The 113662-nt window shown below is 62.5% G+C and carries 112 protein-coding genes and 9 pseudogenes (1 of these 121 only partly in view); 70 read left to right on the top strand and 51 right to left on the bottom strand.

The window, feature by feature from the left end:
* Window positions 1-71: 71 nt before the first annotated feature.
* The 3 genes from H4V95_RS10520 to H4V95_RS10510 form a co-directional block, all read right to left on the bottom strand.
* On the bottom strand, window positions 72-518 hold the full coding sequence (locus H4V95_RS10520; protein WP_209730341.1) for a hypothetical protein: 447 nt from the start codon (window positions 516-518) through the stop codon (window positions 72-74).
* Between the two features lie 72 nt (window positions 519-590).
* Complete coding sequence (locus H4V95_RS10515) at window positions 591-1280, bottom strand: DUF4386 domain-containing protein (RefSeq protein WP_209730339.1); 690 nt, start codon at window positions 1278-1280, stop codon at window positions 591-593.
* 260 nt (window positions 1281-1540) lie between these two features.
* Window positions 1541-2173, bottom strand: a complete 633-nt coding sequence (locus tag H4V95_RS10510) for an NAD(P)-binding domain-containing protein (protein ID WP_209730337.1) — start codon at window positions 2171-2173, stop codon at window positions 1541-1543.
* Window positions 2174-2321: 148 nt separating this feature from the next.
* On the opposite strand from H4V95_RS10510, the gene H4V95_RS10505 reads away from it, so the two are divergent.
* Together H4V95_RS10505 and H4V95_RS10500 are read left to right on the top strand one after the other, a co-directional pair.
* Entirely contained in the window at window positions 2322-2831 is a 510-nt protein-coding gene (locus H4V95_RS10505) for a MarR family winged helix-turn-helix transcriptional regulator (RefSeq protein ID WP_209730335.1), read from the top strand.
* 179 nt (window positions 2832-3010) lie between these two features.
* A complete protein-coding gene (locus tag H4V95_RS10500; protein ID WP_245345658.1) occupies window positions 3011-4060 on the top strand; it encodes an NAD(P)-dependent alcohol dehydrogenase in 1050 nt (349 codons plus the stop codon).
* Between the two features lie 80 nt (window positions 4061-4140).
* Here H4V95_RS10500 and H4V95_RS10495 read toward each other — a convergent pair whose 3' ends face one another.
* Window positions 4141-4818: a TetR/AcrR family transcriptional regulator C-terminal domain-containing protein gene (locus H4V95_RS10495; RefSeq protein WP_209730333.1), complete on the bottom strand. Its 678-nt coding sequence runs from the start codon at window positions 4816-4818 to the stop codon at window positions 4141-4143.
* Between the two features lie 421 nt (window positions 4819-5239).
* Here H4V95_RS10495 and H4V95_RS10490 point away from each other — a divergent pair, with 421 nt between their 5' ends.
* The 6 genes from H4V95_RS10490 to H4V95_RS10465 all read left to right on the top strand — a co-directional run bounded on the left by H4V95_RS10490 (window position 5240) and on the right by H4V95_RS10465 (window position 9694).
* Window positions 5240-5803: a TetR/AcrR family transcriptional regulator gene (locus H4V95_RS10490; protein WP_209730332.1), complete on the top strand. Its 564-nt coding sequence runs from the start codon at window positions 5240-5242 to the stop codon at window positions 5801-5803.
* Window positions 5804-5814: 11 nt separating this feature from the next.
* Entirely contained in the window at window positions 5815-6303 is a 489-nt protein-coding gene (locus H4V95_RS10485; protein ID WP_209730330.1) for a DUF2867 domain-containing protein, read from the top strand.
* A 157-nt stretch (window positions 6304-6460) separates the two neighbouring features.
* Window positions 6461-7147: an SGNH/GDSL hydrolase family protein gene (locus tag H4V95_RS10480; RefSeq protein ID WP_209730328.1), complete on the top strand. Its 687-nt coding sequence runs from the start codon at window positions 6461-6463 to the stop codon at window positions 7145-7147.
* Window positions 7148-7278: 131 nt separating this feature from the next.
* Entirely contained in the window at window positions 7279-7815 is a 537-nt protein-coding gene (locus H4V95_RS10475) for a helix-turn-helix domain-containing protein (RefSeq protein ID WP_209730326.1), read from the top strand.
* Window positions 7816-7915: 100 nt separating this feature from the next.
* Entirely contained in the window at window positions 7916-9196 is a 1281-nt protein-coding gene (locus H4V95_RS10470) for an alpha/beta hydrolase (RefSeq protein ID WP_209730324.1), read from the top strand.
* 297 nt (window positions 9197-9493) lie between these two features.
* The gene (locus H4V95_RS10465) at window positions 9494-9694 is read left to right on the top strand and encodes a hypothetical protein (protein WP_209730322.1); all 201 of its coding nucleotides are present in this window, start codon (window positions 9494-9496) and stop codon (window positions 9692-9694) included.
* Window positions 9695-10221: 527 nt separating this feature from the next.
* Here H4V95_RS10465 and H4V95_RS10460 read toward each other — a convergent pair.
* Entirely contained in the window at window positions 10222-11178 is a 957-nt protein-coding gene (locus tag H4V95_RS10460) for a GlxA family transcriptional regulator (protein ID WP_209730320.1), read from the bottom strand.
* Between the two features lie 175 nt (window positions 11179-11353).
* On the opposite strand from H4V95_RS10460, the gene H4V95_RS10455 reads away from it, so the two are divergent.
* Complete coding sequence (locus H4V95_RS10455; RefSeq protein ID WP_312884095.1) at window positions 11354-11914, top strand: isochorismatase family protein; 561 nt, start codon at window positions 11354-11356, stop codon at window positions 11912-11914.
* Between the two features lie 250 nt (window positions 11915-12164).
* The gene (locus tag H4V95_RS10450; protein WP_209730316.1) at window positions 12165-13526 is read left to right on the top strand and encodes an APC family permease; all 1362 of its coding nucleotides are present in this window, start codon (window positions 12165-12167) and stop codon (window positions 13524-13526) included.
* A gap of 254 nt (window positions 13527-13780) precedes the next feature.
* Here H4V95_RS10450 and H4V95_RS10445 read toward each other — a convergent pair whose 3' ends face one another.
* On the bottom strand, window positions 13781-14131 hold the full coding sequence (locus H4V95_RS10445) for a metalloregulator ArsR/SmtB family transcription factor (protein WP_209730314.1): 351 nt from the start codon (window positions 14129-14131) through the stop codon (window positions 13781-13783).
* Between the two features lie 138 nt (window positions 14132-14269).
* Between H4V95_RS10445 and H4V95_RS10440 the strand changes: the two genes are divergently transcribed.
* The 7 genes from H4V95_RS10440 (at window position 14270) to H4V95_RS10415 (ending at window position 22723) form a co-directional block, all read left to right on the top strand.
* Entirely contained in the window at window positions 14270-15649 is a 1380-nt protein-coding gene (locus tag H4V95_RS10440; RefSeq protein WP_209730312.1) for an FAD-dependent oxidoreductase, read from the top strand.
* Between the two features lie 20 nt (window positions 15650-15669).
* Window positions 15670-16158, top strand: coding sequence for a GNAT family N-acetyltransferase (locus H4V95_RS10435; RefSeq protein ID WP_209731342.1), 489 nt, complete (start codon window positions 15670-15672; stop codon window positions 16156-16158).
* A gap of 183 nt (window positions 16159-16341) precedes the next feature.
* Entirely contained in the window at window positions 16342-17052 is a 711-nt protein-coding gene (locus H4V95_RS10430) for a cyclase family protein (protein ID WP_209730310.1), read from the top strand.
* A gap of 254 nt (window positions 17053-17306) precedes the next feature.
* Window positions 17307-18632 carry an alpha/beta fold hydrolase gene (locus H4V95_RS10425; protein WP_209730308.1) on the top strand — a complete coding sequence of 442 codons (1326 nt, stop codon included), beginning with the start codon at window positions 17307-17309 and terminating at the stop codon, window positions 18630-18632.
* Between the two features lie 119 nt (window positions 18633-18751).
* Window positions 18752-18874 (top strand): hypothetical protein, encoded by a 123-nt coding sequence (locus H4V95_RS18650; protein WP_281064529.1) that lies wholly within the window; start codon window positions 18752-18754, stop codon window positions 18872-18874.
* Window positions 18875-19038: 164 nt separating this feature from the next.
* Window positions 19039-21246: an MMPL family transporter gene (locus H4V95_RS10420; protein ID WP_209730305.1), complete on the top strand. Its 2208-nt coding sequence runs from the start codon at window positions 19039-19041 to the stop codon at window positions 21244-21246.
* A gap of 433 nt (window positions 21247-21679) precedes the next feature.
* Window positions 21680-22723 (top strand): NAD(P)/FAD-dependent oxidoreductase, encoded by a 1044-nt coding sequence (locus tag H4V95_RS10415; protein ID WP_209730304.1) that lies wholly within the window; start codon window positions 21680-21682, stop codon window positions 22721-22723.
* Here H4V95_RS10415 and H4V95_RS10410 read toward each other — a convergent pair.
* Both H4V95_RS10410 and H4V95_RS10405 read right to left on the bottom strand, forming a co-directional pair.
* Window positions 22718-24160: an MFS transporter gene (locus H4V95_RS10410; protein ID WP_209730302.1), complete on the bottom strand. Its 1443-nt coding sequence runs from the start codon at window positions 24158-24160 to the stop codon at window positions 22718-22720. The two genes, H4V95_RS10415 and H4V95_RS10410, sit on opposite strands and share 6 nt — an antisense overlap.
* Window positions 24153-24611: a hypothetical protein gene (locus H4V95_RS10405; protein ID WP_209730300.1), complete on the bottom strand. Its 459-nt coding sequence runs from the start codon at window positions 24609-24611 to the stop codon at window positions 24153-24155. The genes H4V95_RS10410 and H4V95_RS10405 overlap by 8 nt, the downstream gene beginning before the upstream one ends.
* Window positions 24612-25091: 480 nt before the next feature.
* On the opposite strand from H4V95_RS10405, the gene H4V95_RS10400 reads away from it, so the two are divergent.
* Window positions 25092-25262 carry a hypothetical protein gene (locus tag H4V95_RS10400; RefSeq protein ID WP_209730298.1) on the top strand — a complete coding sequence of 57 codons (171 nt, stop codon included), beginning with the start codon at window positions 25092-25094 and terminating at the stop codon, window positions 25260-25262.
* Between the two features lie 434 nt (window positions 25263-25696).
* On the opposite strand, the gene H4V95_RS10395 is transcribed toward H4V95_RS10400, so the two are convergent.
* Complete coding sequence (locus tag H4V95_RS10395) at window positions 25697-26293, bottom strand: helix-turn-helix domain-containing protein (RefSeq protein ID WP_209730296.1); 597 nt, start codon at window positions 26291-26293, stop codon at window positions 25697-25699.
* Between the two features lie 97 nt (window positions 26294-26390).
* Between H4V95_RS10395 and H4V95_RS10390 the strand changes: the two genes are divergently transcribed.
* The 3 genes from H4V95_RS10390 (at window position 26391) to H4V95_RS10380 (ending at window position 28199) form a co-directional block, all read left to right on the top strand.
* Window positions 26391-27320, top strand: coding sequence for an NAD(P)/FAD-dependent oxidoreductase (locus tag H4V95_RS10390; protein WP_209730294.1), 930 nt, complete (start codon window positions 26391-26393; stop codon window positions 27318-27320).
* Window positions 27321-27456: 136 nt separating this feature from the next.
* Window positions 27457-27711, top strand: coding sequence for a hypothetical protein (locus H4V95_RS10385; RefSeq protein ID WP_209730292.1), 255 nt, complete (start codon window positions 27457-27459; stop codon window positions 27709-27711).
* Window positions 27712-27881: 170 nt separating this feature from the next.
* Complete coding sequence (locus H4V95_RS10380; protein ID WP_209730290.1) at window positions 27882-28199, top strand: hypothetical protein; 318 nt, start codon at window positions 27882-27884, stop codon at window positions 28197-28199.
* A gap of 120 nt (window positions 28200-28319) precedes the next feature.
* On the opposite strand, the pseudogene H4V95_RS10375 reads toward H4V95_RS10380, so the two are convergent.
* The 4 genes and pseudogenes from H4V95_RS10375 to H4V95_RS10360 all read right to left on the bottom strand — a co-directional run.
* Window positions 28320-28409: pseudogene (locus H4V95_RS10375) on the bottom strand (ectoine/hydroxyectoine ABC transporter ATP-binding protein EhuA); the annotation flags it as partial.
* Window positions 28410-29036: 627 nt separating this feature from the next.
* Window positions 29037-29282: a hypothetical protein gene (locus tag H4V95_RS10370; RefSeq protein ID WP_209730288.1), complete on the bottom strand. Its 246-nt coding sequence runs from the start codon at window positions 29280-29282 to the stop codon at window positions 29037-29039.
* Window positions 29283-29320: 38 nt separating this feature from the next.
* Complete coding sequence (locus tag H4V95_RS10365; RefSeq protein WP_209730286.1) at window positions 29321-29548, bottom strand: hypothetical protein; 228 nt, start codon at window positions 29546-29548, stop codon at window positions 29321-29323.
* A gap of 311 nt (window positions 29549-29859) precedes the next feature.
* On the bottom strand, window positions 29860-30930 hold the full coding sequence (locus H4V95_RS10360) for an NAD(P)-dependent alcohol dehydrogenase (RefSeq protein WP_209730285.1): 1071 nt from the start codon (window positions 30928-30930) through the stop codon (window positions 29860-29862).
* A gap of 82 nt (window positions 30931-31012) precedes the next feature.
* On the opposite strand from H4V95_RS10360, the gene H4V95_RS10355 reads away from it, so the two are divergent.
* From H4V95_RS10355 to H4V95_RS10345, 3 genes are all read left to right on the top strand, one after another.
* Window positions 31013-31975: a helix-turn-helix domain-containing protein gene (locus H4V95_RS10355; protein WP_209730283.1), complete on the top strand. Its 963-nt coding sequence runs from the start codon at window positions 31013-31015 to the stop codon at window positions 31973-31975.
* Between the two features lie 63 nt (window positions 31976-32038).
* Window positions 32039-32188, top strand: coding sequence for a helix-turn-helix domain-containing protein (locus H4V95_RS18950; RefSeq protein ID WP_395939871.1), 150 nt, complete (start codon window positions 32039-32041; stop codon window positions 32186-32188).
* Window positions 32189-32757: 569 nt separating this feature from the next.
* On the top strand, window positions 32758-33048 hold the full coding sequence (locus H4V95_RS10345) for a hypothetical protein (protein ID WP_209730279.1): 291 nt from the start codon (window positions 32758-32760) through the stop codon (window positions 33046-33048).
* 263 nt (window positions 33049-33311) lie between these two features.
* Here H4V95_RS10345 and H4V95_RS10340 read toward each other — a convergent pair.
* From H4V95_RS10340 to H4V95_RS10330, 3 genes and pseudogenes are all read right to left on the bottom strand, one after another.
* Window positions 33312-33473: pseudogene (locus H4V95_RS10340) on the bottom strand (ectoine/hydroxyectoine ABC transporter ATP-binding protein EhuA); the annotation flags it as partial.
* Between the two features lie 252 nt (window positions 33474-33725).
* The gene (locus H4V95_RS10335) at window positions 33726-35930 is read right to left on the bottom strand and encodes a bifunctional diguanylate cyclase/phosphodiesterase (protein WP_209730277.1); all 2205 of its coding nucleotides are present in this window, start codon (window positions 35928-35930) and stop codon (window positions 33726-33728) included.
* A gap of 683 nt (window positions 35931-36613) precedes the next feature.
* Window positions 36614-37219: a TetR/AcrR family transcriptional regulator C-terminal domain-containing protein gene (locus H4V95_RS10330; protein ID WP_209730275.1), complete on the bottom strand. Its 606-nt coding sequence runs from the start codon at window positions 37217-37219 to the stop codon at window positions 36614-36616.
* Window positions 37220-37296: 77 nt separating this feature from the next.
* Here H4V95_RS10330 and H4V95_RS10325 point away from each other — a divergent pair, with 77 nt between their 5' ends.
* The 4 genes and pseudogenes from H4V95_RS10325 (at window position 37297) to H4V95_RS10315 (ending at window position 40479) form a co-directional block, all read left to right on the top strand.
* The gene (locus H4V95_RS10325; protein ID WP_209730273.1) at window positions 37297-38526 is read left to right on the top strand and encodes a beta-ketoacyl synthase; all 1230 of its coding nucleotides are present in this window, start codon (window positions 37297-37299) and stop codon (window positions 38524-38526) included.
* A gap of 109 nt (window positions 38527-38635) precedes the next feature.
* Entirely contained in the window at window positions 38636-39481 is an 846-nt protein-coding gene (locus tag H4V95_RS10320; RefSeq protein WP_209730272.1) for a glycoside hydrolase family 16 protein, read from the top strand.
* A 212-nt stretch (window positions 39482-39693) separates the two neighbouring features.
* Window positions 39694-39833 (top strand): annotated as a pseudogene (locus tag H4V95_RS18945) (IS3 family transposase); the annotation flags it as partial.
* 88 nt (window positions 39834-39921) lie between these two features.
* Window positions 39922-40479, top strand: a complete 558-nt coding sequence (locus H4V95_RS10315; protein ID WP_209730270.1) for a GNAT family N-acetyltransferase — start codon at window positions 39922-39924, stop codon at window positions 40477-40479.
* A 322-nt stretch (window positions 40480-40801) separates the two neighbouring features.
* Here H4V95_RS10315 and H4V95_RS10310 read toward each other — a convergent pair whose 3' ends face one another.
* Window positions 40802-41626: a PhzF family phenazine biosynthesis protein gene (locus tag H4V95_RS10310; RefSeq protein WP_209730268.1), complete on the bottom strand. Its 825-nt coding sequence runs from the start codon at window positions 41624-41626 to the stop codon at window positions 40802-40804.
* 318 nt (window positions 41627-41944) lie between these two features.
* On the opposite strand from H4V95_RS10310, the gene H4V95_RS10305 reads away from it, so the two are divergent.
* A complete protein-coding gene (locus H4V95_RS10305; RefSeq protein ID WP_209730266.1) occupies window positions 41945-42748 on the top strand; it encodes an alpha/beta fold hydrolase in 804 nt (267 codons plus the stop codon).
* 224 nt (window positions 42749-42972) lie between these two features.
* Here H4V95_RS10305 and H4V95_RS10300 read toward each other — a convergent pair whose 3' ends face one another.
* Window positions 42973-43953, bottom strand: coding sequence for a DUF5937 family protein (locus tag H4V95_RS10300; RefSeq protein ID WP_209730264.1), 981 nt, complete (start codon window positions 43951-43953; stop codon window positions 42973-42975).
* A 55-nt stretch (window positions 43954-44008) separates the two neighbouring features.
* Between H4V95_RS10300 and H4V95_RS10295 the strand changes: the two genes are divergently transcribed.
* The 4 genes from H4V95_RS10295 (at window position 44009) to H4V95_RS10280 (ending at window position 47107) form a co-directional block, all read left to right on the top strand.
* Window positions 44009-45304, top strand: a complete 1296-nt coding sequence (locus H4V95_RS10295; RefSeq protein ID WP_209730262.1) for an MFS transporter — start codon at window positions 44009-44011, stop codon at window positions 45302-45304.
* A gap of 89 nt (window positions 45305-45393) precedes the next feature.
* Window positions 45394-45603 (top strand): hypothetical protein, encoded by a 210-nt coding sequence (locus H4V95_RS10290; RefSeq protein WP_209730260.1) that lies wholly within the window; start codon window positions 45394-45396, stop codon window positions 45601-45603.
* 340 nt (window positions 45604-45943) lie between these two features.
* Window positions 45944-46618, top strand: a complete 675-nt coding sequence (locus H4V95_RS10285) for a VOC family protein (protein ID WP_209730258.1) — start codon at window positions 45944-45946, stop codon at window positions 46616-46618.
* A 174-nt stretch (window positions 46619-46792) separates the two neighbouring features.
* A complete protein-coding gene (locus tag H4V95_RS10280) occupies window positions 46793-47107 on the top strand; it encodes a multidrug efflux SMR transporter (RefSeq protein WP_209730256.1) in 315 nt (104 codons plus the stop codon).
* A gap of 359 nt (window positions 47108-47466) precedes the next feature.
* Here the strand turns inward: H4V95_RS10280 and H4V95_RS10275 are convergent, their stop codons facing one another.
* Together H4V95_RS10275 and H4V95_RS10270 are read right to left on the bottom strand one after the other, a co-directional pair.
* Window positions 47467-48666, bottom strand: a complete 1200-nt coding sequence (locus tag H4V95_RS10275) for an NADP-dependent malic enzyme (RefSeq protein WP_209730255.1) — start codon at window positions 48664-48666, stop codon at window positions 47467-47469.
* Between the two features lie 204 nt (window positions 48667-48870).
* Complete coding sequence (locus H4V95_RS10270; RefSeq protein WP_312884094.1) at window positions 48871-49530, bottom strand: hypothetical protein; 660 nt, start codon at window positions 49528-49530, stop codon at window positions 48871-48873.
* Between the two features lie 104 nt (window positions 49531-49634).
* Between H4V95_RS10270 and H4V95_RS10265 the strand changes: the two genes are divergently transcribed.
* Window positions 49635-50831, top strand: a complete 1197-nt coding sequence (locus tag H4V95_RS10265; RefSeq protein WP_245345656.1) for an IS30 family transposase — start codon at window positions 49635-49637, stop codon at window positions 50829-50831.
* On the opposite strand, the gene H4V95_RS10260 is transcribed toward H4V95_RS10265, so the two are convergent.
* From H4V95_RS10260 to H4V95_RS10250, 3 genes are all read right to left on the bottom strand, one after another.
* Window positions 50828-51232 carry a hypothetical protein gene (locus H4V95_RS10260; RefSeq protein WP_245345655.1) on the bottom strand — a complete coding sequence of 135 codons (405 nt, stop codon included), beginning with the start codon at window positions 51230-51232 and terminating at the stop codon, window positions 50828-50830. The genes H4V95_RS10265 and H4V95_RS10260 overlap by 4 nt on opposite strands.
* Before the next feature lie 505 nt (window positions 51233-51737).
* On the bottom strand, window positions 51738-53273 hold the full coding sequence (locus H4V95_RS10255) for a cytosine permease (protein WP_209730253.1): 1536 nt from the start codon (window positions 53271-53273) through the stop codon (window positions 51738-51740).
* Window positions 53274-53525: 252 nt separating this feature from the next.
* Window positions 53526-54239, bottom strand: a complete 714-nt coding sequence (locus tag H4V95_RS10250) for an FMN-dependent NADH-azoreductase (RefSeq protein WP_209730251.1) — start codon at window positions 54237-54239, stop codon at window positions 53526-53528.
* A gap of 230 nt (window positions 54240-54469) precedes the next feature.
* On the opposite strand from H4V95_RS10250, the gene H4V95_RS10245 reads away from it, so the two are divergent.
* Entirely contained in the window at window positions 54470-55084 is a 615-nt protein-coding gene (locus H4V95_RS10245) for a DUF1989 domain-containing protein (protein ID WP_209730249.1), read from the top strand.
* Window positions 55081-56013 (top strand): polysaccharide deacetylase, encoded by a 933-nt coding sequence (locus H4V95_RS10240; RefSeq protein ID WP_209730247.1) that lies wholly within the window; start codon window positions 55081-55083, stop codon window positions 56011-56013. Before H4V95_RS10245 ends, H4V95_RS10240 begins: the two co-directional genes overlap by 4 nt.
* A 7-nt stretch (window positions 56014-56020) precedes the next feature.
* Here H4V95_RS10240 and H4V95_RS10235 read toward each other — a convergent pair whose 3' ends face one another.
* The 5 genes from H4V95_RS10235 to H4V95_RS10215 all read right to left on the bottom strand — a co-directional run bounded on the left by H4V95_RS10235 (window position 56021) and on the right by H4V95_RS10215 (window position 60809).
* Window positions 56021-57607 (bottom strand): PucR family transcriptional regulator, encoded by a 1587-nt coding sequence (locus H4V95_RS10235; RefSeq protein WP_209730245.1) that lies wholly within the window; start codon window positions 57605-57607, stop codon window positions 56021-56023.
* Between the two features lie 211 nt (window positions 57608-57818).
* Window positions 57819-59204 carry an amidase family protein gene (locus H4V95_RS10230; protein WP_209730243.1) on the bottom strand — a complete coding sequence of 462 codons (1386 nt, stop codon included), beginning with the start codon at window positions 59202-59204 and terminating at the stop codon, window positions 57819-57821.
* Complete coding sequence (locus H4V95_RS10225) at window positions 59201-59533, bottom strand: hypothetical protein (protein ID WP_209730241.1); 333 nt, start codon at window positions 59531-59533, stop codon at window positions 59201-59203. The genes H4V95_RS10230 and H4V95_RS10225 overlap by 4 nt, the downstream gene beginning before the upstream one ends.
* A 50-nt stretch (window positions 59534-59583) precedes the next feature.
* The gene (locus H4V95_RS10220; RefSeq protein WP_245346084.1) at window positions 59584-60204 is read right to left on the bottom strand and encodes a flavin reductase family protein; all 621 of its coding nucleotides are present in this window, start codon (window positions 60202-60204) and stop codon (window positions 59584-59586) included.
* Window positions 60205-60272: 68 nt separating this feature from the next.
* Entirely contained in the window at window positions 60273-60809 is a 537-nt protein-coding gene (locus tag H4V95_RS10215; RefSeq protein ID WP_209730237.1) for an urea carboxylase-associated family protein, read from the bottom strand.
* A gap of 213 nt (window positions 60810-61022) precedes the next feature.
* On the opposite strand from H4V95_RS10215, the gene H4V95_RS10210 reads away from it, so the two are divergent.
* Window positions 61023-62006, top strand: coding sequence for a LacI family DNA-binding transcriptional regulator (locus H4V95_RS10210; protein ID WP_209730235.1), 984 nt, complete (start codon window positions 61023-61025; stop codon window positions 62004-62006).
* Between the two features lie 346 nt (window positions 62007-62352).
* On the opposite strand, the gene H4V95_RS18940 is transcribed toward H4V95_RS10210, so the two are convergent.
* The 4 genes and pseudogenes from H4V95_RS18940 to H4V95_RS18360 all read right to left on the bottom strand — a co-directional run bounded on the left by H4V95_RS18940 (window position 62353) and on the right by H4V95_RS18360 (window position 64995).
* Window positions 62353-62649, bottom strand: a complete 297-nt coding sequence (locus tag H4V95_RS18940) for a MerR family transcriptional regulator (RefSeq protein WP_395939834.1) — start codon at window positions 62647-62649, stop codon at window positions 62353-62355.
* Window positions 62650-62872: 223 nt separating this feature from the next.
* Window positions 62873-64266, bottom strand: a pseudogene (locus H4V95_RS10205) (IS3 family transposase).
* Between the two features lie 190 nt (window positions 64267-64456).
* Complete coding sequence (locus tag H4V95_RS18365) at window positions 64457-64633, bottom strand: hypothetical protein (RefSeq protein WP_245345653.1); 177 nt, start codon at window positions 64631-64633, stop codon at window positions 64457-64459.
* Between the two features lie 23 nt (window positions 64634-64656).
* Entirely contained in the window at window positions 64657-64995 is a 339-nt protein-coding gene (locus H4V95_RS18360) for a hypothetical protein (protein WP_245345652.1), read from the bottom strand.
* Window positions 64996-65527: 532 nt separating this feature from the next.
* On the opposite strand from H4V95_RS18360, the gene H4V95_RS10195 reads away from it, so the two are divergent.
* The 3 genes from H4V95_RS10195 to H4V95_RS10185 all read left to right on the top strand — a co-directional run bounded on the left by H4V95_RS10195 (window position 65528) and on the right by H4V95_RS10185 (window position 67693).
* Window positions 65528-66382 (top strand): alpha/beta fold hydrolase, encoded by an 855-nt coding sequence (locus tag H4V95_RS10195; RefSeq protein ID WP_209730233.1) that lies wholly within the window; start codon window positions 65528-65530, stop codon window positions 66380-66382.
* The gene (locus H4V95_RS10190; RefSeq protein WP_209730231.1) at window positions 66375-66947 is read left to right on the top strand and encodes a TetR/AcrR family transcriptional regulator; all 573 of its coding nucleotides are present in this window, start codon (window positions 66375-66377) and stop codon (window positions 66945-66947) included. Before H4V95_RS10195 ends, H4V95_RS10190 begins: the two co-directional genes overlap by 8 nt.
* Window positions 66948-67303: 356 nt before the next feature.
* On the top strand, window positions 67304-67693 hold the full coding sequence (locus H4V95_RS10185; protein WP_209730229.1) for a DUF4260 family protein: 390 nt from the start codon (window positions 67304-67306) through the stop codon (window positions 67691-67693).
* Window positions 67694-67741: 48 nt separating this feature from the next.
* On the opposite strand, the gene H4V95_RS10180 is transcribed toward H4V95_RS10185, so the two are convergent.
* Window positions 67742-67954, bottom strand: a complete 213-nt coding sequence (locus H4V95_RS10180) for a hypothetical protein (RefSeq protein ID WP_209730227.1) — start codon at window positions 67952-67954, stop codon at window positions 67742-67744.
* A gap of 94 nt (window positions 67955-68048) precedes the next feature.
* On the opposite strand from H4V95_RS10180, the gene H4V95_RS10175 reads away from it, so the two are divergent.
* Window positions 68049-68300, top strand: a complete 252-nt coding sequence (locus H4V95_RS10175) for a hypothetical protein (protein ID WP_209730226.1) — start codon at window positions 68049-68051, stop codon at window positions 68298-68300.
* Between the two features lie 304 nt (window positions 68301-68604).
* Here the strand turns inward: H4V95_RS10175 and H4V95_RS10170 are convergent, their stop codons facing one another.
* Window positions 68605-69090, bottom strand: coding sequence for a GNAT family N-acetyltransferase (locus H4V95_RS10170; protein ID WP_209730224.1), 486 nt, complete (start codon window positions 69088-69090; stop codon window positions 68605-68607).
* A gap of 516 nt (window positions 69091-69606) precedes the next feature.
* Between H4V95_RS10170 and H4V95_RS10165 the strand changes: the two genes are divergently transcribed.
* The 3 genes from H4V95_RS10165 to H4V95_RS10155 all read left to right on the top strand — a co-directional run bounded on the left by H4V95_RS10165 (window position 69607) and on the right by H4V95_RS10155 (window position 72052).
* The gene (locus tag H4V95_RS10165; protein ID WP_209730222.1) at window positions 69607-69846 is read left to right on the top strand and encodes a TetR family transcriptional regulator; all 240 of its coding nucleotides are present in this window, start codon (window positions 69607-69609) and stop codon (window positions 69844-69846) included.
* A 215-nt stretch (window positions 69847-70061) separates the two neighbouring features.
* Window positions 70062-71495 (top strand): IS1380 family transposase, encoded by a 1434-nt coding sequence (locus H4V95_RS10160; RefSeq protein WP_209730220.1) that lies wholly within the window; start codon window positions 70062-70064, stop codon window positions 71493-71495.
* Window positions 71496-71668: 173 nt separating this feature from the next.
* Entirely contained in the window at window positions 71669-72052 is a 384-nt protein-coding gene (locus tag H4V95_RS10155; RefSeq protein ID WP_209731340.1) for a TetR/AcrR family transcriptional regulator C-terminal domain-containing protein, read from the top strand.
* 14 nt (window positions 72053-72066) lie between these two features.
* Here H4V95_RS10155 and H4V95_RS10150 read toward each other — a convergent pair whose 3' ends face one another.
* Window positions 72067-72891 (bottom strand): PhzF family phenazine biosynthesis protein, encoded by an 825-nt coding sequence (locus H4V95_RS10150; protein ID WP_209730218.1) that lies wholly within the window; start codon window positions 72889-72891, stop codon window positions 72067-72069.
* A 691-nt stretch (window positions 72892-73582) separates the two neighbouring features.
* Between H4V95_RS10150 and H4V95_RS10145 the strand changes: the two genes are divergently transcribed.
* The 5 genes from H4V95_RS10145 to H4V95_RS10125 all read left to right on the top strand — a co-directional run bounded on the left by H4V95_RS10145 (window position 73583) and on the right by H4V95_RS10125 (window position 76628).
* Entirely contained in the window at window positions 73583-74386 is an 804-nt protein-coding gene (locus tag H4V95_RS10145; RefSeq protein ID WP_209730216.1) for an alpha/beta fold hydrolase, read from the top strand.
* Window positions 74387-74751: 365 nt separating this feature from the next.
* A complete protein-coding gene (locus H4V95_RS18645; protein WP_312884003.1) occupies window positions 74752-75075 on the top strand; it encodes a cupin domain-containing protein in 324 nt (107 codons plus the stop codon).
* 106 nt (window positions 75076-75181) lie between these two features.
* A complete protein-coding gene (locus H4V95_RS10135) occupies window positions 75182-75748 on the top strand; it encodes a PadR family transcriptional regulator (protein ID WP_209730212.1) in 567 nt (188 codons plus the stop codon).
* Window positions 75745-76227 (top strand): hypothetical protein, encoded by a 483-nt coding sequence (locus H4V95_RS10130; RefSeq protein ID WP_209730210.1) that lies wholly within the window; start codon window positions 75745-75747, stop codon window positions 76225-76227. Before H4V95_RS10135 ends, H4V95_RS10130 begins: the two co-directional genes overlap by 4 nt.
* The gene (locus tag H4V95_RS10125) at window positions 76224-76628 is read left to right on the top strand and encodes a hypothetical protein (RefSeq protein ID WP_245345650.1); all 405 of its coding nucleotides are present in this window, start codon (window positions 76224-76226) and stop codon (window positions 76626-76628) included. Before H4V95_RS10130 ends, H4V95_RS10125 begins: the two co-directional genes overlap by 4 nt.
* Here the strand turns inward: H4V95_RS10125 and H4V95_RS10120 are convergent.
* Complete coding sequence (locus H4V95_RS10120) at window positions 76603-76755, bottom strand: hypothetical protein (protein ID WP_209730208.1); 153 nt, start codon at window positions 76753-76755, stop codon at window positions 76603-76605. The two genes, H4V95_RS10125 and H4V95_RS10120, sit on opposite strands and share 26 nt — an antisense overlap.
* 206 nt (window positions 76756-76961) lie before the next feature.
* Between H4V95_RS10120 and H4V95_RS10115 the strand changes: the two genes are divergently transcribed.
* Both H4V95_RS10115 and H4V95_RS10110 read left to right on the top strand, forming a co-directional pair.
* Window positions 76962-77468 carry a hypothetical protein gene (locus H4V95_RS10115; protein ID WP_209730205.1) on the top strand — a complete coding sequence of 169 codons (507 nt, stop codon included), beginning with the start codon at window positions 76962-76964 and terminating at the stop codon, window positions 77466-77468.
* Between the two features lie 219 nt (window positions 77469-77687).
* Entirely contained in the window at window positions 77688-78716 is a 1029-nt protein-coding gene (locus H4V95_RS10110; protein WP_245345649.1) for an NAD(P)-dependent alcohol dehydrogenase, read from the top strand.
* A gap of 332 nt (window positions 78717-79048) precedes the next feature.
* Here H4V95_RS10110 and H4V95_RS10105 read toward each other — a convergent pair.
* Window positions 79049-80194 (bottom strand): annotated as a pseudogene (locus tag H4V95_RS10105) (IS3 family transposase).
* 566 nt (window positions 80195-80760) lie between these two features.
* Here H4V95_RS10105 and H4V95_RS10100 point away from each other — a divergent pair.
* Window positions 80761-82045, top strand: a pseudogene (locus tag H4V95_RS10100) (IS256 family transposase).
* A 68-nt stretch (window positions 82046-82113) separates the two neighbouring features.
* Here H4V95_RS10100 and H4V95_RS10095 read toward each other — a convergent pair.
* Entirely contained in the window at window positions 82114-82695 is a 582-nt protein-coding gene (locus H4V95_RS10095) for a phosphotransferase (protein WP_395939833.1), read from the bottom strand.
* A gap of 460 nt (window positions 82696-83155) precedes the next feature.
* Here H4V95_RS10095 and H4V95_RS10090 point away from each other — a divergent pair, with 460 nt between their 5' ends.
* Window positions 83156-83686: a class IV adenylate cyclase gene (locus H4V95_RS10090; protein ID WP_209730201.1), complete on the top strand. Its 531-nt coding sequence runs from the start codon at window positions 83156-83158 to the stop codon at window positions 83684-83686.
* Window positions 83687-83761: 75 nt separating this feature from the next.
* Window positions 83762-84055, top strand: coding sequence for a DUF3995 domain-containing protein (locus H4V95_RS18345; protein ID WP_312884002.1), 294 nt, complete (start codon window positions 83762-83764; stop codon window positions 84053-84055).
* 253 nt (window positions 84056-84308) lie between these two features.
* Here H4V95_RS18345 and H4V95_RS10080 read toward each other — a convergent pair.
* A pseudogene (locus tag H4V95_RS10080) lies at window positions 84309-85454 on the bottom strand (IS3 family transposase).
* 876 nt (window positions 85455-86330) lie between these two features.
* Here H4V95_RS10080 and H4V95_RS10075 point away from each other — a divergent pair.
* Entirely contained in the window at window positions 86331-86999 is a 669-nt protein-coding gene (locus tag H4V95_RS10075; protein WP_196868044.1) for a hypothetical protein, read from the top strand.
* A 332-nt stretch (window positions 87000-87331) separates the two neighbouring features.
* On the opposite strand, the gene H4V95_RS10070 is transcribed toward H4V95_RS10075, so the two are convergent.
* The 3 genes from H4V95_RS10070 to H4V95_RS10060 are packed head-to-tail and all read right to left on the bottom strand — an operon-like array spanning window position 87332 to window position 88790.
* On the bottom strand, window positions 87332-87889 hold the full coding sequence (locus H4V95_RS10070; RefSeq protein ID WP_245345647.1) for a DDE-type integrase/transposase/recombinase: 558 nt from the start codon (window positions 87887-87889) through the stop codon (window positions 87332-87334).
* Complete coding sequence (locus H4V95_RS10065; protein ID WP_209730199.1) at window positions 87889-88365, bottom strand: helix-turn-helix domain-containing protein; 477 nt, start codon at window positions 88363-88365, stop codon at window positions 87889-87891. The genes H4V95_RS10070 and H4V95_RS10065 overlap by 1 nt, the downstream gene beginning before the upstream one ends.
* Window positions 88362-88790: a hypothetical protein gene (locus H4V95_RS10060; RefSeq protein WP_209730197.1), complete on the bottom strand. Its 429-nt coding sequence runs from the start codon at window positions 88788-88790 to the stop codon at window positions 88362-88364. Before H4V95_RS10060 ends, H4V95_RS10065 begins: the two co-directional genes overlap by 4 nt.
* Window positions 88791-89943: 1153 nt before the next feature.
* On the opposite strand from H4V95_RS10060, the gene H4V95_RS10055 reads away from it, so the two are divergent.
* From H4V95_RS10055 to H4V95_RS10035, 5 genes are all read left to right on the top strand, one after another.
* A protein-coding gene (locus tag H4V95_RS10055; protein WP_209728230.1) for an IS3 family transposase occupies window positions 89944-91133 on the top strand; the annotation gives its coding sequence in 2 pieces (ribosomal slippage) (window positions 89944-90190 and window positions 90190-91133; 1191 coding nt in all).
* Between the two features lie 556 nt (window positions 91134-91689).
* Entirely contained in the window at window positions 91690-93390 is a 1701-nt protein-coding gene (gene istA / locus H4V95_RS10050) for an IS21 family transposase (RefSeq protein ID WP_209731337.1), read from the top strand.
* The gene (istB, locus tag H4V95_RS10045; protein ID WP_209730195.1) at window positions 93387-94193 is read left to right on the top strand and encodes an IS21-like element helper ATPase IstB; all 807 of its coding nucleotides are present in this window, start codon (window positions 93387-93389) and stop codon (window positions 94191-94193) included. The genes istA and istB overlap by 4 nt, the downstream gene beginning before the upstream one ends.
* A gap of 259 nt (window positions 94194-94452) precedes the next feature.
* Window positions 94453-95124: a DUF2975 domain-containing protein gene (locus tag H4V95_RS10040; protein WP_209730193.1), complete on the top strand. Its 672-nt coding sequence runs from the start codon at window positions 94453-94455 to the stop codon at window positions 95122-95124.
* Window positions 95124-95375 carry a helix-turn-helix transcriptional regulator gene (locus H4V95_RS10035; RefSeq protein WP_209730191.1) on the top strand — a complete coding sequence of 84 codons (252 nt, stop codon included), beginning with the start codon at window positions 95124-95126 and terminating at the stop codon, window positions 95373-95375. Before H4V95_RS10040 ends, H4V95_RS10035 begins: the two co-directional genes overlap by 1 nt.
* Window positions 95376-95496: 121 nt before the next feature.
* Here the strand turns inward: H4V95_RS10035 and H4V95_RS10030 are convergent, their stop codons facing one another.
* Window positions 95497-95736 carry a DUF4192 family protein gene (locus H4V95_RS10030; protein ID WP_209730189.1) on the bottom strand — a complete coding sequence of 80 codons (240 nt, stop codon included), beginning with the start codon at window positions 95734-95736 and terminating at the stop codon, window positions 95497-95499.
* Between the two features lie 756 nt (window positions 95737-96492).
* A complete protein-coding gene (locus H4V95_RS10025; RefSeq protein ID WP_209730187.1) occupies window positions 96493-97212 on the bottom strand; it encodes a TetR/AcrR family transcriptional regulator C-terminal domain-containing protein in 720 nt (239 codons plus the stop codon).
* A gap of 84 nt (window positions 97213-97296) precedes the next feature.
* On the opposite strand from H4V95_RS10025, the gene H4V95_RS10020 reads away from it, so the two are divergent.
* The 3 genes from H4V95_RS10020 to H4V95_RS10010 all read left to right on the top strand — a co-directional run bounded on the left by H4V95_RS10020 (window position 97297) and on the right by H4V95_RS10010 (window position 99680).
* Complete coding sequence (locus H4V95_RS10020; RefSeq protein ID WP_209730185.1) at window positions 97297-97998, top strand: DUF4386 domain-containing protein; 702 nt, start codon at window positions 97297-97299, stop codon at window positions 97996-97998.
* 158 nt (window positions 97999-98156) lie between these two features.
* Entirely contained in the window at window positions 98157-99143 is a 987-nt protein-coding gene (locus tag H4V95_RS10015) for an NAD(P)-dependent alcohol dehydrogenase (protein ID WP_209730183.1), read from the top strand.
* Between the two features lie 72 nt (window positions 99144-99215).
* Complete coding sequence (locus H4V95_RS10010) at window positions 99216-99680, top strand: hypothetical protein (RefSeq protein WP_209730181.1); 465 nt, start codon at window positions 99216-99218, stop codon at window positions 99678-99680.
* On the opposite strand, the pseudogene H4V95_RS10005 reads toward H4V95_RS10010, so the two are convergent.
* From H4V95_RS10005 to H4V95_RS09995, 3 genes and pseudogenes are all read right to left on the bottom strand, one after another.
* Window positions 99609-99817: pseudogene (locus tag H4V95_RS10005) on the bottom strand (transposase); the annotation flags it as partial. The gene H4V95_RS10010 and the pseudogene H4V95_RS10005 sit on opposite strands and share 72 nt — an antisense overlap.
* A gap of 259 nt (window positions 99818-100076) precedes the next feature.
* On the bottom strand, window positions 100077-100766 hold the full coding sequence (locus H4V95_RS10000) for an MBL fold metallo-hydrolase (RefSeq protein WP_209730178.1): 690 nt from the start codon (window positions 100764-100766) through the stop codon (window positions 100077-100079).
* 230 nt (window positions 100767-100996) lie between these two features.
* Window positions 100997-101149: a hypothetical protein gene (locus tag H4V95_RS09995; RefSeq protein WP_209730177.1), complete on the bottom strand. Its 153-nt coding sequence runs from the start codon at window positions 101147-101149 to the stop codon at window positions 100997-100999.
* Window positions 101150-101668: 519 nt separating this feature from the next.
* Between H4V95_RS09995 and H4V95_RS09990 the strand changes: the two genes are divergently transcribed.
* Together H4V95_RS09990 and H4V95_RS09985 are read left to right on the top strand one after the other, a co-directional pair.
* On the top strand, window positions 101669-101821 hold the full coding sequence (locus H4V95_RS09990) for a hypothetical protein (RefSeq protein WP_209730175.1): 153 nt from the start codon (window positions 101669-101671) through the stop codon (window positions 101819-101821).
* Window positions 101822-102305: 484 nt separating this feature from the next.
* On the top strand, window positions 102306-103697 hold the full coding sequence (locus tag H4V95_RS09985) for a pyridoxal-dependent decarboxylase (protein ID WP_209730174.1): 1392 nt from the start codon (window positions 102306-102308) through the stop codon (window positions 103695-103697).
* Window positions 103698-104433: 736 nt separating this feature from the next.
* Here H4V95_RS09985 and H4V95_RS09980 read toward each other — a convergent pair.
* From H4V95_RS09980 to H4V95_RS09970, 3 genes are all read right to left on the bottom strand, one after another.
* On the bottom strand, window positions 104434-104766 hold the full coding sequence (locus H4V95_RS09980) for a hypothetical protein (RefSeq protein WP_209730172.1): 333 nt from the start codon (window positions 104764-104766) through the stop codon (window positions 104434-104436).
* A gap of 427 nt (window positions 104767-105193) precedes the next feature.
* Window positions 105194-105622, bottom strand: coding sequence for a heme-binding protein (locus H4V95_RS09975; RefSeq protein WP_209730170.1), 429 nt, complete (start codon window positions 105620-105622; stop codon window positions 105194-105196).
* Entirely contained in the window at window positions 105619-107802 is a 2184-nt protein-coding gene (locus tag H4V95_RS09970) for a malate synthase G (RefSeq protein ID WP_209730168.1), read from the bottom strand. The genes H4V95_RS09975 and H4V95_RS09970 overlap by 4 nt, the downstream gene beginning before the upstream one ends.
* A gap of 640 nt (window positions 107803-108442) precedes the next feature.
* On the opposite strand from H4V95_RS09970, the pseudogene H4V95_RS09965 reads away from it, so the two are divergent.
* Window positions 108443-109637: pseudogene (locus H4V95_RS09965) on the top strand (IS256 family transposase).
* Window positions 109638-109706: 69 nt separating this feature from the next.
* Here the strand turns inward: H4V95_RS09965 and H4V95_RS09960 are convergent.
* Window positions 109707-110003, bottom strand: a complete 297-nt coding sequence (locus tag H4V95_RS09960) for an SHOCT domain-containing protein (RefSeq protein WP_245345646.1) — start codon at window positions 110001-110003, stop codon at window positions 109707-109709.
* A gap of 264 nt (window positions 110004-110267) precedes the next feature.
* On the opposite strand from H4V95_RS09960, the gene H4V95_RS09955 reads away from it, so the two are divergent.
* The 4 genes from H4V95_RS09955 to H4V95_RS09940 form a co-directional block, all read left to right on the top strand.
* Entirely contained in the window at window positions 110268-110645 is a 378-nt protein-coding gene (locus H4V95_RS09955) for a heavy metal-associated domain-containing protein (RefSeq protein WP_312884000.1), read from the top strand.
* A 50-nt stretch (window positions 110646-110695) separates the two neighbouring features.
* Window positions 110696-112843, top strand: coding sequence for a copper-translocating P-type ATPase (locus tag H4V95_RS09950; RefSeq protein WP_209730166.1), 2148 nt, complete (start codon window positions 110696-110698; stop codon window positions 112841-112843).
* Window positions 112844-112942: 99 nt separating this feature from the next.
* The gene (locus H4V95_RS09945; protein ID WP_209730164.1) at window positions 112943-113446 is read left to right on the top strand and encodes a hypothetical protein; all 504 of its coding nucleotides are present in this window, start codon (window positions 112943-112945) and stop codon (window positions 113444-113446) included.
* Between the two features lie 117 nt (window positions 113447-113563).
* Window positions 113564-113662 carry the 5' portion of a DUF305 domain-containing protein gene (locus H4V95_RS09940; protein WP_209730162.1) on the top strand. Its footprint extends 543 nt past the window's final position, so the window shows 99 of its 642 coding nt (coding positions 1-99); it begins with the start codon at window positions 113564-113566; its stop codon lies off the right edge, out of view.

Here is a 113662-nt window from a genome sequence, read left to right as displayed (position 1 = left end):
GCACGGCGCCGTCCCCTGATGAAGGTCTTCGTGGTGGTGCCCAAACGAAGGTGCACTAAAGGACAGCCCGTTTACCGGCCCGGAACCCGCTGCAGCGCCGGTGCCGGGGACGTGGTGGCCCGGGCAGTGTCCAGGCGGGCGGCACGCCAGAGCGCGATGACGAGCAGTATGGTCACCGGGGTCCAGGTGATGCGTTCTACGAAGGAGGGCGAGGCGATGTTCGTGATTGCTCCGACGGCCATCAACGCGCTTGTTCCGTACATGAAGCGGCTGCGGACTAACTCGGGTGCCACAGGGGTTCCGGCAATACCTGCCAGCACCAGATAGATCACGGCGGCGACGGCGCTACTTGCCCGAAGGCTCTCAGGCAGGACCCCGGAGGTTGCTCCTCCGTATGCTGCTTCGCCCCACGGTGCCCCTGCTGCCAGCAGCGCTTGGAAGCAGGCGACAACTATCAGCAGGGCCGCAGCGGCCTCCCCCGGGCGTGTGGCGGGATGATGTTCTCTAAAGGGTTCCATCACAATCCATGAGGTGGTGTGGACCGCTGGTCTTGGTCGCTGCCGGCGGCACGTCTGTACCGCAGTGGAGACTCATCGAGGCGTTTCCAGCGACATGGCAGCGCTGCTCTTTCCACGTCCCGGCTCAATCCCGGCGCGGGCGGGTGCTGCTTCGCCCGGGCCGGAGGCATGGTCGAGGCCCGCGAAGTCACCTCGGGACGCGTTGGTCGAGGTCGGGCCAAAGCCGCGCGCAATGAGCCAGATGGCGAAGACCAGTTCAAACAGGCCCCCGGGAACCATGGAGACGAGGCCGGCGCCGGCTACTCCGGCGAGGTCAAGGAAGCAGCCGACCGCGAGGGCGCCATAGCCGATGAATCCCCAGACCGCGAGGAACCGGGGCACGAGGCGAGAGCGGTAGAGCGCGGCGCAAAAGAACAGGCTTCCGACCCCGAGGCCTGCCATGGCGATGTTGTACGCGAAGGAGTCGATGTCGGCGGCTCCGACGAGCAGGGCGGCTGCGCCGACCGCCAGGAACGTGCCCTCGAAGATCCGGGTGGCGAGGTAGCCGGCGGCAACTTTCGGGGCGTGCGGGCGGAGGACCGGCAGCATAAGCACACCGATTGCGACGACGGCCACCGAGTTGAGCAACATCGCCGCCACGCCGCTGACGAGAAGCGGGCCGGGGGAGGCCGTCGTCGCGATTGAGCTTCCAATGCTGTAGAGGGGGAAAGCGGCAAGCATGAGCGTGCCGACACTGCGGGCGATTCTGCGGGAACGGGTCATGGCTGGTCCTAAATCGAAAAGTATCTTACGGCGTAAGGTGTATGGCGCCAAGCTACCATACACTGTTAGGTGAAGTCTATGGCTCACCTTGTACCTGTCGCTGGTGGGCTCTATCCGCTTCGGGTCAGGGCCCCGCACTGAGTCCGCGGGCCCTGACCCACGCGGGGATTAGCCGGGGAGGTGGACGGTAACCGTGGGCACGTCCCAGGTGCTGGATTGCCAGTCCGGATCGGGTGCGTGGCATCCGGCCGGCTAAAGAGTCACGCCCGGGCGAGGTGGAAGCCGATGCCAGGTCCTAACCCCTGGCCGTAGGCGAGCTGGATGAGCAGCTCGACCGCGGGCTCGAGGTAACGGGCATTACTCATCGGGCCGACATCGATGGCATCGAAACCCAGCTGGATTCCCAGGTCAAGCACGGTCTGCTTAGCAGCTGGATCGTCTCCCGCGACGGGCAGAATCTGGGCCACACCGCCCAGAACCGGAGTGTGCAAAGTGGCGGCCATGATCGTGTTGAAGGCCTTGACCACGGGGGACTGCGGCAGGAGAGCGGCTACCTGCTCGCCGGCTGATGTGGTGTGCCCGAGTGTCAGGGACATGAAGTCTGCTGCCAACGGGTTGGTGGCATCGACGACCGGGGTGCCGACCAGGGCCTCACGCACCTGGTCATTCAAGGCGGTGTCGAGTGCGTTGAAGGGCACGGCGAGGATCACCAAATCCGCCCCGGCGGCGGCGGCCGACGCAGTAGCCGCCTGCGCGCCGGTCGCAGCCGCTGCGGCGACGAGGCGCGGGGAGTCGGGGTGGCTGGCAGCGAGGGTGACGGGATGTCCCGCCGCCACGAGCCGGGCGGCGAGGGCACTGCCGACGTTGCCGGCTCCCAGAATGGTGATTTTCATTAGATGCTCCTGCGGTGTGGGCCCCGGTGGCCTCACGCCGGCCGGGGCAGGGAAAGGCGGTCGGTGTCCGACGCCATATACTTCGAATTCGAAATACATGCTCAGTGTAGGAGTGTTTCGAATTGGAAACAACCCCTATGATGGAACCATGAAACCGCATTGGTTGGATGAGGACGAAATGCGCGCCTGGGTGGCGTTTTTGGACACCAGTAACCTGCTCCTCCGGCGCATCGACCAGCAGCTCCGTGAAGACGGCGGGGTCAGCCAGCCCCAGTATGAGCTGCTCGTGCGTCTGGCTGAAGCTCCGGGAGGGCGGTTACGGATGACGGAACTGGCTGCGGCGCTCGTCGCCTCCCGCAGCGGGCTGACTTACCAGGTCGCCCAGCTGGAGAAGGCCGGCCTTGTGCGCCGCGAGGCCTGCCTCGATGACGAGCGCGGAGTCCTGGCCGTCCTCACTGATGCCGGTGAGCAGGTGCTGCATCAAGCCGCCCCGGGACATGTGCGCGTCGTGCGCGAGGGTCTGATCGACCTGCTGGACCGGGATCAGCTGGTGGCGGTGGCCGACGCCCTCGGCCAGGTCCGCACGCATCTACGACAGGCCGCTCCGGGTGCTGGGGGCGGGGACCTGCGCGACGCCGAACGGCCCGCGTCCCAGTAGTGCACCAGCGGTGAGTGCGGATGCAGCGCCCGCCTCCGTCCAGGCTGTCAGAATCCTTCGACTGGTTTTGTACGGTCATTGACGTCGAGACCCCGCCATAGCGGTTTTATGCAGCGCCGGTTACCTTGAACGTACGGTGTGCGACAAGTGCCGTGAATCCACGATCAGGGAGAACGGCCATGTCGACCAGCGGACGGAGCGTCCGGGGAAATCCGTCCGGACAAGCCCACCCCACGGAAACGCCAATGCAGGCCATGGTGCAGGAAACCTATGGGCCCGCCGACGTCCTGCACCTGGCGCGTATTTCCCGCCCCGTCTTCGGCCCGGAGGATGTTCTGGTCCGGGTCCATGCGGCGGGACTGGACCGGGGCACCTGGCATGTGACCACAGGTTTGCCCTACGCACTGCGGCTGGCGTATGGAATGCGCGCCCCGAAGAATCCTGTCCCGGGACTGGACCTGGCGGGCACGGTCGCAGCAGTTGGGGCAGCAGTGACCAGGTTCTCCATCGGGGACGAAGTCTACGGGTTCGGAAAGGGCTCATTTGCCGAGTTCGCTGCAGCGTCCGAGAAAAAGCTCGCCCGTAAACCCGCGAACCTGACGTTCGTTCAAGCATCGGCGGTCCCAGTGTCGGCCAGCACCGCACTGCAGGCGCTCCGCGCCGCAGGGCCAATCATGCAGGGGCAGAAGGTGCTGATTCTCGGCGCCTCGGGCGGGGTCGGAGGCTATGCCGTGCAGCTGGCCAAGTCCGCCGGGGCCGTGGTCACCGGCGTGAGCAGCACCGCCAAGATGGACCTGGTCCGTTTCCTCGGAGCCGACCACGTCATTGACTACACGCGCCAGGACTTCGCCGGCGGAGGCGATCGATACGACCTGATCCTGGACATTGCAGGAAACCCGACCCTCAGCCGGCTCCGCAACGCGCTCACCCCTTCGGGAACGGCCGTCATCGTCGGCGGGGAGGAAGGCGGATCGTGGACCGGCAGCATGGACCGGCAGCTCCGGGCGCTGGTCCTCTCCCCATTCATCAGCCAGCGGCTGACCACCGTGGTGGGCAAGGAAAACGCAGCGGACCTGGAACACCTCCGCGTACTCATCGAAGCCGGCACCCTCAGGCCGGTCATCGACCGGACCTACACCCTGGAACAGACCCCCGAAGCCATGCGCTACTTCGAAGCCGGCAAAGCCCGCGGAAAAATCGTCATCATCGTCCGGCCTCATTCAGCCTAAGGACGCTACCGTGTCCGTTCCGGTACAGGACGGCTCCCTGGAAGCTGCCGTCATCCAACCGGTCAGATCCCGGTTCAGCCTCAGCGTGGATCTGCCAGCGCTGCCGTCTGCGCCGCTGCAATGCCGTCGAGGATGAGCTCCAGTCCAAAGCCGAATTCCTGGCCGTAGGCGTAGCCCGGCTGCAGAATCAGGCTGACGGCCATATCGGCGAGGTTAGGGAACGTCTGGGCCATCTGCTCCTGCTGCGCCATAATGTCTTCTGTCGCGCTGGCGATGTCGCCCGACGAATCAAGAGGAAGCGACGCCTCTTCCTGCGCGAAACCGTTCACATAGCTGTCGAGAAGCGATAACGCGTGGCCGGTCAGGGGCATGGAAAAACCAGCCGCGCGCAGGCAGCCAATCACAGAGTCGAGGTGACCGAGAATCACGGGCCCCGGCGAAGTTCGAGCCTTGATGCTGATCGCCCAGGGATGCTGCGCCAAGGCGCTGCGCATGGACTCCGCGCGATCGCACATCGCCGTGCGCCATTCGTCACCGGCGCGCGGGGTCGAGAACTGCGAGTACACGACATCGAGCATTCCGTCGAGAATGTCGTCCTTGCTCTTGACGTGGTAGTACAGCGACATCGCCTCGATGCCCAGTTCCGTGGCGAGCTTGCGCATGCTCAGCGACTCGATGCCGCCACTGTCGGCCAGCATGACGGCCACGCGGATGGCCCGTTCCCGTGTGACCGGTTCTCTGGGTTTCGACTTAGCCATAAAAGTCACCTTACAGCGTGCGGTAGGGCGCTGCTATCCTACGTCACGAGGCAAGGCCGGATTGACCCGGAGAGGCTGCATCGGCCCCTCTCCGACGAAAAGACAAGGCCAAACGCCACGCCCCGTCGGCACCGGCCACGCAGAGGCTATCCCGGGCGCAGGACAAGTGCCGCGGGTGAACGGTGCCTTGCCGGAGGCGGCCTGGTGCAGCCCCGGCGACCCGCCCTACGGCCTCCCGCCCGGGCACGCGGACCCATTGGCGACCACCACGCCGCTATGGCTATGACGAGGGCTTTCTCCGCACGACGAAGGTTCAGGACATTTCTTCACTGCCGCCCTCCGGTCGAATCAACAGTGCGGAGAAGTAGAAAGCCACCCGAGTGGCAACGGTACGTACCATACCGTATGGTATGCTGCCGGCATGGCGACTCAAGAGGATTGGATCGTGGAGGCCCTGAAGGTTTTGGCCGCAAACGGGCCCTCCCACCTGACCATTGACCGGCTCGCTGGGAATCTCAGACTGAGCAAGGGATCCTTCTACCATCACTTCAAAAGCCTTGCCGCCTTCCGGGAGCAGGTCTTGGCCCACTACGAGTGGGAGAGCACGACTTCGCTGATCGCCTCTGTCGAAAAGCACGAGTCCCAGGACCCCCTTCGAAAGCTCGAACGGCTCGTGGACCTGGCGATTGAACCCTCCTCCCAGACAGGGCTTCAAATCGCCGTGCGGGCCTGGGCAATGCAGGACCCGGAGGTCCGCAAGGTGCAGGAACGGCTTGACCGGACCCGGCTGGACTATGGAAGCAGGCTCTGGCGCGAAGCCGGTTGTCATCCTCAAGAAGCGGACCTTCGCGCCAAGAGCCTGTATCTGCTGATCATTGGAGGCCGCCAGATCACGCCCTCCTTACCCTTGGAGGAGCTGCGGCGGATCTGTAGACGGGCCATCGCTGCATTCCAGAGCGAGCCTTTGAACGGGCAGCGCGCATGACGCTTCCACCCATGCATCACGAGGTTGAACACTTCACGAGGGCAGCGAATCACCTGGACGCAGTAAGCGGTTGCGCTTCCTTGTCCCTACGCGACGGCATCAGCAACGCCCTGTCGTGGCAGCCAGCCTGGCTGAAGCTCCTGTTCCTCGCCCGCGGGGGGCTTGCCCGCCTCATGCATCTCGAGCACCCCCCGCCCTCGCAGGGCCGGGGCCTCCGGCCGGAAAAAATCAGCTTCCGCCCTGGTGACAGGCTCGGCTTCTTCACGGTCTCGGCCGGCAAGGAAGACGCATACATTGTGCTCACCGCCGAGGACACGCACCTCATCGCCCATCTGATCCTCGAAGTAGAACCGGCGTGTAACGCAAGCAGGTCCACATTTCGCCTCACCACCGCCGTTTACTACCGCCGATGGACCGGGCCGCTTTATTTCAACATCATCCGGCCCTTCCATCACGTCATCATGCACCGCATGGTTTCCGCAGCACTGACCAGCCACTGATGAGCCAGAAGAAAGGCGCAGCCATGATGCCGAATCCAGAAAGTAACCGCCTCGAGCGGTCCTTCACGCCGAACAGGCGCGTAAGGGTGCCCGACCACTGGCTCCCCGGACCGAAATCCGGGCGCCGGACGGGGTCATCGCCATGGACCGTGGCACGATGAATCCCCTGCTGATGCCCCTCGTGATGATCCAAGGACGAATGGCGCGGACGAACATGCGGCTGCTTCCGCCGGCAGCCGGACCAGCGCATGGCACGGTGGGACGCGAAGGCGATCCGTCTTTGCGACTTGCCGTCCTTGGTGAATCGACAGCGGCGGGGTGTGGGGTTTCCACTCACCAGGAAGGGTTCGCAGCAGCCTTCGCCGCTGAACTCTCAAAAGGACCGGCACGGCATGTCAGCTGGCAGACGGTGGGCCAGCACGGTGCGACCGCTCGACGGATCCGCCATCGACTTCTGCCGCAGGTGGAAGGCTCCTTCGACCGCGCGGTGCTGCTCGCGGGTGCCAATGATGTTCTGTCGGGGCGCACCCCACAGGAGTGGGCGGACGACCTCACCGCCATCATCGAAGGCCTGGCCGGCCGAGCCGCCCACGTCATTGTTCCCGCGATTCCCCCCTTCCAGCAGTTCCCGTCCTTACCCTCGGTCCTGCGCAACTACCTGACCGAGAAAGCAACAGCGCTGGATGCCGTGTCCAGGCGAATCTGCGAGACCAAAAGGTCGGTCACCTGGGTTCCCTCTGCTGGCCTTCCCGGCAGTCCGGCGGAGTTTTTCGCCGGAGATGGTTTCCATCCGTCCGCACTCGGGTACCGCTACTGGGCCGAGGCTGTCGCGGCAATCCACTAACCCTGGCATTTCACCGGCCGGTGTCCCGGATAGGCGTTGATCCCGTCGTGGTCCCCGTCAACTGCCCATGCCGTCCACCTGCATGACTGGGAGCAATTGCGAATAGTCGCGTGAGTGCGAATACTTGAATCATGACCACCCAGCACAACACGGCAGATGTCGTCCTACACCCGGTTCGCCTGCGCATCATTCAGGGCTTTCTGGGCGGGCGACAACTCACCACCGCTCAGATCGCCGAGAACCTCCCGGAAGTGACGGCCGCAACGCTCTACCGGCACATCGCCACCCTGGCAGGAGCCGGAATCCTCGAGGTGGTCGGTGAGCGGCGTGTGCGCGGAGCGGTCGAGCGGACATATTCGCTTCGACTTGAAGCCAGCGAACTCTCGCCCGAGGAGCTGGCTTCCATGACGGCCGATCAGCACAAGCAGGCATTTACCTCCTTCGTGGCCGGTCTTCTGGGAAGCTTCGACCAGTACCTCGACGAAGCGGCCCGGATCGACCTGGTCCGCGACGGAGTGGGCTACCGGCAAACCGCCGTCTGGCTCTCGGATCAGGAACTAAAAGAGCTTGCAGACACAATCCGCGAAGCGGTCCTTCAGTTCAGCGACAACGCTGCTGAGGGCCGGCGTAGGCGGCTCATTACCACCATCGTCATGCCGACCCTCTGAGGCTAAGGAACGTATCATTATCAGTATTGACAACGTTTGCAGTTCTGATATCATTGAGGCATCTGAACAGTTCAGAAGACTTTGATGAGGAGAGTAATCCGTGGCCCGTCTTACGCTTAGTAACGGAATGCTGGAACTGACGTTCGGGGCAGCGGAGAAGGTTCTTGGTCTGGTCGGGGATTTGAGAATCCCGCTCTCGGCGGTTGTGGCGGTTGCCGTCACGGACAAGCCGTTCACAGCGGTCAAGGGGATCCGGGCGCCGGGCTTCGCCCTTCCGGGCCGTACCCGCATCGGGACCTGGCGCGCCGTCGGACAGCGCATTCTCGTTGTAGCGAAAGCAAACCAAACGGCGCTGGTTCTCACCCTCCGCGACGAGAAGTTCTCAACGATCGTTGTCAGCGCCGATAATGCGCACGAACTGGCTGACGCGCTCATATCCTCCGCTCCCACTCTTGCCTTCGCCGAGGTGGACATGAGTTTCACCTCAGAAGGCGAGGTGCTGGCCGGAACGTACACGCGGCCCGCCGGAGGTGCACCGATTGCCCAGGTTCTATTGCTTCCCGGGTCCGGAAAGGTTGACCGCGATGCGGACCACCGCCGGATTCCACTGAGCGTCAGCCGGCATCTGGCCCACGCGTTCGCTGGCAAGGGAATCGCCTCGCTACGCTTCGACAAGCGGGGGGTGGGGCGCTCATCAGGCTCCTATCTGCGTACCGGCCTTATAGACAACCAAGTGGACGCCGCTGCCGCGCTGACGTGGCTGGAGACCTCAGCTCCTGCCGCTGAGGAGCCTGCTTTTCTGGTCGGTCACAGCGAAGGGGCGATACTCGCCGAACTCCTCGCCGCAGACCGGAGCCAACTCGCAGGCGTGGTCCTCCTCGCCGCGCCCGGGACCACCGGAGAAGAAACGATGGCCTGGCAGACGCGGCAACTCGCGCAGGTGCTGCCGCCGCTTGCCGGGATTATCATCAAAGTGCTACGCATTGACATCATCAAGCAGCAGCGAAAGGCGGTGGCGAAGCTGCGCTCGACCAGTTCCGACACGATGCGCATGCAGGGAAGAACCATCAACGCGCGCTGGCAGCGTGAACTGCTCAATTTTGACCCGGCAGCGGTACTGCCGCGCATCACCGCCCCCGTCCTGGCCATCACAGGAGCCAAGGACCTCCAAGTGAACCCCGATGACCTGGAAATCATCCGCCGGCAGGTAGCCGGACCGGTCGAGATTCAACGCCCCACCGACCTTACCCACCTGCTGCGCGCGGACCCCAACCCGGCCAGCTTTGGCACCTACAAGAAACTCTTCCGCAAGCGCACCGACCCGAACGTTGTCGATGCCGTCAGCAGGTGGATTACCGCACACGCCACCACCCGGGTCTGAACCGAGCACTCTCCTGCCAGCCGCTGATCCAGTAGGCCTTTCCTCCTTGCCTACAATCTTCCCGGTTCGCTCGCCTTCTTGGCTATTCCATGCCAGCCCTTGCTGTCACTTCCGGGTCGGCAGCCGCTCCGGCCGGCAGGAACTCGGCGCCAGTCTCCTACGGTGACAGGTCAGGCCCAGATGGCACCTCGCCGCACCTGCGGAGACCATGGCTGCCTGCGTTTGCCCCGAACAGTACGTATGGACCAAGGCCCGGCTTGCGGCCGACCAATGGACGCCAAACGGCAGGGGTTACTGATGGACCCGCCGGTATGGCACGTCGTCAACCTGTGCCTGAAGAAGGTCATCGCAAAGGGAGCCACGAAACAACGACTGGTCGCCTACGTGCAAAGCATTCACTGGGACTATGAACGGGCAGGGGAGCCGGGCTGCATACGCAGAATCCTTGAGCTGATGACTCCACACTGGCGGGACCACGCGCAATACCGGTTGTCCTGAAGTGTCTGGCCGGGCTTCAACGCGGCCGCCCCTCGGTCTCGCAGTTGGTGCCGCATTTTAGACAGGCTTCATCTCCTTGGTGAAATCGGTCCAACCACTCAGAGTTCGTATGCCACTCAGTGCTGCAAGTCCCGCAAAGCATCCAACGGAGGCGTTCAAAATTCACTGCTCGCTCAATCACGATCACAGTCTCACATGAAGGACTGACAGGCCCCCGGCCCCGCGCCACTGACCGTTAGCCGGTCCCTCTCCGTGCCTGCTGGAATTTCCATTCACCGAGTTGGCAGCTAGAAAGGTCGACGCACGGTTGACGCGCACCATGAAGATGTGCGGAAGGGTCCGACTTTCGTGCGCCCGATTGGGCTCTCAACCGTCTGCAGGCTGTCTCGTCGAACGACCCGCTGGGGAGAAGTCGGGGAGACCTTAGCTATGAGTCGGGGAAGGCCAGTGCCTACTATGGTTCCTGTTCACGCACTGTGTCTCAACCATGTCTTCAACCTCGGCTGTTCTCAGCACCGGGCGGGAGCCTAGCTTCGCATCTGAAAGGCTTGGCGGTATTCCATCGGCGCCACACCCTTAACCTCCCGGAATCGCTGACGGAAAGTCACCGGCGACGCGAACCCAACGGCCCTGGCAATCTCCGCTATGGACGCGTCGCTTTCTTCCAACAGCTGGCTGGCCTCGTCGATGCGCCAGTTCATGACCCATCGATGGGGCGTCGTTCCAGTTTCGGCCATAAACCGTCGAGCGAAGGTGCGCTCCGACATGGATGCGTTCCGGGCGAACTCCGCCACCGTCCGCGTCCGGCGGGGGTCGGCCGCCAATAACGACCGAACCACCTCCGAGGCGTCTCCGTCGGCTTCTTTCACGGCCACGGGGGAACGCACGAATTGTGCCTGCCCCCCGGTCCGATGGGGTGCCATGACCATCGATCTCGCTACCGTCGTTGCCGCTTGCCCGCCACAAAGCATTTTTATGAGGTGGATGCTCAGGTCGATTCCTGCAGCGACGCCGGCAGAGGTCCATACGCGATTATTGCCGACGAAGAGCACCGACGGGTCAACGTGGACTTCCGGGAAACGTGCAGCCAGTGCGCTGGTCAGTCCCCAGTGGGTCGTTGCGGTCTCACCATCCAATAGGCCGGTTTCCGCCAAGACGAACGCACCCGAGCACAAGGACGCGATCGTCGCGCCGCGCCGGTGCGCTTCGGTGATCGCTCGCAGATACCTGGCGTCCGGGACCACGCCGGAGTCGCCCAAGCCAGGGATCAGGACGACGTCGGCCGTCTCAGCCCATGCCAGGGATGCGTCCGGGGCGCATTGGGCTCCTTCGGTCAGCGGAACCATGCCGTCCGTATCGGAGCAGCGGCGGAGTTCGATGGCCAGGGGCGGCGAAGAAAGGCGCTCTGATGACCATGTTTCGGTGATGATGGCAACATCGAACAGCCGGGCGCCTGGAAGCAGGAGAAGAGCCACTGAAAGCATGAGATCAGTATATGGCTGGATTTCATCGAACGATGCCTTGACTGCCACTCACCTGTGGTGATCAAGCGCAGGCAGAGTAGTACCCATGACTACAGCTGATCCGGAAAATGCTACGCACACAAACACCTCGCCAGCATCGGCGCAGAGGTCGCCAGCCAGCAGCCGTGATCTTCGGGTGTCGACGAATACGGCACTCATCATCATCGACGTGCAGCAGACGTTCGATGATCACAGCTACTGGGGAGAACGAGACAATCTGGATGCTGAAAAAAACATCCTCCGCCTCGTCAAACGCTGGCAAGAACGTGGACTTCCCGTCGTCATGGTGACACACACGTCCGAGCGTCCTGAATCCACCTTTCACCCGGACCGGAGTAGTGCCCAACTCAAACCATTCCTGGCTGACGTCCAACCGACATTAGCCGTCACCAAGACAGTAAATTCGTCATTCCTCGGGTCACCCGACCTTGCTGACTGGCTCACCACCAGTGGAATTAAAGAAGTCATCCTATGCGGAATACAAACCAACATGTGCGTCGAAACCACGGCACGCATGTCCGACAACCTGGGATTCGGCACGGCGGTTGCCATCGACGCCTGCCATACCTTTGACCTTCTCGGTCCGTCCGGTGTGGTGATGAAAGCGGCGGACCTATCCGAGGTCACGGCGACGAACCTGTGGGGCGGAGACTTCGCCGCCGTCGTGACAACCCAAACGATCCTGGAGAGTTTCTAGGGCACGCTATCGCGCGCGCTCTCCACACGCCAGCCATAGCCGCAGGGCTGCCCGTTGGTGTCAGGATCACGTTCGGGACAGGCGCAACCCACGGCTCCACGGCCGGACCCGACGGAGTGGCGTACACGACATGGCCAAGGGGCCAGCAGTCCACACAGGAGTCCTCGAAGCCGAGGACCATCCACCCAGCAGCACCGACCACTGATCGGACCAGCACCGCATGAGCCAAACCAGCGCACCAGGTGAGCGGATGAACGGCCACCTCCGGCTTCCCGGGGCCATCGCCCTGGCAATCACGACCGTCGTCGGAAGTGGTGCCCTTGTCCTTCCCGGGATTGCCTACTCCCAAGTGGGCGAGTCCGCGCTCATGTCGTGGCTACTCGCAGCCCTGATCACGGTTCCGCTGCTGCTCATCTTCGCCACTCTCGGCTCCACCTTCCCAGGAGCCGGCGGAGTTGCAGGGTTCCTTCAGCAAGCCTTCGGGCGCAGCGCCGCCGCCGGCACGGAGGTCCTGCTCCTCGGGACGTTCGGACTGGGCGTCCCTGCAATCGCACTGACCGGGGGGGCCTACGCTACGGCGATGCCCCTCCTGGAAGCGGTCCCCGTCGGAGTAGTATCCGTCGCCCTGGTCGGTGCGGCCGCCGCCGTCGTGTACGTTGGAGCGAAATTCTCCACCAGGGTCCAGATCACGCTGGCCGTCGTCCTGACCGCGGTGCTGATCGCACTGGGGTTGGTGGCACTGATCATTGGGGTCCCGTCGGCTATCATCCCGGACCTGACCAATGAGGCAATCAACAGTGCTTTCATGGGCATCGGGATCGTCTTCTTCGCCTTCGCCGGCTGGGAGATGATTTCCTTCACCACCGAGGAATACGCGAATCCAAAGCGGGATTTCCCCCGGGTCGTGGCCGTGAGCTTCCTGATTGTCACGGTCATGTACTTCCTGCTGGCCTGGGGTCTTCAGTCCGCCCTTCCCGGCGGCGGTGCCGAAGCCACAACCGCACCCGTGCAGGCCCTTGCCGCTCTCATCGATCCACGGCTGGCGGCCGTCATCTCCGTGTTCGGCGTCATGATCATCTTCGCGAACCTGGTCGGGGCCATCTGGGGCGCCTCACGCCTGGTGATGTCCAGCGCCCGCGAACAACTCCTGCCACGCCCACTGGCCAAACTCTCCACCGGGAAGATCCCCCGGAACGCAGTCCTGGCCTGCGCCGCCGGATTCATCCTGGTGATCATCATTTCCCAGGCCGGTCTGATCCCCGTCGGCACCATGCTCGAGGTGGCCGGCAAGAACTTCTTCCTGCTGTACCTGATGTGCGCTGCTGCCTACCTTGTCCTCTTCCCAGGTGCCCGCAGGATCTTTGGCGTCGCAGTCGCCGCCGCACTTGCGGTGCTGGCCGCGCTGTCATTCGGGCCCCTGCAGCTGGCCTACGCGGGGTTGCTCTTTGCAGCCGGTGCATCGATTTCGCGGGCACGCCTGCACAGGAGCCCCGCTGCGACGCCCGAGAATGCCGCGGCGCACCCGGGTGCGCCCAAGGGCGATATCGCCGCTGCGAGCGACACGGCCACGGACCCCAGGGCCCGTCCACGCATGGAAAGTGCTCGACCGTGAGGTTGACGGCCGCCGGTGGCACCAGCACCAGCCCCCGCGTCGCGGTGGCCGCCCACCCGGAAAACGCGTCGGGGCCAGGCGCCTCCCTGAGCCTGATCACTGCGTCTCAGTCTGATTCCCAGGCGGCGTTCACTTGCCCAGCAACCGTAGCCCCGGGGCGGCCGCGTTGGAGTGGGCTAAGTGTGGGGGCAGTGGAACCTGCAGGGGTTTCGATGCCGGACCCTAGCGAGGCTTCCAGTCCGCCTCACCTGCACTCAGGTGGTGGCGAGCAGGCTTCCGATCGAGTCGAGCGCCCCCGGCACGAGCTTGTAGTACGCCCACTGGCTCCGCTTTTCCCGGGAGAGAATCCCGGCATCCACCAGAATCTTGAGATGGTGTGACACGGTGGGCTGCCCAACCCCCAAGGGTTCCGTGAGATCGCATGCGCACACTTCGGCATCTTCATGGGCACCCACCATCGATAACAGCCGCAGACGGGTCGGGTCGGCGATGGCCTTGAGCGTGCGTGCGAGCTTTTCGGCGTTGTCCGCGCTGATCGTTTCCTGGGTGATCGGGGCGCAGCAGGCGGTGATATCCGAAAGCGGGAGCAGTGCGGTCGATGACATAACTCGATTCTCGCATACGTATTGACAAGCGTCGATGTTCGGTTGTAGTTTATATCGACAAGCATCGATATAAGCGCACCAATGAGCCCCATACGACGGTTGCCTTGATCGACACGTCGTCCACCAAGGAGAAAAACAATGAGCCTCCAGACCCTACCTGCCCTGAGCGTTGTCACCGGTCAGCTACTGGTTGATTACCCCGTTGCCATTATTGGGGCAGGCCCGGTCGGTCTTGCGGCAGCGGCGCAGCTCCTCGAGCGCGGCATCGATGTCGTTGTTTTCGAAGCCGGTCCCGCGGCAGGCGCCGCCGTTTCGGCGTGGGGCCACACCCGTCTGTTCTCCCCATGGAAGTTCCTGATCGACGAAGCCGCGCGCCGACTGCTCGACAAAGCTGCGTGGGAATCACCGGCAGCCACGACGATGCCCCTGGGTCGAGAACTTGTGGACGACTACCTGCTTCCACTGGCGGCAACACCGGAGCTGGCACCCCGTATCCGTTACGGCAGCTCCGTCAGCGACGTCACCCGGCAGGGCATGGACCGCACCCGGTCCAAAAACCGCAGCTCAACGCCGTTCCTGCTCCGCATCATCCAGGACGGTGCGGCGACTGAACATCTGGCCCGGGCGGTAATTGACACCTCGGGGACCTACAGTTCACCCAACATGCTGACCGCCAGCGGTCTCGCCCCGTTGCACGCGGACCAGGTGCGGGCCAACATCACCCACGCTCTGCCCGATGTCCTCGGCGCCGACCGGGTGAAGTTCGCAGGCAAGCACACCCTCGTCGTCGGCGCCGGGCACTCCGCCGCCAACACGCTGCTGAAGCTCGCGGCCCTGGCCCGCGAGGTGCCGGGCACGACGATCACCTGGGCTATCCGCAGCGCCACCCCGGTGCGCGTTTACGGATCGGCCGCGGACGAGCTGGAAGGACGCGGCCAGCTGGGCAGCATAACCCATGACCTGGTCCGGGAAGGCCTTGTCGCCTTGGTGGACCACTTTGAAATCGATGACCTCGCTCCGGCGGGGAACGGCCGCGTCAGCGTGACCGGGCGACGCCAGGGCGTCCCGACAACCATCGAAGCCGATCTGGTGGCCAACGCCACCGGGTTCCGCCCCAACATCGACATGCTCCGGGAGATCCGTCTGTCGCTGGATGAAATCGTAGAAGCCCCCCGCGCCCTGGCCCCGCTCATCGACCCGAACCTGCACAGCTGCGGCAGCGTGCGACCACACGGAGTAGTCGAACTGTCCCACCCCGAGCCGAACTTCTACATCGCGGGGATGAAGAGCTACGGTCGTGCGCCGACCTTCCTGCTCGCCACCGGCTATGAGCAGGTGCGCTCCATCGCCGACGAGCTCGCCGGAAACCTTGTCGCAGCGCGCCAGGTGCACCTTGTCCTGCCCGAAACCGGCGTCTGCTCCACGGATATCGGTGGGTCTGCCAGCTGCTCCACCGACAGTGGGGGAGCCGCCAGTGGCTCCACCGACACCGGCGAATCCGCCGGCTGCTGCTCGTGAGCGGTCCGGTCATCCGCCCGATGGGTCGGACCGACTGGCCCTCGGTCGAGGACATCTACCGAGACGGCATTGCCACCGGTCACGCCACTTTTGAAAGGGAACCACCGACGTGGAAGAACTTCGACGCCGGCAGGCTTGCCAACCAGCGGCTGGTGGCAGTCGACGGCGGCACCATTCTCGGCTGGGCGGCCGCGTCAGCGACGTCCAGCCGGGAGGCGTACCAGGGAGTTGTCGAGCATTCCGTTTATGTTGCCCCCCAAGCGCGCGGCCGCGGCGTGGGGAACGCTCTGCTGGAAGCGCTGGTCGATTCCGCAGAGAAGGCCGGTATTTGGACGATCCAATCCGGTATTTTTCCGGAGAATGCAGGAAGTCTCAGGCTGCATGCCGTCCACGGATTCAGAATCGTCGGACGCCGCGAACGGCTGGCGCTCATGACCTACGGACCACAGGAAGGAACCTGGCGTGACGTGTTCCTGGTCGAGCGCCGCAGCCAGGTCATCGCCCCCTGACTTCCAGTGCCGCTCCACGCGATGAACCCGCCGGAAGCCCTCCTCCCGCACAGGGAGCCGCGGTTGGCACCGCGCTGGCTACTCGTACCTCATGTGAAGCCTGCGATGAATATGCCCCATTGAATGCGCTGACACAACCTGCAAGCCACAGCAGCTACCCAGCATCCCTGAAAGAGAAAACCAATGCCAACGACTCCGTCCAACACTCACGCCCCAACCCCCACCCGTCGCGCGCGCCGGGTGATCGATCTGAGCCACACCATCGCGGTAGGAGGGGTAACCTATCCCGGGCTTCCGACTCCCATCATCGATTCATACCTCTCCCGTGAGGAATCGCCGGCCAAGTACGCGCCCGGCTCTGAGTTCACGCTGGACATGATCACCATGATCGGCAACACCGGCACCTACATCGACAGCCCGTTCCACTGCTTCGCCGGCGGAACCGATCTTGCCGGCCTGGAACTCGAATCACTCGTCGGCCTGCCCGCCGAGGTAATTCACCTGCCGCAGGCGGCAGGGCGCGGCATCGATGCCGAGGCCTTCGGAGGCAGGAACCTGGAAGGAGCCGCGGTCCTGCTGCACACCGGCTGGGACCGGTACTTCGGCATGCCCGAGTACGCAACCGGCGCCCCGTTCCTGACCGAACAAGGCGCACGTTTCCTGGTCGATGCCGGCGCGGCGCTGGTGGGCATCGATTCCCTGAACATCGACGACAAGGACTCGGGCGGATCCCGTCCCGCACACACCCTCCTGCTGGGTGCAGGAATTCATATCGTCGAACACCTCACCAACCTCGGCGACCTTCCGGCGCATGGGGCCCGCTTCACCGCCGTGCCGCCAAAAGTCGCCGACTTTGGCACCTTCCCGGTCCGCGCCTTCGCCGAAACCGAGTGAGGGCCCTTACCTCACCACAGCCGCGCCTGCGCTCAGCACCGCTGCGACAGCCACGCCAGCACCTGCAGGCAAACCAGCGGGCGACATTCTATGGCTCCTGCACTAAAACAACAGACCGGCTGCACCCGAGCAGACCATCCCGCCCGGTACGGAGGGAAGAGCTCGTGGCCCCGCAGCCTTCACCACAGGTCAACCTACTCCCAGATGGTCCGCTGCATGGACTGTGACCGCTCACCTATGGAATCGAGCCCCCGTTGAATACCACCCCCCCGAGCCTCACACCACAGGGCCAGAAGAAGCTGCCCCGCCCCGATTCTCCACCCAGGAAAGCCATCGGCTGGATGGTGACCGGCGCGCTGATCACCGGGCTCCTCGCCGCAGTGCTGTTGGCTGCGGCCCCGTTCATCCCGCCGACCGAGAGCGGGGTGGCCGGCGGTATTCTGGTGGGTCTGGCGCTGGGATGGGCAACGCTGGCGGCGCTCTCGGTGAGGTTCACTGATCAGCCACAACGGTGGGCTCTCGTCCCGGCCCTCGTGATGGGAATGGGCGGTCTTCTTCTGCTGGTTTTCGGTGCCCCGATGCAGGCAGTGCTCGTCTGGGTGGGGCCGCCGGTCTTGCTGGTGTTGGCGGTCTGGATGTTTTTCCAGGTCAGTCGACGGCTTCGCAGCCGGACCGGCCGCCTGCTGCTCTACCCGGTGGCCGTGCTGCTGGTCCTGGCGTCGCTGGGCGGGGGCCTGGAAACAGTGCGCGGAGCCGTTCCGGCGGCGAATCTTCCCGGGCAGGGGCAGTTGATCGACGTCGGCGGTCACCGCCTGTACCTGAACTGCACCGGCTCGGGCAGCCCCACGGTCGTGCTTGAACCGGGCGCGGCCCTGACGTCGTCGGACGTCGCCCTGATCGCGCCGACCGTCGCCCGTGAGACCCGGGTGTGCGTCTATGACCGGGCGGGGCGCGGGTTGAGCGATCCGGCGAACGTCGTGCAGGACGGCGCGCAGATCGCCGCCGACCTGCATACGCTGCTGCAGCGCGGGAACGAGCCCGGACCCTACGTACTGGCCGGTCATTCCTTAGGCGGCCTCTATGCCCTCACCTTCGCCGCCCGCTATCCCGAAGAGGTCGCCGGACTGGTGCTGGTGGACTCGACCGCGCCCGCGTCGGACCCGGGGCCCGACGCGGGGGAGCCCGCGCGCCCCAATGACACCACGAGCCGGCTGTCGGCACTGGCCGGGGCCGCAGGGCGGTTCGGCATCGGCCCGCTCCTTGGAGTGGAGTCGGGCGATCATCTGAAGAGCACGGTGGACGAATACCTCCTTGCAGGGTCCTCCGTGCAGCAGGGCGCCGCGCTGAGGACCTTCGCCGACAAGCCCCTGGTCGTCCTGACGGCCGGCAGCGGCACCAGATCCGGATGGACCGAATCGCAGAACGCCATGGCTACCCTGTCGACCAACAGCCTGCACCGCTTCGTCGACGGGGCTACGCACGGGTCATTGCTCGGCGATGAACAGGACGCCGCCGAGACCGCACGGGGGATCCTCGACGCCGTCACCGCCGTGCGGACCGGGACCCCACTGACCCGGTAGGGACGCAGGAAACCTGTCATCCCCTCGTCCGAAGACGCGAACCTCTTCGACGCCGGGGTTGCTGGCTTTGGTTCCATTTCATCGGGGGCCCGAACGATAAGGTCCGGTGCATTTCCACCATGGTGACCGCCAACGCCGCGCCGGATCTTTTCGCCCCACGGAACCGGGCCCTGGGCGGCCATCCCGCCTGCTCGTTCGTGGCGTCCCAGCCAGCCCGCCGGCCCCTCCCGGTGGGCTGGTGAACCTCCACGCCGCAATCACCCGCGCCTGCCGGGCTCCCACCAGAGCGCCGCCTCTGCGCAGCCGGTGGTCCCCGATTCCCGCGATGTCCGGCATCTTCACTACTACCAGCGGTCCGGCCCTGGCTGGATACGACAGCACCGCACTTTCCTGAAGGAGTTTTTCAATGTCCGGTCTCCTCTACCGCGTCGGCGCGTTCTGTTTTCACAGGCGGTGGTTAACGGTCTCCGCCTGGGTGGCCACAATTGTCATTGTCTTCGCCTCGGTGGCAACATTCGGCGGCCCGTTGAATGATTCGACCGGTATCCCCGGCACGCAGTCCCAGGAGCTGCTGGACAAGCTCGAGGACAAAATCCCCGCTCCCAAGGAAAAATCCGGGCGCATGGTCGTCGCCGCCCCAGCCGGCGAGCAGATCTCACCGGCCCAGTTTGCGGTCCTGGCCGGCGAACTGGACCGCATTTCGGCCCTGGATCAGGTCAAGGACGCGTCGGACCCAGCCGTGACCGGCGCCGTGTCACCCGACCGACGCATCGCCGTCGTCGAGGTGGTCTACGAGGCCGGTGGTTCCCCCGCTGATACCACCCGGGCTGCCATAATGGCCGCCGCCGACCCCCTCGCCGATGCCGGACTGGAAGCACAGTTCAGCCCCGGCATTTCCGGCAGCCCCTCCGCTATCGGCAGCAGCGAAATCGTCGGCATCGTTATTGCCGCCATCGTCCTGGTGGCGGCCCTGGGATCCCTGATCGCCGCCGGCCTGCCGCTGCTGACCGCCCTGTTCGGTGTCGCGGTCGGCCTCGGAACGGTCTTCGCGTTCACCCAGGTGTTCTCCATCAGCCAGAACGCGGTCATCCTCGCCCTCATGCTCGGCCTGGCGGTCGGTATCGACTACTGTCTGTTCATCGTCAACCGCCACCGCAACCAGATGCTGCGGGGCATGCCAGCGGCGCAATCCGCCGCTCTGTCGGTCGGCACGTCGGGCAACGCCGTCCTGTTCGCCGGTCTCACCGTCGTTATCGCTTTGGCGGCCCTGACCCTGCCTGGCATCCCCTTCCTCTCCGTCATGGGCCTGTCCGCCGCCGGCGCCGTCGCGGTCGCGGTCCTGGTCGCGCTCACCCTGACCCCCGCGCTGCTGAGCCTGGTGGGGAACCGCATCATTCCCAGACGAGCCAGGGAAGCCGCTGGCACCCGGACCAACGATGCTGGGACCTCACCGAAGAGAGAAAGCCGCTGGGCGCGGTTCGTCACCGCCCACCCCGTAAGCGTGGTCATCAGTACTGTCCTACTGCTCGGGCTGGTCTCGATCCCGGCCCTGAGCATGCGGCTCGGTCTGCCCGATGAGTCGGCCAACCTGCCTGAGAGCAGCAGCTACCAGGCGTACAAACTGATCGAAGACGGCTTTGGCGCCGGCACCAACGGCCCGCTCCTGGTGGCCGCCACCATACCCGAGCGCATCGACGCGGAGAAGGTTGTGACCGCCTTGACGCGGAAACTGACCAGTACCGAACACGTCGCCGCCGCGTATCCGGCCGCTATCAGCGATGACGGAACCTTCGCCACCGTGCAGGTCATCCCGGTAGACGGCCCGTCCAGCCAGAGCACCGAGCACCTCGTGCAGGCCCTGCGCGCGGACGCCGCCGATTACGAGCGCGACTCCGGAGCCACCGATGTCGGCGTCACCGGGCAAACCGCCATGAACATTGACGTCTCGGCCAAACTGGCCAATGCCCTGCCCCTCTACCTGGCAGTGGTTATCGGGCTCTCCCTGGTCCTGCTGCTCCTGGTCTTCCGCTCCATCCTGGTGCCTCTGAAGGCGACGGCAGGCTTTCTGCTCTCCCTCACCGCCTCCCTGGGCGCCGTGGTGGCGGTATTCCAGTGGGGATGGTTCAGCGAATTGTTCGGCACCGGCGACCCGGCCCCGATTATGGCCTTCCTGCCCATCATCCTGATCGGTGTCCTGTTCGGCCTGGCCATGGATTACCAGATGTTCCTGGTGTCCGGCATGCGCGAATCCTATGTCCAACGCGGTGACGCGCGCCGTGCCGTCCGGGCCGGATACAGCCACGGCGCACGGGTCGTCACGGCCGCGGCCATCATCATGATCGCCGTATTTGGCGGATTTGTCTTTTCCGAGGTCCCGGACATCCGCGCCATCGGCTTCGCGCTCGGGTTCGGCGTGTTCGTCGATGCGTTCCTCGTCCGCATGACGCTCGTGCCTGCCCTGATGCAGATCTTCGGCCGTGCCGCCTGGTGGTGCCCGGCCTGGCTGGCACGGATCCTGCCCGATGTCGACGTCGAAGGCAGCAGGCTCACCCGACACCCGGCCGACGGAGTCCGGGAAGCGCCGGAACCAGAACGGCAGCTTGTGAAGGTTTGATCCGGACGGGCCAGGGAAGACACCCGGAGACTCTTCCGGTTCCAGGTGTTCCCTCTGCCCTCTGCACTCTGCCCTTGGCACCGAGGCGCAGCGGTTGCATTTGGACGGTGACCTTTATATCGCCAGCCGCACCTGCACCTGCGGGTCCGGCAGCGCCCCTCGCGTGGGCGGAACTGTCAAGCACTGTGCCGAGGCACGTCACAGCATGAAGCAGGTAGCTGCCTTCACGCGAAACCAGCGGTCAACCCGCCGCGGCCCCCCGTTCCCGTCTGCTGCCGCCGAGCAATGCCATCCCTGGCCCCGAAAAGAAACCCACCGTGAGAGACTGCTGCAACACGTCCGGCAAGGACGCTGCGACCCCGAACCTGACTCTCATCCACCGTCCCACGCAGGATGATGGCACCATCTACCAGAAGGAGTCCGGAGCGTCGTCATGAGCGAATCCATTGTGGTCGTCGGTGCAGGCCAGGCCGGTCTCGCGATCGGCTATCACCTGCAGGCGGCCGGTCTGGACTATGTGATCCTCACCGCCAGTGATCGGCTCGGGGCAAGTTGGTCGGAGCGGTGGGACTCCTTGAGGCTCTTCACCCCGGCCCGATATTCAGGCCTGCCTGGTTCGCCATTCCCATCCGAGGACCCATGGAGCTATCCCTCAAAGGACGAGGTCAGCCGATACCTCAGCGACTACGCAGAAGCCCACGAGCTCAACATCCGACTGCAGGCGCCCGTTCGAAGTGTCCGGCACGATGGCGAGAGCTTCCTCATCGACGTTGGCGGCGTCCCTGACCGCCCTGACCGGGTGGTGATCGCCACCGGCCCATTCTCCACACCATGGGTGCCCCCGTTCGCGGCGGCCATCGATGCGGGCATCCAGCAACTCCATTCCCAGGCGTACCGGAATCCGGCCCAGGTTCGAGGGGAAAAGGTGGTCGTTGTCGGAGGCGGGAACTCTGGTTTCCAGATCGCGCTGGAACTTGCGCTGGCAGGTAGAAGCGTGCACTTAGCCGAGCGCACCAGGGCACGGACGGTTCCGCAACGAATGCTCGGTCGTGACCTTTTCTGGTGGCTGGACAGGAGCGGCATCCTCGCCGCCGGGCCGAATACTCCGATCGGTCGGCGCCTCAGCCGAGCGGAGCCGATCGTTGGTACGAGCCGCCGACAGCTGCGGAACGCCGGTGTTGTGCTTCATCCCGGTGTCATCGGTGCTGACGCTACCAGTATGACTTTCGCCGACGGCGCGATCCTTCGACCTGACGCCGTCATTTGGGCCACCGGCTTTCATGCCGACGACCGCTGGATCGACGTGCCGGCAATCAGGGACCGAGCGGGCAATCTCGTCACCGAGGCAGGATGCACATCGATGCCCGGCCTGTACACCATCGGCCGGCCCTGGCAGCGAAACCGAGGATCCGCCCTGCTGGGTTTCGTCGGCGCGGATGCCCGTCACCTTTGTGAAGCGATCACCCGGGAGCTATGACGGTGTTGCCCGCACGGGTGGGGGCGCCCCCGATCCCGGGCGGAGATAGGCGGCCGCGACGACCGCGGCGATCACCGCAACGACTCCTGCGGCACTGAAGGCGTGTCGGAACCCGATGGCAAGTCCGGCGGCCTGCGTGGCAATCGCCGCAATGGCGCTGAAGGCTGCGATGCCGAACGCGCCGCCGATCTGCGAGCTGGCGTTCGCCATTCCCGACGCCAGCCCGGTCAGCGTCGACGGGATGCCCGAGGCGATCACCATCGTGGAAGGGGTGAAGCTCAGGGCTACTCCTGCCGCGGCCAGGAGGAGCCCCGGCAGGACATCGACCCAATATCCGATGTCGGCAGGAGTGCGGGCGAGCCAGAAATGCCCGCATGCCAACAGCGCCAACCCCAGCACCAGCGTTGGTCCCGCACCCAACCGCATGATGATACGGGGAAGCAGCATGAGCGAAACCAGGAATCCGGCTACTGATGTTGGAACCATCGCGAATCCGGCGGTGCCCGGGCTGAGGGCGAGTACCTGCTGCAGATAGAGGGCGCTGAGATAGAACGTCGATACCCGCGAGGCTCCTCCCAAAAGCCCGACGAGCACGCCGGCCGACACTGTCCGCTCCCGGAACACCTGCAGCGGAACGATCGGGTCAACGGCCTGGCGCTCGATAAGGATGAATGCGCCGAGCAGTGCAACACCGACCACACCCCCGCCAATGGTTTCGATCGAGAACCATCCTCGTTCAGCGACCGACAGGGTCCCGTAGATGAGGCAGAGCGCGGCTCCGGTCACGGATGCCGCCCCCCACGCGTCAAAGCTTCGGCGGGTTCCCATCCCCGCTGGGGCAGCGAAGAGCAGCGGAGCGGCCAGGAAGGTCAGCAGGGTGATCGGGACGGTGAGAAAGAACACCCACTGCCAACCCAGCGCTGCTGTCACCAGCCCGCCGGCGGAGACGCCGATCGCGCCCCCAGCGGCTGATGCGGCGCCCCAGGCGCCCATGGCTTTCGCCCGCCCGGTCCCCTGGAAACGCAGTAGAACAAGGGAGAGCGCGGCCGGGCTCAGAACCGCCGCGCTAATCCCCTGGAGGGCCCTTGCGATCACCAGGAGGGTTTCGTTGGGCGCCAACCCGGCCATCAGAGTCGTGGCTGTGAACAGCGCCGACCCGAGCATGAACATCCGCCGGCTACCGAAAAGGTCAGCAGCCCGGCCGGACAACAGCAGGAATCCCCCGAAGCACAGGAAGTAGGCATTGACCACCCAGGCGACACCGGTCTGGGTGAGTCCCACATCCGTTTGGATCGAGGGCAGTGCCACGTTCACGACTGCGGTGTCGAGCATCACCACGAACTGCGCCGCGATGAGAACGAACAGGGCGACGCGCTGTCTTGCGTGTGAGCCCTTGGCGGGTGTGGTGCCGCGCGTACCGGGCCCGCGGTCAGGCATGAAAGTCTGCTCCAGTCACGAGGAGTACTGCAAGAACTGCCGCGGCGACGAAGTCGACAGTGACACAAAACGGCGGCCACCACCGGGTGTTGCGCACGAACTGCGTGCGGTGCTGCCACAAATCCTTCAGCCCGTGTGCGGCCAACCAGGCGACGAAAATCCAGGATGAACCCGAGACCGCCGTCGCAGCGGCCACCACAAAGACGGCGGCAACACCGATTTCCACCACGAGCACCTTCGTACGTCCGTCCGCCACAGCGAAACCGATATACACCGAGGCGATGACCGCAAGGCCCAGAGCATAGACAGTGGACGGGGCGAGCCACCATACCGCCAGCGGTGAAGCCGCCTGCACCGCCCCGATAATCACCCCCCACACCACCGCGGCCGTCGGCACGGGTACTGAGGAGCGGACCGATCGCGGGCCTGCTCCCGTTGCATGAGTTGACACTCGGCTCCTAGCTGGTGCTGTTCTTGCGGTATGAGAATCACCATCGCGGGCTCACGGACGGACAGCTCCGCCCGGATGACGATTCTGCTGTTTGACCTCTTCGACGTTACCCGTGTGTAGACGGAGCAGGCGATAGTGGAAGGCCTGCTTTATGTCGTAAGCACGCCCCTCTTGGGCCTTTCCGTCATCCATACCGGGTTCCTTTCTCGCGGCGCCGGGGTCCTGCTGACCGCCGCGGCCGCCCTCACGCCGGTCGCTGGTGACTGCTGCTCCAAACACTCGGACGCATGGCCGCCGTCCCTATAGGCCTCGCCCGTGTCCGGCCCGGCTGCCCTCCCGGGCCGGCCAGCGCCGGAACGCCGCAGTGTTGCGGATAGGCGCGGACGAGGTCCGCAACGACCGCGCAGTGGCATGAGCCGGTCCAAAATCCGTCTCGCGGGCCACCTTGATTCAACCTGGCACGACTGATTTGCGGGACTCATGCCTACGAATAGCGTGGATGGATTCACCACCCTCAGCGTCCCCGTCATCGATCAAACCGCCCCCACAGGTTGTTTCGGCGCGGGAAATCTGGGTGTGACCTCCATCTTGAATACCATCGTGGACGACGAGCCGGACGTCCACCGCCTCGGACCGCCACTGCCCGATTAAGGAACCTAAGCCCCGGTGAACTCCTCTCCCATGAGCCATTCGTCCAGGAGTACGACCTCATACCCGGCCATGATCCGCGGCGGGGAGCCTTGATTTGGTAGCCGGCTCGCGGACGACGGGCGGCTTTACCGGAGTGCTGCGGACCGTCACTCCGTTCATTGCCATTCGCAGGACAGACACTCACCCCATCGAGGCAGGGATCTCCGCGCTCCAGATGACGAAAGATTGCCAGCGGCATGGGGACGGACCTGCATTGAAAGAGCGCGGGGGCCGATAACAGTGCATATGACGTTGACGGAAGTCCTGCCCGGTTGCTGTTGCGGGGAGTGCCCCACACCGGGAAGCGGGCATCGTCCCGACAACGAAGAGGCACATGTGGGAACAGGCCTGAAGCTCGCAGCCCGCCCTCATAAATGGCTTGGTTTGCAAAGGCGTTATGGGATCTCTCCCTTGGTGGATCTCGCGCGGACGTGCATCCGCTCGCCCTGCCCGCCGAAGACGCTGAGTACTTCTGCCGGCCGGTCTCCGGTGCTGCCGAACCAGTGCGGTAGGCGGGTGTCGAATTCGGCCACTTCACCGGGGCCGAGGATCAGGTCGTGCTCTCCGAGAACAAGGCGCATGCTGCCGGAGAGGACGTACAACCATTCGTAGCCTTCGTGGGCCCGCAGTTCGGGGTCGACCTTGGAGGTGGGGATGACGATCTTCCAGGCCTGCATGCCTCCGGGCTGGCGGGTCAGCGGGACGACGGTACGCCCGTTGGCGGTGCGGGGTTTGAGGCGGATGCGCGGGTCTCCGACGTCGGGGGCGCCGACCAGTTCATCCAGGGGCACGTCGAAGGCCAGGGCCAGGGGCAGGAGCAGTTCAAGGGTCGGGCGCCGCTGGCCGGTTTCCAGGCGGGAGAGCGTGCTCTTGGAAATCCCGGTGGTCCCCGCGAGGCCGGTCAGAGTCACTCCGCGCCGGGTGCGCAGCCGTTTCAGCCGGGGCCCGACCTGGTCGAGCGTCGCGGTGATCAGAGGTGTTGGATCGTCCACAGGCCTATCCAATCACCTACGGGCCCGGATGGTGCCTGGTTTCCCGGAAACGGCAACGTTCCTTGGCGGATAGGCCGTCCGCGGAGATCGTGAAGGCATGAGCGATTATGACGTAGTGATTATCGGCGGCAGCGCCGCCGGACTTTCGGCGGCCCTGGTACTGTCCCGGGCCCGCCGCAGGGTTCTGGTGATCGACTCCGGTGCCCCGCGCAACGCCCCGGCCCCCCACCTCCACGGCTTCCTCTCCGCCGACGGGATGCCCCCGGGCGAGCTGCTCTCCGCCGGTCGGGCCGAGGTCAAGGGCTACGGGGGCGAAATCCTCGAAGGGACCGTAACGGAGCTGATCCGCTGCGGCCCGGAAGGATTCCAGGTGCTGCTGGCCGGCGGCCGGCGGGTCTCGGCCCGGCGCCTGCTCGTAGCCACCGGGCTGCGCGATGAACTGCCCGCCGTCGAGGGCCTTACCGACCGGTGGGCCCGGGATGTGCTGCACTGCCCGTACTGCCACGGCTACGAGGTCCGCGACCAGCAGCTGGGGGTCCTGGGCGGATCCGCCGACGCGGTGCGTTATGCCCAGATCATCCGCCAGTGGACTCACGACCTGGTCCTGTTTGCCCCGCCCGGATCCCTAAGCGTGCCCGAACGCGCCGGGCTGGTCGCCCGCGCCATCGGAATCGTCGAAGGCACAGTGCGGCGGGTCGTGGTGGAAGGCGGGCGCCTGGCCGGGGTCGAACTCGACGACGGGCGCCTGATCCGCCGGGATGCCGTGTTCGTGCCGCCGCGCTTTGTCCCCAACAGCGCGCTGCTCACCGGGGCCGGCTGCGAAACCGACGAGGCCGGCTGGCCCGTGAAGGACGGCACCGGGCTCACCACCGTTGCCGGCCTCTGGGTGGCGGGCAACGTCGCGAACCCGCGGGCCCAGGTCATCACCGCAGCCGGGGAAGGATCCGCCGCCGCCATGGCGATCAACGCCGACCTGGTCGAGGCCGACATCAAAGACGCCGTGCGCGCCTTCAACCTGGGCCTCTAACCCGCAAAACCCCCACCCTTGCCCCCATCCACTTATCAACCCCATCCACCGATCAACCCCCACCCCAATCAACCCCGATCAACCCCACACCGATCAACCCCACACCGATCAACCCCACGAAGCCCCAGGAGCACCCATGACCGCCCCCGCCGCCACGCACCGCCCGGCCCCCCCAACCAAACACCAGCTGGCCCTAATGATCTGGATCGCGGTCTTTCCGACCTTGACCGTGATTAACCTCGTCTTCGGGCAGTGGCTTGACCTGCTTCACCCGGTCCTGCGCACCTTCGTCCTGGCCACCATCGCGGTCCCCATCGTGATCTACGGCATCATGCCCCACCTCCACCGCCTCCGCGGCCGCCTCCTGGCCCGCGGACACCAAAAAGCCTGATCGCGGAGAGGGCCCACAGCCGGGCCGGCAGCCCGGGCGGCCCTCTCGGGTCCCTCCGCGGTTACATCCCGCCCTCGAAAAGTAGCCGCTGGTATCCAGCCCCGACTGTTCATTGGGCATTCCGCAAAGCGGCAAAACACCGATGCGTTCGGATCAGGAAAGGCACCCGCATGCCGCAGGACGAAAACCATGACCGGCACCCAGAAACCCTTCGATCTGTGGCGGACCGCCTGAATGCCGTCGCAGCGGTGATCATTCAGGCAGGTCAAAACCCTGCGTTCGACACCGAGGACCGCGACGCACTCGATTGGATGTGTGCGACGATCAACGATTTCTCAGCCACCATCCAAGGGCTCCTTCTCGCCGACGGCCGCCGCTTCTCAGCCCGAATGAATGCCATCGATTCTTCAGCACCCACTGAAGAAACGGATCCGGCGGCCGGCTCCGGCTGGCCCACACCCCACACCACGTCGCAAGGAAGATCATGAGCAGCCCCGCATCCACCCCGGTCCCGTCCCCGGGAACCACACCCGCGCCCGCATCCACACGGCAATCCGCCCGTGACGTCGTCACGCGGCACCAACGCAAGGCCCGGGTAGGGCTCGCGAGTCGGCGACCTCACGGGCAAAACCCATCTCATGGGTCACGACAATTATCGTCATGCCGGTGGAGGCAAGCTCCTTCATCACATCCAGGACGACTTCGCAGCCGTACTGGGCGCTCCGCTCGAATCGACGGAGGAGGGCTGGCCCAACGCCCCAAACGGCAAAGTAGTCGAACGCCCCCGACTTGAAGCCGGCACCTTTCGAAGCCCCCATGGGATCGCAATCAATAAGATGGGCGTCATTGCCGTATCAGAGTGGATGATCGGCGGGCGGCTGGTTTTGCTTAGTCCGGCGTAGGTACCAGGCTTAGTCCGGCGTAGGTACCAGGTCGACAACGGTAGCGCTGGGCGGTGCCAGATCGTCAGTCGATTGTTGCAATGCACCTCACCGCCGACAACAGCGCACATGAGACCTTGGCGCCTCAGCGATCGCCAAGTGAAAGAAACCATGCAACCTGCCTGAGCGCAGCGATCGAGATGGATCTGGCGTACTGCGCGGGGGATCCAGAGGAAAAGCCGGTGGCTGCCATGTCGACACCGGCCTACGTCCTCGGTTCCGTCGGATCTAGGCGGCGGTGCTCGCGGCCTTGGTCTTGGACCGGCCCGCTGAACTCCCGGCAACCGGGTCCTGATTAAAAACCCCTTCAGTTAACGCCGGCCGAAAGCGGGAGTTCCGGACACAGGCCCGGTCATGCAGATCTCCGCGGGGTCGGGCGGTCGATCAAGGGCAGCTGTCACGGGGAGGCGCCTGCACAGGCCGCGGGATCACCGCGCCCCACAGCTTCCGTGCCGCCGCCAGCGACTTCAGGAATCCCCTCCGTAGTGTGAAGGCGGGGCGTTCACGGACCGGGTCCGTGCTGCCCGCCGACCGGCGTCCGACGTTCCGGCGGTGCTCGGCGGCCACAAGGAACCTGGTCAACTCGGCATCGTGGATGCTCAGTATGTATTCGGGCAGATAGTTCGGCATCGGTATTCACCTGCGTGCTTGATGGATTGAACGCGGCGCTAGGCCACGGGCTGGGAAGGACCCGCGGGCGTCCCCCAGGGATCGGGGCGCAGCCGGTCTGACGGGACGGACGATTTTGAGCACAGCACCAGGCCCCGATGGGCATTAGCGAAGAGATCGAGAGCCCTCCACTGGGTGAAGGGCATCCGTTCCCGGATGGGCTGCGATTCCCACCCGACGCGGGCAAAGACGGCGAGGGTCAACGAGAGGACGATGAGCAGAGACACTTGTTCTCCTAAGCAGAAGTGGTGGAACTGCGGGATGGACACAGATAGAGGGGTGGTGCAGCACGGCACGCTAGACAACGTGCGGGGGCACGGGACAGACGAGCCGCAGGACCTCCCTTGCGGAGGGTGCCCCTTCCCATTCCATGGGAAAAACCTCCCCACCAATTTCGAAACTCTCATTCGCCATGCACGGCGTGTAACCGCTCTGCCGTGCCCAGGTGCCGATCCGCTGGGCGGAATCGGGACTCATGTTTCCCGCCTAGTTGTGCTTAGGGAGGCGGGCTTCTGGTGATCCACGGAAGATGTCGTGATCACAATTTTTCCGTGATCACAATTTTTCCGAGATGCCTGCCCTGTGCCAGGTGCTGCAGAGCCTCACCAATCTGATGAATGCTGTAGATCGAGTCGAGGACGGGAACGATCCGGTGTTCATCAATGAACCGAACCATCTCTTCGAACATGTCCCGGGATCCAGTTTCGATGCCGTGGATTGTCACATTCTTAGTGACGAACTCGTAGGTGTTGACCTTTGCGGCCAGGCCCGCAATAAGTCCAATGAAGCTAATTGTTCCACCGAGTTTCACTGCTCTGAGTGACTGATTGAGGTTCTCCCCGCCGATCGTTTCCATCACATGATCAACCCCGTCTCCGGCAGTGATTTTCATGACTTCCGCGGCGATATCAGGGGTGGTGCTGTAGTTGACCGTGTGGGCGGCCCCGAGGCGGCGCGCCCTGTCCAGTTTCTGGTCGCTGCTGGAGGTGATGATGGGAATTCCGCCGAGCGCGAGGACGAACTGCAACGCGAACAGGGACACACCTCCGGTGCCGTGGATCAGCACCGTCTCACCTGGCTGGACGCGGCTGCGCCGTGCCACGGCGTGCCAGGCCGTCACGGCTGCCACGGGGAGGGCCGCGGCGTGTTCGTCATCGAGGGTGCGCGGCGCTGCCACGGCGGCGTCTTGATCCAGAACCACGTATTCGGCCAGCATGCCACGGTTGACCGGCCCGCCGACCGGATCAACGTAGGTTTCGCGCGTGAGCGCACCGGAGCGCCACTTTGGCAGAAACATGGCCGATATGCGGTCCCCCAGATCGAACCTGTCCACGCCCTCTCCGACGCCGACCACGGTGCCGACGGCATCGGAAACCGGGACCACCTGGCGCGCGGGCTTCCAACCGTCCATTCCATTGATCACCATGAGGTCGCGGTAGTTCACCGAGAGAGCCGTGATCTTCACCAGCACCTCGCCGCGTCCCGGTTGCGGCACGGGGACGCGCGAAGCGGCAAGGTTTTCGATGCCATCACCACCCGTGGTCCACGCCGTCATGAGGTCCGGTGCATTGGTCGGAGCGGAGGAGGAATCGTCGAGATTGTGAGTCATAGCATCCATCGTCCTGCCACGGCCCACACCATTCCAGTGGCATAAACGCTTATTATCGTCAAGATCAGGCCATACTGGTTGAGTGCTGAAGAAAGTCGCTGTCATCCTGCAACCACCCGTTGCCCTGTTTGAGTTCGGCGTGCTCACGGAAGTCTTCGGAGTCGATCGTTCCGCCGACGGAGTGCCGAAGTTCGAGTACGTGGTCTGCACCGAAAATCCCGATGAACCTCTCGATGCGGGCCCCGGCACGTTCGTGACGGCGGCCCATAGCCTTCATGCAGCCGCAGGCGCTGATCTGGTCGCCGTCCCCTCCTCATTGCTGACCGCCACACCGAGTGAAGCGGTACTAACCGCGATACGCGACGCTGATCACCGTGGCGCCTACGTGATGTCACTGTGCTCGGGGGCCTTTGCCCTGGCAGCTGCCGGTCTCCTGAATGACCGCACTGTGGCCATACACTGGCGCTACGCCGACCGGCTGGCTCGGGAATACCCCCAGGTGCGCGTCGACGCTGACATCCTCTACGCCCAGGACGGAAGGATCATCAGCAGCGCCGGCACCGCTGCAGGGATCGACGCGTGCCTGCACGTCGTTCGCACAGAACTCGGCACCGCTGTGGCGAACCGCATCGCCCGGCGCATGGTCGTCTCACCCCACCGGGACGGCGGCCAAAAACAGTTCATCGAAAGACCCGCGGTCGCCCGATCCGAACAGAGCCTGCAGCCTACGCTGGACTGGATGACGGAGAATATTGCGCACACCATCACGGTCGCTGCCATGGCACGGGTTGCCGGCGTTGCTCAACGGACCCTCACACGTCGGTTCATGGCCGAAGTCGGACTCACACCACATGCATGGCTTACGCGCCAACGAGTAGCCCGCGTGCAGGAACTGCTCGAAGATACGCGCCTTTCCGTCGAGGACGTCGCCGCTGAGTCCGGATTCGGAACGGCGCCGCTGCTCAGGCACCACTTCACGCGGCTGATCGGCATCACACCGACCGAATACCGCAAACGGTTCGTCAAACGCACGTCAGCCGAATAGTCTTTTCGCTCCAGTTAAGTCCAGCACCGCCGACAACAGTGCTTGTGCGGAGTGCTTTCCACGATGGCCGGATACTCCAAAGACATTGGAAAGATCGTCGGGGTCAGCCGCGCCACGGTGTACCGCTACCTAGACCTGGGAGTTGCTGAATCCGAGCGAACGGGTTCCGGTGAGGATGGTGAGATCACCACCTCCGGGGGCCAGATTCTATAGCTTGGTCCATACCCGCCGGACTTAGGCTGGTGGTCCCATGGAACATGCGGACCGATGAAAGGGCCACGGCCAAGCAGTTGCTTCCGATCGGTGTGCGCATCGTCCGCACTGGATTCACCCGGTGGCTCCGATGCCAGTGGTACGGGCGTCCTGCCTCACTAGTGAAATGGGCACCACCTTGAGCAAAGGAAGGCCCGCGAAAGGATCTCATGGCGCAGTCCCACCCTTGCTGTTCAAGGCGAGCACCTTGAACTTACCTTCTGCAGGGTATACCCTATGGGGGTACGGGTATCAATAAGAGAAGTTCACGGATTACCGTCTGCGGTTCCGTTGCTGTCCGCTCGACACCGCGTTCAGCGCCGGATTCGTTCTCCGCCATCATTCGGCACCCTTCCTGTCACCCCCTGAAGGACCCAGAATGCATAGGCCGATGGCTTACATCGCTAATTACGTCCTAAGGACAGATCATGTGCAGCTCCGCACCCATCTTGCCGCCGGCTCTCAGAACCACAACCATTCTCGCTGAGCGCATTGCGTGCACGGACTGGACGGTTGAGCAGCTTCAAGCCATGGCTGAATGCTACGAAGTCACTCAGTCCCACATCCTCTTCAGGTGCGCCGCGGTCCGTCTGGCATCCCGGACCCGTCGGATCGACAGCCCTGCCCTGCGCTCGATGGTGACCGGGATCATGGGCGGGGTGGAGGGAACCTATTGGGTGGTCGCGGCACTGACCATGGCTCAGCTCGCCCTCAGCTTTCCCGAACTGCTCACCGAGGCGCAGGCCTCCCTGCTGCTCGCCCCGCTTGTCGCCGCGGAAAGCCTCGTCGGACAGCCTGCGCTCCTGGCTGAGGTCGCCTAGCCCACGAAGGCACCCTGACGGCGCCAGCGCTGCGGCCGGCACTTAACGCGAAGGGCCGAGCCGGAAGTGTTATGAGAACGGAGTGCAACGTTTACGACTGCGGTGTCGAGCATCACCGCGAACTGGGCCGTGACAAGATCCACCAGGGCGACGCTTTGTCGGGCGCGTCAGCCCATGTTGGGTCCCGTGCCGCGGGCACCGCGGGATCGGCAACCGGGTCTCCATGCACTGCTCGAGGCACTGCATGGAGACAGCAGGTCCTATTAGACCTTTGACAGGAACGCTTTGGTCCGTGCGTGGCGCGGTGCGGTGAGGACCTGATGCGGATCACCGGTTTCAACAACCACACCGCCGTCCATAAAGACCAGCGAGTCGGCGACCTCACGGGCAAAACCCATCTCATGGGTCACGGCAATCATCGTGACGAATGCAGGGTTGGTTCCCGAACCCAGTGTTGGTGGTGTTGCGGCTGTGCCCTTTTCGGCGACCGACCTGGATCACCGGAAGAGGCGCAGGAGGAGGCTTCACCGGTGCGCAGATGGTTCGCGTGGTCGTGGGCGAAGGAGAGAGAACTGTCCCATCAGCGTCCATGCCGGCGGGCTGGTATCAGCCGGGGTCTTCACCAAGCGCCGGCTTGTCCCTCACGCCGGTAAGGTCGCCAACCTTGTTGCGGGATGTTACAGAGAATCCGGGGCGGTCCGTGCCTTGCGCGGGTCCTGATGGGAGCAGCGCGCAGCCATCCAGTCGTCCAGAGCCGCGGCCTGCACGGGCCCAAGGATGTGAAAGCCCTGCGCCTGGTCGCATCCGGCCCGAGCGAGCTGGTCGAGGGTTGATGCGCTCTCGACGCCTTCGGCGACCACGGTCAGTCCCAGGGTGTGGGCCAAGTTGATGGTCGAGGCGACCAGGGCTGCGGCTCGAGGGTCTTCAGACATTGGAAGGATGAAGGAGCGGTCGAGTTTGAGCTCGCTGATGGGCAGGTCGCGCAGGTAGGCCAACGAACTGTAACCGGTACCGAAATCATCGATCGCCACCCGGATGCCACCATCCTTAAGCCGGTGCAGGACGTCCTTCGCGCGGCTTATGTTGAGGATCAGGGACTCCTCCGTGATCTCCAGCATCAGGGCCGAGGGGGGAAGGAGACGGTCCTGGGTCAGGGTGAGGATCCGGTCGGGCAGTTCCGTATCGATGAGGGAACCGGCCGGAAGGTTGACCGCGACGGAAAGGGGATTCCCCTGTGACTGCCAGACCGCGGCTTGATTCAAGGCCAGGTTGAGCACTCTGTCGGTGAGATCGTTCATGAGTCCTGCCTCCTCGGTGAGGAAAAGGAACGAATCGGGGTAGAGCAGACCGCGGCGTGGGTGGTCCCAACGCACGAGGGCTTCCACGGCTTCTATCCGGCCCGAGTTCAGATCGATCTTGGGCTGGTAGTGCAGGACAAATTCATTGTCGGCCAGCGCAGTTCGCAGCTCCTGCAGGGTTCTGAGTCTTTCCTCCCCGCCGCAGTTATCCTCCCTGACGAACACGTGGTGGCCACTGCGGGATGATTTGGCCTTATACATGGCCATATCCGCCTTCCGCATCAAAACTTTCAGGTCGTTTCCCTCCTCGGGGAACAGTGCGATCCCGACACTGAGGCTGATCTGCAACGCGATGCCTTCAAGCGTGAAGGGCGCGGCGAAGGCGGCCTGCAGCTTGACGGCCACCCTCCTGGCCTCCCCGCCACCGGCACCGTCAAGAAGTATCGCAAACTCATCCCCGCCAATGCGCGCTATCAGGTCTCCGGCCCGCAGGCACCGGGACAGCCGATCCCCGATCTGCGTCAGCAGGACGTCACCGACGTCATGGCCGAGGCTGTCATTGACTTCCTTGAAACGATCCACATCCAGGAGCAGGAAAGCACTGCGGCTGCCCTTGCGGGCCTTCAACCGTTCGGGAACGTCGGCATAGAGGGCGCGGCGGTTCGGCAGGCCGGTCAGTTCGTCCGTGCGGGATTGCCGGCGCACCTCCCCTAACGTGACCAGCTGCCGGAACGCCAGCTGTGTGCGTGCACCTGCGGTCAAAAGAGTCATACCCGCCAGCCCCACCACAAGATCGGATACGGCAACCCGGGTGCCCACTACCAGAACGCCCAGACCTGCGGCCGTGGCAACGGCCGGAACCACCGGCGCCCAGGATCTGGTGCGTGCGGAGGCCGCCCCCCGGCCCGGGCGCCCCAGAAGGTCGGCCCACATGGCCACCAGGCACAGGCCGATCGTCCACCCCGCTTCCAGCTCAATGCCGCTTTGATGACCCCCGCCGGATACCCGAAAGGCGTAGAGGACATCTGCCGCGGCGAAAAGACCAAAGCCGAGCATCAGGAAGAGCCCCTGGCGGCCCCCGGCCAGGCCGGGCACCCCAGCAATCCCGGCAGCCACCGCCAAAAAGAGCAGGTCGAAGAGCGGATAAGCCATCGTGGCGGCCACACCCCACGAAGGCACCCCCCTATCCGCAGGCAGGATCGGGCTGAAAAGCATCGCCAGGACCGCGGCAGCGCCGAGGGCACCGATCAGGCCGTCCAGCAGCACCGACAAGGCCCACTTCCGTCCTCGGAACAGGGACAGCAACAACCCGCCAAGGATCAGGGGATAAAACAGCAGCCAGCAGATATCAGCGGAAAGAGAACCTGCTTCGGCCGGAGCCAAAACGTAAAAGGTGGTGCCGGCAGCGTAGGACGAACAGGCGGAGGACACCAGAACAAGGGCGCGTCGGGCCCTCGCGCGGAAGGCAGCCAGCCAGCACAAGGCCACAGCGAACCACTGGGCCGACACCCACAGCCCGCCCTCCACAATCCGATCCGGCCCATCGCCATGCCACCACACATCGACCAGCTGAAGCCCGACCAAAACCCACATCAACCACACAAGCCACCGCCGGAAATGACTCAGCGACCTTGGAAAATTCACCTTCCCATTCACGCCTGTTGTCACCTATCCCCAGCATCTGACCCGAGCCTCCGAGACGTTCAGCGTACCGCAGGGCCGGAACCGTCCCGGCTTGCGCCCAGTCCGCCATGAAATAGGAGAATTCCTGCTGCCGACTCCCGACCACAGCGGGGGCTCCCCATACCCATCCTGGCCTACCGCCAAATCAACCCGGGTGCGTCCTTCCCCAGCTCCGCGGCTATGGAACACCCAAGGCCGGTGTAGTGGAGCCTCCAAGGCGGGTGCGGGATCATTCTTCTCGCCGGCACCGCGGTGCGCAGGTTTCGCTGTCCGGTCCCGGTAATGCTCAGCCTGAGATTGGTCCCGGCTGGAGTGGCGGGTTTGATCGTCATGTACATCTGCGCCGGTCAGGTCCACTCGGTGCCGCCGGGCGGCGTTCTGGGCACCTGTCGGCCGCACCTTCGGCGGGACCTGAACGGAACTCGACGGGAAGTGTGTGCCACGGTGTGAAAACAGCCGCAGGGGCCCGCGCTCAGGAGGCTCAACCGCCGATAACGGCGCGTATGACACTGCTGGCTCAAACCGGCAGCTTCCCCACGTCGTCCGGGGCCTTCACCTGGACCTATTGTGTGCGCTGATGGATCTCATTCGCTTCTGACGGTCAATGTGCCTGCAAGATCGAGATCGTTGCTGTTTCCTGCGACTCCCGCCTGGGAAAGGAGTGCTGCTCCGAACGCTGCGCTCCAAAAGGTTCTGGTTTCGACCGGCAGAGGACGTTCGATCTGCCACTCTCGTTGCTTCAGCAGGCGGGTGAGGTATCGCTCGGATTGGCGGAACAGTACGTTCAGATGCTGGTCAACGACCGGCGCCAGGTCCGGACGCGAGGTTCCCACCGCCAAGGCGCGGACAACAAGCGGCATTGAGGGCAGAATCAGCACTGTTCGCGCCATGGCGCTGCGGAAGGATGACGGACTGAGCGCTGCGACCCCGACGGCCTCAACGCGTTTGGCGTCATGGAGCAGGGCCAGAAACGCTGCGTGGATGAAGAGCGAGTCCTTCGAACCGAAATAGTAGGTCACCTGGGAAGGGAAAGCGCCAGCGGCCGCGGCAATAGCCGCCACGCTGACGTCACCTGTAGGTTCGGCAAGGAAGAGCTGCTCGGCGCTGGCCAGGATCCTCCGACGGGTTGAATGTCCACGCGCCTGAGAGGGAACTTCCACACGACGCCCTCTCTTGGGCCCAACCTCCATACCGAAATTGTATCCGATACAACTAACCGGTTATGTTGTATGCCATACAAGATAATCGGCGTAACAGAGAGATTGCCATGGATGCGACGGAAATTGCGGTAACAGGGATGGGGGCCTCAACGCCCCTGGGCGGAAACGTGGCCGCGACGTGGAACTCGCTCTTGGCCGGAGGTTCCGGGATCCGGGACGTCGGCATGGACTTCCTGCAGGCCAGTGGGCTTTCAATGACCATCGCCGCTCCGATGGCGGTAGACCCGGCAACGTCCCTTAGCCCTGTGGAGGCAAAACGGCTGGACCGCGTTCAACAAGCTGCCATGGTTGCGGCGGCGGAGGCGTGGGCAAACGCCGGCAGCCCCGAGGTGGATGGCACCCGGCTGGCCGTGGTCGTCGGAACTGGTGTCGGAGGGATCAGGACCCTGCTCCAGGAGGACGACGTTCTTGAGCGCCGGGGCCAGCGCAGGGTCTCACCACGAACCGTGCCGATGCTGATGCCCAACGGCCCGGCTGCGGCGTTGAGTATCCGTTACGGCGCCAAGGCAGGTTCGTATACGCCCGTCTCGGCGTGTTCCTCCGGGGCCGAAGCGCTGGTTCAGGCAACCCGGCTGATTCGTTCCGGCGAAGCCGACGTGGTCATCGCCGGCGGTACTGAGGCTGCAATCACTCCGATCACCGTCGCAGCTTTTCTCCAGACCCGTGCACTGTCAACGCGTACCTCCGAGCCAGGCTCAGCATCGCGTCCCTTTGCGGCGGACCGCGACGGGTTCGTCCTGGGTGAAGGTGCCGGCATACTGGTGCTGGAAAGCGCTCAGCATGCCAAGGCCCGCGGTGCTGCTATCCATGCGGTCCTCCGGGGAGTGGGTATCGCCTCCGACGCATTCCACATGACTGCGCCCGCGGAGGACGGGGCAGGTCAAATCACCGCCATCCATAAAGCTCTGAGGGACGCCGGCATAAGCACAACAGACGTAGGGCACATCAACGCGCATGCCACCGGGACGACTGTCGGTGACCTTTCGGAAGCAAGGGCCATCAGGACCGTGTTTGGTGACGCCGCAGTGGTGACCGCGCCCAAGGCTTCCTTGAGCCACCTCTTTGGAGCCGCCGGAGCAGTCGAAGCCATCTTGGCGGTTCAAAGCATCGCACAGGGTGTTATCCCGCCGACCCGCAATCTTCACGACGGAAACATCGACCCCGAGATAGGGCTGGACGTTGTCATGGCGCCGCGTCACGGGACGCAAAACGCAGTAATCTCAAACTCCTTCGGATTTGGTGGTCAAAACGTGTGCCTGGTCTTCAGCAAGGACTAACCGCCGGGACATTCACCGGCTTCTACAGCAGCTGAACCCTTATAGGGTCATCCACCCGAGCGCATAAGGACGGGGATCCACGCAAACCCGGAGAAAGGAAAGCCGTCAGATGAGTAAAGACAGTGACCGCACAGCCCTGGATCAAGACACCGCAGGCCAGCGCCTGGACCGCAGCCCCTACGTTCTGGAGTTCAGCGACACTTTCGAGGGGCCGAAGCTAGACAGCACCAAGTGGATACCGAGCTACCTCCCGCAATGGAGCAGCACCGAACTCTCACGGGCCAGGTATCAGTTCGAACCGGGAACGCTGGCTCTCATGATTGAAGAGGACCAGCCGCCGTGGTCCCCAGAACACAACGGCGAGCTGCGGGTTTCCAACCTTCAGACCGGAGTCTTCTCCGGTCCGCTGGGGAGCACCATCGGCCAGCACAAGTTCGCGCAGGGACTCACCGTGTCCGAGGCCCAGACTGAGCAGCGCCTGTACACCCCTCACTACGGGCTCGTCGAAGCCCGCGTTGCTGCCATCGCCGACCCCACGAACATGGTGGCCCTGTGGATGATCGGCTTCGAAGACCTCCCTGAACGATCAGCAGAAATCTGCATTTTCGAGATTTTCGGTTCCGACATAGGCCCAGACACCGCAACAACCGGGCTCGGAATACACCCCTTCGGAGACCCGCTCCTGCAGGATGAGTTCCTGAAAATTCAACTGGCCGCCGATGTCACCGAATTCCACACCTACAGTGCCGATTGGACTCCGGAGGGTGTCAGCTTCTACTTTGACGACCAGCTCGTTGCCCACACACGGCAGTCCCCGAACTACGCAATGCAGCTCATGCTGAACGTCTACGAATTCGAGCGCGGAGCTCCTTCCACCTATCCGAAGAAGTTCCTTATCGACTGGGTCCGCGGCTACCGACGCGCATCCGCGGCAGCCGCGGCTCCCGAAGGATGACGGTCCACCCGGGGCTCCATTCGCCCCCTCAGCCGCACCTCCCAGTGCTCGTTTCGTCAGATGGAACACGACTGGCTGGAACCGTGGCGAACCCGATCGTGAGTTCCGGCTCCGTTCTCTGAGCTTTCGGGAATCGCCGCGACACTCCTGGCCCATCAGCTTGATGAGAAGGATTGGCATGTGAGCACAAGAACGTCTTGGGCCGCCCATGATGGAGCACCCGCCAGGAACTTCTGCCAGCAACCACGACGTCGATTGAGCGGGCACATCACCGGTGCCGGCGCAACGACGGCTGGGAAAGCTCAGGCCCATCGAATATGAAACACTAAACCGGACCGCGCCCACCGCGGCCTCCAACCCGAGTCAACAAAAGCCGGGGCAGTCCCCGAGGTACCGATTCCTCTCCCGACTTCAACGACACGCCTCTTAGGATCTGACGCATGCTGACCACAACGATCTCTCCCAATGCCGAGCTGCGTTCCCTCGAGCCCTGGCAGGCCGAGGAGTTCGCCCAGCACATGGAGCGCGCCCTCGAGCACATCCGTCCATGGGTTGGCTCGTCCTTCGTCTCCGATGATGTGGATGGTGCCCGCGCGACCCTCACCCGCTACGCCGAGAGTGCGGCCAACGACGGCGACCGCATTTTCGGGATCTGGTCCCGCGGCCGACTCGTGGGAGGAGTCATGTTCGTCGAGTTCAATGCGGCGGCGGGAACCTGCGAAATCGGATGCTGGCTCGAACCCGGCGCGGAAGGACACGGTTACATCACCTCGGCCTGCCGCGAGCTGCTCCGCTGGGCGTTCGAAGTGCGAGGCCTGAACCGGGCGGAATGGCGATGCCGGGCCGACAACAGCAGAAGCTCAGCCGTGGCGGCCCGACTCGGGATGACCCTCGAAGGCGTCCTGCGCGAGGCGTGGCTCAACAGCGGAGCTTTCCACGACATGCAGGTGTGGTCGCTGCTCGCCGAGGAATGGCCGGGGGCGACGCGTTCGGTGTGAGCTCAGAAGCGCCAAGCAGCGGCGCCCACCCTCGTCATCGGCCAGCAGCGCAACGGACTCAGCACAGAAAACCGCGGCCGAACGACCAGCTCCACAGCACCAATGACCCGATCGGTCACGCCCAGACCACCGCGATTAGGCCGGCTCTTCACCTCCACCTATCACCGGCTTCAACGTCGAGACCTGAATTTTCCACTAAAACTGATGCAGAGGATTCCGGACAGCTAGGTGCTCATGCCCGCCTGCACACCCATCAGACCTCCGGGGCTGACCGTGCAGCCAACCTCGAGTTGGAGTACCCCGCGCCGCGCCCGCCCTGGGGCTATGACACGGATGCCGTTCCTGTGACGCGTATGCGCCCCTGGAGTGGGATCTCCACAACGAGCAGCGAGGGCCGGCCCGTTTCCGCGCCCTGTTCAATTCTGATGACGGCTGGGAGTTCCACGTGCCCGCCGGCGCGCAGATACGAGCCCAGACCCGCTGCGGCCGAGCCGGTGGCGGGATCCTCGCGGATTCCTCCACGGGGGAACGGGTTGCGGGATACGAAATGGGTGGGGGAGTGCCGGTGCACGACCGGAACGGTGCCGTTCCACGCCTCGCGGTTCTGAAGCGCGAGAACAGCCGCATGATCGTGATCGAGGGAGGCCAGGACGTCCGGTCCCACGAACACGATGGGATGAGGGTTGGCACCGCGTATGAATGCTGCCGGCAGGGCCGGATCAAGATCACCGCGCGATAAACGAAGCGCCGCAAGCAAGAGGTCCAGCAGTTCATCGTCGAGCGGTTCGACCACCGTCTCCACGGCGGTCAGCGTTGCTGCGCCAGGTGTGACGTCGACCAGCACCTCGCCCACGTTCGTGTGGAAGGCTAGGACAGGTCCGGCTCCGCGGTGGGAAAGAGCGACACCCGAGGCGATCGTCGCATGCCCGCAGAAAGGGATTTCGTCCAAAGGCGTGAAGTAGCGGACCCGCGCCGAGGTGGACGTCACTTCGTTAAGGAAGGCAGTCTCGCTATAGCCGAGTTCAGCGGCGATGCGCAGCATGTCCTCCCCGGAAAGCGCTTCGGCATCAATGACGACACCGGCCATATTGCCGGAACGAGGATTCGAGTCAGGTGTCGTGAATGCGCGGTAGCTAAGGATCTCCATGAGCAGAAGCTTACGGGCGGTGTATCCCCGCTTCGCAGGCAGGTGCGCAACCAGCGCTGAATGTCGACTCCAGGCCGCATCGCACGGAGCGTATTTTGGTGATCCCACGCATGACGGTCGATAATCGTGGGCAGCGGGCAGCTGCCATGGCGCCGATCGATATGGAGCTCACCGGTTCCGATGTGCCGCCGGCCCCGGCGGGAACCTCAAAGTCAGGGGCCGCAGGATCGTACGACCTGCCCGGCATCACCGGGGCGCGGTACCTGCGACCGCCTTATCGCCAGTGGACGTCGTCCTTGTCCGGAAAGAAGAAAAGCCATGAGCGATGCCTTCAATTCCATGGACGGCGTCCGGGTCTCATATCAGCAGACAGGGGCAGGTCCCACCGTCATTCTCGTCCATGGGACCGGGCTTTCCCGCGCCGTGTGGCGTGGTCTGGGCTACACAAAGGCACTCGAGGAACAATTCCATCTCGTATCCATCGACCTGCGCGGGCATGGCCGCAGCGACAAGCCGCACCACGAGGACGACTACAGGATGGAACTGCTGGCCGGCGACATTCTCACGGTTATGGACGCGCTGGACGTGAGGAGCGCCCATTACTTCGGGTACTCCGCCGGCGCGAGGATTGGCTTCTCACTCATTGCCGGCAGTCCGCACCGGATAAAAAGCTTCACCTCCGCGGGCGGGACGTACCGTCCGCTCACCGGACAGATAGATTCGATCTTCTTCGCCGGTTACGACAACGCCCTGGGGAAAGGCGGGATGCCCGAGTTCCTGCAACGGTGGGGCGAGGCACAAGGCCGGACCATCGATCCTCAAACCTCCGCCGCCTTCATGGCGAACGACCCGCTGGCACTGCGGGCCTTCCTGCGCCAGGGCGACAACGACCCGGGGCTGTCGGAGACCCAACTTCAGGCAGCCCACGTGCCGACCCTGCTCTTCGCAGGCTCCGACGACACCCTGCGCTACAAGGATTCTCAACGAGCAGCGCACCTGATGCCCCGGGCCCGCTTTCACGCCCTGCCCGGGCGCAACCACGGCACAACCCTGATGCCACCTCAGCCGCTGCTCGACATGGTCACGGCGTTCGTCGCCTCAACCGAGGGCAGTAGGACCTGACCTCACCCCTCATGCCATCCCATCGATCGATCCGCGGGTGCCGCCGGGCGCACCCCGGCGCCACGTCCAGCCGCCGCGGAACCCGGCCCGGAGGGGGACGCGCGACATCAGGACCTACCGGGAAGGCCCGGGACATCGACGCAACGGCAGGCCGCCTCACCTGCGCAACAATGCCCGCAGGGCCAGGCGGTTGCGGACACCCGCCGCCGGCTCCATTGCCGGGATCAGGGCGCCCGGCCCTGCCCGGTGCTGGGCGCACCCAGCAGGGCCGAGCCGAGTTCGCTGCGCGCATACAGGACACTGCGTCCGTGCCGCGTTGAGGTGACGAGCCGGCCGATCCTCAGAGCCCGCAGGTGCTGGTTCACGGCGGAGGCGGTCACGCCAAAGCGGATACCCAGTTCGGTCGGGGATGTCGGCTCCTCCAGCGCCGTGAGAAGCCCCGCGCGGGTTACCCCGAGAAGTTCAATGGCGCCTGCGTCGGAGGCAAGGCGCTCGGGCTGCCACATCCCGCCCTGCCCACGGGCCGCATATAGGATCATCGGCGGCTCGCGCCGGTCGTTCGGCGCGCAGGCCAATGTCGTAAACATTGTCGGCACCAAGGTGATGCCCCGTCCTGCGACCGGCTGGGAGTTATCCGATGAGTGGCGCAGCTGCAGGGAAACGGCGTTGCCTGCGACCTTCATGCTCAGTGAGATGCCGTTCATCGTGCTGGCCAGTCCGGCCTGGGCGATCTGCCGGCCCCGGTAGGCGATGTCCGCCTCAAGAATAGTGCGCATCCGAAGCCAGTCCGGCTGGAAACACGACTCCCAGTAGGCATGAAGGGCTTCGGCGGAGCGTTCGAGCACTTTGCCCGGGTCACCGCGCAGAACCGCCGGGACGGTTCCGTGCAGTGCGCTGAGCTGGTGCACGAATCGGCCGGGATCAGCGCGCGCCAGGTCATCGAGCTCGTCCTCGATCCGTGTCAACGGGGATCCGGGGCGCGGGGTGAGCAGATCCGGTGTCCACAGCCGGTCATTGGTCAGGGCGAGCAGCACCTCCAGATCCAGGCCGGACCGCCGCGCCTCAATGCGCTGCAGCCACGGCAGCTGCAGCGGATAACGCGCCGCGTCCTTTAACGACCGCAGGGACAGGCTCATCTGGCACAGGGGGGAAATACTGAACCGCACGTCTCCGAGGTCCGACTCGGCGAGGGTGTACTCCAACATGTAGCGTAACGCTACTCCAATGTGAGGGAGGGTCGGGGTCTGGGAGAACTGAGGTATGCCAGCTCCTTCGAACATCTCCACGGATACCGGTAAGACGCCCCCGCCGTTGTCTCCGGCGCCTCGTCACTGGCTCGCGGCCGTGTTCGCGGACCGGGTGCTGCGGCTCCTCGCGGCAGGCACCTTGGTCAGTTCCATCGGCCGCGGTGTGTTCATGACCGTCACCGTCCTCTACCTCACCTTCATCGTCGGGCTCTCCGTGGCGGAGGTGGCGGTCGTCCTGACCGCTGCCAGCGCCGTGGGAGTCGCGACATCCATGCTCGGGGGCATCCTCGCGGACCGCGTCAGCGCACGGCGCCTCCTGGTGTCATTCGTCGCCATAGAGGGCCTGGCTCTCGCGTGCTTCCCGTTCGCTGGATCGTTCTGGCCGGCCGTCGTGATTGCGTGCCTGGTCGTGGGTGGGAACCGCGGCGCGAACACCGCCCGCTCCGCGATCATCGGCCGGGCGTTCACCGGGTCCGAGCGCGTCGGTGCCCGGGCGGTCCTGCGCACCGTCCAGAACATCGGAGTCGCGGTCGGCGGTGCCATCGCCGCAGTGCCGCTGCTGATCAACACGCCGCAGGCCTATTACGCCACCACCGGTGTCGCCGCGGCCGCGACGCTCGCAAGCATGTTCATCACCGTGCGTCTTCCGGGCCGCGTCGACGCCGCCCGTCATGCAGACAGCACACGGGCGCCGCGTGGTGGACGCTCCGTATGGAAAAGCCCGCGCTATCTCGCACTGGCCGTGCTCTCCGCACTGTTCGGCCTGCAGTTCGGCCTCGCGGAGGTCGGGCTCCCGCTCTGGATTGCCCACCGGACGGACGCACCCATCGTGATGGTCTCCATCCTGCTCGTCATCAATACAGTGCTCGTCATCGCCCTGCAGATGCCCCTGTCGCGGGGCACCCATGATCTGCGGCGGGCAGGCAATGTCGTGGCAATCGCCGGCATCACCATGGCTCTTACCTGCGGGATCTATTCTGCAACAGCCGGAGTGGGCCCCGGGCTGGCCGTTGCGCTCCTGGCTATCGGAATGACCGCTCATACCTTCGCCGAAATCCTGTCCTCGGCCGGCACCTGGGGCCTGAGCTACGAACTGGCCGAGCCTGAACGTGTCGGTGAGTACCAGGGGATGTTCGCCATGGCCTTTTCAATCGGCATGATGTTCACCCCAGGAATCATGGCGCTCACCGTCATCCAGAACGGCATGGCGGGCTGGGTGGTTCTGGCCACCATCTTCCTGGGATCCGCCCTCGGCATGACCGCCATAGCCCGCCGGGCCGCCGTCAATGCCGGGCAACCCAAAACCTGAACCTCCGCAGCTCCCACTCTCACACCATGACCCCACCGGGATGAGCCCACGCCCCGGCCCTCAGCCACCTCAACCTTGAAAGACACCACATGCCGCACCGTACCGCCGAGCACTACCTGCAGCTCCATCACGCCGAACAGGCACGGCTTCTCACCGCAGCCGAGCACCGACGCAACGCCGAGCGCCGCCGGACGGGCACCCCCGACCCGATGCGCGGCCCCTCCCCAATCGCCCGGCTTCTTCGGCGTGCACTGCGTGCGATGCGGCCAGCCCGCCCCCGCTCACTGGGCCGGCCCTGATAGAGACCCCGCCGGAACGGGTTGGGCAGTCGAGCGGCCTGCCTTCAGGTCGCCCGCGAAACGCGGCGGGGGAGCGTCCCCCCAAGGCCATGGCGAGATCACCACCCCGGTCGGCCGCTTGTTGTAGCTTCCTCCATCACCACCCGATGACGTCCGGTGGTCCTATGGGACATGCAGGTCATGGGAGTATCCGCCAACACGGGCAAAGACCGCGGACGGAGCCCACACCGTTCCCGCCGGAATCAACCGGGGACCTCCGTGCCCGGCGGCGCATGCCCGGGGCCCCGCCAGGGTCCGTCTGCCTCTCTTTCGACCCGATCTACCGTAAGGGTTCACTCTTATGAACGATGCTCCGCAGCTGCCGCAGGTCACCAGCGCTACGACCCTGTCGAACAGCTTCCTCGGAAATCTCCTCGAAGTGTGCATTGTCACCGCGGACCACCGGAAGACCATGGAAGGGCTCGTCCGCCTGGGCATCGGCCCCTGGCGTGTTTACACCTTCGATTCGGCCACCGTCACAGAGCGCACCTATGACGGCGAGCCCGCGGACTACGCCATCAAGGTGTGTTTCGCCGATGTCGGCGACCTGGCAATTGAGCTCATGCAGCCCCTGTACGGGCCCTCAATCTTCCAGGAGCACCTGGACAAGCACGGAGAGGGGATTCACCACGTGGCCTTCGACTGCGGCCAGCTCCCCTGGGAGCAGCGTCTGGAGCAGTTCACCCAGCGAGGGTTCCCCTCCACGCAGTCCGGGAAGTTCATGGGACAAAACGCCTTCGCCTTCTTCGGAACAGAAGCCGCAACAACGACGACCTTCGAAACCTACACAATCCCCACCGGATATCAGTGGCCCGAACCGGAGGAGTGGTACCCCGCGGCGCCGCCCGCTGGCCAGACCCCGCCGGTCCGCGAACAACCCGCTTCACCGCACCCGCCCTCATCCGATCCGCCGGGTGCGGCGCATGCCGGTTACCCCTCCGAGAACACCTCCGGTCGACGAGGCCACCGGCAGTGATCGGCATCCAGCCGGCTTGTCCCGGGCAGCTGTACTGACCCCGTGTCCCGGCCGGCCGGGATTGAATCAACCACGCGAAGGCGCTCTCCGCGTGAAGCGCGGGAGGAACGTCGCCCGACGCCTCCCGGATACCAAGCACCACGCCTCCCAAGGGCCGGTGCGCGAAAGGCTGTCATGGCGTGGATTGTCCTGATCATCTCCGGTGTCCTCGAAGCCGTGTGGGCGACCGCAATGGGCAAATCCGAGGGATTCACCAGACTCGGACCAACACTGATCCTCATCCCGTCGCTCCTCGCGAGCATGGCCGGACTCGCGTTCGCCATGAAGGACCTTCCCATCGGCACGGCCTACGCCGTGTGGACAGGCATCGGTGCCGCATTGACCGTTGCCTACGCCATGATCACCGGCACCGAGCCGGCATCCTTGCTCAAGGCCGTCTTTCTCATGATGATCATCGGCGGCGTCATTGGACTCAAAACCATCCACTAGGCCGGTGTCCCTCCGCCTGGGCTCCCACCACGCGGGACACGGCATAAGCCCATGCCAGCCCGGCGGGGCACCCGGCAACCGCCCTCAGGGCACGGCCACGCTCACAGTTGTTCGGCCGCCCGCGGGGGCGCCAGGGCGCTCCCGCGATTGTTCCTGTCGCCGTCGACCCACCCCTCGTGGACCTGCAGAACTAAACCCCGCCTTCTACGACCTCTGCGCGCCGGGCAAACCCGACTGGGGCTTTCGTTCCGGGTACGAGATATCCTTCCCAGCCGCGGACTACTGCGCCGGTCATTGCACCTCATCACCGTTCCCGTACTGTTGACTGATTCCTCGCGGCTGGCCCCAGTGGCAGGAAATTACCTCGCTGCCACCGCTGCGGCGACGGCTGCGGTGACGGCGGGGGCCACGCGCGGGTCCAGGGGGCTGGGCACGATGTAGTCGGCCGAAAGGTCTTCGGCCGCGAGGTCGGCGATGGCGTAGGCCGCCGCGAGCTTCATGGCAGGGGTGATGCGGCGGGCCCCGGCGTCCAGGGCGCCGCGGAAGATGCCCGGAAAGGCCAGGACGTTGTTGATCTGGTTGGGGAAGTCGCTGCGGCCAGTGGCCACCACGGCTGCGTACTTTACGGCGACCTCGGGCAGGACCTCGGGGTCCGGGTTGGAGAGAGCGAAGACGATGGCGTTCTGGTTCATGAGCGCGAGGTGCGCTTCGTCGACTTTGGAGGAGGAAACGCCGATGAAGACGTCGGCTCCGGTGAGGGCCTGGGCAGGGCCGCCTTCCACGCCGCGGGGGTTGCTGCGGCCGGCGATGTCCGCCTTCTTGCTGATGCGGTCCGCGGCAAGGTCTTTGCGGCCCGAGTTGATGATGCCGCGGGAGTCCAGCAGGACCACATCGGTGACGCCGGCGGCCAGCAGGATTTCGGCGACGGCGATGCCTGCCGCCCCTGCACCCGAGACCACGACGCGCAGGCTGTCCAGTTCGCGGCCAGTCACCTTGGCGGCGTTGGTGAGTGCAGCGAGGGCCACGACGGCGGTGCCGTGCTGGTCATCATGCATCACGGGGCAATCCAGTGCCTCAATGAGCTTTTCCTCCAACTCAAAGCAGCGGGGTGCGGAGATGTCCTCCAGGTTGACCGCGCCGAAGCTGGGGCGCAGGCGGACGAGAGTTTCCACGATTTCGTCCACATCCGTGGTGTCAAGCACCAACGGAATGGAGTCAAGGTCACCGAAGGTCTTGAATAATGCGGACTTGCCCTCCATCACGGGCAGTGATGCGCTGGCTCCGATATTGCCAAGACCCAGGACAGCGGTGCCGTCGCTGACCACAACCACCAGGCGCTCGGCCCAGGTGAGGGTGCGGGCCAGCTCCGGGTTAGCGTGGATGGCGCGGCTGACTTCGGCCACTCCCGGAGTGTAGGCGATGGACAGGTCGCGCTTGTTGGACAGAGGGACGGTGCTGGCAATGGAGAGCTTGCCGCCACGGTGAGCGTCGAATATCTCGGCTTCGCTCAATGCTGTGGCTGCGGAGTTGTCGGTGGCTGTAGTTTCGTGAAGGGACACGTCGTTGTCTCCTGGTGCTCACCGTGCGCACACGGCATAAGGGAACCTGGGCCCGAGTGGACACGCAGGCTGTGGGAAGGGTGTGGACAGGAAGCCCCGAGGTGGCTGGGCCCCCTGCAATGGGCGGTGTGTGCCGCCTCGTTGGTACGGGACCCGCCGGACATGGCGGTACGCGTGGCCTTGTCCGTCAGGTTTGGGTGCGGTTCAGGCTGGCTCCTTCAATTCCCAGTCCTTGACATTTGCCAGGGGAGCGAACACGGAAGGGTCGAGTTCGTCGAATCCCAGATTGTCCCGGACAAGATGCGGCCAATTCCGGTTGGCCAGGGCGGCTTTGCCGAGCGAAATGACGTCCGCTGAGCCCTGTGCCAACATGGACACGGCGGTGTCCGGATCGTCGAGCATGCCGTTAGCGATCACGGCCACTCCGGAGTATTGCTTGGCCAAGGCGGCCAGAGTTTCCCTGGAACCTTCGAACGCGGGCTCGGTCGCGCGGTACTCGGTGGTGTGGATAAAGTCGATTCCGGTCGCACCGAGCGTGGAGAAAATGACTTCTGCTTCTTTAACTCCTCCGCTCCAGCGGTGGTGATTGTCGCTGACCTTGGACTGGGAGGTGCGGATTCCCACTGTCATGTCCGGGCCTACGGCTTCTCGGACAGCGCGGCAGATTTCCGCGGCGAAGCGCACCCTGTTTTCCGGCGAGCCGCCGTAATTGTCGGTGCGCTGGTTCAGGTACTCCGTGAGGAACTGATCAAGAAGGTACCCGTTCGCGCCATGGATCTCAACACCGTCGAAACCGGCCTGCTTCGCGTGCAGCGCAGCCACCACGAAACCATCCCGGACCTCCTTCATCTGGGCCATGGTGATTTCCGAAGGAACGGGATACGGGCCCTCACCACGGTAAAAGGCCAGTTGCTCACGGCGAGCTCAAGCGGTCGTTGCAACACCCCTATTGATGTGAGGTGCTGCGTATGTTGTCGAAGAAGGAACGGATCGAGAAAGAGGCGCGGTTCTGGGTGTTGATGGCGCAGGGCTCCACGTTGACGGCGGCGTGTGATGCTGTGGGTGTGAATCGACAAACTGGACGACGTTGGCGGCAAGCAACCGGTGGACGAATCCCGCGTGCCAAGCCGGAGCCGTCGGGTCGGTACCTCTGCCTAGAGGATCGGCTGCGGATTGCCGATCTGCATCTGGCCGGGACCGGTGTGCGGGGGATCGCCCGAGAGGTGGGACGGTCGGCTTCGACGGTCAGCCGTGAGCTGCACCGCAACGGCCCTGAACCGGGTCCGCGGGGGCGGCGGAAGTACGCTCCGTATGCTGCCCAGAAACGGGCCGAGCTGCGCGGACGCCGGCCCAAGACCAGTAAGTTTGATGACTTGGAACTGGCATCCTTAGTACAGGCCAAGTTGTGCGTGAAGTGGAGCCCCGAGCAGATCAGCGACCACCTCGCCGCGGCGTTCCCAGACCGGACGGAGATGCAGGTGTGTCCCGAAACGATCTACCAGGCACTGTATGTCCAGGGCCGCGGTCATTTACGCGCTGACCTGCACCAACACCTGCGCACCGGCCGTGCGATGAGGCGTCCCAGACGCTCCACCGCTGCTAAGAGTTCGGGGAAGATCCCAGACATGATCCTGATCAGCGAACGGCCCCCCGAGGTCGCAGACCGCGCCGTCCCTGGCCACTGGGAAGGGGATCTGGTGCTGGGCTCAAATTGCCGCTCGGCCATCGCCACCCTCGTGGAGCGCCAGACCCGGTTCACGATCCTCATCCACCTGCCCGAGGACCACGGCGCCATCGCGGTCCGTGACGGTCTCCTGGCGGCCATCAAGACCCTCCCAGCACACCTGGCTAAGTCGCTGACCTGGGATCAGGGCACCGAACTGGCCCAACACCGCCAGATCACCATGGCCACGAAAATGGCCATCTACTTCTGCGACCCTCATTCACCGTGGCAGCGGGGCTCCAATGAGAATACGAACGGGTTGCTACGCCAGTATTTCCCCAAAGGCACAGACCTGTCCGTGCACTCACCCCAGCGGCTGCTCGAAGTCGCTACCGAACTCAACGACCGGCCCCGCAAAACACTCGGCGGGATCACCCCCGCACAAGCCATGGAACGACTACTATTCGAACCAGGCAAACCCATCGTTGCAACGACCGCTTAAATTCGCCCACCCTTTGGTGCTACCGCTGACGGTCCTACTGCGGAGTCCACAAAACGGTTTCCCTGACTCTGCGCCCCCGCATGCATCAACTGGGCGAACATCTTCGCGCCCGCCGCGTGAACGCCTTCGACAACTCTCGCCCACGACTGGGTCTGCTCTTCCGTAGCGATACCCGGCTGGAAGTGATAGCCCTGACTATGGGCCGTGTCCGGATAGATTCCTTCCGTGATCAGAAGTCCGAAGCCTCCGCGCGCGAACCTCTGATAATAGGCGGCCATTCTTTCCGTGGCGTGTCCGTCCTCGGTTGCGCTGATCCTCGTCATCGGGGCCAGTGCAACCCGGTTGTCCAGTTCAGTGGAACCGATCCGAAGGGGGGACCAGAGCGGGGTGTAACCAGTCATGAAAAGCTCCTTTGAAATATCTGATTGCAGTGCGCCCGGTAGGCGTGACCAGTGGATACCGGCAGGGATCAACCGCCTGAAGATGAGTTCGTTGGGGGGACGCAAGAACTGGCCGGTTTCCCCTCAGTTCCCAGCCTCGACAGATGAATACCGTCAGTGACGTGCAGTAGTCGGTGGTATCCATCACTGCCATGGACCCAGATAACCGTTCCGTCTTTTGTTCTGTCGTCAACAAACCCTTCGTACAGGACATGGCCGTCAATGCTGACTGCAACCCGATGAGGGGGTACTACGTCCGGCCAGTCATTCCTGTTCGGCCGGAAAGCCGGGGTGTTATCCATGATTTCCTTCACGCTAGTGTGACCATCTACTGCGCTGGCTGGCATCGAGAGTTCTAATAAGGTCGGCCAGCTGCTGGAACGTCCCCGGGGTCAACGATCCCGCGGACTGCAGGTGATCGGCGGCGGTGACGGCAGCGTCGGGGAAGGCCCGCCACCGACGCCGATCATGCCCGTAGTGCGGCCTGCTTCGCATTGTCATCTGCCACGACCTGGGCAGCTGCGAGGCGGTTATGGACCCGGGAACCGAGCACGGCATAGACGGTCGCGCTGGTGAGGCCTCCTGCAAGCCAGGACAGGTCCAGGCCGCCCATGGCTTTCGCCACGGGTCCCTGGGTGGCAGGCAATAGGCCGTACATGAACAGCCAGGTCGCCACGAGCCCGGACGCCAGCGCGATCATTCCGGCCCAGTTGATGGCAGGGACCTTTGTGCTTCCGGCCGGATCGAAGAGGCGTTCTGTCCCCAGGGGCCTGCGGCGTTCAAGATAGTAGAAGTGGACGAGCATGATGGCGCCCCAGGAAGCAATCCACGCCACCAGGCCGATCAGCCAGGCATCAATGATGGCCGCGAAGTCGGTCTGGAAGATGAAGAAGATGACGACAATGAGAGCAAGGACGCCCACGACGAGGTTCAGGGTCCGCCGGGGGGTTCGAACGTCGCAGGCCTGAGTTGACACGGTGAAGGTATAGATGTTGAGGATGTTGGTGGCGACCGGGCCATGGAGGACCATGAACAGCACCGGGATGGCAAGGGCGCCGTAGTTATCGACGATCAGCTGGCCGGGGTCGATGCTTCCGCTTTTGGTTGCCAGGCTGGCGCCGAGGATGCCCAACCAGACCACGGGGATGAACTGGCCCAGAACGGACACCAGGTAGAGGCGCCTGGGTTTGACTTCCCGGCTGACGAAACGGGAGTAATCCGCCGCGTACGTGAACCAGGTGATGCCCCATCCGATGCCGATGGCGGTCATGACCGCGCTCATGGCGGTGATTCTTTCCATGCCGGTCAGAACGGCGCCCGCAGGGCCCTGGTATCCCCAGTCGATATCCATTCCGAACCAGGCGACCGCTGACATGGCAATCAGGACAAGGATTGTCGGCGGTACCGTCCACCGCTCGAAGGCTGCGATGGCCTTGTATCCGAAGTACGCAATGAGAACCTGCAGACCCATGATTGCCGCGGCCACCAGGATCTTCGCTGCGTAGTTCGGAGCTTCCGGATCCACCCAGCCCATCGACCCGAACAGTGCCATGACAAGGTCGAGAACAATCCAGGTGTTCACGGCGCACCAGCCGATGCCCAGGACAGCCTGGGTCATGGCCGGCAGGTAATTTCCTGTCCGGCCGAAGGCGGCGCGCCCCAGGACCATCCCCGTCGCCCCGGTCCGCTGCCCCAGAAGGACGAAGAACCCGAACAGGGTCATGCCGATCAGGTTCCCGGCCACCAGAACGATCACCGTGTCGCTGAAGCCCAGGCCAAGATGGATTCCCAGGGCGCCCAGCACCCAGTTAATAGGGGCCAGGTTGGCGCCGGCCCAGATCCAGAACTGCCCTGACACCTTCTTCGTTCGCAGGGATTCGGGAATGGGCTGCAGGTTCTGTTCAAGCTCGGAAACCGTACCGGGCGTTTCCGGGCGGCCTGAGTCAGCTGCTGCCGGTAAGAGCGGTGGGGCCGGGAACTCCGGCCGGGATTGTAGGTTCATGATCGCGTCTCTCCTTTGAGGGATCAGGGCCCCGGGTGGATTCCCTTCGGGGCCGGGCTATGCAGCTGTAATGAGGCTCATACAACAGGGACGAGCGACCTGCGGCCAATGGATGATCGTCCACACTTCGAACGGCCCCCCCGGGATGCGGGGTGAGGGCCGCGTCCGTCGATTCGGATCGTCCCGCCGGCACCCGGGGCCACAGAGCGAAGGGAACACGTCCCTCCGGTGTGGCCCCGAATGCGGCGTTTTTCAGCCGACCTGCACTGTTTGACGACGGTCATCGGACGCGGTTCCCGAGCCACCCGTCATCGATTCGACCAGCGCATCAATTTCCGCGAGGGCATCCGACAACGAATCCTCCACCCGTGTGTCCGAAAATTCGTCATATTCCACGGCGATGGTCGTAATTTCCGTCACGCCGATATAGGTCAGCGCGGTTGCCAGCGCCTTATCAACATGGTTCATGTGCTCGAGGCGGCCCTCGGGCCCATACCCGTAATCACCACGGGAGGTCAGAATGACGAGATGCTTTCCCGGCTCCAGCATGGGCCAGTAGGGATCGCCCTTTCTGCTCCGGTCAAACCCGAAGGTCAGCCCGACCCTCACAATATTGTCGACCCACGCCTTCAGCGTTGACGGAACCCCGAAGTTGTACATGGGAGCGCCGATCACCAGGACGTCCGCCCAGGTGAGTTCGCCGACCAGGAGGTCGCTTTCCTCCAGGACGGCTGACATTTCCGCGGACCGCTCCTGCGGGGCGGTAAACGCACCGGCGATCCAGTCTCCGGTCACCGGGGTCGGCGGATTCAGGGCAACATCGCGGTAAATCACCGCATCGTCGGGGACAGCCTCCCGCCAGCGGCTGATGAAACGCTCGGACAGGCGGCGGGTGTGTGAACCTCTAGCGTCGGTCTCGGGCCGTGAGGCCCGTGCGCTGGAGTCGATGTGGAGAAGGGTTGTCATATCTGCTTCCGTTACCTGGTGAAGGACCCGCCACCATGTGGTGAAGAGGCTGGGCCGCGGGGGAGTGCCGGCGGGCTGCGGCTTGGCCGCATGGATGGAACGCCGCCGCCGGGTGCCCAGCCTATGTGCTCCCACGCGGGCGCCCGCGTGTGGATTCCTCCACTCCTTGCCCCCGCCGGATGGACGTTGCTCCACTGGTCCCGGGAGACATGGCGTACTTGGATGGAGGTATGAAAGCCGAGACGACTCTCCACGACATTCTGATCCCTGCCCGGCATGCGCGGGCCATCCGCATGAAACGGGGCCAGGAAGTGACGATCACCGATGTTGCCGGAGGCCAGGTGGGGGATGTTTTCGCTTTCGCCGCCGATGACATCACCGAATATCACAGCGCCTCGCACACCCGGACGGGAATCAGCCGGTTGTTCCCGCACGTCGGCGAACAGTTCCTGACCAACAAACGGCGACCGATCCTTGCCCTGGTGGCCGACACCTCACCGTCGGGAACCCACGATATGCTGATCGCGGCGTGCGATGCGCAGCGGTACGCGGAGCTGGGGCATCCCGGGCACCGGTCCTGCGCCGCCAACCTCCAGGCGGCCCTGTCCGGCGCCGGTCTCGAAATGCCTTCCGTGCCCCAGCCCATCAACGTGTTCATGCGGATCCCGGCCGATACCGCAGGGGATCTCAGCTGGCTGCCGGCGGACACGAAGGCAGGGGACCACATCATCTTCAAAGCCCTCATGGACTGTGTGCTCGTGGTGTCGGCCTGCCCCCAGGACCTGACCGACATCAATAACGGCACCCCCACCGAACTCCATCTGAGCGTCAACCAAGGACAGTGACAGCCGAACCGATGGAACACAACGACAACAGGACACGGCCCGCTCCCGCCTGGACCCCGGGACCATCCGACTGGCGCCAGGGTGCGTCGGCCGTCTTTACCATGACCTTCGACGTTGACGCCGAAACACCGATCCTGGGCAGTGGAAAGTCCTACGCGGACAACCTCATGGTCATGTCGCACCAGTCCTACGGACCCGACGTCGGGGTTCCGCGGATCCTGAACATGCTCGATGAGCTGGACATTCAGGCAACCTTCTTCATTCCCGGGTGGGTGGCCGAACACAGGGCGGGCCTTGCCCCGACAATCATCGAGCGCGGACATGAGGTCGCTCATCATTCTTACAGCCACCAGGCGCCGACCTCCATGACGATGACCGAGGAGCGCGACGATTTCGAACGGGCCCTGGCCGTCTTCGATGCGCAGGGCATCGCCGTCACCGGATACCGGGCCGCGAACTGGTGCGCCAGCTGGCGCACCCCGGCCCTCGTCGCCGAATACGGGCTGACCTACGACTCGTCGCTGATGGGCGATGACCGGCCCTACACCATCTCCACCCCCGCCGGCCGGCTGGTCGAGCTGCCCGTGCACTGGTCCCTGGACGACTGGGAGCAATACGCGTTCCTGCCGGCGCCCGACATCGGCTCGATCATCCAGTCGCCCGCGAGGGCCGTGGAAGTATGGAGGGCCGAACTCGATGGCATGCGGCACTTCGGCGGGCTCTTCAACCTCTGCGCGCACCCGTTTCTTTCCGGCCGGCCGGGCCGGCTGCTTGCACTGCGCGGGCTGATTGAGTACGCCCAGGACTGCGGAGATGTCACCTTCGCCACCTGCGCTGCGACGGCGGAGCTCGTGCTGAAGGACGAGCACACCGCCGAGCGCACCCTCACCAAGCTCTCCGACGCGGCGTTGGAGAGCTTCCCGGGCTGACTCCCGGTCAGCTCATCGCGTCGGCTTCCAACGCAAGGAACAGATCGACCCGGTCGGCGAAGTTGCTCATGTCCCTGCCGGTCAGTGAACCGATCCGGTCCAAACGGTTCCGCAGGGTATTCACATGCAGGAAGAGGGCCTCCGCTGTGGAAGCCCAGTGACCGTTACGGTTCAGGAACTCCCGCAGGGTCGCCTCCAGCTCGGTCCCGCGCATCAGATCATGCTGCCTGATCGCGGCGAGTTCCTCAGCTGCGAACCGGCTCAGGGTCGCATCACGCTGCAAGGCCAGCAACATCGAATGTGTTCCCAAGCTGGCCGCGGTAGCGGTCAACGCCCCTGCCTTCCTGCGCTTAAGTACATTTGCCGCGGCGCGCGCCCGGATCAATTGCTCCTTCAGCAGGCCCACACCCTCACCGGGCTCACCCACCCCGACGACCAGTTTCCTTCTCGGGTGGGCCCTGGCCAGTTCGGCCCGCAGGGACTCAGCGAACTCCAGCAAAGATTCCAGCCCGCGGCTCCACGAGGTGATGACCACAATGTCCTGGCTTCCGCCGGCAACCACCGGCAGCAACCTGCTGCTCCTGACCAACGCCTCGATATCGGAGTCCAGATCGGAGGGCAACGGGGCATCGGCCAAGGCAAACACCAGCAGGGCGAGAGTGCCCTCCGGGTCGATGCCGAAGGCGCGCAACCGGTCCGGCACCTCCGCCACCCGCGCGGAGCCTGACAGGATCATCTCCAGCAGTTCCCCGGAAAAGCGGGACTCCGCAGCCCGTATTGCCTGTCTCTGGGCGACATCAAGGTTGAGGAAACGCGCCCCCTGATTCAAGGCAACCTGCTCTTCGACCGTCAGCAGGTGATGCGGTCGCAGGCAGAATAGGCCCGCCTCGACCTCCCCGACGGCATCAACGATGAGGAACAAGGACGCCGGATCCGGCCATATTCCTTCCGCCTCCAGCGGAGGCGGCCTCCTGGCCAGCACTTTCGCGGCAGCTTCAAGCTGCGCCGGCGGCAGCGCGTCCCCGCTGCCGGCAAGCTCGGTTCCCCGCCGATCGATGAGCACCAGGGGAAACCCGAACTCGCGGGCCAGGACCTCCAATACACCGGAGGCTCCTCCGCCCTGGGACATCACCGAGGTAAGAGCGTCCCCGCGCCGAAGCGCCTTCAGGAGCGATTCCTGCTGAATCTCGCCCTGGACGCGGGCCGCAGCCTGGGTCAGGGCGGCAAACGGAACATCAACGGGCACGCTCAGCAGGGGCAGGCCGGCCAGCCCGCAGGCCCGCATCAGATCCTCAGGCACCGTCCGGGTGAGAACCGTCAGACCAAAGACGACGCCGGCTGCACCCGCTGCGGCCACGGCCCGCACAAAGTCCTCAGACGATGTCTGCTCCAGCCACAAACCATTGGTGAGAACAAGCTCGGTCGGCCGGATATATCTGGAGGGATCAGGCAGCTCCGTCACATGAAGCCACGCGATCTCCGCCGCTAAGGCGTTCTTATCCCCCAGAAGGACGTCCAGGCGGAGCGTTTCGTCCTCACATAAGGCGGCGATGGACAGGCTGCGGGGATGACCGGGGCGTAGATCGCGTTGCACAAGGTTCCACCTTTCGGTGACTGATCGGTTCTAGCGGGCGTGGACTCCGGGGCGGCGGCATGCAGGTGAGGCGCTGGGCAATCGGAGGGGGTCGGGCAGGGAACACCGCAGGACGCTGCGGCCCCCGACGTTCGGGAACCGACCCTCCAGTGCGGGTCCTCCACCCGGGACGCCCGTCCGGAAGCACAGGACCGGGGGTGCGGGCCGCGGCTCACGGCGGGAACCCTGCGCTTCCTGCGGGCTGAAACGGTGCATGACGGGCATTGATGGCTCCTTCGGTCCATCCTGCCAGTTCCAGCAGCGACCCGTCGGATCCCTCCGGCATGGACACCAGCAAGCCTGTGGAGGCGGCACCGGAGTCGGATACTAGAGGAAGGCTGATGCCGCAGGTGCCCAGATAGCTCAGCAGCATGGTGGTGCGAAGTGTCAGCGCGTTGGCCGCGTCATACAGGGCGGGGTCAGCGGCCAGGGCCGCGATCGCCGGAGGGAGGTGCCTCACCGTGGGACACAGCAGCGCCGCGCCGGCCAGCTCGCGGGAAAACTGCCGTCGAAGCGGCCCCATCTGCCGGTACACCACCGCCACCGCATCCTGGTCGGCAATGCCGCGCACCAGTCGCCGCCGGGTAGCAGCCTCAATCTGTCCGGACTGCAGATCAGCCTCATGGAGCAGGAAAGCCTCCGCGCCGACAATGGTCCCATGGCGGTCCATCAGATCCTGCGCCACCCGCATCGAGGGCAGGGGGCGCATCTCAATGTTCATGCCGGCGCGCCGAAGGTCCCGGACGGCCCTGGTGAAAAGCCGGTACACCTCCGGGGAGCACTCATCAATCCACTCGCCCTCCGGAATGACCGCACGCAGGACAGGTTGCTCGGAGCCGAGATGATACGGGTACCAAGCGAGCAGCGAATCTAGGGCGCTGACATCTTCCGTAGATCGGGCTATGATACCAACACTGTCCAGAGTCCTGGACAACGGCTCGAAATCGGCCGGGCCATATCGTGCGCTGCTGGCCTTGAACCCCACCAGCCCGCAGAAGGCCGCAGGAATACGGATAGAACCGGAAGTGTCGGTGCCGACAGCCAGGGGCGAGACTCCGGCAGCGACGGCTACCGCCGCACCCGATGACGATCCGCCTGGGACAAGGGCTTCTGTGCCACTGTTCGGATTTCTAGGTGTACCAAAGTACTGATTAATGCCAAGCCCGGAGAAAGCGAATTCGCTGAGGTTTGTTTTACCGACTGTCACTAGGCCCATGCTCCGTGCGCGCCGCACCACCCAGCTGTCAGCAACCGCAGGTGGAGTCGCCATTCGGCTCTCTGAGCCAGCCGTTGTGACTTCGTCCTCGACGTCAAAGACGTCCTTCCAAGTGATGGGAACCCCGTCCAAAGAACTGAGCGCCTCCCCTCTGGCCCGTCGGGAGTCGCTGAGCAAGGCATCTGTCACGGCGCGCTCTTCTGTAAGAACTGTCAGGGCAGCCTCGGCCGCGTCCGATCCCGCTTTAGCGATCGACTCGTCAACCAACCGTCGTGAAGTGGAGATGCGGGATTCCAATGTAGCGGACATCATGGTGGCCCCCAGCAGCGGTGTCGAAGTCACAGGTCCGCCTCCTTGCTGCTCTGTAGAAGCGATGTGCGAACGTCGGAACGGCCCGTTCCGGAGGTCTCAGCAAGGGATTTTCCTCTGGTTTCCTGGCCGAGAATCAGAGTCACTATGAGTCCAACGACGTTAGCTGCGGCGAGGAGGTACATGACCCCGCTGAGACCCACATTGAGCAGGATCAGTGGAAGGATGAACGCGCTTACCGCAGATCCAATCCGGCTGATAGCTACCGCCGTGAGTGGCTCGCCAGCGGAGAGAATGGCGAGCTTCTTGAGGAACGCATTCAGATACGCGTCATCGATCAAGGCCGCTGTTGTGGTTGACATGGGAACGGGCTCTTTCAGGAGTGGTGAATGATTGAACGCACCCGCGGCTGTCACTCCGGGGTAGTGAAGATCGGACCAGTGTAAGCAAACTGGTTGGCCACGCGGCCCAGCGGATCTAAGGCGGGAATGTTGATTTTATCGTCGGGCATCAGTACTTTCTGGGCGACATGGAACACCACTATTTTCCCGACAATTAGGCGGTCGCTGCCGGGTTGGAAAATATCGTGAAGGACACACTCCATACTGATGAGCGCTTCTTTGACTCTCGGCGGCCGAACACGATGAGACGGAAGCGGGGTCACTCCTGCCTGCGCGAACTCGTCGATCTCTGCAGGAAACGGTCTGCTGCTGACCTCGACCGCCCACGCCATACCGGAAGAAGGAAGGTTCACCACAAACTCGCCAGTTTTCGCGATGTTTTCAGCGCTGTCCTTGAGGAAGCCTCCCTCCTTGTATTCCATGCTCAGGAGGAGCATCGGCGGGCTGGAGGATACAACTGTGAAAAAGCTAAAAGGGGAGAGGTTGTTGACGCCTGTGTCACTGATGGTGGACGTCCAAGCGATGGGTCGTGGGACAACAGCGCCGGTGAGAAGCCTAAATAGCTCCTCGGCGGACAGATCAGCAGCTTCCATCGAGCGCACGGCGAGATCCGTCTCAGCTGCAGGACCCATGGTCGTCACGGCGCCAACGGTCCTTGAGCCTCGACCGTGATCTCCTTCGTCTCCTGAAGCGACCCCATTCACAGGAACAAGGTCCTTTGGGCAGGCTGAATAATCACTAGGAGATCCTCCAGCGCTTTGAGGAGGATGAAGCATCCCGGTGTGTTCACGGGAGGCGCGAAACCAATGTCGCCTCCGGCGGTCCACGGCACATTCTTGAACACGTTTAACGGGTCGGGCGCGAATCCAAGGTCCACCATGGCTTCATCTGCCAAGGAGGTCGGGAAGTTTTCGGTGCAGTTGTCATGGTGGCCGACGTGGCCGAGCATCTCATAGCGGGATGTGTCGCAGGCAGAAACGAGAGTGTCGTGGACACCGCCAGAGGTATCCTCCGAGAGCTCGGCCAGAGGTCGGCAGCTGTTGCTGTATAGGTCCCCGACCTTCGAGAAGGGCCGACCGGTCGCAGCGCGCGTATGTCCCATGGATGCCCATTCCTGCGTCTTTGGAGACACGACCCATGTGTCGGCTACTTGGCGGCCGTGAGGGCTAGTAATTTTCACGGACGCCGCTGTCGGCACGCGAAACGACGATCCGGATCGGGCCTGAACTGTTTGCATGTCACGCCTTTTGCTAGTCGGCAACTAACTCGATTACGCAATCGATTGCGTACGTGTGAGATTGAATTTATCGCAAACCATTGCGTCTGTCAACGAGAGAATTTGTAATTCACCGGGCATGTGTGTCTGTCATCTGAGATGATCAGTGACGTGTCTGAGAAATCAACCGAGGAACTAAAGCGAAGCGGACGGCAGCGTGTCACGCTCCGGACAGTGGCAGAAGTCGCGGGCGTCCATGTGTCCACTGTTTCAAGGGCTTTGCGCACTCAGGTCAATCCCGCCATGCATGACGCGCCCAGCGCCACCATCACAGGACACATCATCGAAGTTGCAGAGCGGCTGGGCTATCGGCCGGACCCCTATGCGGCGAGCCTAAGGACACAACGCACGATGTCGATCGGGGTGCTTGTCCCACGACTATCGGATGTTGTTTTAGCGACCATATACGAGGGCATAGAACAGTTCGCCGCTACTCGCGGCTACCAGGTTGCGGTGGCAAACACCTATGACGATCCCGAACGGCACCAAAAGTATCTGGGTCTCATGTCCAGCCGACGCGTGGATGGCCTGATTCTGGCCGACGTGCGGATGGATGCGGCACCAAGTCTTCCCGCCGACATCCCCACTATCCTTGTCAACCGCCGCTGTCCGGACCTCGTCTCCGTCTCCGGTGCTGATGTTGTAGGCGGGGGACTGGTGGCGTCGCATTTTGCAGACCTGGGACATCGGTACGTGGGTGTCATAGCCGGCACTCGCTGGGCCAGCACGAGCATCGACAGGGTCGCCGGATTCCGAGACACCCTCAGTCTCAGAGGGATCAGCGTGCCGGACTCAGCCGTTGTTTCTTCATCCTTCGATGTGGAGGGCGGCCGCGAAGCTGCTAGAAAACTCCTCGCCCTGGAGCCACGTCCCACGGCCGTCTTTGCCGTCAACGATTATGCCGCCATTGGGGCCATGGGGGAAATGCGGGACCAAGGGTTAATGCCCGGGGTGGATATAACTGTTGTGGGCTACAACGACATCAATATTGCCCGCGAACTACTCTGCTCCTTGAGCAGCGTCGACAATTCTGTGATCAACATGGGTCGCATTGCAGGCCAGACCCTCATTGAGATGCTGGCGGGACAGCCGGTGGCATCAACTCTAATCACACCCCACCTCAATGCCAGGCAGTCGAGCGGCCCTCCACGCCGATAGCGTGATGAACTGCGGCGCTGGACAGCTCCTCGCGAGGGACATGGTGAGATCTGTCCTTCCAGGGTTCAGCCACAGATGGGTGCAGGATTGGACCGGAACGGTGCCGCCTCAGCACGGATATGGATACCGCAACGGCCAAGAGTCAGGCCTCTATCTAAGGGTGTGGAAGTACTTCCACTTGTGCTGCCACGGAGCTCTCGGCCGCACGCCACGCCGATGGGCCGGCTAGGCAAGCTGAGGCTGCCCTGCGGACAATGGCGGTCATGTTAAGGGCTGAGCCCTGGAAGATTGCGGCAAAGATACCCGGTCCGTCGTTCAACTTCCTCGAATCCTGCCGGGACGCCCGTTACTGAGGAACCCCCGGAGGATCGCCTGAATCTCCGCTCTGGCACGATGCAACCTCTCGATGCTGACCGTGAGGTCTGCATCGATCGCCCTCAGCGCCCCGGACGACGAATTGCCATCGAGGGCCACTTCGTCGATCTGATCGAGCGGGACGCCGAGATCCCAAGGCGGCGTATTTCAGAAGACGAACGAGGTGCTTAACCTGGTACTGCTTGTAGCCATCGGACATCCTGTCCGGCTGCTCGAAAAGTCCAACCCGATGATAGTGATGAACGGTGTGCACCGTCGTCCCGGCCATCTCGCGATTCCTGGAGTGCTCCAGGCCACGCTCGTCAGTCCTTCTTCTTTCATTGCCACCGGTTCAGTCGCGACTCGCCTGCTATGTGTCAGTCGACCCTCCAGAAGGGAACCCCATGTTCCCACCACACAGTCAAGACGCAGAGACAACCCTCCTGCTGAACTGCAACGGAGGCGGTGCCGGGCAGACCGGAAGTTGTCAAGGTGAATGGGGCCAGTGGGAGTTAGGCGGCTGCTTCTGTCTGGGTTTCCTGGGATGGTTTGTTGATCCATGCCGCGCCGGGGACGGTGAGTATTTTTGGGTCCGTTTCGGTGCTGAATCGTTCGGGATTCTTCCGCCGTGCGGCGGCCAAAGTGATGGAGCGTTCGGTGGCCTTCGTCGCGGCAAGACCGTAGTGGACGTCTGCCGGGGTGTTTAGTCCGATTCCGGTATGGCGGTGGCTGTGGTTGTATCCTTCGACAAAAGTCGCCATGAAGGCCCTCGCATCGGCCAGGGAGCCGAATCGTTCAGGGAACACGGGAGCGAATTTCAAGGTCTTGAACCACGCCTCGCTGTAGGGGTTGTCATTGGATACGCGGGGCCTGGAGTGTGACCTGGTGACTTCCAGATCGGAGAGCAGTACAGCTACGGTCTTGGACGTCATAGAAGTCCCGCGGTCCGCGTGCACGATTTCCGGGATGCCGTGGATACCGAAGATTCCCTTCATCATCTCCACCGCCAACTCCCCGGATTCGTGGGCATGGACGTATGCGCCCACGATGTAGCGGGAGTAAATATCGAGCATCACGTAGGCATCGAAGTACTTACCCCTGACCGGGCCGGCAAGCTTGGTAATGTCCCAGCTGTAGACCTGCCCGGGGCCAGCCGCTGTCAATTCCGGAACGGTCCTGGGCGGATGGCGTGCCTGCCGGCGGCGCTCTTTGACCTGCTTATTCTCAGTCAATATCCGGTAGATCGTTGAGATTGAGCACAGGTAGGTCCCCTCGTCCAGCAGCTGCGCGTAGATCTGGACCGGGGCTAGATCCACGAAGCGGGCAGAGTTCACGGCAGCGAGGATACCGGCGCGTTCGTCCGGGTCGAGCTTGTTTGCCGGGACAGACACGGGCATCGGCCCGGCCTGCGGGATCCGCGGGCTGCGGGTTGCGGTCGCCCGCGGTATCCCGGCCAAGACCGCCGCTTCCCGCGTGGGGATATGCGCACCTGTGAGTTCGGCATAAACCCCCATCAGGGTTTCCTGTACCACTGCTGCTCCTCGCTTTCGGAGATTTCCTCCAAAAGCTGCCGTGCTTTTCCCATGATGTCCAACGCTGCCCGAGTCCGTGCCAGCGTGCGTTCATTCACCTCCAGTTGCCGGCGTAGACGGGCGATTTCGGCCTGCTCAGCGGTAAGCTTGCCGATCTTCTCCCCGGGCTTCCTACCCTCGAGCACACCTGCATCACGGAGTTTGCGCCACTCAGTGATCTGGGAGGAATAGATGCCCTCACGACGAAGGTACGCCCCGCCTCCGGAGCCATCGTCACAGGCCTGTTGGTAAGCGGCCAGATGGGCTAGTTTCTGCGCCGGGGTAAACGACCTTCGAGGCCTTGGACCGCCGGCACGAGGGCCAGAATTACTCATGGACCCATCTTCCCGCACCCGGGAAATTGTGGAGATAGACATTGGTTCTGATCCTGATTCTCGCCCTACGAATTAGACGGACTTGCTATGAGCCACTGGCCTCAACTCACCCTGACACGTAGGGGACCGGACGATAGCGGTGCCTACGATAAGTCCATGATGTCAGACGCCCAGAACCTGGCTTCCGTCACTAGCCCAAAATTCCGACAAGCCCAGTTGCAAGCGACGAAATAACGACGATCCACACCATGATCGCGATCGCCTGCCAGAAGAGGACCCGCTCCTTCCTAACGCCCGACGCCGCAAGGAACGTAGCGGTGAGTTGCGTGGGAGGGGCGAGCGGGGCGAGGAGACTGTCGCCCCGCACCCCGAAGCGTGAGAGTCAGCCCTTCAGGCGCACTGTCCCTTAGCGCGCTGCGCTGACAGAGCAGCGGATGCAGCAGAGTCTGTCGACTCGTTATCGCCGCCACCTCGGCCGGTTACAACCTTCTCGCGGACGCGGACGCGGACGCGGACGCGGACGCGGAAGCTGACGGTGACGACAGTGAGCACGCTCAAAAAGTTGCCGATTATCGCCGAGACCGCCGCCATCACCGGATTGATCCCGATGAGATTGCGGATAGCGGCGGCCCCCTCGCCCTCGATGTTCGGGATCATCCCGACCACTGCGACACCCAACGGCTGCACGTTATCTGGGACCTGTTGAGCCCGCTCCCTGCATGCCCTCATACGGATTGTTCATCATGTCCTCCTTGGAATGCACGACGGCGAGCGTGGATTCATCCACCCTCCTCACGCTTCTACGGCGGCGCCGATTGCGCTCTGCCACGGCGTGATTCAACGTGCTGACACCAGTGAACAGGCTGTTCTGACACCAGGGTCGAAGCCCCTGGGTGAGTCGTCGGCCACGCCGCTTGCTGGGGTGTCCCTATCTCTCCCTGTCGCCTAGCCGTACAGCTACCGTCCTCAACCCTGTGCCGAGGATATGGCGGTTCCTACTGCGTACCCGGTGCCATCACCACAGGAACCCGACTCCTGCTCCTCGCCGGACCGGTGACAGTGACACCCGCCGGTCCTCCGACCCCAACGGGTCTGGCGGGTCAGGTCCACTCTGCGCTTCGCAATGCCCTAGGGGTCGACGGCCCCGGCGCACGCAGACTCGGCCGATCGGCATCGAGGAGTCTTCTTCAAGTACACCTTGACGCTCTCGAGCTAATTAGCGTAGCTTACAGCTATACCATTTAGCTATTAGGAGGAAGTCGTGACTCAGCACCTCACTCTTGATGAAGGAACTATTGCCTACGACCTCAACGGCGAAGGTCCACTCGTGGTGCTCGCCCACGGGATGGGCGACAGTCGGCGGTCGTACCGGTTCGTCGTACCGGCTCTCGTCTCTCTTGGCTACCGCGTTGCGAATGTGGACCTCCGGGGTTGCGGGGAGTCGAGCACCGGTTGGTCGGGCTACAGCCGCACCGACATCGCTGGCGACCTCATTGCCCTCGTGCGCCATCTCGGCGGCCCGGCCGTTATAGTCGGCCAGTCAATCAGCGGCGGCGCGGCGACGATCGCGGCGGCCCTGGCCCCCGAGCTATTCGTGGGGCTCGTCGAAATCGCGCCCTTCACCCGCGCGCAGTCGGTCGACCTGGGCGGACTCCTCCGTAGCAAGCGCCACCGAACAGGCACGGTCCAGCTGGCGAAGGTCATGATGAGCGGCAGCCTGAAAGGCTGGCTGGCGTACCTCGACCTGGCAATTCCGGCCAAACCTGTCGACTGGCACGATGAGCGTGCCCGGATTGTGACCGCGATGAGTCGACCCGAGCGGATGAGCGTTCTGAAGGCGATGACGAGGACAAGCCCTGCTGATGCCGGCGCCCACCTTGCGAACGTACGGTGCCCCGTACTCATAGTGGAAGGCGGCGCCGACCCTGATTGGGCTGACCCAAAGGCGGAAGGTGAGCGCATTCTTGCTGATTTCCCCGGCGGGCTCGGCGAGCTCACAGTCATTGAAAACGCCGGCCATTACCCGCACACCGAGACCCCCGACAAACTCGTCGAGCTGATCCTGCCATTCCTCAGTAAAGTCTTCGCCCCGCCCAGAAAAACTGGCAATGCCTAGGTTTGGGCTGGATGTCGCTACGGTTATCGCAGCCGGCGCGGACCTTGCCGACGAGGTCGGGTTGGACGGACTTACTATGAGCTTCGTGGCCGAACGCCTCGGAGTAAGGCCCCCCTCGCTCTACAAACATGTCGACAGCCTCGCCGCCCTCACCCATGGGATAGCCATCCTCGGTGCTAACGAGATAGGCGACACGCTCAGGGACGCCATGCAGGGTGTTGCTGGGCGGGATGCCCTGACGGCGGCGGCGCAATCCCTCCGCCGCTACGTCAAGCAGCACCCTGGCCGGTACGCCGCAACGACCGGGGCCCGCCCAACCGGCCCCGACGACCCCCTCATCCCAGCTCTCGAACGCACCCTCGCATCCTTCGAAGCAGTACTCCACGGTTACCGGCTCGATAAAGCCGACACGATTCATGCGCTGCGGATGCTTCGTAGCATTCTTCACGGCTTCGCCACCCTAGATGCCTCAAACGCGTTTCAGATCGATACCAACGTCGACGACAGTTTCTCGTGGATGATTGATTTCATCGACCACGGACTGCGTGCGCGGGTAACCGCATGAACGTCCCGATACGCGGGAGCGTTCCTAGTGAGAACAGAGTTCTAGATATAAGAACGGAGTCCGCCACAGCGCGACGAATACCACATGCATACGCTTGGAGTACTGAATGAATCCCGCCGAGGAACTTCTCAGCAAGGTCAATGGTCTCGCCACCAGGTCCCTGAGGTGAAAGTTCCCTTCGGACTGGGTTTGCTCATGCTGGCTTTCGCTACACTTACTCGAACTTGGACCCTTGATGCGACTGTCTCAGCGGACTACTTTTCGTCCATTGGAGTACTCGGCCTTATCTTGGCGGTGGTGGCTGCCGTGAGCCACATACGGCGACGACGCGGCACAGGACGGCAGGAGAAGGCGGTATGAACACTACGCTGATTCAGCGGGTAGAAAACGCTGCGGTTGCGGTGGCCATAATCCTTGCGATGATCGCTTACGGGCAACCCTGGTGGCTGCTTCTCGCCGCATTCCTCGTTTTCGACCTTTCGGCGCTGGGCTATCTAGGAGGCTCCCGTTGTGGTGCTGTCACTTACAACCTGGTCCATAATTACACCGGTCCGGCAATCGTGCTGTCGCTCTACATTGCCCTGGTTCTCGTGGATTACCGTGTGACCTGGCTCTCGACCCTCGCCGCGTGCTGGGCCTTTCATGTCGCGGTCGATCGGGCGCTCGGGTACGGCCTCAAGTTGGAGGACTTCACGCACACGCATTTGGGCCGGATCGGGCGGACGCCAGCCGATGCTGACCGGTGAACCGATCCATCAGAAAGTTGAGCAGGGGAGCGTTACCAATGACTGAGACTAACGGAACCGTTGAACAGTGAAGTGCTCACCGGCGTCGGCTGCGTAACCGACGCGGCAGGCTGACCCGTCAAGGACGGCACCGGCCTCGCAACCGTTTCCGGTCTCTGGGTGGCGGGTAACGTGGCCGATCCGCGGGCACAGATCATCACCGCAGCCGCCATGGCGTTCAATGCCAATCTGGTTGAGGCCGACATCCACGACGCCGTCCACGCTTTCAACCTAGGCTTCTAACTTGCAACCCCCATACCTCCGTACCTTGTCCCACCTTCCAACAGAACAACCTCTAGACACTCCAGGAGTAACAATGACCGCACCCGGCGCGACCCACCGTCCGGCCCCACCCACCAAACACCAACTCGCAATGATGATCTGGTTAGCCGTGTTTCCCACGCTGACCATCATCAACTACTCTCGGACCCTGGTTGGACCCCTGCACCCGTTGCTGGGCACCTTCGTCTTGGCTACCATCGCCGTTCCCATCGTGATCTACGGCATCATGCCCCACCTTCACCTTCTCCGCGGCCGCCTCCTCACCCGAGGGCATCAGAGAGCCTGATTGCTGAGAAGAAGGCCTAAACCGCGTTAACAGTCCGGGCGGCCATCTTTGGCCCGCCGCAGCGGGCTATATGTTCGAATAAGGGAAGGTACCCGCGTGACGCAGGACGGAAATAATGATCAGTACCTTAAGGTCCTGCGATCAGTGGCTGACTGCCTCTGTAATGCCGCAGCGGCGTTCAAACAGGATTGTCAGGACTTGGCGTTGGACAGGGACGACCTTGACGCATGTTCCCCTGGCAGAGAGAAGCATCCTCGGCTGTCCCAATCGGAAGAAACCGATGAGTGAAGCGGGAAACGACTTGTCAGGCTTCTGCTCCTGCGACTTGGAAACTCGCTTTGGCCATCCATATCGCTGGGTCTCCCAGCGGTTCGAAACCGAACCGGCGGTAGAGGCCATGCGCGTCAGCGGTTGCCAAGAGAATTCGGGTCAGGCCGAGACCGTCGAGGGTCGCGCACGTCCCACCTACAAGCGCCGTGCCCACACCAATGCCCCTAACCGCCCGTTCTACGTATACGTCGCACAGCCAGGCGAAAGTAGCACCATCTGTTACTACCCGCGCGTATGCCACTTGCGTGCCAGAATCCGCCCTGTATATTCCAAAATTCCGCGAGCCATCCATGGCCGCGTCCTGCTGGCTTCGAGATCGGGTGGTAGCCCAGTAGCTATCACCGTTGAGCCACTCATAAACCCGGCTTCGGTCCACCCTCTCGGCATCTGAAGAAAACTCAAAATCCTTTGGAGCGAAAATGGGAACGTAATTGTTCACGTTTATTATCTGGCTCGTCATCGATGGGCGTGGGATCTGCCCTACTCGTTTGCTCAACTATTTCGCACTATCCTTCAGTATTGTCGAACCATCAGTCGGACTGGCCGGAGGCCTCGGGATCTGTTAGAAATGGTTCATTCGATCGCCCCTTCGCAGAGGCAGCGATCGACAGTAGCCTTGGCCGTCATACCCATGGATTGGCCCCTCAGGTCGCCGCAGCGGGACACCCGGATGCATCTCGGTGTCCAGCTAGCACACGTGTGAGCTGTGCAATGGCGGGGTCCCGGTGGGCGGCCCGACTCACCTCCGCTACCCCCGGGGTGTAGGCGATGGACAAAATCCCGGCGGGTCCGTATCGGGGACTTGGCAACCACAGGAAGCCTGCCGCCCACGGGTTGAGGAAGATTACTTTTTTTCGATCTCATGCGTGACTCCCAAAAGATAACCAGTTAACCCTTACGGCTTCACTTATAGTGTAAGCACACTACTTAGACGTTGTAAGCTTGTCAATTCAGGTAACGGGAAGAGGAGAACACGATGCCCCAGAAGGTGCCCGATGTGGACCGCCGGATCAGATTGAGCCGGGACCGGGTGCTCGAGGCGGCCATTGCATTGGCTGACGAGGGTGGTATCGAACGGCTCACGATGCGCCGGCTCGGGGAAGAGCTGGGTGTGGAGGCCATGTCCCTCTACAACCACGTCGCCAATAAAGAGGACTTGCTCAACGGTATGATTGACGCGCTTTTCGCGGAAATTGTGCTTCCCCCGCATGACTAGCCGTGGAAGGCCGCCCTACGGAAGCGGTCTGTTTCGGTTCGTGAGGTGCTTCTCAGCCACCCATGGGCGAACGGGCTGATGGATTCGGGATCTAGCCCGGAGTTTTCATCGTGATTGGGCTGAGCGTGCGTGGTTAACAGGTGAAAGGTGCTCCTGACGTGGGAAAATGTAGTTACCACACAACATTTCGACCACAAAGAAGGAGCACCTTTCAGGTGACGATTCTACCCTCTGTTTTCCCGTCGCTGCCGGTGGCTTTCACCGGCCAGTCGCTGATCTCCCACGCCGGGACGCAGCTGGTATCCAGTTTCATTGACGCCCTGGGATTCCGGGAACTCTGCGAGGACCGTTTAGGCCAATTCACCCCCGCCGGGGCGAGGCATCGTCCCGGGACGCTCCTGGGCCAGCTGGCGTTGATGCTCGCCGCTGGCGGTGAGCACGTTTCGGACCTGGATATGTTCCGCACCCAGGCCGGCGTTTTCGGGACGGTGGCCTCGAACGCGACGGTCTCTCGGTTCTTCGACCGGACCGCAGCGAACCCGGATGCTTTTGCCCACGGAGCTCAAACCCTGACCCGCTTGCTGCGGACAAGGGTGTGGGACGCTGCCGGTGAACACAGTCCGGGAGCCCGCGCCACCCCCGCCGATCCGGTGATCATCGACCTCGATGCCACCCTCGTGGCCTCGCACTCCGATAAGGAACGAGTGGCTGGGGACTACAAGGGTGGCTACGGGTTCGCACCGTTCACCGCCAGTATCGATTACGGCACCAAGCACGGCAACGGGGAGATCCTCGCCTGCCTGCTCAGACCAGGCAACGCCGGCGCGAACAACGCCGATGACCACATCGAGGTGTTTACCACCGCCGTCAATCAACTCCCCGACGGGTTCTTCCACCCGGACGGCACCTTGAACGGTAAGAACATCCTGGTCCGTACAGACAGCGCTGGCGCGTCGAGGAAATTCCTTTGGCATCTTCACCACGCCGGAGCCCAATTCTCTGTGTCCTACCCAGTCCCAGCCGGGAAAGCTCACATGGTCGATTGGATCAGCGACAAGCAATACTGGGAACCAGCCCTGGACGCTGAAGGCAACGACCGCACCGATGCGTGGGTGATCAACGCCACCGACGTCATCACGTTGAAGGACTACCCACCCGGGACGAACATCTACCTCCGGGCCGAACCCTTGCACCCCGGTGCGCAGCCCACCCTCTTAGACATCGACGGGCACCGGATCACCGCGTTCCTCACCAACTCACCGCGATGGCGCGGGCCCTTCCTAGACGCCCGGCACCGCGGTCGTGGACGGTGTGAAAACCGGATCAAAACCCTCAAGAACACCGGCCTGGGTAAGCTGCCATTCGCCTCTTTCACCGCCAACCAGGCCTGGGCCACCATCTCCGCTCTGGCCTCAAACCTGATTTCCTGGCTGCAGCTCAGCACCATCCCGGCCACCCACAGGGCCCGGTTCTGGGACGTCAAACGCTTCCGCTACCGTCTCTTCGCCACGGCCGGTAAACTCACCCGCCACGGCAGAAAAACTACACTCCTGCTACCCGAATTGGCACCCGAGAAAAACCTCATCATCACCATCAACGACGCCATCACAAGCTTGGCCGAGCGACAACCCGAGGCCGCCCTCCGCTGACGTCACGGGGCAGTCAAAAAGCACATCGAGACAGGAAGAACACACCAACCGGCAGTGGAACCGGCGCCCACCCCGGCGACCAACGGGAACACCTCAAAACGCCCAAATCGGCATCCACCCAACCATCAACACCAAACCCAATCACCCCAAACCGATCACAAATCCCATGAAAAATCCGGGCTAGTCCCGGTCCGGCGACTCTGCGGCACCACGACCGGGTCTTGGGTACTTTCCGGAACGGCGGGTTTTCTTTGACCATGACGGCCCATGCGGTCTCCGCGCTGGATAGTTATGTCTACGGATTCGCCAAGCAGGAAAAAGCTTTGCCGTTCGATACCGGGGAACAGGCCGCGGCGATGGCGCAAATGATGCTCGCCCAACTATCCACCGCCGATTACCCGTACCTTTTCGAACTGATGTCCAAGCACGTGCTTCAGCCCAGTTACAGCTACTCAGAAGAGTTCGTTTTTGGCCTCGACCTGGTCCTGAACGCACTGGAGAAAGCACGCAACGAGGATGCGGCACGTAGTTCGGAGAGCATCAAACCAGTTGAGTAGCGTCGGCGCTGATGCTATGCCGCAGATGCAGTTCCTGTAACGCGTATCCGGCCCTCAAACGGAATCTCAACCGCGAGCAACGAAGGCCGGCCCGTTTCCGCGCCCTGCTCAATGTTGATGACGGCTGGGAGCTCTAATTGCCCGCCTGCGCGCAGATAAGCGCCGAGGCCCGCTGCGGCCGAGCCTGTGGCGGAATCCTCCCGTATTCCGCCACGGGGGAACGGATTGCGAGAAACAAACCGCTCGGGGGAGCCGCGGTGCACGACTGGAACAGTGCCATTCCAGTTGTTGCGAATCTGAAGCTCGAGAACCGCTTCGTGATCATGATCGAGTGAAGCTAGGACCCCCGGTCCCACGAAGACGATGGGATGAGGGTTGGCACCGCGCACAAAAGCTGGCGGCAGGGCGGGATCAAGATCGTCGCGCGACAAGCGGAGCGCCGCAAGCAAAAGATCCAGCAGTTCGTCGCTGAGCGGCGCGATGACCGTATCCACAGCAGTCAGGGTCGCTGAATCAGGTTCGACCTCTACGAGCACCTCACCCGCGTTCGTACTGAAGGCAACGATAGGCCCCGCTCCCCGGTGAGAAAGGGCAACACCCGAGGCAATAGTCGCATGCCCGCAGAAGGGAATCTCGTCAAGAGGCGTGAAGTAACGGACCCGCGCTGATGTAGAGGTGATTTCGGTAAGAAACGCAGTTTCGCTGTGGCCTAGGTCAGCGGCAATGCTCAGCATGTCCTCCCAAGAGAGTGTTTCAGCATCTAGAACGACCCCGGCCAAATTGCCGGAGTGCGGATTCGAATCCGGCGTTGTGAAGGCGCGATAGGTGAGTATTTCCATACGCTAAGTCTAAGGGCCGAGCATCTCCTAGTTAGTGGCCATTTCGGCTGTGGTGGTACCCCCATTTTCCCATGTCGGCTCCCACAAGATCAGCGAGCTAGAGACGACGCCATCGATCGGTCTAACCCAGCTATTCATTTCCATTGGAACCTTGCTGCAGATTGCCTACGGCGAGGTATTTTCGTTGGCTACGACCGTGCTACCACCTCTATACATGCCCAACTGGCGCGGTTCCAGACATATCACGGCATCATTGATGCACTACGACCGTCACAGTTATTGCTTACTCGGTTCGCGTCATGCCATCGACGATGTCCACCGCGATGCGATTCTGGGCGAAGGGCACCCGATCACTGGATTCACGGCTCACTTACCAAACGTACGTCCAACCGAAGAGGGGCCGTACGAGTAGCCGACCTCGAGCTCAAGTATCCCGATCGGAGGCGGTGCGTGACTAAATACTGGACTAGTATAGGGGCCAAAAGTGCTGTAGGCGTGGCGGGGGCAACCGCCGGAAGCGTCAGCTCGCACCCTCAAGTTCGCTTTCGATATCCTCCTCCCGGGAAACCAGCTTTGGTGAATATTGTTAATCTAGGGCGAAGGTCCGTAGGATTCGATCACAATCACTCTGACACAGTTTCTGACGACCGATTTTTCGCTGGGGGATTTTAGTCCGAATGGAAGAGAAGCTATGAGCGACGCCTTCAATCCCGCAGACGGCACCAGGGTGTCATATCAGGAGATAGGCACCGGTCCCACAATCATTCTCGTGCACGGGACAGGGCTGTCCCGTGCTATGTGGCGCGGTCTCGGCTATACAAAGGTACTGAAGCAACAATTTCACGTTGTGTCCTTGGATCTACGAGGGCATGGTCACAGCGACAAACCTCACGACGAGAGCGCATACCGAATGGACTTGCTTGTCGGCGACGTCCTGGCGGTTCTGGACGTCGTAGGCGTGAGGAGCGCCCATTACTTTGGGTACTCGGCCGGTGCCAGGCTTGGCTTCTCGCTGATTGCCAGCAACTCGCAGCGAATCGATAGCTTCACATCCGCAGGCGGCACGTATCGCGCGCTCACCGGTCAGCTAGATTCAATCTTCTATCCCGGTTACGCCCAAGACTTAATGCAAGGCGGGATGTCGGAATTTTTGCAGCGGTGGGGTGAGGCTGAAGGCCTTGCTATCGATCCTCAAACCACCGCCGCCTTCATGGCGAACGACCCCGTCGCACTGCGAGCTTTCCTGCGGAAAGGGGAAAACGACTCGGGTCTCACGGAAGTTCAGCTTCAGGCGGTTGAAGTACCGACCCTGCTCTTCGCCGGTTCCGAAGATCCGATGCGTTACGAGGACTCTCAGCGAGCAGCGCAACTGATGCCGAATGCTCGCTTTGAAGCGTTGGCCGGTCGCAGTCATGGCAAAACCCTGATGCCAGCGCCTCCGTTGCTCGATGAATTCAAGACATTCGTAGCCTCAATAGAAGGTAGAAGGGCTTGACGTTTACCCATGGTGCAGCCTCGCTCGTGACCTGCCTGTCGCACCGAGCCTCCTCATACGTCCCACTTATCGGTCGCATCTCTCCTACCGGCCGTCGTCTCAGCAGAAACCGTACCGTCACAAAAAGAACATGACGTGCTGAACCAGTCATCGAATACTAATTGCTCACTCATCGGGTGAACCAGGAGCAGGACCTAACATAAGGGCGGTGGCGGGCTGCAGCGCTCAAATCAGCAACACGCCAAACCATGTCCCTTCCCTCTAAACCGTAGGTTATGCTCGCCCAGGCGTATCGAGTTCCTCTTGATGAGCTCGTCGGAGCTCCCGAGGTCGGAGATCCCCGGGTGCGCCTCAAACCTCGTCGGGTGAACGGCCGCACGGTCGTCCCGCTGACTCCGCAGCCCGGGGGAGTGCAGGCCTGGAAGATCCTCATCCCGGCGAGCCAGACCATGCCCGAGCCCCGCAATCACGACGGATACGAGTGGCTCTATGTGCTCAGTGGGATGCGGCTGATCCTCGGCGAACACGATCGTGTGCTCGGTGCTGGCGAGGTTACAGAGTTCGACACCAGGCTTCCGCACTGGTTCGGGAGCGCTGACGGCAACGCCGCAGAGGTGCTGAGCCTGTTCGGCAAGCAAGGCGAGGGCGTGCACGTTCGCGCCAAATCAGAGCCTCACCGAATGGTCTAAATGGCTCCTCGTATTTGCAGAAGCTTGACTGGTAATGGAAGTATCTGGTAGATATAACTAAAAGATAGTAAGGGGATCGGCGTTGGCAAGTTCAGAACAGACTCAGATGGCGATTCTCGGCGCGCTGAGCATTGCACCGATGACCGGATACGCCGTGCGGGAGCAGATTCGGGAGACTCTTGGGCACTTCTGGTCCGAGAGCTTCGGCCAGATCTACCCGGCGCTCGGGGATCTCGAACGGCAGGCAATGGTTGAGCGTCACGATTCGGGCGACTCTCGCTCCTCGCTGTTTGCCATCACCGATCAGGGCACCGCCCGCCTAAGAGGGTTGCTCGCCGACGAGCCACAAAGGCAAAAGCCTCGAAACGGGCTCATGCTGCGACTCTTCTTTGGGCGTCAGCTCGGACCCGAGGTCTGCCGCGAACTCGTCCTCAGCGCACGTGCCCAGGCGGAGTCTCAACTCGCCCACCTGCAGGATGCGCGGAATGACCTCGCGAAAGACGCCGGCCTCGACGACGACGCCCCCTACATCCTGTTGACCATCTCAGCCGGTGAGCACGCGGCCAGGGCCACAAGCGCTTGGGCCGACGAGGCGCTCGGTGCCATCGACAGCTTCGACCCCGGAGACGCGCAGTCCCGGTCAATCGCAAAATTCACAGAGGAGCTACAATGACCATCAATCCAGTCCTGGGCGTGGACCACCGCGGTGCAGGCATGCAACGCCCCGTGCGCCGGAAGACAGCAGCTGCAACAGCACTCGGTTTTCTGATCGTGGTCGCCTTCCAGATGTCGCTGATGTTTGGCGCACCCTTCGGTGCGGCGGCTCTTGGGGGAGCAAACGCAGGACAACTTCCGGTCGAATTGCGGGTCGTGAGCGGCGTGAGCGCGGCCATCTGGACATTCGCCACGATGATCGTTCTGGCCCGTGGTGGGTTCGTCGTCTCGCGCCTTCCACGTGGCCTGAGCCGCTGGGGCACCTGGGTGCTCGTGGGCTATTTGGCAATCGGGGTTCTAATGAACCTCGCCTCGTCCAGTCCGTGGGAACGCTTCGGTTGGGCGCCCTTCACCTTGGCGTTGTTTATCCTCACCCTCGTGCTGGCGCTCGGAGGTTTCGCCCGAGTCCCGGCCATGACGTCGGCGGACTCACGTTGAGCAACCTGGTGTCCGCGGATGCCGCTGCGATCATTGCGGTTGCCTTCTGCATGCTGATGGGAGCGCTAGCCGTGTTCCAAGCTGCCCTTATCGCCGGTGTGCCAATTGGCCAGTTCGCCTGGGGAGGCCGGGATCGGATTCTGCCCACTAGGAAGCGCATCGGCAGCGCAACATCAATTGCCCTGTATGCAGCTTTTGCCCTGCTGGTTCTGCAACGCGCCGATCTCATCACCGTCATCCCGTGGCCGGACTTCACCAACATCGCCATTTGGGTGCTCGCCGCATACTTCGTGCTCGGCATCATCATAAACGGCATCTCTCGATCGCTCCCGGAACGGTGGACTATGGCACCGCTGTGCGCGTTGCTTGCCGCGCTCACCGTGCTGGTTGCCCTGGGCTGAGCGTCGGGTCTGTGCGTGCGATCGCCCACATGACAAGTGCCGAACCGAGGAAGAGCGCACCGAGCGCCGCCCACCCCGCCTTTCCGTTCTCGATTACCGTCACCGTGAGGGTCATGGGTGTGAGCATCGAGCCGATTCTTGGTCGGGCTTGACCTGATTCTCGAGGGGCTCGAGTCGATACGCGCCGGTCCTAGCTAATCAGCGCTGTCGGCGCACGATGAGGGTCCGGCTGGCGCGGTGGAGGCGAGGCACGGTGCCGTAGATCACTATCGGGACCGCTCGTCGTCGCTTTCGCGGCCAGGTTCGACGTGATGAAAGACCCCGGCCGCTGGGATGACGCTGGAGAATGACGCGTTCCTTGCCTTGGTCCACGAATTGCGCATCAGCAGCTCCTCCAGCCCGAATGCTCTTGGCGTCCTCGATGACATGCCCGCGGTCTATCGGATCGCCGACAACGTCGCGCTGGCAAGTGCTTTCGGCGAGGCGTTGTCGCGGTGTTGGCTCGAAGATGCCGCGTCGTGTGTCACGTCCGTCACCACTAGCGTCGGCGACGCCGCGCTGACGGTACAAGACATTGGATACGTCACGACGCACGATCCGGCCGACACCGTCGCGGCCTGGGACGACGTTCACACTCGACGAACAGAACTAGGCAGCCACGCTCTCAATATCCGCACTCGGTTCGGAGGTGACTGCATGCTCGCCGAGTGCGCCGCAGTCGTACATTGTCTGCTCGGTAGCAAAAGGGCTGTTGCCCGACACTTTAGTCACCGGATGGTCGATTCCGCAAGGATTCCGTGGAGGTTGCTGTCTCCTCCTTGCTCGCCACATCGGTATTGATCGACTCTGCTTCGACCCGCGGCTCCTCGTCCAGCCGGCACACACACCGAAATTCAAGCGCGCTCGAGCCACACCATCCCGTCGGGTGACTCCTGAGGGTTTGGACACATCCATATTGACAACCTTACAATGTATGTCTAGTCTATTTACTACATAAGTTATGTGTGGATTAACCCCATGCGTGTCGACTCGCATGCCTGCGAGCAAAGGAGAGCAACGATGAATACACCACCGGCAGATGTCCATACCGCAGCCCCCCAATCCAACACGATGATGGCAATCGTTCATGATGGATATGGTGTGCCCAGCGAGGTTCTGCGCCTTGAACGAATCCCTCGACCCTCGATTGGTGAGAAGGAGGTGCTGGTACGTGTTCGTGCAGCAAGTGTGGACCCAGGCATTGCTCACATGGTCACCGGCCTTCCGTACCCGGTACGCCTCGCGAGTAGATCGCTTCGCGCTCCCAAAGGCCGCGTGCCCGGATTCGGACTTGCGGGCCAGGTGGTCAGCGTTGGCGCGAGTGTCACTGGAATCGTGGAAGGAGACAATGTGTTCGGCATCGGCGCCGGGTCATTCGCGGAATATTCTGTGTGCCGTGATGACAAGATCGCACTGATGCCCGACAATCTCGACTTCAATCAGGCAGCAGCCATTCCAGTCTCGGGGCTCGCAGCGTTGCAGGGACTGCGTGATCACGGCAAAGTGCAGCCCGGATACAAGGTGCTTGTCGTGGGTGCGTCGGGTGGTGTTGGCACTTTCGCCGTGCAGATCGCGAAGGCCCTGGGCGCCGACGTAACCGGCGTCTGTAGTGCCTCCAAAGTCGAGATGGTCCGCTCAATCGGAGCCGATCATGTCATCGACTACAAAAACGAGAACTTCGCCGATGGCGCGACCCGGTATGACGTTATCCTTGACACCGGCGGAAACAGCAATCTGGGTGAACTACGACGCGCACTTTCTAGCCACGGGACTCTCGTCATCGTTGGCGGAGAAGCGAAGGGCCGTTGGTTCGGCGGCACCGATCGCATACTTTGCGCACTCGTGCTCAACCCGTTTGTCACGCAGACCCTCCGAGCGTTCATCTCGACCGAGGATGCCCGAAACTTGCGTGCATTGGCAAAGTTCGCCGCCGCGGGCCATCTCGTACCAGTGATGGATCAGAGCTACAGCCTTGCGAACGCGATCTCAGGCATGCGTCGCCTGGAGGAGGGCCAGGCGAAAGGCAAGATCGTCGTCACGATTCCTTGACTTGAGGGATTCAAACGCGAACCCGCGAATCAATAGGTTAGGCGCTCCGAGAGGCTCGGGCCAGCCGTGTGGACGGCGAGACGAAACGCAAGCTCCGCGAGATGAACGCGGGCGAGCCGCTCGAGGCGATCAACACCCAGGACGAAACACTCTCGATCAGCTTGACGTTCGAAGAACGGGTCCGGCTGGTCGTCCGCGACGCCTACTCCACCTTCACCCATTCCAAGGTCGCCGGGCTGGTTTGGCGGGGAGCCTACGCTATCCGAACGCGGATCAGCGCTGCGTCGACCTGCTCGACGAGCGTGGTTGGGCCCCCGTTAGCAGTCCAGTGTCTATGCAATAGCTGGTTGGTTTTCATACGTCCAGTTTTCCCAGTAGCGCTTCGGCGTCATGCCGTTCAAGGATCCGTGGGGCCGTTCATGACTGTATATAGCTTTCCATTCCTCGGCCAAATACTTCGCTTCGGCCATGCTGTCCATGATTTCTCCGGAGAGTTGTTCTCTTCTGAATCGGGCGTTGAAGGATTCGATGAAGCCGTTCTGCCAAGGTGATCCCGGGTCGATGAATGCGGTGTCGACTCCGGCGGTGTTGCACCACGTGATTAGTGCCTCGGCCGTGAACTCGGGCCCGTTGTCGCACCGGACGTAGGCCGGGGCTGTGCCGGTTTCGGCGATGATGTTCTCCAGCACCGCGACCACGTCGGCGGTTTGAACGACCGGCGGGGAATGATCGCCAACGCGCTGCGCGTGTATTCATCGATGACGTTGAAGAACCGGATATGCCGGCCGCAGGAGGTCACATCGGACTGGAAATCGAAACTGACCACATGCATCGGGTACTCGGCGGTGAGGCGTTTCTGCTCCCCGGCTCCGGGCCCGGAGCGGCGTTTCTTGCGCGCCCTGGGTTTACAGACGAGGTCTTCGTCGCGCCAGAGCCGGCGCACACGCTTCCTGTTCAGCGCCACGGCGTGCCACCGGGGTTGGGCCAGCAGGTGCCAGCGCACCTTCCGCCAGCCCCAGGCGGGGTGCTTCACGGCGACGGCGCGCCAGGCTGCGCGAAGCTGGATTTCCTCGAAGCCCATGTCGGTCTTCTTCTTGCGGAACGCGGACCGGTTCTGGCCCAGGACGTTACAGGCGAAGCGTTCGGGCGCCCCGAGCTTCTCCACCGCCATGCGCACGGCACGGCGGCGGGGTTCAGGGCTCAGAATTTTCCCTTGGCCACCTCGCCGAGGATGTCGAGTGCCAGTTCCTTCTCAGCCAACAATCGCTTGAGCCGGGCGTTCTCCTTCTCCAGCTCCTTGGTCCGTTTGGACGCCTCTGCGTTCTTCTCTGACCCGACCTGATTCAGCCAGCGGTACCAGGTCGCCTCGGTGACCTGAAGCTCCTTGATGACCTCGACCATCGGGCGCCCGTCGTTGAGCATCTTCTAACCCTGCCGGACTTTGGCGATGACCTGCTCGGGGTGTGTCTGCGTGCCATGATTTGTGAATCCTCCTGTGTCCATTCTCGGACACGAAACTCACACAAACACCGGACTTCTATCTGGGGCCCAACCAAGCGCTGCGCGATCGCTAAACGCGCCTGCGAGCACCGCATCCGCATGGTCCTGCAGAAACGTTCTTGACCGGAAAGGCTGGGCGACCCGGGAGGAACTACGCCTGGTGATGGCCCTCTGGATCGAGCGGACCTACTGTCGACACCTACGACCGCTGGCGGCGGCAACGCCGCCGTGGCAAGCTCGCCCCGATCGAGTTTAAGACAGTAAACACGGCCTTCAAGGCCGCCTGAAACCACTGCCCCTTGAGCCAACTGACCTCGGGGCGGTCCCATTTGATGGACTCTGGCGTGCCTCACAGCCTGGTTGCCCGCTGCGGTTTGAGAATGATGTGTTGTGCTTGGCAATCCATAATCCGGCACGGGTTCCGGGACAAGCCGTGGCGCAGATCATGGCAGGTATGTACGCGAGATTGCCCAGATGACCAGTGCCGAACCGAGGAAGGGGTCTGTACGATTTTCGGTGTAACTCCTGAATAGGAGGAACCGTAATGAGTGACGTGAAGATCGACGTGGAGGGTGAAGCCGTGGCGACGGTGAAGCAGGATGACGTGGTGGACGGCCGGCTCGTGGAGCAGCTCATCGGGAGGGCCCGGGAGAAGGGGTTGGCCCTGACCGGCGAGACCGGCCTGTTGGGTCAGCTGACGAAGATGGTTCTGGAGTCGGCGCTCGAGGGCGAGATCACTGACCACCTCGGCTACGACAAACACGAACGCGCTGGAGACGTCTCGAACGCCCGGAACGGGTCGAGGACCAAGACGGTGTTGACCGAGATCGGCCCTGTCCCGATCGAGGTCCCGAGGGACCGGGACGGGTCATTCCAGCCGCAGATCGTCCGCAAACACCAGCGCCGCCTCACCGGGGTCGACGAGATGGTGTTGTCGCTCTCGGCCCGAGGGTTGACCCACGGTGACATCAGCGCCCACCTGGCCGAGGTGTATGGCGCGGACGTGTCAAAGACGACGATCGGGGCGATCACCGACCGGGTCATCGAGGGCATGACCGAGTGGCAGAACCGGCCGTTGGACCCGGTGTATCCGGTGATCTTCATTGACTGCATCCACGTCAAAGTCCGCGACGGGCAGGTGGCGAACCGGCCCATCTACGTGGCTCTGGCCGTCACGGTCGAGGGGAACCGGGATATTCTCGGGCTGTGGGCCGGCGACGGCGGTGAGGGCGCGAAGTACTGGTTGCAGGTCCTCACCGAGATCAAGAACCGCGGTGTCGAGGACGTCTGCATGGTCGTCTGCGACGGCCTGAAAGGGCTCCCCGATTCGATCGGGACACTCTGGCCAGAAGCGATCACCCAAACCTGTGTGGTGCACCTGATCCGGGCGAGTTTCCGGTATGCAGCCCGGCAAGGACTGGGACAAGATCGCTAGAGCTCTGAAACCGATCTATACCGCCTCGACGGTCGACCAGGCTGAGGAACGGTTCTTGGAGTTCAGCGAGGCATGGGAGAAGAAGTATCCGGCGATCGTCAGGCTCTGGGAATCAGCATGGGCCGAGTTCGTGCCGTTCCTGAAGTTCGATGCCGAGATCCGCCGGATCGTGTGCACGACGAACGCGATCGAGTCCGTCAACGCGAGGATCCGCAAAGCCGTCCGGGCTCGGGGCCACTTCCCGAACGAGCAAGCCGCCCTGAAGTGTGTCTACCTCGCGGTGATGAGTCTGGATCCGACAGGCCAGGGACGGGCCCGCTGGACCCAACGATGGAAGGCTGCTCTTAACGCCTTCGACATCACCTTCAACGGCCGACTCAGCGTCGGACGCTAACCCACAACACAACTAGTTACACCGAATTATTGACACACCCTACTCACTGACCATCGCACGATGGCTCACTACGTTGCCGGAGCAACGCGCTCACCGCGGGAAACTACACCACTCCACGGGACGCAACCGGCGGAGGCTGCACGCCAGTGTTCGCCGTGTCCGTCGGCATACATGGAGGCCCAGGGCTGGAAACCTGTTCGGTGGGATTCTTCGAGGAGTTCATACATGGCCCGTGTCCGCTGGCTCATCGCGTCTGGGAGGCGCTGGCGTAGTTCGAGGTCGGCGTCGTACCCGTCGACAAAGGCCTTGAGTTTCGCTGCTGATTCATCTACTGGTTGCCCGTCGAACAGGGAGCCAAAGGATTGGGCAGCGTAGGCCAAGTCCCACAACCGGGTACTAGGACCGGCTCCGTCCCAATCAATAAAGACCCACCGTTCTCCGATGACGAGGTTGCACGGAGCGAGGTCGTTGTGACACATCAGATCCGGCGCTTCGACGGGGAGGGGTAGATTCCAGTCATCCTGGGCGGGGAGCGGGAACGCTTTACTGGCATCGTGGATCTGTCGCACCATCTGACCCACACGGGTGAGGGTATCCGTGGTGAGCGGCAGTTCGTTCAGTGCGAGATCACCGTCAACGTATTCGACCACGTGTCGATTCTCGGAGTCCTGCCCCAACGGTTCTGGCACATCCACACCAGCCCCACGAAGTGCCTGCAAATAACTCTGGACTGCTTCCGATTTTCGTTGCCAAGGTTTCCGCACAGTGTTTCCGACGCGAATGACATTGTCCGAGGTATTTCCACCGGTTAGCTGCTCTTCCTCATTCACCCCCGAAGCCTACTGGAGCAGCCCTGAAACGATGGATTCAGGCACTCCTACAAGTTAGACACCGCGACACCGGCAGCCAGCACCGCTCGATGCCTGGCAGCTGTGGCTGTTAGCCAGGAATGGCGGTTAATCGCAGCTTCAGTTGGCGGTCCTGTCGTCCTATTCAGCGATCGATGCTTACGGTGAGTCAGACCCAGATAATGATGCCACCTACATCCTCACTGGCTTACGGGCAGTCCAAGATGCTCGCTCGACGATCACGACGTGGTCTAGTGGAATCATGCCGACGAATATCGAAATCAAAGCGCGCGTGGACAGTCTCCAAAAGCTGTTGCCGGTGGTCGCGTCTCTGGCAAACGCGGGACCCGAGCATGTTGTGCAAGACGACACGTTCTTTTCCTGCCCGGACGGCCGGCTTAAGCTTCGGGTTCCGCGCGATGGACACGGCGTGCTGATCTACTACCGCAGGGCGGACGAACTCGGCCCGAAGCCTTCGTACTATGTACATTCGGAAACTTCGGACCCAGACGGGCTTCGATCAGTACTGACTGATGCCTATGGCGAAGTTGGGCGAGTTCGAAAGCACCGCACCGTGTTTCGCATTGGTCAGACTAGGGTCCACCTCGACCTCGTCGACGGATTGGGCGAGTTCTTGGAACTGGAGGTCACCGTCGGAGACACGCTGGAGCCTGACGCTGCGGTGTCAGAAGCGCATCGCCTCCTCGCTGCGTTCGGGATCGAGGACGGCGCGCTCGTAATGGGTGCCTATTTAGACCTCCTTGACGCCGCCGGTGCCACGCAAGTCCGGTAGGGGATCGTCTTACACGCGTCGGTTTTGGCCATACCGGGCTCAGCGGAAAGGGGTGGGATGCTTACAGCGGTGGACGTGAGTCGTTTCTTTGTGTGGGCGGCAGGTATCGCCGGGACTGTGCACGCTGTCTTCAGCCTGTACTGGGCTTTTGGCGGGCAATGGCTTCTAGCTACCGTGGGGCAGTGGGCGGTTGAGTTGTCGGTCCAGAGCCCCCTCGCGGCGGGGATCATGCTCGGCCTTATCGCCGTCGGGAAATTGCTAGCGGCGACGATTCCAATCGCCGTCGCCTATGGGCGAGTGCCGTGGCGAAAATTCTGGCGAGCGGTGAGCTGGTTCGGCGGGGTGTTTCTCGTGTCTACGGCGCTGTGAATGCTGTGGTCAGTGGCGCGGTTCTTGTGGGAGCTATTCGACCCTCCGAGGGCTATGACGTTGACGCGATGGTCGGCCACGCATTGTTGTGGGATCCTTTGTTTTTTCCCTGGGGCGCTGCCCTCGTTTTATCGCTCTGGTATTCACGGCAGCACGTACGTCATTTCATGCCGAAGGGCTAAGAATCAGCCGGGCAGTCGTAAGGTGTGTAGCGGGTAGGGACCTGGTTGGGCCCCCGTTAGCAGTCCAGCGGCTATGCGATAGCTAGTTGGTTTCCTGCGGTCCAGTTTTCCCAGTATGCCGAGGTTGTCATTCCGTCGAGGGATCCGTGGGGCCGTTCATGATTGTAGATCTGTTTCCATTCATCGGCCAGGTATCTTGCTTCGGCCAGGGTGTCGATGATTTCTCCGGTAAGTTGTTCCCTTGAATTGGGCGTTGGTTGATTCGGCGCACCCGTTTTGCCACGGCGATCCCGGGTCGATAAACGCGGTCTCCACGCCGGCAGTTTGGCACCAGCTGATTAGCGCCGCGGCGGTGAATTCCGGCCCATTATCCGAGCGGACATGGGTCGGGACGACACCGGTTTCAGCGATGATGTCCTCGAGCACGGCGACCACATCGGTGGCGGTGAAGGACCTCCTGGGGATGATGGCCAGCGCGGTGCGGGTGTATTCGTCGATGACGTTGAAGAACCGGACGTGCCGCCCGCACGAGGTCACGTCGGATTGGAAGTCGAAGCTGATCACATGCATCGGATACTGAGCGGTCAACCGTTTCTGCTCACCAGCCCCGGGCCCGGTCCGGCGCTTCTTCCGAGCCTTCGGTTTACAGGTCAGTCCTTCAAGACGCCAGAGCCTGCGCACCCGCTTCCTATTCAATGCCACACCAGCCCAGCCCGGTTGCCCGAGCAGGTGCCAGCGTGCCTTCCGCCAACTCCAGGTCGGGTGCTTCCCCGCAACAGCACGCAGATCGGCCCGGAGCCGGTGGTCTTCGAAGCTGGTAACCGGCCGTGCCTTGCGCAGCGCGGAACGGTTCTGGCCCAGGATGCTGCAGGCGAATCTTTCGGATGCCCCGAACTTCTCCTGCGCCATGCGCACCGCACGGCGGCGAGGTCCGGGGCTCAGAATTTTCCCCGCGCCACCTCGTTGAGAATGTCGGTGGTCAGTTCCTTCTCCGCGACCAGTTTCTTCAGCCGGGCGTTTTCCTTCTCCAGCTCCCGTACTGCTTTGGTCTGGCCGGCGGTCTGCTCGGAACCGTACTGGTTCACCCACCGGTACCAGATCGCCTCGGCGATCTGAAGCTCTTTCACGACCTCAATCATCGGCCGTCCATCGTTGAGCATCTTCTGGCCCTGACGGACCTTCGCGATGACCTGATCAGGGGTATGTCTACGTGCCATAAAAGTGAATTTCCTCCTGCACCCATTGTCGGATGCGAAACTCACATAATCACTGGACTCCTACACGGGGACCCAACCAGACCGGCTTGCGGGCAGTAGGAACGGGCAATCCGATTGGCATTGATAATCACGGTCCGACATCTTTCTCCTGGAAGTATCGATGTAGGGCTCGGTGGTCACTGGGTACAAATATTTGTAGTGTGGGGTGATGGGGAGCACTGGAAATGGATCTGATCCAAATAGGATGCATGCCCAATCGATCTTGTTCTTGGCTTTCGGACTGGCTTGGTGCGGTGTAGGCGTAGTCGGAGCCGTTGAAGACTTCCAGCGGTGGAGCCCCTATCTAATGCTTGCCCTTGGGATAGCGCTGGTTGCTCGAGGGCTGGTTCTTCACTTGAAATGCAAGCGCCGTCGAGGAGTCAGCGCGGACCATTAGTGATTCCCGATAGGTCGTCCGCACAAACGTTCCGTTCAAGATGACAACCGTCCCCGCCTGATCGCCTTAAACCACGCCCGAATAGGGACCGGCTTACAGGCGCTCCGACGGAGTATCACTGTTTGAATACAAGAGTTCATGGGTGGTCAGTTTGATGTCCCGGACGACTAGACTCGCTGGCACGTAGCCGCTCGCAATTGGGGGAACAATGGGAGTCAAGCAAACTCGGGGCAGTCCCGTCCGCTCCTAGGGCCACCACGAGAATGGGTATTACCAATCACCATTGGGTGTCCCTGAGACCCTTTGCCCGACAAATTGTTGCGGCGTCGGGAATTGATCCACCGACGGACAGATTGGATGTGGCCATTGGAACGTTTGTCTGGTTTGATGGCGGAAGACACGCTGTCCACACGGCACCAGCACCTGGGGGAAAAAGCATTATGAAGATCACCACCGCCCTTGCCGGCCTCGCCGTCGCATCCGGAATCGCACTCACCGGAGCCACCAGTGCGCTGGCCGTTGAATCCACCCCCAGCCCTGGTCCGGAACTGGTACCTTTCGATCAGGCAACCATCATCGATCCCGACTCAGTAACATTTGCAATCGGCGGCCTGCTCACGGCCGACGGCACCAACCTCTGTGCGGTGAACCCAACAAGCATTGCCTTCCCAGACCGCACCTACCCGTGCTTCGCCGGTTTTGGGAGCAATATCCCCGGCGCCATTACGCCCGTGAACCCGCCGGAACTGGTTCCCTTCGATCAGGCCACCGTAATCGACCCGAATGTCGTCACCATCGTCCAGGGCGGGGTGATCGCCGCCGACGGGTCAGACCTCTGCGCAGTGGACCCCGGCAGCATCGTTTTCCCTGACGGCCGATACCCCTGCTACATCAACTTCACCCAGACCTACACCACGAACCCCATTCCCCCTTACCTCGCGGCCCCCGAGCCCCAAGTAGCGCAAATGCCTGTCGGCGGCGTCGATACCGGCGTGAATGTTGGCGGCACGAATGAAACCGGCCCGGTAACCCTGGCCGAGGTCGGCATCATCGGAGCCTGCGCCATGCTTGGCGTCCTCATCCACCGCCGCTTCTCAACGCAACCCTGAAACGGGGAAATACTCTAGGCAGGAGCAGCCGCCTAGGCGCAGAGTTCTTGTTGCGTTTAAAACGGGCAGGGTCGTCGAATGCTGCACTGCTACGCCAAGGTCTCGGGCAGCGGCAGCACCTCACTGCTCGAGGCCGACGTTCGCGGCAGCCCCGAGAGCATTCTCGAAGGTGAACCGAAGCTGTTTTGGCGAATGATGCGGAACCTGCACCAGCAGCAATGTTCGTATCGCGGACAATCAAATAGAGCAGCGATGGCCCCGATGGCATCCCACACATTATCTTCAGTAGTCCCGACGGAATCTGTCAAGGCGTTTGAGACACAGCTAAGTGGTTAGGCGTGTGTGGGGACCTCGCTTTGTTGGGGCTGGTTGATCCACGCGGCCGTGGGGCCCGCCGGCGGCGCCGGCGGTTGACCGAACCGGTGCGGGGTCGCCGCGTAGGCGTCCTGGAGCACCGCGGCCCGGCGGCCCTGGATGGCCGCGTAGGTGCCGTCGAAGACCGTCGCGGGGGTATGCAGCCCGATCCCGGAATGGCGGTGTTCGAAATTATAGTAAAGGAAGAATTCGTTGGCCCAGGCGACCGCGTCCTGGCGGGAGCCAAACCGCCCCGGGTAGGAGTGGTGATACTTCGTGGTCTTGAACGCCGCCTCGGAATACGGGTTGTCGTTGGAAACGCGGGGCCGTGAATGGCTGCGGTCGATGCCCAGATCGATCATCAGCTCGGCGACCGGTTTGGACGTCATGGACGTCCCCCGGTCGGCGTGGATCACGCCCGGGGTGCCGTGGATCATGACCGCGTCGGCGATGAAGTCCTTGGAGCCGAGCCCGGACTCGCGGGTGGTGATGTGCCAGTGGACGACGTAGCGGGAGAACAGGTCAATGATGACCATCAGGTCGTAGTAGACGCCCCGGATGGGGCTGGGGAGTTTGGTGATGTCCCAGGACTTATGCCGACATCGGCATAACAGGACCAGACGTCGTTGGGTTTCACCGCGACGAGTTCGGGTTTCTTCTTCGCCGGGTGGGTGGCCTGGCGTCGGCGTTCACGCACCTGGCCGTGGCCGCGCAGGATGCGGTACATGCTTGATTCCGAGCACAGGTAGGTGCCCTGGTCCAGCAGGATCGCACCGACCTGGGCCGGCGCCTTGTCGGCGAACTCCTCGCTGTTCAACCGGTCCAACACCTGCGCGACCTCTTCATCCGTGAGCTTGTTTACCGGTGCCGGGCGCCGGGGTGTGGGCCCGTGGACCTTCGGGGTCAGGGACCGGTAGTGCGTGGCGGGAGACCGTCCCGTGAGGGCGCAGATTCTCCGCACGGGCAGCAGCCCGGTCAGGGCTGTGAAGGCCTCGTCCACGGCGGCGCTCACGGCTTCTCGTTGTCCGCCCTCGTGGAGATGTCCTCCAAGAGAGCGTGTAATTTTCCCAGCACCGATAATGCCTCCTCGGTCCGTCCGAGTTTCGCTTCGGCCCGTTCGGCGCGGTCCTTCATGGCCTCAAGCTGGGCTTCGGGGCTGTTCTTCTTCGCCGGTCTGGCGGCGGTAGCGAGGCCGGTGAGGGCGCCGGCGTCGCGTGCCCGGCGCCAGGTGGTGATTTGGGAGGAGAACAGGCCTTCGCGGCGGAGGAATGCGCCCTTGGCTCCGGGGCCGTCGAGGGACTCGTAGGTTTCCAGGATCGAGAGTTTCTCCCCTGGGGTGAAGGAGCGGCGGAGGGGCCTTTCTGCCCTGGGTTTTTCGAGATCGGACATGGCTCCACCATCGGTGTTGGTGGTGGGGGAAGCAAGTGCGGTGCTCACAGGGAATCGGTTTCCAAATCTCGCCCTTAAGGAGTCAGTGGGAAAAGTGGCGGTGTCTCACCCAATGCTGACAGACAGGGCGACGCCCTCGGCAGCTCTAGCAAGAGGCACTTACCTGGCATGAAGCACGCGCCCTGGACTGCGCCTACTGTTGCCTTCAGCGCCGCCTAGCAATCACTCACCGTCTGCTTCATCGTCAGAAAGTAGCCTGCCCGTGTTTCTTGATGGCTTCGGGAGGATTGCCGACAGTGGCGGCGGACCGTGGTGGTTCTCCGTCGTAGAGGTCCTGCTGGGCAGCGCTCTTGATGCTGTGAGCGCTCCGCAACTTGGCGCACTTTGTCGGCGGCCGCTGGATTGGTTGCTGTGTTCGGTCCATTGATCCGTGGGGCTGTGCTTGAAACTCGTGAGCTTCGGGCCGAAGGTATCGTCCTGCCGTCTAATCCGGTGACCTGCAAGTCACTCATTTCCACAGCTGTCCTCGCCGGTATTCTGTGGATTGTCTTCGTATTCCTCGCCGCTAACGGCAGGCTGACGTTTCCCCTATTGCCAGTCGTCGGAACAGTATGGCTGGCATACCAGTGGCGCCGCAGCATGTCGCTGCCTTTTGAAAAAGACCATTTGAGGAAAGAGCGAAACACCCTCGGCGCAGATCCCTGCTGATTTCTGATTTCGGTGTCGTGGATTTGTCTGAACCAAGAGGGCTTCCCCCCTGTGCCGATCGACGCACCTGTTACCGAGATTTAGGAAAGTCCTTGGTCACGTAGTTTCCTTCTCGTATATCCATGAGATATTCAGAAAGGAGAGATGACTTCCATGATGTTGGTGTGCGTAGGACCGGTTAAATGTGGTTCTGATGGTCGCTATTCAGCGCATTCACGTGGGCTTTCGAAAAAAGCGATGACGGGTCTCGCCGGACCGTCAAGGGGTATGGAGTTGCTCGCTCGACAAGGTCAACGGGGCCGTCAAACGTGGTCGAAGATCAGGGCAAAAAAAGGGGGTGTGCACAATGTGCACACCTTGGGGGTCGGACTGGGTCGTACTGGTGCCGGACTGGGCCGGTTTGGGGAGGCTTTCGGGGGAGTGGACTGCTGTGGAGATTTAGGACAGTGAGCCCTCTTAAAATGGGGGTTCTACTGAAAGTGAGACCAGCAGCATGTCTGCATCAAGATCACGCCGTTCGTATACCCAGGACTTCAAGGATGATCTCTGCCGTGAAGTTATCAGCACGTCCAAGCCGGTGGTGGATGTGGCCAAGTCCTATGGCATTGGCGCCGAGACCCTGCGCCGTTGGTTGATCAAGTACCGGGAGACCCACAACAGTCCTGATGCCGCGGCGACCGGCGCCGAGCTGGCCAGGCTGAAGGTGCTTGAGAAGGAAAATCGGGAGCTGCTGGCGGAGAATCTTTTCTTGAAAAAAGCCAGCGCTTACTTCGCGAGGGAGCAGCGGTAGTGAGCAAGTTTGAATACATCGACTCCCAACGAAACGACCCGGCCGAGACCAATCCAGTGACGAAGATGTGCCTTTGGTTAGCCGTCTCAACCTCCGGGTTCTACAACTGGCTCAAGCGCCCTCAATCGGCCACAGCAGCCCGCAGGGACGTCCTTGCAGCCCTCATCAAGGGCTTCTTCGACGATTCCGACGGCACGTACGGGTACCGGCGTGTTCACGCCGACCTGGCCGCCGCTGGCATTGAGTGTTCGCCGGAGTTGGCGCGAAGAATTATGCGTGATGAAAATCTTATTGCCTGCCAGCCGCGCCCGTTCCGGAACACCACCGAAGCCGATGTCGAGGCTGCCGCGTTGATCCCGGATCTGGTCAAGCGAGACTTCACCGCCACCGAGCCCGGGGTGAAGTTCGTCGGGGACATCACCTACATCCACACGTGGCAGGGGTTCATTTATCTGGCGACCGTGATCGACTGTTATTCCAAACGTGTGGTCGGGTGGGCCATCGCCGACCACATGCGTGCCGAGCTCGTCGAAACCGCGTTGCGCAACGCCGCCGCCACGACCATGATCCGGCCCGGCGCTACCTGGCACTCAGATCGGGGCAGCGTCTATACCTCCGGCTCGTTCCGAACCCTTGTCAAGGACTTGGGCATGCGTTCTTCCATGGGCCGCACCGGGGTGTGCTGGGACAATGCCGCCGCGGAATCGTTTTTCTCAGCACTGAAAAACGAGCGAGTCCACCGCACGGTCTACGCCACAAAAGAGCAGGCCCGCAAGGACGTTATCCGCTACATTGAAGGGTTCTATAACAGCCGGCGGCGGCATTCCGCCCTCGATTACCAGTACCCCAACGATGTCCATTACAGTTACCAGCAGCCGCACCAGGCAGCGTAAGAGAAAACACTAACTCCGCTGTCCGAAATTCACGCAGCAGCCCAGAGGCCGGTGTTTGCAAGGGGTGAAAGCCGGTTCAAGTCCCACTTCGGGCACAGTGGTTCCCCTTGTCAGAGGCTGTATCGCTCTCTGACTGTGCACAAACCGGCGCATATTGTGAACTCGGGTGTGCCTGTTTTGGTTGGAGAGTTGCAATCTTCCTGTGGCGGGTCGCCTCCTTTCTCTCCTGAAGCCCTTGTTGGGCTTTCTTACTACTTCATGGGGGAGTAGTGGCGAAGGTACATGACTTCGGCTTGATCTTTTCCCCAAGAGTCGATTTCTCGGGGACAGCCTGTCAGTTGAAGCGGCAATCCAAGGTTCCCGGTCCCACCGTCAATCGTGCGTGTAGACGGCGAAGAGCACACCTTCAGCTGACTATGGCAGCTTTGTTCGTACCCACCAGGGCAATCTAAGCGGGACCCACTTCGGTCTCTTCGGGGTGTCGCGGGCAATCTAAACGGGACCCACCCTCACCGTTGTGACAACGCTTATTTGGTTGCTCAAGGTGGAGGTTCGAATGGAGTCTCGGGTGGAAGTTTTTGCGCGGATCCGGCGTGATGCGCGCCTGGAGGGCCTCTCGATCAGGGAGCTGGCCAGACGTCATGGTGTCGGCCGGCCAACCGTCAGGCAAGCACTAGCGCAGGCGGAACCACCAGAGCGCAAACCCCGGGTGCGCACCGCGCCCCGGCTGGAGGAATTCAAGACCGCAATTGATGAGATGCTCCGAGAGGATCTCGACGCGCCTCGTAAGCAGCGTCATACCGCACGACGCATCTTCGCTCGCCTCGCTGATGAGCACGGGGCAACGCAGCTGTCCTATTCAACGGTCCGTGACTACGTGCGCCTTCGTCGGCCAGAGATCGACGCGGAAGCAGGCCGACTGCCGGCAGTCTTCGTCCCGCAGGAACACGCACCAGGCGCGGAGGCAGAAGTCGACTTCGGGGAAGTCTGGGTAGTCCTGGCCGGAGTGAAGACCAAATGCCACATGTTCACCTTCCGCCTGTCCCACTCCGGCAAGGCAATCCACCGGATTTATCCGACCCAAGCCCAGGAAGCATTCCTCGAAGGTCACATCGACGCGTTCGAGGACATCGGCGGCATCCCGACCCGACACATCAGATACGACAACCTCACCGCCGCGGTCGTGAAAGTCATCTACGGCACCGGCAGGCAGCGGACCGAGAACCAGCGGTGGTTGTTGTTCCGGTCCCACTACGGGTTCGATGCTTTTTACTGCCACCCCGGCATCGAGGGCGCCCATGAAAAAGGTGGCGTCGAGGGGGAAGTCGGCCGGTTCCGTCGCACCCACTTGTCCCCGATGCCCGTCGTCGACTCTCTCGCTGAGCTCAATCAGCAGATCAGGCAATGGGACCTCGATGACGAGGACCGCCGTATCGATAACCGTCTTCATACTGTCGCCCAGGACTTCGCCCTCGAACGATCCCTGCTTGCCCCGATCACCGCGGAACGTTTCGAACCGGGCCTGACACTGACACCGAGGGTTAACCGGTCAAGCCTCATCCGGGTACGGGTGGCGTCTTACTCTGTTCCGGCCCGGCTCATTGGACGCCCGGTGCGGGTGTTCCTTCGTGCGTCCGAAGTCGTTGTCTTCGAAGGCCGCACCGAAATCGCCAGGCACTCCCGGGTAGTAGCGCAGCACGGGCAGAGCGTGAACCTTGATCATTACCTCGAGGTTCTCCACCACAGACCTGGTGCACTGCCAGGCTCGACCGCCCTGGCCCACGCACGAGCATCCGGGACCTTCACTTCAGCCCATGAAGCGTTCTGGGCCGCTGCCCGCAAGACCGACGGGGATGTCGGCGGCACCCGCGCCCTGATCGATGTTCTCCTCCTGCACCGGTCCATGACAGCCGAAGACGTCATTGCAGGGATCACATCAGCACTGACCGTCGGAGCGGTCACCGCTGATGTCGTCGCGGTCGAGGCCCGCCGGCATGAAGCCCTGGGCGGGTCCGGGTTAGACCGTCATCGTGGTGAACAAGCTCGTGGCCCCGAGCGACGGGTTGTCAGTCTTACTCAACGCCGGCTCGCGGATCCGGCTGCCGTAATTGCAGGCCTCCCTGCCGACAGAAGGCCATTGCCGTCCGTCGTCGCGTACGACCAGCTGCTGCGCTTACCCGAACGAACAGAACCCGCGACCAACAACCCCATCAGTAACACGATCAGTGACGCAGCCCAGAAGGGAACAGCATCATGACCACCACGACCAACATCACCACGACCCTGCGACGACGGCGGGGCCTCACCGAGGAGGCAGCCAACGCAGCGATCGACCAAGCCTGCCGTAGGCTCCGCCTTCCAACGATCCGCGCTGTCATCGATGAAGCCACGACGATAGCGCAGAAGGAGCAGCTGAGCTATCAAGGATTCCTTGCGGAACTGCTGCTGGCCGAGTGTGACGACCGCGATCGGCGCTCGTCTGTTCGACGAGTCAAAGCTGCAGGATTCCCGAGAGACAAATGGCTTGGAGATTTCGACTTCGATGCCAACCCGAACATCAATCCGGCCACCATCAACACGCTGGCCACCGGCGACTGGGTCCGCCGCGGACAGCCACTTTGCCTTATCGGTGACTCCGGCACAGGTAAGAGCCACCTCCTCATCGGGCTCGGTACCGCCGCTGCCGAGAAAGGTTTCAGAGTCAAATACACGCTGGCCACACGCCTCGTGAACGAACTCGTCGAAGCCGCCGACGAGAAGAACCTCGCCCGCACCATCGCCCGCTACGGCCGGGTGGATTTGCTCATGATCGACGAACTCGGCTACATGGAACTCGACCGGCGCGGCGCCGAACTCCTGTTCCAGGTCCTCACCGAGCGAGAGGAAAACAACTCGATCGCAATCGCGTCCAACGAGTCCTTCTCGGGCTGGACGAAAACCTTCACCGACCCCAGGCTCTGCGCCGCGATCGTGGACCGGCTGACATTTAACGGAACCATCATCGAAACCGGCACCGACTCCTACCGACTCGCTCACACCCGCGCCCAACACACCACCTGACTAAGAAGGACACAGAAGAACCCGCCTCCTCCGGGTTGGTTCCACATAGCGCCCGCAAACGTGTCAAAGCGGGAAAAACCCCGAAAGTTCGGCGCCCGCTATTGGAAGGCAAACCTGCAGAAGCACTGGCCGTACTCCTACCCAAGAGTCCAACCAAGGTGACAAATCGGGATCAGCCCTTCGCAGCGGTTGCCCCTCCCAACGACTTAACCTATCGTTATTCAATACGATTGATAATCAATATGGTCGGGAGGCCGCCATGATCCGCAAGACCGGGAACCACCTCACCCTCTGGGCCATACAAGCCCTCATCGCCATCGCGGCCCTCATCAGCTTCATTTTCGGGGTCCTACAACCCCTCATCAGCGGATTCGGTTGGGGGCGCGGGCCGATCTTCGGCAGCTCCGTCACCCTTCATGCCAACTTAAACATTCCCTTCGTCCGCCCGTACACGGAACCAGCCCTACCATCGATCTACGAGCGGCAAGAGCGGACAAACGGGATTCAACCAGGCGACTTCATCGAAATGTCCCTCCCCAACGGCGTCGAAATATGGGTCAGGGACTTCGACCTACGCCAAGGCATCGGGCTCATGGGCGGACAAACCTTGGCAGGAGCTGTCATCGTCGCCAGCCTCGTCCTGCTGTTCCTCATCGTGAACAGCTTTCGGCAAGGCCATGGATTCACCCGCACCAACACCCGCCGGCTTCTACTCACCGGCCTCATCGTGGCGGTCGGCGGAGAAATCGCGGCACTGCTCTTCTACTGGGGAACCCTCCAGATCCTCAACCACCCCGACATCGCCCCCTACGTCCTCCAAGAAGCCGACCTCTCCTTCACCCCACTACTCGTTGGAGCCGGCGTCCTCCTCGTCGCCGAAGTCTTCCGCCATGGCGTCAACCTCCAATACGACGTAGACCACACGATCTGATGAAAGACCCCAACAACGACAACACCTCGGACCCAGACCACTTCATCAGCATTCACCTCGATGAACTCCTCACAGGGAAGAACATGAGCCTTGCCGAACTCGCCCGACGAGTGGGTATTACCGTGGCGAACCTTTCCATACTCAAAAATGGGCGAGCCAAAGCGATTCGCTTCAGTACACTCAGCGCCATCTGCCGCGAACTCGACTGCACCCCTGGCGACATCATCACCTACCGCGACACTAAACCCTAGTAGGTCAACAGATACGTGCAGGTGAGGGATATTTTCAAGCCCATACTGCGCCGAACATCTCGTTCAATCAGGCGAAGCGCACCTACAGCCCTTGTTGAAGTGGGTCTCGCTTGGATTGCCCTCATGGGTTCGAATTACCTTGACATAGCCATTCAGCGCTGGTGACGTGACCGAGGTAGCCGGCCACCATCTGTGGGTAGCTGCTCTCGGTGCTTGGCTTGGGCAGGTCGACGCGGAGGGTCGGCCCTACATGGTTGTCGGCGAGGGCGACGCAGACCAGGCTTTCCTGGGGCCAAAACCCAAGGGTATGGCCAATGAAACTGAGGACGTCGCCTGGGGTTCTGATTGTGAGCGGTTCCATTTTCCTTCTCCTTCAGTGACTGGCCGGCACCGGGCGTGTCTGTCAGATTTGCGCGTCGTTCTAATAGAGGAATCACTGCTGGGTTCGAGGGGCCGGAGTGCAACTTGGGGAACCGGGAGCGGGCCAAAATTTCGCGAGGAAATCAGCGACGGAGGAGCGCCGAACGAAAATTTGTACCGATCCTGGCGCTTATCGCCCAAGTTGCGCGGAGGACCCGCCCAGCGATGATGGGGATCAGAATGACAAACAACGATGATGGGGATCAGAATGACAAACAGCGATGATGCTTCTCGTCATTCATGGGTATGTTTCGGCGGCACGGCAGGACGCCGGCGAGTCCTCCACCGGCTCCGAGCCAGCCAAGCAGCGGGGCGGGTAGGGCAACCAGCCCTCGAGGGCAACAACGGCCCCAAATAGTCCGAACCATCCTGCCAAACCACTTGACCCGCACCGCAGAGCTGGCTGCGGAGCAGGAGAAGGCGCTAGAGAAGGCCAAAGCCCGATCAACAGCCAAGGCTACAAAGACAAGCACAGGCTGAAACTAGATTTCCTTTCGCAGGGAAAGCGAGAAGAAACAACGGGGCCGGTAACTGTGTGGTGCAGAAGCCGGCCCCACCTTCATGAAGTGACCCGCCCAGGTCCAACACGTTGGTGTCCCACCGCCACAGTTTCAGCGGCGTCATAGTTGAAGGCCCTGTTGAGATCGTCGAAAATTGCGCCTCACGGGCGTCACAGCCCGCGAATACGCCGCCTCCCTCAGGTGCTCTCGGTCAGCACGCCTTCAGGCTGCCGTCCCTCGGAGTGTCGCTCGAGCCACCCCTCCAGGCCGTCGAGCAGGAGGTCAAGGCCGATCGGGAACTCATCGCCATAGAAGTAGCCCGGTTGAAGCACATGGTCAGTCATCAGCTCGGCGAGATACGGGTACTCGCTGACAGGAAGTTGGGCAAGCATGACGTGCGCCATCGCTGCCGTCTCCTCCTGCGTTTGAAACGGCAGGGTCTTCTCCTGCATTGCGAAGCCGTAGATGTAGCTGTCCAATGCCGAAAAGGCATGTGCTGCCATGGCAACGGAGAATCCTGCGTTCCGGAGGGTGCCGATCACACGGTCGTGATGCCGCAGTGTGGCTTGCCCCGGATTGGTCCCGGAGTCCTTCAACGCGGTAGCCCACGGGTGGCGGGACAGAGTGTCGCGGAATGAGACCGATCGCTTGCGTATCGCCGTCTTCCAATCGTCACTGTGCGAGGGCAGCTCGATCTCGTTGAACACGGCATCGACCATTGCTTTGAACAGGTCCTCCTTGTTCGCGACGTGGTTGTACAGCGACATCGCCTCCACCCCGAGCTCTTCACCGAGCCTGCGCATCGTCAGTGAGTCGATGCCCGCGTCATCGGCAAGCGCGATCGCTGCGCTCAGCACTAGCTCGCGGTTTAAGCGGCGGCGTGACGCCACGCCGGTCTTGCCCGATTGTCTCGCCACAACTTTCCTTTCGAATCCATTGACAACCTTACTACGTAGGCGTATTTTACTTACACCATAAGCTTACAACGTAAGGATTTTACTATGAAACCCTCCACGCTCGACTACAGCAAGACCGAAGTCCCGCAACGCCCGATGCACTTCACTACCTGGTCGCCGCGCACTGCGGCGATTGTGGCTGGTGTAGGGCTCGCGGGCATGGCGGTGCTGGCCGTTTTCGCCAACTTCGGCGCGATTGTCCCTTTGATCGCCCGTGGTGATGCCGAACAAACCGCGCAGAACGTCTCCGGCGCCCCTTTCTTGTTTTTCGCGGGTGTCTTCGGCTTTTTTCTCGTAGCACTGCTCGACGTCATCGTGGCGGGGGCGTTGTACACACTGTTCAGGCCGGTGAGCCGTCGGGTCTCGGCGGCAGCCGCCTGGATCAGATCGGCCTACGCGGTGCTGTTGGTGGTTGCCCTCAGTCAACTCGTGATCGGGTTCTCCCTCTCCGGCGATCCCGAAGCCGCCCTCCCGGTGCTGGAGTCGTTCAACACCATCTGGGTCATCAGCCAGGGCCTGTTCGGCATCTCCCTACTGCTCGTGGGCTATCTGGCATTCCGGTCAGGTTTCGTTCCGAAGGTCTTCGGCGTCCTGCTCGCCATCGCCGGCATCGGATATCTAGCGGATGCCGTAGGGATGGCCTTCATCCACGACTTCTCCGCCGTTTTCGCCCAATACCTGTTCGTGGGCGAGGTAGCGATCATCTTCTGGCTGCTCATCGCCGGCCGTCGGCTCTCCACCAACTGAATCGCCGATTGCCACGGAGAAGACCACGGACAATCCCGTGCTCACTAGCCCCATCCGCCACACCGCGCGTGCCTCGGTGTCTCGCCCGCTATGGCAGGCCCGTACTGATCACCGGAACCTCCCCAGGTCCTAGACCTCCCCTAACTTAGGAGAACAGCATGCAAGTAATCACCAGCCGCACCTACGGCACGTCAGACGTCGTTCACGTTGAAGAGATCGATACACCGGTCCCCAGGAACGGAGAGGTATTGATCCACAACTACGCAACTGTCGTCTCGAGAGCGGAATCCACCGCACGCAGCGGCAAGGACCTCTTCGCCCGGCTCTACTTCGGCCTGGGAACGCCTCGCTTTCCGGTCCTGGGAACCGGTTTTGCCGGTGAAGTCCAGGCAGTAGGAAGCGCTGTGACCAGATACCGTGTCGGTGATCAGGTCATGGGATCAACGGGACCAACCCTTGGTGCCCATGCCGAGTACGTCACAGTTTCCGAAAACGGGATCATCGCGATGAGGCCCGGTGGACTGCTATCGACGGACGCCGTGGCAGTCCTTGATGGTGCCCTCACCGCCTTGCCGTTTCTAAGAGACGCCGCCGAGCTGAAGGCCGGTCAGTCCATTTTGATCAACGGCGCCTCCGGCGCGGTGGGTACGGCGGCTGTTCAGCTCGCCAAGCATTTCGGGGCAATTGTCACTGCGGTCTGCAGCACCACAAACCTTGAGCTAGTGAAATCCCTGGGTGCGGACAAAGTCATCGATTACACCGCGGAGGACTTCACCGAGATAGGTCAGGACTACGACGTTGTCTTTGATGCGGTAGCCAAAAGCTCATACACCCGCAGCCGGAAGCTCCTGAAACCCGGTGGCATCTACCTGACAACTGTGCCATCTCTGCCGATCCTAATGTGGGTGCTGGTGACCCGGATCTTCGGCAAAACCCGGGCGGGAATCGCATTCACCGGGCTTCGAAAAGCCCAACCGATGGCCCTGGACGTGAAGTTCATGGGCGATCTGGCGGCATCCGGACACTATGTCCCTGTCATCGACCGGACCTACAATCTGAAGGAGGCCGCTTCCGCGCATGCCCATGTGGAGTCAGGGCACAAAAAAGGCAGCGTCGTCCTTGCCCTGCATGACCACGGTGGGTAAGCGGCCTCCGCGGCAGTGGCACTGTTTCCTCACCGGCACCCAGAAGCCAGTACCCACCAAAAAGGAGTCACCATGAAAATCACCAGAGAACACCGTCCTGCGTCCCGACCCGGAAAAGCTGCGGCGGCCCTCCTTATGGTCGTTGCTGGCTTCCAGGCATCGCTGGCAGGCGGCGCACCGTGGGGCGCGGCAGCGTATGGAGGAGCGAATTCCGGGGTCTTGCCTGATTCCCTCCGTACCAGCAGCGCCATTACCGCCGTGGCTTATCTGTTCCTGGCGGCCGTTGCCGGAACTTCATGGGTGCCCGTTGGGATCCGGCGCCGCTTCATGTACGGGGCCAGCGTCCTAATGGTCATCGGGGTGGTATTGAACATCGCGTCCCCGTCGTTTATCGAACGTATCATCTGGGTCCCGGTAACCATCCTGTTGGTGATTACACTCTGGCGTGCGGCCAGGCTCGATGCGACCCCGGATCCGGTTCGACGTCGCGGTGGCTTGTTTGGCGAGGCCGTCGTCGAAGCCGCAAAGCATGGCTAGTTCGGCGAGCTGTTCGTCGGCGACTTGGATTGATCGCAGCGTGTGGGGCATGGTCCGGGCGGCTTCGGCGATGATGAACGCGTCGCGGCATCCGTTTTCGCTTCGCCCGGGTGCAGGTCTGCGATCCGGCGCATCGCCTAGTACCGCCAGCCGGTAGCCCATCCTGCGAACCGCTCATCCAGACGATCGCCGGATTGGATCAAGGGTGCCGCGGCGGTTGAGCCCGTGCTGGGTGACAAGCCAAGTTGCCAAGGTGTTCTCGTGCCGGTCGACATCTGCTGATGGTACTACCGGTGTGGCACATGACCTGCGTGATGTGCGCTTCCAAAGTGCGACAGGCCTACGCGTCAGGTTGAAGCGCTTGTTCGCGCCTGGCGACCGCTGGAATCAGCCGAATCACCGGCCCGGTATCGGCAGCCGGCTTAACGGGAACGGTTTGCCGTGCCCCGGGTAGACGGTTCCGACACCGAGGCCGCTCAGCTTGCGGATGCTCTCGTGCGCTTGGGTCAAGTCCTCTATGTAGTAGTGGAGTGAGGGTCTCATCACGTTCACTAGCAGGTCCCCACAGAACAGGGCCCCATCGCCCGCAAGGATACCGATTGATCCGCTCGAGTGGCCCGGAAGATGTATGACCCGCGCGTCGAGCCCAAAGGCCGAGAGGTCCTGCCCGTCCTCCAGGAGTACGTCCGGTTCGAAGGTTTCGAAGTTTGCGCCCGTTCCGGTGATCTTGTTCAGTAGCCCAAAAGCCCAAGTCAGGAACCGGAACGCGAGAGTGTGCCTGTCGGGCTTGTCCTTCCGGCCGATAGCCATGTCTCCGCTCCGGACTATCGCGGCATCTCGGCGATGGATGGCGATGGGCGCGTGGTGAGTGCTGCGAAGATGTGCACAGTTGCCCGCATGATCGACATCGCCGTGGGTCAGGACGATGAGGCGCAGGTCATCGGGCCCGCAACCTGCCGCAGCAAGTTCGGCGTCGAGCTGGTCCTGTTTGTTCGGGAAGCTCGTGTCGATGAGGACGTAGCCGCCCTCAACATCGATGAGATAGCAGTTCACGCCAAAGTCGATCCGGCGGATTCTACCGACCATGCTGTCCTCCCTCCGGCCTGGCGTGACGCCCGTATCGCCGATCGTTGATGGTAATGACGGCCCTGCATTTCTGCCGCCACCCACCCGAACGCCAACCGTCAAGAACCACCTCTGACTCTCGCAGCCCAGGTGATCGGCTACAAACGCCCGTTGGGGGATCTTGCCTGACGTTGGCACCATGTTTGCTGGCATACCCAACAAGAATCAACATCTTCAGCAGTCCCGGCCGTTCAGTGGTTCAGGGTGGTGAAACTGTAGTCTTTCTCGAACTCTTCTCGCTTGTCGGCCTTGCACTTGGCATAGAACTCATGTGTGATCGGCGGATTGGAAGCGACCAGAGTCTGGTCCATTTCGGATAACTTATTGAGATCCTCCATGTCCATGGACTCTCCGCTGAGAAGGTGAGTCACCATATCCTTGGCCTTATTCCGCTGCCTCGTCCATTCAGAGCCCTGACGCCGGTATGTCTCGCTGAGGTTGCCCCACGACAAGCCTTGACGCAGGGCGGATAGCCCGCGGTGACCAGCGCCAGTATAAGCACCGTCAGCTTCACGCTGTTAGATGGGTCGCTCTGAGTGAAAGAGACGAAGGCGCTGGCAGATGTGAACGCAGTAAGAGTAGTGAACGCTGTCTGTAGCCAGCGGTCCCGTAAAGCGTATGAATCTGCCCGCCTTGCGTAGGCATTATCGAAAGCTGAAGCCTTCAAATAGAGGCTTCTCAGACCGACAAACTGCCCGTGCCTTGCTTCTGTATCCATTTCCTGCCCCAAACTTTGAGTGGACGCACGCTGACCGACGGGAGACTCAAAGTGGTCTGCCCGACTCATCTTCAAAGCCATCCGATGTGAGCGTCACTCCCTATGATCCCGGGAACAGGTCTACTTCGGCAGAGGCAAAGATCATGTGCCGAAGACCTTGTTACCGTTCATTTCTGAATTTTCCGCATCTTCGAAGGATCCTTTGTTGTTGCACCGTGAAGACGAAGCCGAGCTGTTGACTGTAGCCGGCCTTCATGAGTTCTGGCTCTATCCCGAGCTGCCCGAGGATCTGAAGTGAACCGCCCTGGGTTTGATGGCGACTCCTGGTCTTGGAAATGAGAATAGAGTCATGGCACCGAGCCAAGGATCTGGGAAGGCGAAGGCACGTCGGTATTCGCTGTAGGAGCAAGCTGCTGCAGTTCAGATGGTTTGGACCTTGCGGGTGGAGCTGGGGCCGGCCGACGGTTGAGTTGACCCGTGAACTCTGGCACGTCAAGGAGTCAACAAAACCCGGGGCAGTTCACACTTGCTTCGACGCGGGTTTTGAGGCCGGACGCTTACTCCACAGTCTTGGCTGTCGGAGTGGAGGTGACTGTCCCCAATTGACGGCCCCAATGTTGGGATATCGGATTGACAATCCCTGCCGGGGAGTCCGGCTACCATCGAGCGAGAGGGCGGAAGATGTGACATCCGGCAGGAAAATTGCGACGGACCCTCACCGGCTTTTGGTCCCTCGTTCCTGGCCGCGGCGAGCCGTACTAGGCGAGGCGTAGTATGCAGGTATGTCACGCGGCGACGAGGACTACACCGAGGCCATGGCAGCTGCCGTGCGTCACTCCACGGCCTGGCTGCACAGCCTTCCCGAGCGGCGGGTGGGACCCATCGCCGCTGCCCATGACCTTACCGATGCTTTCGGCGGACCCCTACCCCGGCAGGGAATGTCGGCCAAAGACGTGGTGGACTTCCTGGCGCGAACGGCCGAGCCCGGGCTGATGGCAATGCCCTCCGGCCGGTTCTTTGGCTGGGTTATCGGCGGCACACTGCCGGCAGCACTTGCTTCAGACTGGCTGGTCAGCGCCTGGGACCAGAATGCCGGGCTCCGCTACGCCACTCCCGCCATGGCAGCCATCGAGGAGGGCGCCGGAAACTGGCTTCTGGACTTGCTGGGGCTACCTGCGGGCTCCGACGTGGGATTTGTTACCGGTGCCACCATGGCCAACTTCACGGGGCTGGCCGCCGGGCGATGGCGCCTTCTCACCGATGCGGGCTGGGACCTGGGCCGGGACGGACTCTCCGGTGCCCCGCGGATCCGCTGCTTCGTGGGCCGGGAGCGGCATGACACTGTGGACCTCGGCCTTCGGTACCTGGGGCTGGGGAGGCCCGGCGTGGTTGACGCAGATGGCCAGGGGCGCCTGGTTCCGTCAGCGCTGGATGCGGCGCTGCGGGAAGGGGCGGGGCCGGCTCTTGTATGCCTGCAGGCCGGAAACCTGCACTCCGGAGCGTTTGATCCGTTTGCCGACGCGATCGCCGTCGCGAAGAAGCATGGCGCTTGGGTCCACATCGACGGGGCGTTCGGACTGTGGGCGGCCGCCGCGCCGGAGCTGCGTCACCTGACCAGCGGCTACGAGGACGCGGACTCGTGGGCGACCGATGCCCACAAGACATTGAATGTGCCGTATGACTGCGGCGTCGCCATCGTCCGGGACGCCTCCGCGCTTCGCTCGGCCATGGGGCTTCACGCCAGTTACCTGGTGCACGATGCGGAAGGGCCCGGGGACCCCTTCGAGAAGGTCCCGGAACTGTCCCGCCGGGCCCGCGGCGTGCCGGTGTGGGCTGCGTTGAAAAGCCTTGGCCGCGACGGTGTGGCAGCCCAGGTTAGGGGTCTGGCTGCGGCTGCCTCTGACATCGCGGCCGGACTGGCTCGGCTGGACGGCGTGGAGGTGCTGAACGACGTCGACTACACCCAGGTGTGCGTGGCTTTCGGTGACAACGACACCACCCGCGCGGTAACAGCTCGCATCATTGAGGACGGCAGGGTCTGGATGTCGGGTTCCCGCTGGCGCGACCGGGACATCCTGAGAGTTTCAGTGAGCAACTGGCACACGGCTGGTGAAGATGTGGACACGGCAGTGGACGCCGTCAGGTCCGCCCTGGCTGCGGTACGCGGCACCTGACGGTCACGCTTCGGAGGGTCTTCCACCAGGAGTCTCTCGTAAACCACGGCAGCGGCTCGGCGACCACGCCCAAATTTGCCGTAGTAACGGACGGCCAGTGGAGTGCCCCCAGTGGTAGACCTGGCGTCCACGGGGGTGTTGAGGGTGGGAGCTTCAGGGGTGATGGCCAGGTGCTTTTTCTCTTCCCTGGGTGGTGCAGTGAGCAGCCGCTGTAGGCGGCTTGATGAGGGGGAGTTCGTCTCCGTCCCAGTGGGTGGCGTATCTGGGGGAGAGTTTGTACTGCGATAGGCAGCCCGGTCTGATCGGCTTCAGACCGGAGAAGAACGTTGCTAACCAGGGGGACTGCCCTGGCTTTTATTGACTCATCGTCTTAGGCCGAGTCAACAAAACCGGGGCCGTCCCGGCCGATTGTGGCGGGCACTGATTGCCGAGCAAGCCACCTATCCGGCCTTGTTCGCTGCTATCCAATTGGCGTCACAGGGATCTCCGTCCCTCAACGGAAAATTCTGGGCGTCCAAGCGAGGGTCGAATCGCAGGAGCCAAGACTTTCTCGAGTTATGACAAGATGCTTCCATGGGGGAAATGAAGACTTTTGTTATCGCATCAATGATTGTGGTTACAGCCTTTGCCTTTATCGCATGGGCATTGACCTGGATAACTCTCCTAGAAGCCGCTGGCGCGGTAGCAGTTGGCCTGGTAATCGTCCTGGTGACAGCACGCCTTCGGGAAGGCGGGGTCAAAGTACCTTCGGACGATGAAGGACAGCGTCATCATCGTGGCCGTGGTGGCGGCGGTTTGATGTAAAGGCGCGCCACTGAGCAGGCTTCTGGTTTGTCACACCGGACGACTCAGCCACATCTTTGGGTGCCTTCGTTGTGACCATCTTGAATACCTCCTCCATCTGTTCAACTGTTGAGGTGCCTTGACGATCGATTCTCCGGGGTACTCGCGGATCTCGTTCTGCCCACAATTCTCGAATGGCATGGCTGTCTTCGCCTTGCATCCGGCGAAGCACCAAACGCTCCGTCGTGAGGTCAGTGATCATTGGGGTGAATTCAGTTGTGCTCATTAAGAAAACCTATGTTCAGTCGGCCATTCGCGACACCGGGTGTCGGACAGAAACGGCGTATGGGGCCGGAGCGGCCAGGATTTAACGGCTGGGGGTTATTGCTTCGATGATCATCAAAGGTTCCGCGGCCGTATGTGTAAAGGGTGTGCGTTTCCAGTCTCGCCAGACGTGCGGCACGGTGAGACCAGCACGATGCAGGTTTGCTGTAATTTGCTCGAGGGTACGGAATTGGAGCCTTTGTTCGACGTCGACTACACGGTTTGCATCGATGAACTCGTTGTGGGGTACCGGCTATGCCCAGGGCCTCTTACGACAGTCGACCTGGAAAGCGTGGGGGACAAGAAGGTCATCCTGCCGAAAGGACCGTCAAGACGTTCGAGCGCCTTGACGGTCCCAGAGAGTGACTAAGAACCCGGCAGCGGTGGTCTTAGTCGACTTGTGCCGTCAGGCCGGCAGCCTTGATTGCGGTCGACGCCGCGGCTTCATCGTTGTCCGAGCTGTCCCCACTGATGCCGACTGCTCCCTGGATGGAGCCGTCATGGTCGCGGACCAGGACACCACCGGGCACTGGGATGAGTCGGCCACCCAGAGTGGCTGTCGCTGCGGCAATGAAGTAGGCCTGTTGCTCGGCGCGCTCCATAATTGCCCGCGAACCCATTCCGAGGGCCAACGCTCCGTACGCCTTGCCTTGCGCGATCTCAAAGCGATTGTTCGAGGCGCCATCCTGGCGCGCAGCAGCGATGACGTGCCCCCCAGCGTCAAGCACGACGACGGTCAGCGGCTTGAAGTTCTGCTGCTGACCTGCCGCGAGGGCATCGGCGATAATGGATTGGGCGGTTGTCAGTGTCAGGCTCATGATGACCTCGTTCGATTGTCGGCTTGCTTATGCAGGGCACGGCGGCGGTGCAGAATAGGTTCGGTGTATCCGGATGGTTGAGCGGCGCCCTCTAGAACGAGTTCGCGGGCTGCCAGAAACGCCTCGGTATCGAATGCCGGGGACATCGGCGCGTAGGTGGGATCTGAGGCGTTCTGCTCGTCGACGACCACAGCCATTCGTCGCAGGGAAGCGTCGACCTCTTCCTCGGTAACGACGCCGTGCAGCACCCAGTTCGAGACGTGCTGGGAGCTGATGCGGCAGGTTGCGCGGTCCTCCATCAATGCTGTGCCGTGGATGTCGGGAACCTTGGAGCACCCGACGCCGTCGTTCACCCAGCGCACCACGTATCCCAGGGTGCTCTGAATGTTGTTATCCAGCTCGTTACGTCGGTCATCCGCGGTCCAGTCAGAGGGGTTACCGACCGGAATGGTGAGCAGCTGGCGCAAGGTCGAACGGCGCTTCCCGGCTAGTTCAGCCTGCCGGGCATCCACGTCGATTTGATGGTAATGCATCACGTGCAGGGTCGCGGCGGTCGGGGAGGGGACCCAGGCGCAGTCCGCGCCAGCGAGCGGGTGCGCAACCTTTTGCCTGAGCATGTCGCCCATATTGTCAGGGGCTGCCCACATGCCCTTACCGATTTGCGCCCGACCGCTGAACCCGCACTCCAGACCAATATCAACGTTCGCGTCCTCGTAGGCCGCGATCCAGCTGGAGTTGCGCATGTCGGCTTTGCGGACCATGGGGCCAGCGATCATCGAGGTATGGATTTCGTCGCCGGTGCGATCAAGGAATCCGGTGTTGATAAACGCTACGCGGTCCCGTGCCTCCCAGATGCAGGCCTTCAGGTTGGTCGAAGTGCGGCGTTCTTCGTCCATGATGCCGATTTTCAGGGTAAATGGTTCAAGGCCCAAGACCGGCTCTACAGCCGCCAACAGTGCGCAGGCCACTGCGACTTCATCGGGACCGTGCATCTTCGGTTTGACGATGTACACCGATCCGGCCCGCGAGTTGCGCCCGGCGTGTGGACCCCGCAGATCGTGTACGGAGCCAAGTCCGGTGAAGAGGGCGTCAAGGATCTCCTCGGGGACCGGTGCTCCGGAAGGGTCGAGGACAGCATCACTGGTCATCAGGTGGCCTACCTGACGGATGAGCAGCAGCGAGCGCCCGGGCAGAGTCAGCTCCGAGCCGTCGGGTGCTGTGTAGGTGCGGTCAGGGTTGAGTCGCCGCGTATGGGTACCTCCCTTTTGCACGATCTCGGCGGTCAGGGTGCCCTGCATCAATTGCAGCCAATTGCGGTAGCCCAAGACCTTATCCCCGGCGTCGACCGCTGCTACGGAGTCTTCGAGGTCCATGATAGTTGTGACCGCGGACTCCAACACCAAGTCCTTCACCCCAGCAGGATCTCCAGAACCAATGGCGTGGGTGCGGTCGATCAGGATTTCGACGTGAAGTCCATGATGTACGAGCAATATTGATTCGGGCGCGTCCGCGCTTCCTTGATAGCCCACCAGCTGGGTTGGGTCGGCGAGCCCCATCGAACCGTCCTTCGTCTCCCCAACGAGAGCGCCGTCTGCAATTCGGTAGGCGTGGACGTCCGCGTGGGATCCGCCTGCCAGGCTGAGGTATTCATCCAGGAACTGCCGCCCACGTGCCACGACGGCGGCGCCGCGGACCGGGTTGTAGGTACCTGTCTGTTCGCGGCCATCGCCGTTGTCGACCGCGTCCGTGCCGTAGAGCGCGTCATAGAGCGAACCCCATCGAGCGTTTGCCGCGTTGGCAGCGAACCGCGCATTCAGCAGCGGGACTACCAATTGAGGCCCGGACACGGTTGCGATCTCTGGGTCCACCCGGTCGGTCGTAATGGCAAAGTCTCCGGGCTCATCAACCAGGTAGCCGATCGAGCGGAGGAATGCCTCGTAGGCTTCCTCCTGCACGGGTTCTGTGCCTCGCGAACGGTGATACTCGTCGATTTGCTCCTGCATTCGGTCTCGGGTGCTCAGAAGTTCCCCCACCCGGGGCGAGAACTCAGTGATGACTGCGGCCGCCCCAGTCCAGAAAGCTTTCTCGTCAATTCCCGTTTCAGGCAGAGCCTCATCCCGGACGAAGGTGTAAAGCTCTTCGGCGACGCTGAGGCCGTTGATCTCCAGATAATTCGGCATAGTGCGCGCCCCTGACATTCTCGTAAGGTGGAAAAACTTTACCAATATCACAACCTAGCTAGCGCTGCCCCGCATGTCAATGCACAACCCGACCTCCGGCTCAGCGTGAAGTTCACTAAACTGTAGGAGCCCTGTAACCGAAACAAGACGGGCCGTAGCCTGCTCATGCACTACGGGCGCAAAGCCCGTGACGGCGAATGACGGCGACAAGACCGCCACCTTGTCACCCCTGTCGAAGTTTCGGTTTGGCTCACTAGCTCCCCAAGTTGTCATCCAGCCATTCAGACACAACGGAATTTTCAGCTTTTGCCGAACCTTGGTCATCCGAGCTGGCTGATTGATCACTCTCCAATCTCAAGAAGCCAATGACTGGTTGGACTGTCGCACTCAACCATCGGCGGATTCAAGCGGTCATTGAAACAGGAGTCTTTCGATCAGTTCGATCGGTTTTCTGAACTCCAATCTTTTACCTGGTCGATCGTTCAGTTCTTGGGCCACCCAGTCGGGTCTGTACGATTTTCGGTGTAACTCCTGAATAGGAGGAACCGTAATGAGTGACGTGAAGATCGACGTGGAGGGTGAAGCCGTGGCGACGGTGAAGCAGGATGACGTGGTGGACGGCCGGCTCGTGGAGTAGCTCATCGGGAGGGCCCGGGAGAAGGGGTTGGCCCTGACCGGCGAGACCGGCCTGTTGGGTCAGCTGACGAAGATGGTTCTGGAGTCGGCGCTCGAGGGCGAGATCACTGACCACCTCGGCTACGACAAACACGAACGCGCTGGAGACGTCTCGAACGCCCGGAACGGGTCGAGGACCAAGACGGTGTTGACCGAGATCGGCCCTGTCCCGATCGAGGTCCCGAGGGACCGGGACGGGTCATTCCAGCCGCAGATCGTCCGCAAACACCAGCGCCGCCTCACCGGGGTCGACGAGATGGTGTTGTCGCTCTCGGCCCGAGGGTTGACCCACGGTGACATCAGCGCCCACCTGGCCGAGGTGTATGGCGTGGACGTGTCAAAGACGACGATCGGGGCGATCACCGACCGGGTTATCGAGGGCATGACCGAGTGGCAGAACCGGCCGTTGGACCCGGTGTATCCGGTGATCTTCATTGACTGCATCCACGTCAAAGTCCGCGACGGGCAGGTGGCGAACCGGCCCATCTACGTGGCTCTGGCCGTCACGGTCGAGGGGAACCGGGATATTCTCGGGCTGTGGGCCGGCGACGGCGGTGAGGGCGCGAAGTACTGGTTGCAGGTCCTCACCGAGATCAAGAACCGCGGTGTCGAGGACGTCTGCATGGTCGTCTGCGACGGCCTGAAAGGGCTCCCCGATTCGATCGGGACACTCTGGCCAGAAGCGATCACCCAAACCTGTGTGGTGCACCTGATCCGGGCGAGTTTCCGGTATGCAGCCCGGCAAGGACTGGGACAAGATCGCTAGAGCTCTGAAACCGATCTATACCGCCTCGACGGTCGACCAGGCTGAGGAACGGTTCTTGGAGTTCAGCGAGGCATGGGAGAAGAAGTATCCGGCGATCGTCAGGCTCTGGGAATCAGCATGGGCCGAGTTCGTGCCGTTCCTGAAGTTCGATGCCGAGATCCGCCGGATCGTGTGCACGACGAACGCGATCGAGTCCGTCAACGCGAGGATCCGCAAAGCCGTCCGGGCTCGGGGCCACTTCCCGAACGAGCAAGCCGCCCTGAAGTGTGTCTACCTCGCGGTGATGAGTCTGGATCCGACAGGCCAGGGACGGGCCCGCTGGACCCAACGATGGAAGGCTGCTCTTAACGCCTTCGACATCACCTTCAACGGCCGACTCAGCGTCGGACGCTAACCCACAACACAACTAGTTACACCGAATTATTGACACACCCGCGCTTGGCGGCGGCTGATGCGGGGTTTGCTACAGGCCTTCACCGAGAACTTTGAGGTGTTCGCGGTACTCGTCGGCTGTGAGTTCCCCCTTCGCGAAGCGCTCGTCCAGGATCTGGTGGGCAGAGCTCCGGCCGCGGGGCGGGCCACCCAACCCTGAGGCATCCCGTGACGCGTATCCGAAGCGGCTTCCGTTACCAACGACCTTGACTGCGAGCAGGACCAACAGCACAATCCCACCCAGCAGGAGGACGCTCCAAAGCCACATCCACGCTGATCCCTGCCCATAATCCCACATCACGCCGGACGCCTTTCGCCTCGCAGTCATTTCCAGTCTCCGCTTGGCGTCGGCCCAGAAACAGGGTCTTACGTCCCGATCAATCCCAGGCTGACTATCCGTCCGAGCACTGATAGTCAGGGTGATAGATGTGACATCGAATTCGACGCGAGATCTTCAAACTCGAACTAACCCTTGACGTATACCCCTAGGGGGTATAGATTGTGGGTACCCAAGTGGGAAGTCCGGCCCTCAATGGACCGCCTACTCCTTGAAGGTCCCTAGAGCGGCTATAGCCGACGTGAATGACGCCGGATGGCTACACCCGCTGATTCTCGAATATCCATTCCTCGTATTTTGGAGACCCTCATGTGCGGCACTTCTTCCGATCTGACTCTGACAGATACATCATCTTCCGGATGTGCTTGCTGCGGACCTCAGGAAAGCAAAGCCGATTTTATCTCCGCTACTGGCAGCGTCAGTGCCAGTTTCGGTGTCGCTGGTTTGACCTGCGGGTCGTGCGCGTCCCGGGTTAGCTCTGCAGTTGGCGAGATTGATGACGTTACCGACGTCCAGATCGATCTCGTTGCTGGCGGGACCTCCACGGTCACCGTCCTCAGTAACCAGGTGGTTCCCGCGGCAGCAGTACGCTCCGCGGTCGAACAGGCCGGGTACCAGCTTTCTAACGCCTGATCTTTTCTCAGGTCCGGGACGTGATCCTGTTTGACTGAAGGAGAAAAACCATGAAACACCAGAACCACACGAACAAGGAGACGCACGGCCAAGCCATGCCCAGGACGAAACCGACCTCCGCCTTGGATCCCGATCAGCCCGAAGACCACGGTCACCAAACCCGGCCCGGGGATGCGGATCATGAGGTGCATTCCCACGGGGAGCATGCGGGGCACTCCACCGCCATGTTCAAGAACAAGTTCTGGTTGAGTTTGGTCCTGGCTGTTCCGGTGGTGTTGTTCAGCCATATGTTCGCCACTATCGTCGGCTACACGCCACCGGATTTCCCGGGTGCCATGTGGATTTCACCAATCCTGGGCACCATCATCTTCTTTTACGGGGGTGCACCGTTCCTCAAAGGTGGGGTTACTGAACTGAAGACCCGGCAACCGGGCATGATGTTGCTGATTGCCATGGCGATCAGCGTCGCGTTCATCGCGTCCTGGGTGACCACCCTGGGGATTGGCAATTTCAACCTGGACTTCTGGTGGGAGCTGGCCCTTCTGGTGGTCATCATGCTGTTGGGGCACTGGATGGAAATGCGTGCCCTCGGATCCGCCGCGGGTGCCCTTGATGCGTTGGCGGCGCTCCTGCCGGATGAGGCAGATAAGGTCACCGACGCGGGAATCGAGACCGTCCCTGTGAGTTCACTGGCCACCGGCGACGTCGTCCTGGTCCGGTCAGGCGCCCGGGTGCCGGCAGACGGGGAGATCGTTGATGGGGTGGCCGAGTTCGATGAGGCGATGATCACGGGTGAATCCCGCACCGTCCAGCGCACGATCGGCGAGGTAGTCGTCGCGGGAACTGTGGCAACCGATAACGCAGTCCGGGTGCGGGTGACCGCCGTCGGGTCCGATACCACCCTGGCAGGGATTCAGCGCCTGGTCGCTGAGGCGCAGGCGTCGTCGTCGAAAGCGCAGGCTCTCGCTGACAAGGCTGCTGCGCTGCTGTTCTACTTCGCGCTGGTCGCTGGCATCCTCACTTTCACCGCGTGGATACTATTCGGTAGCCCCGATGATGCCGTCATCCGGACCGTCACGGTCCTGGTGATCGCGTGCCCGCACGCCCTTGGTCTGGCTATCCCGCTCGTGATCGCCATTTCGACGGAGCGCGCGGCGAGGGCCGGTGTGTTGATCAAGAACAGGATGGCGTTGGAGCGTATGCGCACTGTCGACATTGTGTTGTTCGACAAGACCGGTACCCTCACCGAAGGCCGGCACGCCGTCACCGCCACCGTTACGTCCGGGACAATGACTGATGCACAAATGTTGGCGCTGGCCGCCGCGGCTGAATCCGACAGCGAACATCCGGTGGCACGGGCCATCGTCGCGGCGGCTATGGACACACCGGAAGCAGCGGCATTCGAGTACCGTGGTAGCGGATTTTCGTCAATGACCGGACGGGGGGTCCGCGCGACGGTCGACGGGTCCGAGGTCACCGTGGGCGGACCGAATATGCTCAAGGAACTTCAGCTAGAGACTCCTTTGGACATGAGGGATACCGTCCAGGAATGGGTCGGCCGCGGCGCATCTGTGCTGCATGTGGTTCGCGACGGCGCTGTTGTTGGTGCCGTGCGTCTCGAGGACCGGGTCAGGGATGAGTCCCGGGCAGCTGTGAACGCGCTGCAGGCTCGGGGCGTGAAGGTCGCAATGATCACGGGGGACGCACGCCAGGTTGCGGACGCCGTCGGGGCTGAACTCGGTATTGATGAAGTCTTCGCTGACGTGTTGCCACAAGACAAAGACTCCAAGGTCGCCGAACTGCAGAACCGCGGATTGAAAGTGGCGATGGTCGGCGACGGCGTGAACGACGCCCCCGCGCTGGCCCGCGCTGAGGTGGGGATCGCTATTGGGGCCGGGACCGACGTCGCAATGGAATCCGCCGGCGTGGTGCTGGCCGGCAACGATCCACGATCAGTCCTGGCGATGATCGACTTGTCGAGGGCCAGCTATCGGAAGATGATTCAAAACCTGGCGTGGGCAACCGGGTACAACCTGATCGCCGTGCCGCTGGCCGCCGGCGTTTTGGCCTTCGCTGGTTTTGTCCTCTCGCCCGCCGTGGGAGCCGTTCTGATGAGCGTCTCAACCATCGTGGTCGCACTGAACGCGCAGCTACTGCGCAGGATCGACCTCAGCCCGGAACGCTTCACCACCACCTAGCGGAGTGAGGAAACGCCCGGCGTCATCCTCCTCATTGGAGGACCAAGCCCGGAGTTCACTAGGCTGGAAATAATCAACGGACAGGAAAGGGTAACGGCAGTGACAGGCACCACCAGGCAAAGGATAGCGCTCGACCTGTCGCGTTCAGCCCTGACCTTTCTCTGGTTTACCGCCATGATCATCGGGATCCTCGCAATGCACGTATGGATGGGCGGTCACGGCCCGTCAACGCACGGTGCTTCGGCGCAGGGTGCCTCAGCCCACGGCGCAGTGCTTTCGACCAGTTCCATGACAGCGGACACCGAACATGCGACGTCCTTGAGCGGTTCCCACCACGTCCAGGCAAACGATGTCCCCGCAGCTTCCCCGGGAGGGAGTGCCGGCGAATTGGGACAGGGGTGTAGTGGGTCCTGCGGCAATGACGGCGCGGCCCTGGGGATGTGTCTCCTGGCGGTCATCGTCGTCGCCGCCCTGGCGTTCCTGGTACGTTCCGGCCAATTCGTTCCCGGGTCAGTGCTTCTGCGCGGTCCGCCATTGATCCGCTTGCGACCCCTCTCGATCCCTGTTCCTTCTCTGATTCAACTCTGTATCAGCCGGACATAAAACACCGGCACCTGCCGTCGTAGTGAACGCGATTGCGCGCACCCGACGGCCTACACGCCCAGCATGGGCCCCACTACAGACTATTCACCAGATGAATTCACTAAGGATCAGATCACCATGAAGCGTTACCTCTCTTTCTCAGCACTGAGCGTCGCAGCCATCATCACCCTCGCAGGGTGCGGAAGCGACAACGAACCCGCCGCCCCGGGGGGCGAA

The sequence above is a fragment of the Arthrobacter sp. CAN_C5 genome, assembly GCF_017875735.1.
Lineage (GTDB): Bacteria > Actinomycetota > Actinomycetes > Actinomycetales > Micrococcaceae > Arthrobacter_D.
Note: the sequence above shows the minus strand (reverse complement) of the source record. Positions and strands in the feature narration are given on the sequence as shown.

Coding starts and splice junctions, on each gene's coding strand:
- H4V95_RS10280 (WP_209730256.1), top strand. CDS start 46,793: ATGGCGTGGATTGTCCTGATCATCTCCGGTGTCCTCGAAGCCGTGTGG.
- H4V95_RS10165 (WP_209730222.1), top strand. CDS start 69,607: ATGCCCCAGAAGGTGCCCGATGTGGACCGCCGGATCAGATTGAGCCGG.
- H4V95_RS10290 (WP_209730260.1), top strand. CDS start 45,394: ATGCCGCACCGTACCGCCGAGCACTACCTGCAGCTCCATCACGCCGAA.
- H4V95_RS10015 (WP_209730183.1), top strand. CDS start 98,157: ATGCAAGTAATCACCAGCCGCACCTACGGCACGTCAGACGTCGTTCAC.
- H4V95_RS10450 (WP_209730316.1), top strand. CDS start 12,165: ATGAACGGCCACCTCCGGCTTCCCGGGGCCATCGCCCTGGCAATCACG.
- H4V95_RS10120 (WP_209730208.1), bottom strand. CDS start 76,755: ATGCTCACACCCATGACCCTCACGGTGACGGTAATCGAGAACGGAAAG.
- H4V95_RS09985 (WP_209730174.1), top strand. CDS start 102,306: ATGTCACGCGGCGACGAGGACTACACCGAGGCCATGGCAGCTGCCGTG.
- H4V95_RS10000 (WP_209730178.1), bottom strand. CDS start 100,766: ATGGTCGGTAGAATCCGCCGGATCGACTTTGGCGTGAACTGCTATCTC.
- H4V95_RS10415 (WP_209730304.1), top strand. CDS start 21,680: ATGAGCGAATCCATTGTGGTCGTCGGTGCAGGCCAGGCCGGTCTCGCG.
- H4V95_RS10185 (WP_209730229.1), top strand. CDS start 67,304: ATGAACACTACGCTGATTCAGCGGGTAGAAAACGCTGCGGTTGCGGTG.
- H4V95_RS10410 (WP_209730302.1), bottom strand. CDS start 24,160: ATGCCTGACCGCGGGCCCGGTACGCGCGGCACCACACCCGCCAAGGGC.
- H4V95_RS10370 (WP_209730288.1), bottom strand. CDS start 29,282: ATGCCGAACTATCTGCCCGAATACATACTGAGCATCCACGATGCCGAG.
- H4V95_RS10305 (WP_209730266.1), top strand. CDS start 41,945: ATGAGCGATGCCTTCAATTCCATGGACGGCGTCCGGGTCTCATATCAG.
- H4V95_RS10170 (WP_209730224.1), bottom strand. CDS start 69,090: ATGACGAGCCAGATAATAAACGTGAACAATTACGTTCCCATTTTCGCT.
- H4V95_RS10480 (WP_209730328.1), top strand. CDS start 6,461: ATGAATCCCCTGCTGATGCCCCTCGTGATGATCCAAGGACGAATGGCG.
- H4V95_RS09950 (WP_209730166.1), top strand. CDS start 110,696: ATGAAACACCAGAACCACACGAACAAGGAGACGCACGGCCAAGCCATG.
- H4V95_RS09995 (WP_209730177.1), bottom strand. CDS start 101,149: ATGGACATGGAGGATCTCAATAAGTTATCCGAAATGGACCAGACTCTG.
- H4V95_RS09955 (WP_312884000.1), top strand. CDS start 110,268: ATGGCTACACCCGCTGATTCTCGAATATCCATTCCTCGTATTTTGGAG.
- H4V95_RS10145 (WP_209730216.1), top strand. CDS start 73,583: ATGAGCGACGCCTTCAATCCCGCAGACGGCACCAGGGTGTCATATCAG.
- H4V95_RS10330 (WP_209730275.1), bottom strand. CDS start 37,219: ATGGAGGTTGGGCCCAAGAGAGGGCGTCGTGTGGAAGTTCCCTCTCAG.
- H4V95_RS10445 (WP_209730314.1), bottom strand. CDS start 14,131: ATGTCATCGACCGCACTGCTCCCGCTTTCGGATATCACCGCCTGCTGC.
- H4V95_RS10490 (WP_209730332.1), top strand. CDS start 5,240: ATGGCGACTCAAGAGGATTGGATCGTGGAGGCCCTGAAGGTTTTGGCC.
- H4V95_RS10485 (WP_209730330.1), top strand. CDS start 5,815: ATGCATCACGAGGTTGAACACTTCACGAGGGCAGCGAATCACCTGGAC.
- H4V95_RS10515 (WP_209730339.1), bottom strand. CDS start 1,280: ATGACCCGTTCCCGCAGAATCGCCCGCAGTGTCGGCACGCTCATGCTT.
- H4V95_RS10020 (WP_209730185.1), top strand. CDS start 97,297: ATGAAACCCTCCACGCTCGACTACAGCAAGACCGAAGTCCCGCAACGC.
- H4V95_RS10345 (WP_209730279.1), top strand. CDS start 32,758: ATGGCTGAATGCTACGAAGTCACTCAGTCCCACATCCTCTTCAGGTGC.
- H4V95_RS10475 (WP_209730326.1), top strand. CDS start 7,279: ATGACCACCCAGCACAACACGGCAGATGTCGTCCTACACCCGGTTCGC.
- H4V95_RS10110 (WP_245345649.1), top strand. CDS start 77,688: ATGAATACACCACCGGCAGATGTCCATACCGCAGCCCCCCAATCCAAC.
- H4V95_RS10460 (WP_209730320.1), bottom strand. CDS start 11,178: ATGCTTTCAGTGGCTCTTCTCCTGCTTCCAGGCGCCCGGCTGTTCGAT.
- H4V95_RS10175 (WP_209730226.1), top strand. CDS start 68,049: ATGACCGCACCCGGCGCGACCCACCGTCCGGCCCCACCCACCAAACAC.
- H4V95_RS10245 (WP_209730249.1), top strand. CDS start 54,470: ATGAAAGCCGAGACGACTCTCCACGACATTCTGATCCCTGCCCGGCAT.
- H4V95_RS10320 (WP_209730272.1), top strand. CDS start 38,636: ATGAGTAAAGACAGTGACCGCACAGCCCTGGATCAAGACACCGCAGGC.
- H4V95_RS10520 (WP_209730341.1), bottom strand. CDS start 518: ATGGAACCCTTTAGAGAACATCATCCCGCCACACGCCCGGGGGAGGCC.
- H4V95_RS10315 (WP_209730270.1), top strand. CDS start 39,922: ATGCTGACCACAACGATCTCTCCCAATGCCGAGCTGCGTTCCCTCGAG.
- H4V95_RS10440 (WP_209730312.1), top strand. CDS start 14,270: ATGAGCCTCCAGACCCTACCTGCCCTGAGCGTTGTCACCGGTCAGCTA.
- H4V95_RS10190 (WP_209730231.1), top strand. CDS start 66,375: ATGCCTAGGTTTGGGCTGGATGTCGCTACGGTTATCGCAGCCGGCGCG.
- H4V95_RS10325 (WP_209730273.1), top strand. CDS start 37,297: ATGGATGCGACGGAAATTGCGGTAACAGGGATGGGGGCCTCAACGCCC.
- H4V95_RS10130 (WP_209730210.1), top strand. CDS start 75,745: ATGACCATCAATCCAGTCCTGGGCGTGGACCACCGCGGTGCAGGCATG.
- H4V95_RS10495 (WP_209730333.1), bottom strand. CDS start 4,818: ATGGCTAAGTCGAAACCCAGAGAACCGGTCACACGGGAACGGGCCATC.
- H4V95_RS10500 (WP_245345658.1), top strand. CDS start 3,011: ATGTCGACCAGCGGACGGAGCGTCCGGGGAAATCCGTCCGGACAAGCC.
- H4V95_RS09980 (WP_209730172.1), bottom strand. CDS start 104,766: ATGAGCACAACTGAATTCACCCCAATGATCACTGACCTCACGACGGAG.
- H4V95_RS10135 (WP_209730212.1), top strand. CDS start 75,182: ATGGCGATTCTCGGCGCGCTGAGCATTGCACCGATGACCGGATACGCC.
- H4V95_RS10035 (WP_209730191.1), top strand. CDS start 95,124: ATGAAAGACCCCAACAACGACAACACCTCGGACCCAGACCACTTCATC.
- H4V95_RS10385 (WP_209730292.1), top strand. CDS start 27,457: ATGACCGCCCCCGCCGCCACGCACCGCCCGGCCCCCCCAACCAAACAC.
- H4V95_RS09970 (WP_209730168.1), bottom strand. CDS start 107,802: ATGCCGAATTATCTGGAGATCAACGGCCTCAGCGTCGCCGAAGAGCTT.
- H4V95_RS10250 (WP_209730251.1), bottom strand. CDS start 54,239: ATGACAACCCTTCTCCACATCGACTCCAGCGCACGGGCCTCACGGCCC.
- H4V95_RS18360 (WP_245345652.1), bottom strand. CDS start 64,995: ATGAGGGCATGCAGGGAGCGGGCTCAACAGGTCCCAGATAACGTGCAG.
- istB (WP_209730195.1), top strand. CDS start 93,387: ATGACCACCACGACCAACATCACCACGACCCTGCGACGACGGCGGGGC.
- H4V95_RS10360 (WP_209730285.1), bottom strand. CDS start 30,930: ATGACTCACAATCTCGACGATTCCTCCTCCGCTCCGACCAATGCACCG.
- H4V95_RS10510 (WP_209730337.1), bottom strand. CDS start 2,173: ATGAAAATCACCATTCTGGGAGCCGGCAACGTCGGCAGTGCCCTCGCC.
- H4V95_RS10435 (WP_209731342.1), top strand. CDS start 15,670: ATGGGTCGGACCGACTGGCCCTCGGTCGAGGACATCTACCGAGACGGC.
- H4V95_RS10465 (WP_209730322.1), top strand. CDS start 9,494: ATGGACCCGCCGGTATGGCACGTCGTCAACCTGTGCCTGAAGAAGGTC.
- H4V95_RS10505 (WP_209730335.1), top strand. CDS start 2,322: ATGAAACCGCATTGGTTGGATGAGGACGAAATGCGCGCCTGGGTGGCG.
- H4V95_RS10010 (WP_209730181.1), top strand. CDS start 99,216: ATGAAAATCACCAGAGAACACCGTCCTGCGTCCCGACCCGGAAAAGCT.
- H4V95_RS18650 (WP_281064529.1), top strand. CDS start 18,752: ATGGTGACCGCCAACGCCGCGCCGGATCTTTTCGCCCCACGGAACCGG.
- H4V95_RS10430 (WP_209730310.1), top strand. CDS start 16,342: ATGCCAACGACTCCGTCCAACACTCACGCCCCAACCCCCACCCGTCGC.
- H4V95_RS10400 (WP_209730298.1), top strand. CDS start 25,092: ATGCCTACGAATAGCGTGGATGGATTCACCACCCTCAGCGTCCCCGTC.
- H4V95_RS10070 (WP_245345647.1), bottom strand. CDS start 87,889: ATGGTCATCATTGACCTGTTCTCCCGCTACGTCGTCCACTGGCACATC.
- H4V95_RS10255 (WP_209730253.1), bottom strand. CDS start 53,273: ATGAACCTACAATCCCGGCCGGAGTTCCCGGCCCCACCGCTCTTACCG.
- istA (WP_209731337.1), top strand. CDS start 91,690: ATGGAGTCTCGGGTGGAAGTTTTTGCGCGGATCCGGCGTGATGCGCGC.
- H4V95_RS18940 (WP_395939834.1), bottom strand. CDS start 62,649: ATGGCCGGGACGACGGTGCACACCGTTCATCACTATCATCGGGTTGGA.
- H4V95_RS10265 (WP_245345656.1), top strand. CDS start 49,635: ATGTTGTCGAAGAAGGAACGGATCGAGAAAGAGGCGCGGTTCTGGGTG.
- H4V95_RS10090 (WP_209730201.1), top strand. CDS start 83,156: ATGCCGACGAATATCGAAATCAAAGCGCGCGTGGACAGTCTCCAAAAG.
- H4V95_RS10420 (WP_209730305.1), top strand. CDS start 19,039: ATGTCCGGTCTCCTCTACCGCGTCGGCGCGTTCTGTTTTCACAGGCGG.
- H4V95_RS10260 (WP_245345655.1), bottom strand. CDS start 51,232: ATGACTGGTTACACCCCGCTCTGGTCCCCCCTTCGGATCGGTTCCACT.
- H4V95_RS09960 (WP_245345646.1), bottom strand. CDS start 110,003: ATGACTGCGAGGCGAAAGGCGTCCGGCGTGATGTGGGATTATGGGCAG.
- H4V95_RS10215 (WP_209730237.1), bottom strand. CDS start 60,809: ATGCAAACAGTTCAGGCCCGATCCGGATCGTCGTTTCGCGTGCCGACA.
- H4V95_RS10075 (WP_196868044.1), top strand. CDS start 86,331: ATGAAGATCACCACCGCCCTTGCCGGCCTCGCCGTCGCATCCGGAATC.
- H4V95_RS10225 (WP_209730241.1), bottom strand. CDS start 59,533: ATGTCAACCACAACAGCGGCCTTGATCGATGACGCGTATCTGAATGCG.
- H4V95_RS10390 (WP_209730294.1), top strand. CDS start 26,391: ATGAGCGATTATGACGTAGTGATTATCGGCGGCAGCGCCGCCGGACTT.
- H4V95_RS10115 (WP_209730205.1), top strand. CDS start 76,962: ATGACGCTGGAGAATGACGCGTTCCTTGCCTTGGTCCACGAATTGCGC.
- H4V95_RS10150 (WP_209730218.1), bottom strand. CDS start 72,891: ATGGAAATACTCACCTATCGCGCCTTCACAACGCCGGATTCGAATCCG.
- H4V95_RS18950 (WP_395939871.1), top strand. CDS start 32,039: ATGGCCGGATACTCCAAAGACATTGGAAAGATCGTCGGGGTCAGCCGC.
- H4V95_RS10310 (WP_209730268.1), bottom strand. CDS start 41,626: ATGGAGATCCTTAGCTACCGCGCATTCACGACACCTGACTCGAATCCT.
- H4V95_RS10300 (WP_209730264.1), bottom strand. CDS start 43,953: ATGTTGGAGTACACCCTCGCCGAGTCGGACCTCGGAGACGTGCGGTTC.
- H4V95_RS10380 (WP_209730290.1), top strand. CDS start 27,882: ATGCCGCAGGACGAAAACCATGACCGGCACCCAGAAACCCTTCGATCT.
- H4V95_RS10285 (WP_209730258.1), top strand. CDS start 45,944: ATGAACGATGCTCCGCAGCTGCCGCAGGTCACCAGCGCTACGACCCTG.
- H4V95_RS09975 (WP_209730170.1), bottom strand. CDS start 105,622: ATGAGCCTGACACTGACAACCGCCCAATCCATTATCGCCGATGCCCTC.
- H4V95_RS10040 (WP_209730193.1), top strand. CDS start 94,453: ATGATCCGCAAGACCGGGAACCACCTCACCCTCTGGGCCATACAAGCC.
- H4V95_RS10220 (WP_245346084.1), bottom strand. CDS start 60,204: ATGGGTCCTGCAGCTGAGACGGATCTCGCCGTGCGCTCGATGGAAGCT.
- H4V95_RS10030 (WP_209730189.1), bottom strand. CDS start 95,736: ATGGAACCGCTCACAATCAGAACCCCAGGCGACGTCCTCAGTTTCATT.
- H4V95_RS10295 (WP_209730262.1), top strand. CDS start 44,009: ATGCCAGCTCCTTCGAACATCTCCACGGATACCGGTAAGACGCCCCCG.